This window comes from Micromonospora sp. NPDC047620, from assembly GCF_043205005.1.
GTDB lineage: Bacteria > Actinomycetota > Actinomycetes > Mycobacteriales > Micromonosporaceae > Micromonospora.
The window spans coordinates 1-112152 of record NZ_JBIDDG010000002.1; the positions used below are offsets into that span (position 1 = coordinate 1).

Genomic DNA, 112152 nt, shown 5'->3' on the forward strand with positions numbered 1-112152 from the left:
CTGACGATGCCCAAACGTCAACACACCCGGCGCGGCCACCAACACCCCCCAGCACAACCAAGATCAGTTGCACTGAACCCTAGAAACCGCCCCGAGGCGGGCGACAACAACTTCATGATCAATGGCCCGGGCGGGTGGGGCTAAGGTCCCGGGCCGAGGAGGCCGCGATCTTCTAGGGTGGGTGCGTGGCTCGGAGTGTGTACCTGACCAGCGTGGGATCCGGCGGTGGCAAGTCGACCGTCGCGCTCGGACTGGCAGAGCTGTTGTCCCGGCAGGTCGAGCGGATCGGCGCGTTCCGGCCGCTGGTCGGCGGGCACGGCCCCGACCCGATCCTCGCCCTGCTCAGCGACCGGTACCGGATCGGGCTGCCGCTGGCCGACCTCAGCGGCACCACGTACGCCGAGGCCACCGCGCTGGTCGCCGACGGGCGGCGGGAGGAACTGATCGCCGGCATCGTCACGCGCTACCGGGAGGTCGAGCGGCGCTGCCCGGCGGTGGTCGTGGTGGGCAGCGACTTCGCCGACGGCGGCGACGGCGCCGGGCCCCGCGAGCTGGCCTTCAACGCCCGGCTGGCCACCGAGTTCGGCAGCGTGGTGGTGCCCGTGGTCGACGGCTTCGGGCAGGAGCCGGCGGCGATCGCGGCGGCGGCGCGCGGGGCGTACCACGATCTGGAGGACCTCGGGGCGACGGTGCTGGCGGTCGTCGCCAACCGGGTGCCCGGTCCGATGGCCCTGCCGGACCTGCCGGTCCCCGCGTACGCCATCCCGGAGGTGCCGACCGTGTCGGCGCCGACGGTGGCCGAGGTGGCGGCGGCGCTCGGCGCCACGCTGCTGGCCGGGGACGACGACGCGCTCGGCCGCGACGTGCTCGACTACGTGGTCGGCGCGGCGCACGTGCCGACGCTGCTGGACCACCTGACCGAGGGCGCCCTGGTGATCACCCCCGGGGACCGGGCGGACCTGCTGGTGGCGGCGAGCGCGGCGCACGTGGCCGGGCAGGTCTCGGTCGCCGGGGTGGTGCTCACCCTCGGCGAGCAGCCGGACCCGCGCGCGATGCGGCTGGTGGAGGGGCTGAGCACCGGGCTCGCGGTGCTCTCCGTGCCCAGCGACAGCTACGACACGGTGGCCGCGTCCAGCCGGATCGAGGGCCGCCCCACCGCGGCCAACCCGCGCAAGGTGGAGGCCGCGCTCGGCGCGTTCGAACGCTGCGTGGACACCGACGACCTGGCCCGCCGGCTGCGGGTCAGCCGCTCCGGGCGGGTCACCCCGCTGATGTTCGAGAACGACCTGATCGATCGGGCCCGGGCCCGGCGCCGGCACCTCGTGCTGCCCGAGGGGGCGGAGGAGCGGATCCTGCGGGCGACGGAGATCCTGCTGCGCCGGGGCGTCGCCGACATCACCCTGCTCGGGCGTCCCGACGACGTCGTGCGGCGGACCCGCGAGCTGGGCATCGACATCACCGGCGCGCGGGTGGTCGACCCGGTCACCAGCGAGTGGCGCGACGAGTTCGCCGTCGAGTACGCGAAGCTGCGCGCCCACCGGGGGGTCACCACCGAGCTGGCGCACGACATCGTCGCCCAGCCGAACTACTTCGGCACGCTGATGGTGCAGACCGGGCACGCCGACGGGATGGTCTCGGGGGCGACCCACACCACCGCCGCCACGATCCGGCCGGCCTTCGAGATCATCCGTACGGTGCCGGGGGTGTCGGTCGCCTCCAGCGTCTTCTTCATGCTGCTGGCCGACCGGGTGCTGGTCTACGGCGACTGCGCGGTCAACCCCGACCCGGACGCCGCCCAGCTCGCCGACATCGCCATCTCCTCGGCGGACACCGCCGCCCGGTTCGGCATCGAGCCGCGGGTCGCCATGCTCTCCTACTCCACCGGCAGCTCCGGGGCGGGCGCCGACGTGGAGAAGGTCGTGGCGGCCACGAAACTGGTCCGGGAGCGCCGCCCCGACCTGCTGGTCGAGGGGCCGATCCAGTACGACGCGGCGATCGACCCGGCGGTCGCGGCGACGAAGCTGCCCGGCAGCGCGGTCGCCGGCCGGGCCACGGTCTTCGTCTTCCCCGACCTGAACACGGGCAACAACACGTACAAGGCGGTGCAGCGTTCCGCCGGGGCGGTGGCCGTCGGGCCCGTGATGCAGGGCCTGCGCCGGCCGGTGAACGACCTGTCCCGGGGAGCCACCGTGCCGGACATCGTGAACACCGTGGCGATCACCGCCATCCAGGCCGCGGCCGAGGAGTCGTCATGAGCGAGCGAAGCGAGCGAAGCGAGCGAATCAGCAGGCTCAGTGCGACGGTGCCTCATGGCGGCACGCAGCGAAGCGGAGTGCTGTCATGAGCGCCCGGGTCGGCCCGGCCACCGCCGGAAGGAGGCGCCCGTGAGCCGGGTGCTCGTGCTCAACTGCGGATCGTCGTCGGTGAAGTACCGACTCTTCGACGGCGACCGGGTGCTCGACAGGGGCACCGTGGAGCGGGTCGGCGAGCCGGGCGGCGGACCGGCCGACCACGAGACCGCCGTCCGGGAGATCCTCGCCGGGCTCGACCTGGCCGGGCTGGCCGCCGTCGGGCACCGGGTGGTCCACGGCGGCAAGCGGTTCGGCGAGCCCGTCCTGGTCGACGACGCGGTGCTCGCCGCGATCCGCGACCTGATCCCGCTCGCGCCGCTGCACAACCCCGCCAACCTGACCGGCATCGAGGTCGCCCTGGCCGCGCTGCCGGACGTGCCGCAGGTCGCCGTCTTCGACACCGCGTTCCACACCACGCTGCCCGAGGCCGCCGCGACCTACGCGGTCGAGCGGGACACCGCCGAGCGGTACGGCATCCGGCGGTACGGGTTCCACGGCACCTCGCACGCGTACGTGTCCCGGCGCGCCGCCGAGCTGCTCGGCCAGCCGTACGTGGAGGTGAACACGATCACCCTGCACCTGGGCAACGGGGCCAGCGCCTGCGCGGTCGCCGGCGGCCGGAGCGTGGCCACCTCGATGGGGATGTCCCCGCTGGAGGGCCTGGTGATGGGCACCCGCAGCGGCGACCTCGACCCGACCGTCATCTTCCACCTGCGCCGGGAGGGTGGGCTCTCCGTCGACGAGATCGACGACCTGCTCAACCACCGCAGCGGCCTGCTCGGGCTGACCGGCGCCAACGACATGCGCGAGGTCCTCAGGCGCCGGGCGGACGGCGATCCGGCGGCCATGCTCGCCTTCGACGTCTACTGCCGGCGGATCACCGGCTACGTCGGGGCGTACTACGCGCTGCTCGGGCGGGTGGACGCGATCGCCTTCACCGCCGGAGTCGGCGAGCACGCCGCGCCGGTGCGCGCCGCCGCGCTGGCCGGCCTGGACCGGCTCGGCATCGCGGTGGACCCGGAGCGCAACGCCGGCAGCGGCGACCGGGTCATCTCACCCGAGGGTGCCGAGGTGACGGTCTGCGTCCTCGGCACCGACGAGGAACGCGAAATCGCCCTCCAGACGCGGGCCGTGGTCGACGCGGTCGGCTGACCGACCACCTCCGGCACGGCCCGGGCGGGTCGGTGCGTTGTTCCCCGCCGGCGGTCGAGGTCGGCGCGCGGTCGCCGCCGGCCTCAGCGCCGAGTCTTCCCGCGACGCCGCGCGGCCCGGGTGCGCCGGACCCGGTCGCGTCCGGGCCCTCTGCGGAGTCGCACGGGTGTGGGCCGGTCGAACATCCCCGTCGGGACGAGGGCCGTGAACACGAATGCCCCGCCCAACGCGGCGACCAGCAGCCCGAACGGGATGCCGCCCCAGGAGTTGAGGAAGAAGACCGAGTCGTCGGTGTTGCCGTTGGCGGCCACGAACTCCGCGGGGCGCTCCGGGTCGACCCAGAGCGTCATCACCTCCGGCGGCTCGTGGAGACAGCCACCGGCCGAGCCACAGCGGATCCGCCGGTTGTGCTGGACGCCCTCGTAGACGTACCAGACCCGGACCGTGTCGGTGCCGCCGCCGCGCCCGACGTTGTCGCGCCGGTCGGTCACGGTGGCCCGGACCGGAACGCCGTCCGCCCGCAGCCGCTCCGCCTTCGCGTGCAGGTGCCACTTGTACGCCCCCGTGGCCACCGCGTTCGTCAGCCCGGCGACCAGCAGCACCAGGCCGATGACGGCGGTGCGCCGGTGCAGGCCACGAAGGCGGGAGCGGAGGTTCCGCCACCGGCCCGGGCCGCGCTCCGGACGCGCCGCGTCGGGTGGCGCCTCCCCCGCGCCCGGCTCCGGGTCGCCCGGTGGCAGCACGCCGTTCAGCTCAGGGCGAGCCAGGCGAGGAGGGCGACCAGCACGACCGCGACCGTCGCCCCGCCGACGAGCAGCGGCGTGCGGGAGGCGCCGGCCGGTGCCTCGGGCTCGGCGGTGTTGGCGAAGGCGCGGAACGCCGCGGTGTTGCCGCTCGGGTCGGTGTGGTTCTCAGGCATGCCGGTGACCCTAGCCAAGTCGCTACCGCCCCGTAGTCCGTCACGCGCCGCCCGCTCCAGGTCGGGCCGGCCGGTGGACGGGATCCGCCCGGCCGACGGGAGTGTCCGGCCGGACGGTGGGGACGGTCCGGACGACCCGGCACCTACCGTGGAACGGTGGGGGCGAAGCGGCTGGTCGCCGTGCTGATGACGGCGCTGCTGGCGGGCTGCGCGCCGGCCACCGCCGCGCCTGGGAGCGGCGCGCCGCCGGCCCGTCCGGCCCCCGAGACGACGTACGCCGTCGGGGTGCGGACGTTCACCGTCGACCCCACCTCGGCTCGGCCGCTCCCGGTGACCGTCTGGTACCCGGCGGACGGGGAGGCGGTGGCGGCGGGCCGGTTCCCGGTGGTGGTCTACAGCCACGGGCTGCACAGCCTCCCCGAGCTGCACGCCGGGCTGACCGCGCGCTGGGCCGCCGCCGGCTTCGTGGTGGCCGCCCCGGCCTACCCGCACACCCGGCGCGGGACGCCCCGGTTCAGCCGCGCCGACGTACGCCACCAGCCGGCCGACGGCTGGCGGCTCGTCCGGCACCTGGTGCGGCTCGACGCCCGGCGCGGTGACCCGCTCGCCGGGCACCTCGACGTCACCCGCTTCGCCGCCGCCGGCCACTCGGCGGGCGGCTTCACCTCGGCGGGGATGTTCACCTCGGGACGGTCGGGGCGGCTGCGGGCCGGCATCGTGATCGCCGGCGGCGGCATGGCGGGCAGTTTCGCCGGCCCGGCGGCGCCGCTGCTGTTCGTGCACGGCACGGCCGACCCGATCGTGCCGGCGTCGGTCGGCCGGGCCGCGTACGACCGCACGGCCGGCCCGGCCGCCTTCCTGAGCCTGCTCGGTCAGGGCCACGGCGAGTACCTGACCCCGGGGCGGCCCGGCTTCGACCAGGTCCTCGCCACCACCACGGACTTCCTCCGCTGGACCCTCTACGGCGACCCGGACGCCGGCCGGCGCCTGCCCGGCGGTGCCCGCCTTCCGGGCGTGACGGCGTTCGAGACCCGCTCCGCCCGCTGACCGCCGCACCGGCCGCCCTGGACGCCCCCGGTACGGGTAACGCTCTGGTGCGGCGAGGGCCGCCGGGCTACGGTGCCGCCGTGGACGGTCTGACGGGGCGACAGCTCGACGGCATCGCCGAGCTGGCCGGGCTGGCGTCGACGGCCGGCGTCGAGGTGTGGCTGCGGGGCGGCTGGGCGATGGACTTCCACCTGGGCGAGGTGACCCGGCCGCACGTCGACGTCGACTGGTATTGCTGGCGTGCCGACGCGGAGCGGCTGGCGGGCCTGCTGCGGGCGCACGGTTGGCGGCCAGACCCGAGGATGCCCGTCCACCTTCAGCTCGACCTGGTCCGCGACGACGTCGAGGTGAGGTCGCGTACCTGGCGCGGGACGCGGCCGGCCGGGTGGTGGTGGGCGCCGGCCCGTGGGCGGGCACCCCGCTGCCCGACGGCATGCTGACCGGTCCGCCCGGCCGGATCGGCCCGCTGGCCGTCCCGGTGATCTCGGTGGCCGCCCAGATCGAGTTCAAGGAGATGTTTCCCGTCTGGATGCCGGGGCGCCCCCGCCGCCCCAAGGACGCCGCCGATCTGGCCCGCCTCCGCGCCGCCGTCGCCGATGCCCCGCCCGTGACCGGTTGACGCCCGGGCGACCGGCGAACCGGGCGAGCGGGCCCGCCTCGGTCGCGCGTCCGGCACCCGAGTCGGACGAGCCGGTACGAGCCGGTCACGCGGCCGGTGCGCTGCGTCGATCCCGGGTGGGGCGGGTGGCGCGGCGAGGCACAATCGGAGCCATGTCGCGTCGCGCCACCCCCGCCCTGCTCGCCACGGCCCTGCTCGCCGCCGGTCTGGTCGGCTGCTCCGCTGACGCCGGTCCGGTCGCCCGCCCGGCCGCTCCCGTCGAGTCGCCGAAGGCGAGCACCCCGGCGCCGCTGGTGCCCGCCGGCACCGCCCCCGAGAAGGCGTTCGCCGTCGGCGTACGACAGCTCGAGCTGAACCGCGACGGGGACCGGCCGCTGCCGGTGACCCTCTGGTACCCCGCGGCCGGGGAGGCCGGCGGGCAGCCGGAGCGTTCGACGGCGGCCGCCAGGGGGAGGTTTCCCGTCGTCATGTTCAGCCACGGCCTGAACGGGCGGCCGGCCGACTACGAGACGCTGCTGACCCGCTGGGCGGCGGCCGGGTTCGTGGTGGCCGCCCCGACCTTCCCGCACACCGCGCGGGGCGGTGACGGCAACGTCCTCGACGTGCTCAACCAGCCCGCCGACGTGTCGTACGCGCTCACCCAGGTGCTCGCCCTCGACGGCCGGAGCGGCGACCCGCTGCGCGGCCGGCTGGCCACCGACCGGGTGGCCGCGGCCGGGCACTCGGCCGGCGGGGTGACCACGATCGGCCTCTTCACCGCCGGCCGCGACGAACGGCTGGACGCCGGCGTGGTCTTCGCCGGCACCGCGCTCGGTGTCGGCACCGCCTTCGCGGGCGCCGCCGCGCCGCAGCTCTTCGTGCACGGCGAGGCCGACGAGGTGGTCGAGTACGCCGCCGGCAAGGCCGCCTACGACAAGGTGCCCTGGCCGAAGGCCATGCTGAGCCTGCCGAAGGGCGACCACGGCCGGGCCCTGCTCAGCGACGGCGACGCCCTGCGGGTGGTCTCGGACACCACGGTCGAGTTCCTGCGCTGGTCCCTCTACGGCGACGAGGCCGCCAAGCGCCGCATCCCCACCGACGCCGCCCGCCACGACATCGCCATCCTCGACAACCACCTCTGAGCGGCCGCGCCCCCGCCGGACGGCGAGCGGGCGCGGCCGCCGGGGGCCGTCAGGCGGTGTGGTCGACGACGACCTTGCCGAAGACCTCGCCGGAGTGCAGGCGGGCGAAGGCGTCGGCGACCCTGCTGAACGGGACGACGGTGTCCACCACCGGGCGCACCCCCCGCTCGGCGCAGAACGCGAGCAGGGCGGACAACTCGTCGGGGGTGCCCATCGAGGTGCCCAGGATCTCCAGCTGCATGGCGAAGACCCGGCGCAGGTTGACCTTCGGCTCGTGCCCGGCGGTCGCGCCGGAGACCACGATCCGGGCCATCGGCGCGGCGGACTTCAGCGAGTGGTCGAACGTGGCCGCCCCGACCGTCTCGATCACCACGCCGACCCGCTCGGGCAGCCGGGCGCCGGGCTCGACGGCGGTGGCGCCCAGCTCGGCGATCCGCTTCCGCTTGCCGGCGTCGCGGCTGGTCGCGTACACCCGCTTGCCCATCGCCGCGGCGAGCGCGACGGCCGCGGTCGCCACGCCGCCTCCGGCGCCCTGGACCAGCACGGCGTCGGCGTCGTCGACCCGACCCACGGTGGTCAGCATCCGCCACGCGGTCAGCCAGGCGGTCGGCAGGCAGGCCGCGTCCGTCGCCGCCAGGCCCGCCGGCAGTGGCACCAGGTTGGACCGGGGTACGGCGACCCGCTCGGCCAGCGTGCCGGGGATGTGCTCGGAGAGGATGGAGACGCCGCGCGGGTCGCCCGGGGTGGCGACCACCGGGTAGACGACGACCTCGTTGCCGTCCGGGTCCACCCCGACGGCGTCGCAGCCGAGGATCATCGGCAGCTGCTCCGCGCGCAGCCCCACGCCGCGCAGCGACCAGAGGTCGTGGTGGTTGAGGGAGCTGGCCCGCACCTGCACGGTCACCCAGTCGTCGGCCGGGTGGGTGGGCTCGGGCTGCTCGCCGACGGTGAGCGCGGCGAGCGGGTTGGCATCGTCGAAGCGGGAGGCGAAGGCGGCACGCATGATCGGCACGGTAACAAGCCGAGCGGGCGACAAGAAGGCTTCTCCCGGTGCCCGAGGTGTGTGGAGGGGCCCTTCCGTGTCGCCCGGGCGACACGGAAGGGCCCCTACGCTCAGCGGGTGACGCCGTCGCGGCGGGCGGCCTCGGCGACCGCCTCGGCCACCGCGGGGGCGACCCGGGGGTCGAGCGGGGACGGGACGATCGCCTCGGCGGTGAGCGACTCGGCCACGACGCCCGCGATGGCGTCGGCGGCGGCCACCTTCATGCCGTCGGTGATGCGGGTGGCCCGAGCGTCCAGCGCGCCCCGGAACACGCCCGGAAACGCCAGCACGTTGTTGATCTGGTTGGGGTAGTCGCTGCGGCCGGTGGCGACGACGGCCACGTGCCGGGCGGCCACCTCGGGGTGCACCTCGGGCGTCGGATTGGCCAGCGCGAAGACGATGCCCCCCGCCGCCATGCCGGCCACCGCGTGCTCCGGGATCTGCCCGCCGGAGACGCCGATCAGCACGTCCGCGCCGCGCAGCGCCTCGGCGATGTCGCCCTCGCGGCCGTCGGCGTTCGTCATCGCGGCCAGCTCGGCCTTCGTGCCGGTCAGCCCGGCCCGGTGCCGGCCGATGATGCCCTTGGAGTCGCAGACCACCACCTGGTCCGGGTCCACGCCGCCGGCGACCAGCATCTTCGTCACCGCCACCCCGGCGGCGCCGGCGCCGCTGACCGCCACCCGCAGGTCGCCGAGCTTGCGGTTGAGGAGCGTGGCGGCGTTGCGCAGCGCGGCGAGCACGACGATCGCGGTGCCGTGCTGGTCGTCGTGGAAGACCGGGATGTCCAGGGCCTCGTCGAGCCGGCGCTCCACCTCGAAGCAGCGCGGGGCGCTGATGTCCTCCAGGTTGATCCCGCCGAACGACGGCGCCAGCGCCCGCACCACCGCGACGATCTCGTCCACGTCCTGCGTGTCCAGGCAGACCGGCACGGCGTCGACGCCGGCGAACTGCTTGAACAGCACCGCCTTGCCCTCCATCACCGGCAGCGCCGCGCGCGGGCCGATGTTGCCCAGCCCGAGTACGGCCGAGCCGTCGGTGACGACGGCCACGGTGTGCGCGGCCCAGGTGTAGTCGTCGGCGACGCCCGGGTCGGCGGCGATCGCCTCGCAGACCCGGGCCACACCCGGGGTGTACGCGAGGGAGAGGTCCTCCCGGCTCGTCAGCGGCACGGTCGAGGCGACGGCCATCTTGCCGCCCCGGTGCAGCCGGAAGACGGGATCAGCGGGGTCCACGGTGGACGATGACATGGTGACTCCAGGATCTGTCGAGCAGACGGAGCGGCCGGCGCGGGCGCGAGGTGAGGCGCCCAGCGGCGACACGCGGTGCGGGGGTCACCCGGGCACGCCCCGAGCATAGTGTCGCCACCGTCACCGATGTGAGCGGGGTCATAACCGACGCCGACGCACCCGTCCGGGGCGGGGCCAGTAGCGCGCCACCACCCGGCCCCGCACGTCGGCCACCCCGTACGCCCGGGAGTCGTCGGTGACGAGGTCGTTGTCGCCGGCCAGCCACCAGCCGCCGTCCTCGGCGCGGACCGCGCGCTTGACCACGAGCAGCTCGGGGCGGCTGCGGAACACCGCGACCACGACGTCGCCGGGACGGACGGCCCGCCCGCCGGGGCGGACCAGCACCGCGTCGCCGTGCCGCAGCGTGGGCGACATGGACGGACCGGTCACCAGCACGGCGGTCAGCGGCCACCGCAGCCGGGGTGCCCCTGCCGGGTGAGCCACCCCCATCGGTTCACCTCCACCCGGCCTCTCGGCGCACGTCCAGGAGTAATGTCGTGGTGGATCATCGCAAACTTCCCAGGAGGATCCTGATGCGACTTCCGCGCATCCTTACGCCCCGCGTGACCGCCAGCGCCCACTGCGACCTGCCCTGCGGCGTCTACGACCCGGCTCAGGCCCGGATCGAGGCCGAGTCGGTGAAGGCGATCTGCGAGAAGTACCAGGCCAACACCGACCCGGAGTTCCGCACCCGCGCCATCCTGATCAAGGAGCAGCGCGCCGACCTGGTGAAGCACCACCTGTGGGTGCTCTGGACCGACTACTTCAAGCCGGCCCACTTCGAGAAGTACCCGCACCTGCACCAGCTGTTCAACGAGGCCACCAAGCTGGCCGGCGCCGCCGGCGCGAAGGGCGGCACCGACCCGGCCAAGGCCGACGAGCTGCTGCAGAAGATCGACGAGATCTCCAAGATCTTCTGGGAGACCAAGAAGGCGTGAGCCTCGCCGGTCCGCCGACGATCCGGCCGGCACGTCCCGGGGACGTGCCGGCCGTCGTCGCCATGGTGCACGAGTTGGCGGCGTACGAACGCGCCCCCGACGAGTGCCACCTCACGGAGGAACAGCTCACCGACGCCCTGTTCGCGACTGCTCCAGGTCGCGGCGCGGCGTCAGACGCCCCGAGCTGGAGCAGTCGTGGCCGGGCCCCGGCGCTCTTCGGGCACGTGGCCGTCGACGCCGACGACGAGCCGGTGGGCTTCGCGCTGTGGTTCCTCAACTTCTCCACCTGGGCCGGGGCGCACGGCATCTATCTGGAGGACCTCTACGTCCGCCCGGCCGCCCGGGGCACCGGCGCGGGGCGGCTGCTGCTGGCGACCCTCGCCGCGATCTGCGTGGAGCGGGGCTACCAGCGGCTGGAGTGGTGGATGATCGACTGGAACCCGGCCGCCGGCTTCTACGCCTCGATCGGGGCGCGGCAGATGTCCGAGTGGGTCCCCTACCGGCTCAGCGGGGACGCCCTGGCCGGCCTGGCCGCGCAGGCACGTGGCGGCCCTCACCCGTCCGGGCGACCGAGCGGGTAGAGTCCCCGACCGGGGGGATGAGTGGTGACTCAACTGACCGGGCAGCCGACGACCGACGACGACGTCGTGCACCTCACCGTGCCCGCGGACGGGGGCTACCTCGGGGTGTTGCGTACCGCCACCGCCGGGCTCGCGGCGCGGCTCCAGTTCGCCCTCGACGAGATCGAGGACCTGCGCATCGCCGTGGACGAGGCGTGCGCCATGCTGCTCGCCATCGCCACCCGCGACGCCGAACTCGACTGTCGGTTCGCGGTCACCGACGACGCGCTCACCGTCGAGGTGACGGTGCCGACCGTTCGGGGCGCCACGCTGCCGGCGGAGTCGTCGTTCGCCTGGAAGGTGCTCACCGCGCTCACCACGTCGGCGTCCGCGAGCGCCGCCGACGGCCGGGCCACCATCTCGCTGCTCACCCGGCGCGCCTCCGGGTACTGAACCGCCCGCCCCCGGCGGTGCGCCGCCGGACGCTCCGGCACCCCTGGCGGGGCGTCACTCGAAGCCGAGGGCCCGCGTGGTCGGGGTGCTCACCAGCAGCGCGGTGACGCCGAGACCGAGCGCCATCAGCGGCACGCCGAGCCAGGCCACCCCGCCCTGGACCATGAACCACCCCACCGGCAGCAGCATGAGCTGGAGCACGATCGCCGGGGCGCGGGCGCCCGCCCGCCGCCGGGCCAGCGCGCCGCCGAGCGCCCAGAGCGCCGCCGCCGCACCGACCGCGAACGCGGTCACCAGCAACGCCGAGGTGAGGTCGGTGGTGGTGGCGGTGAGATCGGCCCAGACCAGCCACGCGGCGACCAGCCCCACGGCGACCGCCTCGCCCCGCAGCAGCCGGACCGCCCAGCGGAGGGTGACGGGAGTCGGGTCCGAGTCGATGGTCACGCGCGCCACGATACCCGGGCTACCGCGCGGTACAGTGCCGCCCATGCGGGCCGTCCTGGTGGTCAATCCGAAGGCCACCACCACGAGCGAGCGCAGCCGGGACGTGCTGGTCCGGGCGCTGCGCAGCGAAGTCGACCTCTCCGTGCGCTACACCCGCCGGCGCGGGCACGCGACCGACCTCGCCCGGGAGGCGGCCGAGGAGGGCGTGGACGTCGTCGTCACACTCGGTGGCGACGGCACGGTCAACGAGGTGGTCAACGGCCTGATGACGGCCGACCCGCCGACCATGCCGGGCGCCGCCTCGCCGGCCGAGCGGCTCCCCGCCCTGGCGACCGTGCCCGGAGGCTCGACCAACGTCTTCGCCCGGGCGCTCGGCCTGCCCCGGGACTGGCCGGACGGGACCAGCATGATCCTGGAGGGCCTGCGGCTGGGCCGGTACCGGACCATCGGGCTCGGCCGCGCCGACGACCGCTACTTCACCTTCTGCGCGGGCTTCGGCGTCGACGCGGCGGTCATCCACCGGGTGGAGCAGGCCCGCCGGCGGGGCCGGGTTTCCACCCCCGCGCTCTACTTCCGCGCCACGGTCGCCCAGTACTTCCTCAACTCCGACCGACGGCATCCGGCGATCAGCCTGGAGCGGCCGGGCGAGCCGGCGGAGGGCGAGCTGGCCACGGTCATCATCCAGAACACCGCGCCGTGGACGTACCTGGGCGACCGGGAGGTCAACCCGAACCCGGAGGCGTCGTTCGACCTGGGCCTGGACGTGCTGGCGTTGCGGCAGCTCCGGGTCGCCAGTACGACACGGACGGTGACACAGTTCTTCGGCAGGACGCCCGACCCGCACGGCCGCCAGGTGCTGCGGCTGCACGACGTCGCGGAGTTCACCCTGCTCTCGGCCCGCCCACAGGCGTTCCAGCTCGACGGCGACTATCTCGGCGAGCGGGAGAAAGTCAGATTCACATCCATCCCCGCCGCACTGAGAGTAATCTGCTAGGTCTCGGGTACTGCCGTAGGTCGACGCGGCGACGACCGCACCGACCGGAGCGGCCGCCACACCGAGAGGCAGGTGCCGGAAATGTCAGCAATGTCACGCGGACTGTACTATATTGATCCTCGACTGTGGTACGCCGGGTAACCGGGAAGACGCCGGAATCCGGACAAATGGGTTGTGGGCTTGCTCACCGCCTGGAGTTTTTCCGAGCGCCACCCTTGACATCCCGAGCGTTCGTGAAAGTATTCACAAGCGAACTTGAGTTACCGGGACATTGCCTGGATATGCTCGACAGGTTGAGCTGTTCCAGCAGGTCCGCGGGGCCAACAAGAGCCTGCTCACGCACTGCCGAATAAGCGGACGCGAACCGTCACCGTCGGCGCTGCGGATGCATATAGGAAAAGCACCAAAGCAATATCTGCCACCCACCCAGAATGAGGAGTGTTGCCGCCATGGACTGGCGTCACCATGCTGTCTGCCGCGACGAGGACCCGGAGCTGTTCTTCCCGATCGGGACGTCCGGACCGGCTCTCCTGCAGGTCGAGCAGGCCAAGGCCGTCTGCCGGCGCTGCTCCGTGACCGACCAGTGCCTGCAGTGGGCGCTGGAGTCCGGTCAGGACGCTGGCGTCTGGGGCGGGATGAGCGAGGAGGAGCGGCGCGCCGTGAAGCGCCGCGGTGGCCTCCGGGTGCTGCGCGCTCACTCCGCCTGATCCCACGCACCACAGCTGCACGCCCCGGCCGGGTCCGCCCGCCGGGGCGTCTCGCTGTCCGCACCCCGCTCACCTACCCACCAGGGCGCCTTCCCGATCATGGTCGGGCCGTGACCCCGGCCACCCGGGCGGCGTCGACGCGCCGCAGGACCACGTCGGCCAACTCCGGGGCGTCGGTCAGCGGGGCGGACACCGCCACCGCGCCGGCGTCCCGCGCCGCCCCGGCCACGGCGTCGTGGAAGAGGCCGGGGGCCAGGAAGTAGGCCGACACCGCCACCCGCCGGGCGCCCCGGGCACGTAGCCGGGCCACCGCCGCGTCGACGGCTGGCGGGGCGGCCGAGGCGTACGACACCCGGGTGGGCACCCCGAAACCGGCGCGCAGCGCCGCGGCCACCCGCCCCACCGACCCGCGCGCCCGGGCGTCCCTCGTGCCCGCGGCGGCGAGCACCAGCCCGTCGAACCGCCCCGGCTCCGCCTCGCCCAACCGCCGGCGCAGGCCGGCCAGCAGCCCGCCGTCGACCTCGCCGTCGGCGGGGCCGAGCACGTCGGTCACCCGTACCGCGATCGGCGGCCCCGCCGCGCGGGCCGCCGCCACCGCCGCCGGGATGTCCACCCGCCGGTGGTAGGCGGCGGTGAGCAGCAGCGGCACCAGCACCGCCCGGGGATGCCCGGCGCCGGCCAGGTCCCGCAGCACCGCGGCCGGTCCCGGCTCGGTGTGGTCCAGCCAGCTCGCCAGCACCGGCGTGCCGGGCCGGGCGGTCGCCACCGCCCGGGCCAGCGCCAGGGTCGCCTCGGCGGCCCGCGGATCCCGGCTGCCGTGGGCGACCAGGACCACGGGGTCGGCCGCCCCCCACGGCCCGGGCGCCCCCGGTGCGGGAGCGGCCAGGTCCGGCCCGGTCAGACGTGCAGGCCGCACTCGGTCTTCTCGAACATGGCCCACCGGCCGGCCCGCGGATCCTCCCCCGCCTTCGTGCGACGGGTGCAGGGCCAGCAGCCGATCGAGCCGTAGCCCTGCCTGAACAGCTCGTTCACCGGCACGTTCCAGCGGGCGACGTAGGCGTCCACGTCCGCCTGCCGCCAGGCCGCGATCGGGTTGACCTTGACCTTGCCCCGGCGGGCATCGAAGGTCACCACCGGCGTGTTCGCCCGGGTCGGCGACTCGTCCCGGCGCAGCCCGGCGGCCCAGGCGTCGTACCCGGCCAGCGCCCGCTCCAGCGGCTCGACCTTGCGGAGCTGGCAGCAGTCGTCGGGGGACTTGTTGAACAGCCGGGGGCCGTACTCGCCGTCCTGCTGGCCAACGGTCAGCCGCGGCCGGATCGACCGGACGTTCACCGGCAGCGTCCGGTCCACCTCGTCGCGGACCTTCAGCGTCTCCGGGAAGTGCAGGCCGGTGTCGAGGAAGACCACGTCCACCCCGGGGGCGACCCGGGAGACCAGGTGGGCCAGCACGGCGTCGGCCATCGAGCTGGTGACGCAGAACCGGTCGCCGAAGGTCGCGGTCGCCCAGCGGGCGATCTCCAGCGCGGGCGCGCCCTCCAGCTCCCGCCCGGCTTCCTCGGCCAACGCGCGCAGCTCGTCCGGGTCACGACGCGCCGGGTCGCCCGGCTTCGGGCCGCCGACGCCGACCAGGCCCAGGCCCGCCGCGGAGACGAGGCCCGACGGGTCGCCCGTGCTGCCGGATCGGCTTCCCGGGCCGGGCGAGGCGCCCCCGCTCACCGGGCCACCGCCCGGCCGAGCAGGCCGGTGAACCTCACCGAGAACACCCGGGCGCAGGCGTGGCACTCCCAGGCGCCGTGGCCGGCCTCGCTCGGCCGCAGGTTCTCCTCCCCGCAGTAGGGGCAGTACAGCGGCGCGGAACGGGTCTCGCTCATCGCGTCACCCCGCTGTGGCCGGCGCCGCGACGGCGCTCCACGACACTCGGCCGGCTGACTCGTTCGCTCATCGGAGTTCCTCCTCGTCGACCCTGATCACCCAGTTGGCGAACGTCTCGCCCGCTTCCCGCCCGGCCAGGTAGCGCCGGGCGAGGCGTTCCACGTACTCCGGAAGCTCGTCGGCGGTGGTCTTCAGGCCGCGCAGCTTGCGGCCGAAGCCGGCGGTCTGCCCCTCGGCCATGCCGAGCCCGCCGCCGAGGTGGACCTGGAAGCCCTCCACCTGGCGACCGTCCGGGCCGACCACCAGCTGGCCCTTCAGGCCGATGTCGGCGACCTGCGTGCGGGCGCAGGCGTTGGGGCAGCCGTTGAGGTGGATGGAGATGTCGGCGTCGAAGTCGCGCAGCCGCTCCTCCAGCCGGGCCACCAGCTCCTCGCCCCGGGCCTTGGTCTCGACGATGGCCAGCTTGCAGTACTCGATGCCGGTGCACGCCATGGTGCCGCGCCGCCAGGCCGACGGCTGCGCCTCCAGCCCGATCTCCCGCAGCGCCCGCACCAGCGCGTCGGTCCGCTCCGGCGCCACGTCGAGCACCAGCAGCTTCTGGTACGGGGTGAGCCGCACCCGGTCGCTGCCGTGCGCCTCGACGACGTCGGCCAGCCGGGCGAGCTGCCCGCCGGAGACCCGCCCGACCACGGGGGCGGCGCCGACGTAGTTGCGCCCGTCACGCTGCGGGTGCACGCCGATGTGGTCCACCGGCTTGTCGGGCAGCTGAGGGGCCGGCCCGTCGAGCAGGGCGCGGCCCAGGTACTCCTTCTCCAGCACCTCGCGGAACTTCGTCACGCCCCAGTCGGCGACGAGGAACTTCAGCCGTGCGCGGTTGCGCAGCCGGCGGTAGCCGTAGTCGCGGAAGATGCCGACCACGCCGGCCCAGACGTCCGGCACCTCGGCCAGCGGCACCCAGACGCCGAGCCGCTGGGCCAGCATCGGGTTCGTGGCCAGCCCGCCGCCCACCCAGAGGTCGAAGCCCGGGCCGTGGTCCGGGTGGTCCACGCCGAGGAACGCGATGTCGTTCGTCTCGTAGGGCGTGTCGACCAGCCAGGAGATGGAGGTCTTGAACTTGCGCGGCAGGTTGGAGAACTCCTTGTCGCCGACGTGCCGGCGGACGATCTCGTCGACCGCCGGCGTCGGGTCGACCAGCTCGTCGCGGGCGACGCCGGCCACCGGGCTGCCCAGCACGACCCGGGGGCAGTCGCCGCACGCCTCGGTGGTCTGCAGGCCGACGGACTCCAGCCGGCGCCAGATCTCCGGCACGTCCTCGACGCGGATCCAGTGGTACTGGATGTTCTGCCGGTCGGTGATGTCGGCGGTGTCCCGGGCGAACTCGCGGGAGATCTCCGCGACCACCCGCAGCTGCGCCAGGCTGAGCTCGCCCCCGTCCACCCGGACCCGGAGCATGAAGAACTCGTCCTCCAGCTCGTGCGGCTCCAGCACGGCCGTCCGGCCGCCGTCGATGCCCGCCTTGCGCTGGGTGTAGAGCCCCCACCAGCGGAACCGGCCGCGCAGGTCCTGGGGGTCGATGGAGGCGAAACCGTGGTGGGCGTAGATGTTCTCGATCCGGGCCCGCACGTTCAGCGGGTCGTCGTCCTTCTTGATCCGCTCGTTGGCGTTGAGCGGTTCGCGGTGGCCGAGCGCCCACTGGCCCTCGCCGCGCGGGCGGCGCGGGGTCCGGGCCGGTCGGGGGGCCGTCGGGTCTCCGGCCCGGGCCGGGATGCTGCTGACCGCCATGGCGGCGTCCTCCGTTGTCTGGGGTGCCTCGGGATGCGCGGGCGCGGCGGCCGGCCCGTACGGGACGGGCTGGGGACAACGGTGTCGGAACAGCCGGCGCGTGGGCGCGCCCGAGACAGATTGGTCGGGCGTCGTCAGTGGGCCGGACAGATGGCGCTGCGCACGCGGCCGTAGTCGACGTGGCGGCGGGCCACGAAGCGGCGGACGACGGCGGCGGTCATGGAGTCATGCTGCCACACCGGGTGGGGGCCGACCAACGAGCGCGTGCGTGATCCCACATCACGGGCGACGCGCCCCGGGAACGACGCCGGCCGCTGATCCGGGGACCGGCACAACGGCACGGCCCGGCTGTGTGACGCTGCGATATGTGACCGGTTCTTCTGATTTGTCTGCCGGCGGTCCGGGCCGGCTGACCGCGCCGCCGCCCGCCGGCGACGCGCCCGGCGGGCCGGTCCGCGCGCCCCGCCTGGTCTGGGTCGGCCCGACGCTGGCCACCCTGGCCGTCGTGCTGACCGGGATCGGCCACGCGCAACCGTGGCGCGACGAGTTGGCCACCTGGAGCGCGGCGACCCGGTCACCCGGGGACCTGGTCCGGCTCGCCGGCACCATCGACGCCGCGACCGGCCCCTACTACCTGTTCATGCACGCCTGGGTGGCGCTCGCGGGCGACTCGGTCGCCGCGCTGCGGCTGCCCGCCGCGCTGGCCATGGCCGCCACCGCCGGGTTGACCGCCGTACTCGGGCAGCGGCTGGCCGGCACCCGGGCGGGGCTGCTCGCCGGACTGCTCCTCGCGGTGCTCCCCGGCACCTCGCGGTACGGCCAGGAGGCGCGCCCGTACGCGCTGGCCGCGTTCTTCGCGGTGCTGGCGACCCTGCTCCTGGTCGAGGCGCTGGCCCGGCCCGGGTGGCCCCGCTGGGCCGCGTACGCCGCCGCCGTGGCCGCCCTCGGGCTCACCCACCTGGTCGCCCTCACCCTGCTCGCCGCGCACGCGGTGGCGGTGCTCGCCGCCCACCGCGAGGGGCCGCCGAGCCGCCCGCTGCGCTGGGCGCTCGCCCTGGTGCCGGCCGCGCTGCTGGTGACCCCGCTGGTGTTGCTGGCCAGGGGCCAGCGGTCCCGGCAGCTCGACTGGGTGGACACGGTCCGGCTGACCGACCTGACGGCGCTGCCGGGCGGGGTGGCGCAGAGCGGCGTGGTGGGCGGGCTGCTGGTGGGGTTGGCGGCGCTCGGGGCGGCCGGACTCGGCCGGCGCGCCCTGCTGCCCGGGTGCGCCGTGTTGCTGCCGGTGCTGCTGCTCTTCGCCGCCGGCGCCGTCGTGCCCCTCTGGGTGTCCCGCTACCTGTTCTTCGTCGTGCCGTTCGGCTGCCTGCTGGCCGGCGCGGCGCTCGCGACGGTGCCGCTGCCGCCCGCGTTGGCCGTGGTGGCCCTGGCCGGGCTGCTCGGCCTGCCCGACCAGGCGGCGCTGCGGCGGACGCACGAGTGGCCACGCAGCGCCCCGATCGACTACCGCGGGGCGGCCCGGGTCGTCGCCGACGGCCAGCGGCCGGGGGACGCCGTCGTCTACTCGCCCCGCGAGAGCTGGCTCTTCCTCGACCTCGGCCTCGGCTACCACCTGGGCGACCGCCGCCCCCGGGACGTGCTGGCCACCGAGGACCAGGCCCGCCGGGGCGACCTGTGGGCCGCCGAGTGCGCCCAGCCGGCCGAGTGCCTGGCCGGCGCGCAGCGGGTCTGGCTGGTCGTGGCCGGCCGCCGCGACGACCCGCTGGCCGCCGTGCCGGGCGCCAAGGGCGACGCGCTGCGCGCCGGCTACACCGTCGAACGGGTCTGGCACCGCCCCGGTCTGACCGTCGCGCTGCTCACCCGCTGACCCGACCCACCCGCTGATCAGCCGGCGGTGCGGCCCTCCGGGGCGGTGCGGGCCAGCGGCACGACGAGCGTCGCCTCGGTGCCGCCGTTCGCGCCGTCGCGCAGCTCGATCGTGCCGCGCAGCTCGCCGGTCACCAGCGCCCGGACGATCTGCAGACCGAGGTTGCCGCCCCGCTCGGCGTCGAAGTCCGGCGGCAGCCCGCGCCCGTTGTCGGTCACCGAGACGTGCAGCATCTTCCGGAACCGGTGCGCCGACACCACCACCTCGGGCGCGGCGCCGACCGCGCCGGCCGCGTCCGGCGGGGCGGCCGCCTCGGCGGCCGGCGGGAAGCCGTGCTCGACGGCGTTGAGCAGCAGCTCGTTGAGGACCATCACCAACGACGTGGCGACCTCGGCGGGAAGCACCCCGAAGCTGCCCGTCCGCCGCATCCCGACCGTCGACTCGGCCGCCGCCACCTCGGTCGCCGCGCTGGCCACCCGGTCCACGATGCCGTCGAACTCGACCGCCTCGTCGCTGGACAGGGAGAGGGTCTCGTGCACCAGCGCGATGGAGGCGACGCGGCGTACCGACTCCTCCAGGGCGACCCGGGCCTCCGGCATGGACACCCGGCGGGCCTGGAGGCGCAGCAGGGCGGCGACGGTCTGGAGGTTGTTCTTCACCCGGTGGTGGATCTCCCGGATGGTGGCGTCCTTGGTGATCAGGGCGCGGTCACGGCGGCGTACCTCGGTGATGTCCCGGACCAGCACCAGCGCGCCGATCGGCACCCCGGCGGGCATCAACGGCAGCGCCCGGGTGAGCATCGTGGCGCCGCGGGCGTCGATCTCCCGACGGGGCGGCGCCTCGCCGCGCAGGGCGGCGAGGATGCCGTTCGCCGCGTCCGTCCCCTCCAGCGGGTCGCCGGCCAGCCGGCGGTGCAGCGCCGCCAGGTCCTCGCCCACCAGGTGCGAGGCGTAGCCGAGCCGCCGGTACGCCGACTGCGCGTTCGGGCTGGCGTAGGTGACCTTGCCGCCGGCGTCGAGCCGGACCAGCCCGTCGCCGACGCGGGGCGCCGAGGTGGTCTCCCCCGGGTGGCGCGGCGGCGGGAAGGTGCCGTCGGCGATCATCTGCGCCAGGTCGTCGGCGGTGGTGAGGTAGTTCAGCTCCAGCTGGCTCGGGGTGCGCGCGGTGGAGAGGTTGGTGTCCCGCCCGACCACGGCGACCACCTCGCCGGCCTCGCCGTCGGTCGTACGCAGCCGGACCGGGATCGCCTCGTGCCGGGCGGGCACGTCGCCGTACCAGACCGGGTCGCCCTCCCGCCAGATCCGGCCCTGCCGGTGGGCCACCTCCAGGTGGGCCACCTCCGGCCCGCCGACGATCCGCCCCACCTGGTCGTCCAGGTACGCGGTGGGGGCGGTCGTCGGCCGGACCTGGGCGACGCAGAGGTACGTCCCGTCACCGTCCACGGGCACCCAGAGCAGCAGGTCGGCGAAGGACAGGTCGGAGAGCAACTGCCAGTCGCCGGCGATCCGGTGCAGGTGGTCGATGTCGGCCGGACGGAGGCGGGTGTGCTCCTCGGCGAGGTCGCGCAGCGTGGACACGCTGACCAGCGTGCCACGCCGGGCGTCACATCGTCGCGGTGACCTTCTTCAGCCCCCGGGGCGCGTCCGGGTCCTCGCCCCGGGCCAGCGCCAGCGCCAGCGCGAGGCGCTGCAGCGGCAGGATGTCCAGCAGCGGCGCGTACCGCTCGTCGACCTCGGGGACGGCCATCCGGGTGGCGCCCTCGACGTCGGCGGAGCCGACCACCACCACGTCGGCGCGGCGCTCGCCGAGCCGGGGCAGCACCTCGCCCATCGACCGGCCGCCCGGCCCGGAGCCGACCACGGCGAGCACCGGCACGTCGGGGTCGGTCATGGCGAGCGGGCCGTGCAGCAGGTCGGCGCCGGAGAACGCCAGCGCCGGCAGGTAGGAGGTCTCCATCAGCTTCAGCGCGGCCTCGCGGGCGGTCGGGTACGCGTACCCCCGGCCGGTGGTGACGAGCTGGCCGGCGAACCGGTAGCGGGGCGCGAGCTGGGCCGGGGTGGGGTCGTCCAGGGTGCGGGCGGCCAGCTCGGGCAGGGCGGCGAGTGCGTCGCGCTCGTCGGCGGGCAGCGCGCCGTCGCCGGCCCGGATGCCCTCGACGAGCATCAGCAGGGCGAGCAGCTCGGCGGTGTACGTCTTGGTGGCGGCCACCGCGCGCTCGTGCCCGGCGGCGATGTCGACGCTCAGCTCGGCGACGTCGGCCAGCGGGGAGTCGGGCGCGTTGGTGACGGCCAGGGTCAGCGCGCCCGAGGCGCGGGCGGTGCGCAGCACCTCGGCGAGGTCCGGCGAGCCGCCGCTCTGGCTGACGCCGACGACCAGCGCGTCGGAGAGGTCCGGCCGGGCGCCGTAGACGGTGACGGCGCTGGGCGAGGCGAGCCCCGCGGGCAGGTCGAGCCGGATCTCGGTCAGGTACGCCCCGTAGAGGGCGGCGTGGTCGGAGGTGCCCCGGGCGGTGAAGACCACGTGCCGGGGTCGGCGCTCCGCGATGACCGCCGCCACCCGGGCGATCGCCCCGGCGTGTTCGGCGGAGAGCAGCCGGGCGTAGCCCGCCGGCTGCTCGTCGATGTCGGCGGCCATGCCAGCCCCTGCACGCGTCACGGAAACTCCTCCCACTGCGCGGTTGCCGCGCGTTTCCTGCTCAGTCTTGCATCTTTGATCTGATCAGAGCAATCGAACGAGCAGTAGTGCGCAGTTGATCACCGTGTCGGTGCAACATCACCTAGGCTTGCCCGGCCCACCGGAGCACCGACGAGTGAGAGGACGCCGTGGCCGAGGACGACCGGGCGCTGCCCGCGGCGGAGGAACTTGCCCTCGCCCGGCTCGCCATGGACTCCGGCGACCTGGAGCACGCGGCCGGGCACGTCGCCGCCGCGCTCGCCCAGGCCCCGACCCTGCCCGAGGTGCACGAGACGCTCGCCCGGCTCGCCGCCGCCGACGGCGCCGGCGGCGTGGACCTCTTCCCGCTGCACCACCACGCCTTCGTCGGCGCCGTGGTCGCCCGCGCCCACCTGCTGGCCGCCGCCGGCCGGCCCGCCGAGGGGCTGGACCTGCTGGTCGCCGCGACCGGGCACGCCCCGGGGGCGGACTGGGCCGGCGTGCCCTGGGTGACCGCGCCGGAACTCGCCGAACGCCTCGAACCGGACCGGACCGCCCGCATCCTGATGCAGGTCTGCGCCGCCGTGCCCGACCCGGCGCCCCGGGCCGACCGGGCGGCGCTGGCCCCCTACCTGGCGCTGGCCCGCAACGCGGTCACCGTCCACGCCGAGCACGGCCTGCTGCTGGGCGCGGCGTCCGCGCTGGCCCGGCGGGTCGGCGAGGTCGCCCTGGCGGTCCGCTGGGCCGCCCGGGGCGTACGCGCGGAGCCGTCGAAGATCGGCGAGGTGTGGCTCGGGTACGCGTACCGCAGCGCCGGCCGCACCCGGGAGGCGCTGGCGGCACTCGGCCGCGCCGTCGCGCACGACCCCGACGACCTCGCCGTGTACGCCGACATCGCCGGCACCCTCGCCGACATCGGGCGGCTCGACGAGGCGCTCGACTGGATCGACCGGGCCCTCGCCCGGGACCCCACCTTCGACTGCGCCGTGCACACCGCCCACCGGCTGCGGCACCAGCGCGACGGCGACGTGGCGCACCTGGTCGCGCTCGCCGACTTCGTGCGGGACCACCCGGACGACTCGCACGAGCACGGCGACCTGGCCGAGTGCTGCCGCAGCCGGGCCTGGCTCGGGCAGGTGACCCCGGCGGCCGGGGCGGTGGTGGACGCGCTGCGCCAGGCCGTCGCCGACGACCACGGCGGAGTCGGCGCCGCCGTGCTGCTGGAGTCGCCCGCGCCGCCGAGCGCGCTGCGTACCGTCGCCACGGCCGTGCCGGCGCTGCGGGTCGAGGTGGCCGGCGTGCCGGAGCCGGACCCGCGCGAGCCCCGGCGGGCGGACGCCCGGCGGCTCTGGCGCTGGGACGGGACGACGGTCGCGCCCGCGGTGCCGGCGCCCTCGGCGGAAGCGACCGCGCGGCTGCGGCAGCTCGCCCACCCGGCGTGGCCGCACCCCCCGGCGGCGTACGACGCGGCGGTGGGCCTGGCCACCCTGGACCTGGCCGACCTGGTCGGCCTGCTGGCGCACCCGCCGGACGTGCCGCCCACCGCGCTGGGCCGGGTGCTGGGGCAGGACCCCTCGCTCTGGGTGCGCTGCGTCCAGGTGTGGGCCTGCCTCGGCCTGCTGCACCACCGCACGGACGAGCCCTGGGCGACCTCGACCCGCCGCCGGGTGCTGCTGGACCTGGTCTGGGGCGTCGAGGACTGGATCACCGAGGCGGCCCTGTTCGCCATGGTCACCGCCGCCTGGGTCGACCCGGCGGTGCGCCCCGACGTGGCGCGGGTGGTGGCCGAGCGGCTGGCCGACGTCGCGGCGGTGGCGCGGCTGCGCCCGGTGCCCGTCGCGGTGTCCCTGGCCCACCTGGCCCTGGCGACGCCGGCCCTGGACGCGGAGACGACGGCCCTGGCGAACTCCCTGGTCGCCACCCCCCTGGTCCCCCGCCCCCGCTCCGGCCTGCGCCGCCTCTGGCACCGCCTCACCGGCCCCTTCCGGCGGCCCTGAAGCGGGTCAGGCGACGGGTGCCTTGTCGAGGGCGGCCTCGGCCTGCCCCTCGCCGGCACCCTGCGGCGCCGGGGGCTCGTTCGCGGTCCGCAGCGGGATCTCCTTGATGAACCAGGCCAGCACCGGCACCGCCACGGTGAACAGCACCGCCCACCAGAAGACGTGCGAGATCGCGTCGGCGAGGCCGCCGAGCACCAGCTCCCGCGCCTGCGCCGGCAGGTCCTTGAGCTCCGCCAGGTCCATCGCGGCGCCGGCCTCGCCGCCGCCGCTGAACGCGCCGCCGGCCGGGGAGTCGGCCAGCCGGTTGGCGAAGATCGCGCCGAACAGCGAGATGCCGAACGAGCCGCCGATCGAGCGGAAGAAGGTGGCGGCGCCGCTCGCCGCGCCCAGGTCCTTCTGGGCCACGCTGTTCTGCGCGATGAGCATCGAGGTCTGCATGAGGAAACCCATGCCGACGCCGAGCACGATCATGTAGAGCGAGGACTCCAGCTTGCCGGTGTGCACGTCGAGCAGGGTCAGCAGCGCCATGCCCGCGGTCATCACCACGCCGCCCACGATCGGGTAGATCCGGTACCGCCCGGTCTTCGTGATCGCGCGACCGACCACCAGCGAGACCACCAGCATGCCGAACATCAGCGGAAGCAGCAGCAGCCCGGAGTTCGTCGCCGAGGCGCCCTGCACGGTCTGCTGGTACAGCGGCAGGAAGTTCATCGCGCCGAACATCGCGAAGCCGAGCAGGAAGCCGATCACGGAGATCAGCGCGAAGTTGCGGTTGGCGAAGAGCCCCAGCGGCAGGATCGGTTCGGCGGCCCGCCGCTCGACCAGACCGAAGACCACCAGCGCGACCGCGGCGAGCGCGGCCAGGCCGAGGATCTGCGGCGACACCCACGCGTACTCGTTGCCGCCCCAGGTGGTGACGAGCACGATCGCGGTGATGCCAACCGAGAGCAGCCCGGCGCCGAGCCAGTCGATCCGGTGCTCGGTGCGGTACTTCGGCAGGTGCATGGTCGTGGCGAGGACCAGCAGCGCGACGCCGCCCAGCGGCAGGTTCACGTAGAACGCCCAGCGCCAGGAGAGGTGGTCGGTGATGAAGCCGCCGACCAGGGGGCCGGCCACCATGGCGATGGCCATGATGCCGGCGATCATGCCCTGGTAGCGGCCCCGCTCCCGGGGCGGCACCAGGTCGCCGATGATCGCCATCACGCCGACCATCAGGCCGCCGGCGCCGAGGCCCTGTACCGCCCGGAAGGCGATCAGCTCGACCATGCCGTCGCCCGGCCCGCCGAACAGGTCGGAGCCGGCCATCCCGCACAGCGCCGAGCCGACCAGGAAGACGACCACCGAGGTGAGGAAGACGGACTTGCGCCCGTAGAGGTCGCCGAGCTTGCCCCAGATCGGAGTCGAGACCGTGGTGCCCAGCACGTACGCCGTCACCACCCAGGTGAAGTGGTCGAGCCCGCCGAACTCGCCCACGATCCGCGGTAGCGCGGTGCTGACGATCATGTTGTCGAGCATCGCCAGCATCATGGCGATCATCAGGCCGAAGAGCACGACCCGCACGTTGGGTCGTGCCGGTGCCTGGCTTGCCTGCGTCATGGGTAAGCTCCCCCGAGATGTGCCGCACTTACTTGCCGCCCGGCTAGTTAACTTACTAGCCGCACGGTAAGTTTGGCGGCAGGACCGGTCAAGCGAATTGGGTGGCACACGTGAGGGAGAGCACAGGCGGCACGCGGGAGCGCATCAAGTCCGTCGCGCTGGAGCTCTTCACCGAGCAGGGGTACGAGAAGACCTCGCTGCGCGAGATCGCCGAACGGCTGAACGTGACGAAGGCCGCGCTCTACTACCACTTCAAGAGCAAGGACGAGATCGTCAGCAGCGTCGTCGAGGACCGGCTGGAGCTGATGGACGCCCTCATCGCCTGGGCCGAGTCGCAGCCGGCGAGCCTGGACACCCGGCGCGCCGTGATCGGCCGGTACGCCGACGCCATGTTCGCCGGCGACGAGCCGTCGGTGATGCGGTTCTTCGAGCAGAACCAGACCGTGCTGAAGAGTCTCGCCGCCGGGCAGCAGATGCGCGGCCGGATGCTGCGGCTGGCCGCGATGCTCTGCCGGGGAGACGACTCGCCCGCCGCGCAGCTCCGCGCGGTCCTGTCGATCTTCGCCGTGCACAGCAGCTGGTTCGCGATCCGCACGCCGGGCATCACCGACGCGGAGCGGAGGACGCTCGCGCTGGAGATGGCCGACGAGCTGCTCGCCCCCATCGGGACCGGGCGCGACGCCGCGACGGAGGCACCCTGACGCCCGCCGGCCCCGGCGGACGCGCCGGGGCCGGCCTGGTCCGGCCGGATCAGGCGCCGGTGAGCTCCAGCCGGAGGGCGAGCAGTTCCACCCCGGCCAGGGGCGACCAGTCCAGCTCCGACACGCGCACGAAGCCCCGGCGCCGGTAGAGCCGCTGGGCGGAGGCGGCGAAGCCGTGGCGGACGCAGATCACCACCGCCGAGCAGCCCAGCCCGGTCGCCCGGGACACGCACGCCTCGACCAGGGCCGCGCCGACGCCCCGACCCTGCGCGGCCGGGTCCACGGCCAGCATCCGGAACTCCGCCTCGCCCGCCCCGGACAGCTCCGCGTACCGGCTGCCGGGGAGGACGAACGTCACCGAGCCGAGCACCGCGCCGGTCTCCTGGTCGACCGCGACGAGGACCTCGCCGTGCTCCGCCCGGGCCGCCACGTCGGCGAGCACGGCGGCGTAGCCGTGCTCCCCCTTGAGCTGGCCGTCGGCCTCGTACGCGGCGACCGTCAGCCGGGCCACCGCCGCGAAGTCGGCCGGCCCGGCCCGCCGCACCGAGAGGCCGGTCAATCGATCACCGCGATGAGGTCCCCGTCCTGCACGACGTCACCCTCGTTGACCGCGAGCTGCTTGACGACACCGTCGGACTCGGCGACGACCGGGATCTCCATCTTCATCGACTCCAGGATCACCAGCGTGTCCCCTTCGGACACGGTGTCCCCGGCCGACGCGACGACCTTCCAGACGTTCGCCACCATCTCGGCGCGGATCTCCTCGGCCATCTCCACGGCCCCTTCTCTCGCGTGTTGCCTGCCGACGTATCCAATCATGCGGACGCCCCGCGGCGGGCGTGGAGCGGTCGCGTCCGGATGATCCACTGTCGGGTCGGGCGTGCCGCGGCGTCCCGCCCGGACGGAGTGCGGCGACGCGGCGAGGCGGCCGGCGTGTCGCGCGGCGCGCGTACGGCCGGCCGCCCCGGCGCACCACGGCGGGTGCCGGCAGCACTAGCATCAGCGGGTCGGACCCGGCGCCGGGAGGACCGGTGCGTGCACCGGCGCCGAGGTCGTGCGCAGGCGGATCCGACCATCACGAGGAGGTCACCATGGCGAAGAAGGCCCGGAAGAAGAAGGCCCGGAAGAAGAGCGGCGCCAACCACGGCAAGCGCCCCAACTCCTGATCCGGCGGCCGGGCCCACGGCCCGGCGTCGATCAGCCAGCGAAACGCCGGTGGCCCGGGTCGTCTCCGACCCGGGCCACCGGCTTTGCTGTCGGTGCCGCCGGCCTCAGTCGGCCAGCTCCCGCGACTCGCTGTTCTCGAACACGACCAGCTCGGTCAGCCGGACCCGGAGCCGCTCCCGCAGCTCGTCGGGCGCGGTCTCGTTGCCGCAGCAGCGGGCGACCAGCGCCCTCACCTCCTGCTCGATGCCGTACTCGCGCAGGCACGGCCCGCACTCGTCGAGGTGGTAGCGGATCAGCGTGCGCCGTTCCTCGGCGCACTCCAGATCCAGGTAGAGGTAGACCTCCGCCAGCACCTCGCGGCAGTCCGTCTCGTGCGGTTCCCCACAGCTCACGTCACACCTCCCGGCCGGCGGCAGCGGTTGAGCCCTTCTTCGACGACGCGGCGGTGAAGCCCCGCTCCGCGGCGTACTGCTCGAGCAGCTTGCGCAGATTACGTCGACCCCGGTGCAGTCGCGACATCACCGTGCCGATCGGCGTGCCCATGATGTCGGCGACCTCCTTGTAGGAGAAGCCCTCGACGTCGGTGAGGTAGACGGCCAGGCGGAACTCCTCCGGCAACTGCTGGAGGGCCTCCTTGACGTCGCTGTCCGGCAGCCGGTCCAGCGCCTCGGTCTCGGCCGAACGCAGCCCGCTGGAGGTGTGCGACTCGGCCTCGGCGAGCTGCCAGTCGGTGATCTCGTCGGTCGGCGCCTGGATGGGCTGGCGCTGCCGGCGGCGGTAGGAGTTGATGTAGGTGTTGGTCAGGATCCGGTAGAGCCAGGCCTTCAGGTTCGTGCCCTGCTCGAACTGGTGGAAGGCGGCGTACGCCTTCAGGTAGGTCTCCTGGACCAGGTCCTCCGCATCCGCCGGGTTGCGGGTCATCCGCAGGCCGGCAGCGTAGAGCTGATCGACGAAGGGCATCGCGTCCCGCTCGAAGCGGGCCCTGCGCTCGTCCGTCTTCTCGGTGGTCAACCGCACATCCCCTCGCGTCGGATGCTTTCCCGCCGAGGATACGCGCACAGGCATGCCCACAGATTCACTTCCGGCGGGTGTGCTCGTGCTCACCGCGGCCACGCCGACCGGCGGCGCCGTCGCAGGCCAGTCCGGAGCGCCCAGCAACTGACGCAGCTGCCGCGCTCCCCGCTCGTCCCGTTCCCGGGCCTGCGTCTCGATCGGCACCCGGTCACCCCCCTCGCCAGAAATGTCGTCCGAGGGGTGCAACGGCACGAACCGGCGGGGCATTCCGGCCGGGCCTCCCGTTCCTGGTCCCGGCCCCGGCGGGACGCCGACGCTGGGACCAGGAAGGGCCTGGGAGGACCGGCGCCGCCGCCCGAACCGGGCGTCCGGCGCCATCCGATGCAACGACCCGCCGCGGCCACCGGACACGGCCGGCCGGAGCGTCGCCCCTTCCCCGGGGCGCGTCCTCGCCCGCCCGCGGCGCGCGTCGGCCCGCGCGCCAGCGCCCACCAACCGGGCCGCGCCCGGCAGGGCCGGAACGGAGGCTCGCGCCCACGAACGGCGGGACGGAAGTCGCGCGAGGGGAAGGTCGCGCCGGGGATCAGGGCCGCGCCCAGCCCTGGTCGCGCAGCCAGTCGCGCACCGCCGCGGCCGTGCCGGTCGGGTCGCCCCGCAGGTCGTGCCGCTCCCCGGGTCGGGTGACCACGCGCACCGCGGGCCCGGGCTCCGGCACCCCGAACGGGTCGCGGTCGCCGTTGACCACCAGGGTCGGCAGGCCGGTCACCAGTTCCGAGGCCCGGGACCGCTCCGGGCGGCCGGGCGGGTGCAGCGGGAACGCGAGCGCGACCACACCGGCGGCGCCGACCGCCCGCGCGGTGCGGCAGGCCACCCGCGCGCCGCTGGAGCGCCCACCCACCAGCAGGGGTACGCCGGGATGCCGCCCCCGCAGCACGGCGAGCACGACGCTCCACGCCTCGTCGAGGTGCCCCGCCGGAGCCGGGGCGCGCCGGCCGGCCACGCGGTACGGCTGGGTCACCCGCGCCACCACCAGGCCCGCGCCGACCGCCGCGTCGCGGAGCGCGAGCAGGTCGGGGGCGTCGACGCCACCGCCCGCGCCGTGGCCGAGCGCCAGCACGGCGGTCGGCGGGCCGGTCGGCAGGTCGGTGACGACCCGGGCGGGCCCGCGCGGAGTGGGTAGCTCGTCGGTCTCGGGCACCAGCCCATTCTGGGGCGTCCGGAACACGACGCGGGGCCGGCCCGCGTGATCGCGGGCCTGCCCCGGCCGGCTCAGTCGACGGTCAGCTCAGCGGCACCAGCGTGAGCAGACGGTCCCGGACCGGCGGACCCGCCTCGTCGGCGGCGTCCGGATCCGGTTGCACCTCGTCGCGCCAGGCGACCAGCATCGCCCGCCGCTCGCGCGGGGTCGTGCCGCCCCAGACGCCGTGGCAGTCGCCCACGTCCAGCGCCCAGGCCAGGCAGGGGCCCTGCACGTCGCAACTTCGGCAGAGCGCGACAGCCGCGTCGGCCGGCTCGTTCGGCGCCGGAAAGAACGTTTCCGGGTCGACACTCTGACAGGTTCCTCTGGTCCGCCAAGCCTCGTCCTGTCGCCGCTCCCGCAACGCCCGCAGCAGTCGCGGATCTCGTCGTGCGGCGGCCACCTCGTGCGGGCGGGGCATGCGTGCCCGTGTCATCCACCCACCTCCCCCGTGGGACCGGCAAGATCGGTGAGCGTCGTCCGCCCCGTGCGAGTCGCGCCCACTACCGGCGCTGTGTTCTATCGCACTTACGGACACGGGGACAAGCCTCTACGGCAAATACGGGTAAACGAGCGGGCGACGTTTCGCCCGCAACTCTGGCAAATCACGCCCGACAATGTGCCGCCGCTGTCAGAAAAGCGTCACTTCCTCCGGCGCGGCGACGCGGGCGAGCGGCACCCTGGCGGTCAGCTCCGGCCCGTCGTTGCGCACGTTGCCCACCGCCGGCCCCACCGGACGGATCTCGAGCCGCGCCAGCCAGTCGAGCGGGGGCGGGGCGAGCAGGCCCGCCGGCTCGTCGGTGGCCGCCAGCCACGACCCCCACCGCGGCCGGGGCAGCAGCAGCGGCATGCGCTCGTGCACCTCGGCCAGCTCGCCGAGCGCGGCGGTGGTCAGCACGCTGCACGTCAGCAGCGGGCCGCCGGGCCCCTCCCATACCGACCAGATGCCGGCGAAGGCGAGCACGGAGCCGTCCAGCGGGGTCATGTAGTAAGCCTGCCTGCCCCCGCCGGGCGAGCGGACCCACTCGTACCAGCCGTCGGCCGGAACGAGGCAGCGGCGGCGGGCGAACGCGCCGGCGTACGCCCGGCTGGTGGCGACCGTCTCGGCGCGGGCGTTGATCATGCGGGCGGCGCCGGCGGGCGACCGGGACCAGGCCGGCACCAGCCCCCAGCGCCCGACCGACAGCGCGCGGTGGCCCTCCGGGCTGACCCGCACGAGCGGCACCGGGTCGGTGGGCGCGACGTTGTGGTCGGGGTCGAGCCGGCCGCCGGTCTCGTCGTGGGACTCGAACAGCGCGCTCAGGTCGCCCGCGCTCCGGGTCGTCGCGTACCTCCCGCACATGCCGCACACGCTAACCCGCCGGGCGTCGCCCGGCTGTCCCGCTGGCCGGGAGCCGGGACGGTGCCGGGCGTCATCCCCGGCGGACACGGCAGAATGTAACCGTGGGGAACCTGACCGCGACCCGGCCGCCGCAGCCGTGGACCGCTCCGACCGCCTCCGACCCGGTCACGGCCACGCTGCGCCTGCCCGGCTCCAAGTCGATGACCGCCCGCGCCCTGGTGCTGAGCGCGCTGGCCAGCGGTCCCTCGACGCTGGCCGGGCCGCTGCGCGCCCGGGACACCGAACTGATGGCCGCCGGGCTGCGCGCGCTGGGCGCGCACATGTCGATCAGCGACGACGAGCGCTGGCTGGTCCGGCCGCACCCGCTGGTCGGTCCCGCGCACGTCGACGTCGGCCTGGCCGGCACGGTGATGCGCTTCGTCCCGCCCGTGGCCGGCCTGGCCGACGGGCGGATCACCTTCGACGGCGACCCGCAGGCCCGCACCCGGCCGCTCGGCCCGCTGATCGGCGCGCTGCGCTCCCTCGGCGTACGCGTGGACGCCCCCGCCACCGGCAGCCTGCCGCTGACCGTGCTCGGCGGCGGGCGGGTGACCGGCGGCGAGGTGGTGATCGACGCCTCGGCCTCCAGCCAGCTCGTCTCCGGGCTGCTGCTGGCCGCCCCGCGCTTCGACCGGGGCGTGGTGGTCCGGCACGTGGGCCCCCCGGTGCCCTCCGCGCCGCACCTGCGGATGACGGTGCAGATGCTCCGGGCCGCCGGCGCGGCCGTCGACGACAGCACCCCCGACGTCTGGGTCGTCGAGCCGGGCCCGCTGGCCGGGCGCGGCTGGGAGATCGAGCCGGACCTGTCGGGTGCGGTGCCGTTCTTCGCCGCGGCCCTGGTCACCGGCGGCGAGGTGACCCTCCAGGGCTGGCCGCGCAGCAGCGCGCAGCCGGTGGAGCAGCTCCGCTCGCTGCTGCACCGGATGGGCGGCGAGGTGACCCTCTCCACCGCCGGGCTGACCGTCCGGGGCACCGGCGCGGTGCACGGCCTCGACGCCGACCTCTCCGACGTCAGCGAGCTGACGCCCGCGCTGACCGCGCTGGCCATGCTCGCCGACTCGCCGTCCCGGTTCACGGGCGTCGGTCACATCCGGGGCCACGAGACCGACCGGCTGACCGCGCTGGCGCGGGAGTTCGCCGCGCTCGGCGCGGACATCACGGAGTCCCCCGACGGGCTGGAGATCCGGCCCCGGCCGCTGCGCGGCGGGGTGTTCGAGACCTACCACGACCACCGGATGGCGCACGCGGCGGCGGTGGCCGGGCTGGCCGTGCCGGGCATCGAGCTGAGCGACGTGGCGTGTACCTCGAAAACCATGCCCGAGTTCCCGGCACTATGGTCGGCGATGGTGACCGGCAAGAGCTGACACGACGGGGGGCGGGTCCTGGCGACCAGACGGCGGGAGTACGACGAGGACGACGTCCGGGTACGACCCGGGAAGTCGTCACGCCCACGTACGCGCACCCGGCCCCGGCACGCGGACGCCGTCGACGGCTTCGTGATCGCCGTCGACCGGGGCCGCTACACGTGCGTGCCGCCCGACGGGGGGCCGGACGCGCCCACGGTCACCGCCATGCGGGCCCGGGAGCTGGGCCGCAAGTCGGTGGTGGTCGGCGACCGGGTCAGCCTGGTCGGGGACACCTCCGGCGCGGCCGGGGCGCTGGCCCGGATCGTCCGGATCGCCGAGCGGACGTCGGTGCTGCGGCGCACCGCAGAGGACGACGCGACCACCGCCGAGGGGCGGCTGGAGCGGGTGGTGGTGGCTAACGCCGACCAGTTGGTGATCGTCAGCGCGCTGGCCGACCCACCGCCGCGCACCGGGTTCATCGACCGCTGCCTGGTGGCCGCGTACGACGCCGACATCGAGCCGCTGCTCTGCCTGACCAAGGCCGACCTGGCCGGCCCCGAGGGGGTGCTCGGCTACTACGCCGAGCTGGAGCTGCCGTACGTGCTGATCCGGCCGGACTCCGACCTCGACGCCCTGCGCAGCCTGCTCGCCGGCCGGATCTCCGTCATGGTGGGGCACTCCGGGGTGGGCAAGTCGACGCTGGTCAACCGGCTGGTGCCGGACGCCGCGCGGGCGGTCGGCACGGTCAGCGCGATCGGCCGGGGCCGGCACACCTCCACGAGTGCGGTGGCGCTGCGGCTGCCCCCACTGCCCGACCGCGACGACGACCGGGGGCAACTCCAGCTCGGCGCGTCCGCCGCCGCGCCGCGACCCGGAGCAGCCGCCGGCTGGATCATCGACACTCCGGGGGTGCGCAGCTTCGGGCTGGCACACGTCTCCGCCGACAGCCTGCTGCACGGCTTCCCCGACCTGGTGGAGGGCACGGTCGACTGCCCCGCCAACTGCCCGCACACCCCGGAGGCTCCCGACTGCGGGCTCGACGCCTGGGTGGCGGCCGGCAAGGCGGACCCGCGCCGGCTGGCCTCGTACCGCCGGCTGCTCGCCTCCCGGGCGGGCGAGGGGGACCCGCCCGCCGGGGCGTGAGGCCCGGGCCGTCGGTAGGTTGGGGCACGTGACCGGGTACGCCGACGACCTCGCCCTCGCCCACCTGCTCGCCGACGCCGCCGACGCCGTCTCCACGGCCCGGTTCCGGGCGCTCGACCTGCGGGTCGACGCGAAGCCCGACCTGACTCCCGTCTCCGACGCGGACACCGCCGTGGAGCGGGAGATCCGGGCGCTGCTGGCCACGCACCGGCCGGCCGACGGCCTGCTCGGCGAGGAGTACGGCGAACAGCCGGCCAGCGGCCCGGACGGCCGGCGCTGGGTGGTCGACCCGATCGACGGCACGAAGAACTTCATCCGCGGCGTGCCCGTCTGGGCCACCCTGATCGCGCTGCTGGAGGGGGACCGCCCGGTCGCCGGCCTGGTCTCCGCGCCGGCCCTCGGCCGCCGCTGGTGGGCGGCGCTCGGCGAGGGCGCGTACGCGGGGCCGGACGCCGCCGGCGGGGCACCCATCCGGGTCTCCGGCGTCCGGGACCTGGCGGACGCGAGCTTCTGCTACTCGTCCCTGACCGGATGGGAGTCCGCCGGCCGGCTGGACGCGATGCTCCAGCTCATGCGGGACACCTGGCGCAGCCGGGCGTACGGCGACTTCTACGGCTACATGCTGCTCGCCGAGGGCGCGCTGGACGTGATGGTGGAGCCGGAGCTGTCGCTGTGGGACGTCGCCGCGCTGGTGCCGATCGTCACCGAGGCGGGCGGGACGTTCACGGACCTTTCCGGGCAGCCCGCGCCCTCGGGCGACGCCGGCACCGAGAGCAGCGCGGTGGCCAGCAACGGCCCGCTGCACGCCGACATCCTCGCCCGGCTGGGTCGGCCAGCCGAGCACTGACCTCCGGCAACCTCTATCCTCGCCAGGTGGTCTCCTCCGGGTGGTGCTTCCTCGCGGCGATGATCGTCGCGTACGGCGTCGCCAACCTGCTCCAGTCGGTCGCCGCCGCCCGCACCACCGTGCACCACACCTTCGACCCGGGGCTGCTGCTGCGGCTGGCCGGGCACCGCACCTACCTGGTCGGGCTGGCGTGTCAGGTGGCCGGGTTCGTGCTGGCCTTCCTGGCCCGGCGGGACCTGCCGCTCTTCCTGGTGCAGTCCAGCGTCGCGGCCGGGCTCGGGGTCACCGCCCTGCTCGGCGTGCTGGTGTTGAAGTGGCGGTTGCCGACGGCCGAGGTGGCCCTGCTGGTGCTGCTCTTCGCCGGGATCTCCGCGCTGGTGCTCTCCGCCCGGCCCGCGCCGTCCAAGCCGCTCGGCACCGCCGGCATGATCGCCCTGGCGGTGGTGCTCGGCGTGATCGCGGTGCTCGGCTTCTTCGCCGTACGCCTGCACGGGGCGCCGGGCTCGGTGGCGCTCGGCTCGCTGGCCGGGCTGGCGTTCTCCGCCGCCGCGGTGGCCGCCCGACCGCTGGCCTCGGCCTCCACGGCGGAGGCGCTCGTCCGGGACCCGCTGCTCTACCTGCTGATCGCGCACTCGATCGTCGGCCAGTTGCTGCTCGGCCTGGCCATGCAGCGCGGCTCGACCACGGCCGCCGTGGCCGCGATGGACGCCGCCGGGGCGGTGCCCGCCGCGATCGTCGGCCTGCTGCTGCTCAACGACAAGATCTGGCCCGGCCGGGAGTGGCTCGCCGCGGCCGGGTTCCTGGTCACCCTCGCCTCGGTCATCGGCCTCACCCGGTACGCCGAACCCCAGCACCACCACCCGGTGGCCGGGGCACGGGACCGGGCCGTGGTCGGCGTCGGCCGCCCGATCTGAGGCACGGGGCCGGCGGGCTGCTCCCTCAGGCCGCCTCGACCGGCTTGCGGCGGCGCACCACCCGCTCGTAGAGCCGTTCCAGCGCGCCCGCCGTCCGTTCCCAGGTGTAACTGCACCGCACCCGGTCGACGGCGGCGTGCCCGTACGCGAACCGTCCGGCGTTGTCGGAGAGCAGCCGGCGCAGGGTCACGCCGAGGACCCGCACGTCGCCCGGCGGCACCAACCGCCCGGTGACCTCGTCGACCACCGCGTCGGCGATCCCGCCCATGGCGTAGCCGACCACCGGCACGCCGCAGGCCATCGCCTCCAGCGACACCCGCCCGGCGGACGAGTAGTGCGGGGTGCAGGCGACCACGTCGGCCGAGCGGTACCAGGTGGCCATCTGCTCGTGCGGCACCGCGCCCACCAGCGTCACCTGGTCGGCCACCCCGTTCCGCTCGGCCAGCTCGCGCAGGCGGCGTGCCTCGGCGTGGCCGGCGAGCTGCTCGGCGGGCGGGCCGCCGGCGATCACCAGCTCGGCGTCGCCGACGAGCCGCATGGCCCGGATCAGGTCCTCCTGGCCGTGCCCGGCCGACAGTCCGACGGAGAGGATCCGGGACCGCTGGTCGCGGGGCGCGGCCTCGCCGTCGGGGTGGAACTGCTCGGTGTCGACGCCGGCCGGCACCATCGCCACGGAGGCGCGTTGCAGCCCCATCCGGGTCAACTCGTCGACCTCGTCGTTGCACTGGGCGACCGCGACGTCCACCGCCCGGGTCAGCGCCCGCTCCAGCGGGATCCGCTCCCCCGGGCCGTCGTACTCGCGGCCGAGGTGGCGCAGTTGCTCGACACCGAGGGAGTGGAAGGTCTGCACCACCGGGGTGTCGGTCTCACGCACCGCGTGCGCCGCGGCCAGCCCGCCGATCCAGTAGTGCCCGTGCACCACCTCCGGCTGCCAGTCGCCGGCCCACCGGTCCGCCAGCCAGGTGCCGAACTCGGCCACGTGGGGGACCAGCTCGACGGTGGGAATCGGGGCGGCCGGGCCGACGGGCACCCGCTCCACCCGGTAGCCGTCGACCGTCGCCGTGTCCGGCAGGCCCGGGTCGTCGCGCCGTTCGTACACCCGGACGTCGTGGCCCCGCGCGGCCAGTTCGGCGGCGACCCTCGCGATGTGCTGGTGGGTGCCGACGGTCGGAGCGTCGGCACGCCTGGGCGGGCCGGCGTGCGCGCAGACGAGGCCGACGCGCATGGGTCACCTCCATGCGATCTTCTCGAGCGGTGGTCCTCGGTCAGAGGGTCCCATTAACCAGACCCCCGGGAGCCGAAACCTGGCAGATCGGGAAGAGCCCGGCGGGTGCTTGCGCGACGGCAAGCGTCGCGGCCGGGTCACGCGTCACCCACCGACCGTCATCCGGCCCACAATCGGCCGCATGACCCCTGCCAACCGGGGTACCGCCCAGGAATGCCTCTCACCCGCAGCCTCGCCGACGCCACCGTGGTGCTCACCGGCGCCTCCAGCGGGATCGGGACGGCCACGGCGTACGCCCTCGCCCGATGCGGCACCGCCGTCGTGCTGGCCGCCCGCAGCGAACCGGCCCTCCGGCAGGTCGCGCAGCGGTGCCGGGAGCTGGGCGGGCGGGCGCTGGTCGTGCCGACCGACGTGACCGACCCGGCGGCCGTCGAGCGGCTCGCCGCCCGCGCGGTGGCCGAGTTCGGCCGGATCGACGGGTGGGTCAACAACGCCGCGGTCAGCGCGGTCGGGCTCTTCGACGAGATCCCGGTGGAGGAGTTCCGTCGGGTGCTGGAGGTGAACCTGCTCGGCGCCGCGTACGGCACTCGGGCCGCCCTGCCCCACCTCGGCGCGGCGGGGGGCGGGGTGCTGGTCAACAACGCCTCGGTGCTGGCCGAGGTGGCGATGCCCTACCAGTCGGCGTACAACGCCACGAAGCACGGCATCCGCGGCCTGGCCGACACGGTCCGCCAGGAGCTGCGGGTCACGGGGCGGGGCAACATCTCGATCTGCACGGTGCTGCCGGCCACCATCGACACCCCGTTCTTCCGGCACGCCGCCAACCACAGCGGGCGGGAACCGGTGCCGCCGCCCCCGGTCTACCCGCCGGAGGTGGTGGCGGAGACGATCGTCCGGATGCTGCGCCGGCCGCGGCGCGAGGCGTACGCCGGTGGGGCCGCCCGGCTGATCGGCCTGCAGTGGCGGGTCGCCCCGGCGCTGGCCGAACGGGCGCTCGGCTGGTACGCCCACCGCACCCAGTTCGGGCCGGCCCCGCAGCTCGACAGCACCGGCAACGTCTTCCAGGCCGCCGCGGCGGCGCGGCGCGACGGCGGCTGGCACGGCCGGCGACGGCACCTGGTGCGGATGACCGCCGCCTTCGGGCTGGCGGCGGCGGGAACGGCCGTCGGGACGGTGGCGGCGATGGCCCGCCGAGCGCGGACGGACCGCTGATGCGCCGGGCCGAGCGGAGCGGTGCGGGGCCCGGCCCGGGAGGGCACAATGGGACGATCATGCCGACCGACGTGCGTTGCCGGATGGAGACGGACGAGTCGTCCGGGGTGGTCCGGCTGACCGGCGTCCTCGACCGGCTTGCGGTCGGCACGGTGCGCGCCGGGCTGCTCGCCCGGCTCTGCGCCCGGCCCGGCCCGGTGGTGGCCGACCTGACCGGCCTGGTGATGCCCGATCCGGCTGCCCGGGGCGTCTTCGCGGAGGTGCGCCGGGAGGTCCTCGACTGGCCCGCCGCCGACCTGCTCCTCTGCGACCCGACCGGCACCGTCGACGGCACGCCGGCCTGGCCGACCCTGGCGGGGGCAACGGCCGGGCTGGCCGCCGCGCCGATGGCCGCGGTGGTCAGCGCCGACTTCCCACCCGCCGTGGAGGCCGCCCGGCAGGCCCGGCACCTCGTCACCGAGGGCTGCCGCCGCTGGGGGCTGGACGAGCTGGCCGAGCCGGGGTGCATCGCGGTCACCGAGCTGGTCGGCAACGTGGTCGCCCACGCGCACACCGCGATGACGGTACGGCTGGCGCCCCGGGACGACGACACCCTGCACCTCGCCGTGCGCGACCACTCGTCGCGGCAGCCGGCCTTCGCCGGGCCGGCGCCGGTGGACACCGTCGGCGGGCGCGGCCTGCTGCTGATCGACACCGTCGCCCGCCGCTGGGGCAGCAGCCGGGTGCCGGACGGCAAGGTCGTCTGGTGCGTCCTGTACGCCGCGGACGAGGCCGGCCTCGGCGGCTGACCGCCGCCCCGATCCTCCCCGTCCGTCCCGAAAAGCGACGCTTCCGCCCGGATGGCCACGCCCGGCACCGGTTACGCCGGGAGGGCAGTGGGTAGTGGTCAGCCATGCGCGACGACCAGTACCCGACCCCCGTGTCCGACCCCGAGGCGGAGGGCCTGCCCGACACCGCCGACGACGACTCGACCGCCAACGACGACGTCCTGACCGGGCGCGAGGCGGACGGACCGGAGCCGGCGCAGCTACCCGCCGACCGGACGCCGGTGGCGGTGGACCGGTACGGGACCACCGCCGAGGAGCAGCTCGACGGCGAGTCGCTGGACTACAAGCTCGACCGGGAGCAGCGCGAACGCCCGGCCGACGACCCGCTGGCCGGCCCCGTCGACCCGGACATCGCCGCCGAGGCCGACAGCGAGGAGGCCGCCGCCCAGGCCCAGCTTGACGCGGACGTGATCGACCCGGGTCCCACCTCCGACCCGCACTCGCCGGTCTCCCTCTACGACCACGGCAAGCTCGGCACGACCGCCGACGCCCAGGTCGGCCGGCTCGTCGAACCGGACGAGGGGGCGCACACCGACCAGGAGACCGACTCGGTCGCGTACGACGCCGGGTCGGCCGGCGGCGGGGCGAGCGCCGAGGAGCTGGCCATCCACGAGACGCGCCCGCCGCACTCGGTCTGAGGCGGCCGGAGGGCTGTCGGGGCTGTCCGGCAGCCCTCAGCCGTCCAGGCCCCGCTCGATCGCGTACCGGGTCAGCTCGACCCGGTTGTGCAGCTGTAGCTTGCCCAGCGTGTTCTGCACGTGGTTCTGCACCGTACGGTGCGACAGCCCGAGCCGGTCGGCGATCTGCTTGTAGGACATCCCCTTGGCCACCAGGCGCAGCACCTCGGTCTCCCGGTCGGTGAGCCGGGGCGCCGGGTCCCGGCCCGCCGTCGGGGCGGCCCCGGCCGGGGCGGCGGCCAGCCGGCGGTACTCGCCGAGGACCAGGCCTGCCAGGCCGGGCGTGAAGACCGGCTCCCCCGCCGCCGTCCGGCGCACGGCGTCCAGGAACTCGGCCGGGGCGGCCGACTTCACCAGGTAGCCGGTGGCGCCCGCCTTCACCGCGTCCAGCACGCTCTGCTGCTCGCCGCTGGCCGACAGCATCAGCACCCGCACCTCCGGCAGCGCGGCGCGCAGCCCGCGGATCACCTCCACCCCGGAGACGTCCGGCAGTTGCAGGTCGAGGACCACCACGTCGGGGCGGGCGGCGGCGGCCACCCGGACGGCCTGCCGGCCCTCGCCGCTGGTGGCGACGACGACGTGGCCGGCCTCGGTGAGGTCCCGGGCCACCCCTTCCCGCCACATCGGGTGATCGTCGACCACCATCACGCGCACACCCGTCATGAGCCCATCTTCGTTCGCGACCCGCGGGGCTCGCAGATCCGGCTCACTCCTCGCGCGCACCCTCGCTCGCGACTGCGGGGGTCGCGGATCCGGCTCGTTCCTCGCGCTCACCGTCGCTCCTCCCTCCGGACGGTCAGTTCCACCTCGGTACCGGCACCGGGCGCGGAGGTGATCCGCACCGTGCCGCCGAGGTCGGCGAGGCGACCCCGGATGGACCGCGCGACGCCGAGCCGCCCCTCGGCGGCGGCCTCGGCCAGGCGGCCGTCCGGGAAGCCCGGCCCCTCGTCGCGGACGGAGACCGTCACCGTCGCCCCCTCGTCCTCGATCAGCACCCAGGCCCGCCCGTCCGCGTGCCGGGCGACGTTGTCCAGCGCGGCGGCGGTCGCGGCGGCCAGCTCGTGGGCCACCGGCCCGGGCAGCGGCACCGGGGTGGCCGGCGCGGACAGCGAGACCGCCGCCGAGGCGTACCGGCCGACCAGCGCCCGCAGGTCCACCGGCCCGCCGTCGGTGTCGGCGCCGGCCGGCGCGGTGCCGGCGATCAGGGCGCGCAGCGCGGCCTCCTGCTCCCCCGCGAGCCGGGCCAACTCGCCGGCCTCGCCGTCCAGGTGGGCGCCGCGCCGCTGCACCAGGGCGAGCACCTGGAGAACGCCGTCGTGGATGTCCCGGGCCAGCCGCTCCCGCTCCCGGGTCGCCGCCTCCAGCTCCACCGCCCGGTGCAGCCGCTCCTCGGCGGTCACCGCCAGCCGGGCGACGTGCCCGACGACGACCCCGGCGAGCAGCAGCAGGATCACCCCCGTGAGCGAGGACTGGCCGATCCGTTCGCGGGTGACGAGGTCCGCCGCGCCGACCGCCAGGGCGGCCGCCGTGCCCCGGCGCCGCCCGCCGGAGACGGCCCAGGCGAGCACCGGGCCGGCCAGCCAGGCCACCGCCAGGGTCGGCACCCCGGCGGCGAGCGTCGCACGCCCGACCACCCACGGGCTGGCCAGCAGGATGCCGAGGACGACCGCGAGGTCCGCGGCGAGCAGCGGCCAGCCCCGCCGGGCCGGGCGGGCGTAGCCGACGGCGGTCACCCCGGTCCAGGCCGCCATCAGCAGGACCACGCCGACGGCCGCCAGGGGGTGGGCGTACCGGTCGAAGTGCCGGAGCGCCAGCACGCAGACGTACGCCAGGGAGGCCACCCGGAACACGGCGATGGCCCGCCAGAGCGGGACCTCGAAACCACCGGGCGGCGTCGGCACGGTCGTCACGATGCCACAGCCCGCCCGGCGGCCCGACGGGCTGGCGGATGCACGCCGGGAAGCGCTGGCGTACGGTGGGAATTCCGCAACAAGTTCTGTGATCGCTGTCGGGACGGGGCCATGACGAGTGCAGAATCCCCGGCACCGCGTACGGTTGTGCCCATCGAACCTTCCCTCCTGATCGCCGAAGCCTTCGACCAGGCCCAGGTGACCGAGTTGCGACACTCGGTCACTTCCTGCGCGCACACCGCCGGGCTGGCCGGCCAGCGCCTGGACGACTTCGTGCTGGCGGTCAACGAGCTGATCACGAACGCGGTCCGGCACGGCGGGGGCCGGGGCTGGCTGCGACTGTGGCGGCAGTCGGGGCTGCTCGTCTGCGAGGTCTCCGACCACGGCGGGGGGATCAGCAAGCAGCGGCTCGGCGACCGGGCCCGCCCCGCACCGGACACCGCGGGCGGGTGGGGCCTCTGGTTGGCCCGGGAGTTGAGCGACAGCATGGAGGTCGAGACCGGCGCCGCCGGCACGACCGTACGGATCAGCGCCTCCGTCGGCACCCCCGAACACACCGGCCGCCACCGCCGCGACTAACCCTTCCCTTCCCCGCCTCCCCCTCCCCGGCGATCTTGCACTTTCGGCCCTCGAAATGGGCGCCTTGCCCTATTCGCCGGGGCAACAAGTGCAAGATCGCGGGAGTGGGGAGGGGCGGGGGGCAGGAGGGGTGGGGGGTCAGGAGAAGAGGGCGCTGACGGACTCGCCGTTGTGGATGCGGCGCATCGCCTCGGCGAGCGCCGGAGCCACCGAGAGGACCGCCAGCTTCGGCACCCGCTTGTCGGCCGGGATCGGCACGGTGTTGGTGCAGACGATTTCCAGCACGCCCTCCTGCTCGCTGAGCCGCTGGAGCGCGCCGCTGGAGAAGAGGCCGTGCGTGCAGGCCAGCCGGATCGAGCGGACCTTCCGCTCGCGCAGGTGCTCCATCAGCTCGATCACCGTGCTGCCCTTGGCGATCTCGTCGTCCAGCACGATCACGTCCCGGTCGGCCACGTCGCCGATCACCGCGCTGATCTTGACTCGGTCGTCGCTGAACCGCTGCTTCGCCCCGGCCGCCACCGGCGTGCCGAGCCGGCGGGCGAACGCCGCGGCCTCCTTGGCGTTGCCCAGGTCCGGCGAGACCACCACCGTGTTACTCAGGTCGTAGCGGGTGAAGTGGGCGGCCAGCTCGCGCAGCGCGTGCAGGTGGTCAACCGGCACGCTGAAGAAGCCGTGCACCTGGGGCGAGTGCAGGGTCATCGCCAGCACCCGGTCCGCCCCCGCCGAGGTGAGCAGGTCGGCCACGAGCCGCCCGCCGATGGAGATACGCGGCGCGTCCTTCTTGTCCGACCGGGCGTACGCGTAGTGCGGCAGCACGACGGTGATCCGGCCGGCGGAGGCGCCCCGGGCCGCATCGATCATCAGCAGCAGCTCGACCAGGTTCTCCTGCACGGGCGGGACCAGCGGCTGGATCAGGAAGACGTCCCGCTCCCGGCAGTTGGCCTGCAACTGCACTTCCAGGCAGTCGTTGGCGAACCGGGACACCCGCACCGGGTGCAGGGGCACACCGAGGTGGGCACAGATCTCGGCGGCGAGGTCGGGATGGGCGGTACCACTGAAAACGGCGATGTCACGCACGTCCGCACATCGTACGGACGGCACCCGGACCGGGCCTCGATCGGGGCCGCGCCGGTCGGCGGAGCGGGGCCGGTCCGGGTACGGTGCTGCCGTGACCCCCCAGTACGTCGCCGCCATCGACCAGGGCACCACCTCCTCGCGGTGCATCGTCTTCGACCATGCCGGGGAGATCGTCTCCGTGGCGCAGCGGGAGCACCGGCAGATCTTCCCCCGGCCCGGCTGGGTGGAGCACGACGCCGAGGAGATCTGGGACAACGTGGAGCTGGTGGTCCGGGAGGCGTTGCGGGCCGCCGGGACCGACGCCGCCGGGCTCGCCGCCGTGGGCATCACCAACCAGCGGGAGACCACCCTCGTCTGGGACCGGGCCACCGGGCGGCCGGTGGCCAACGCGATCGTCTGGCAGGACACCCGCACCGGGCCGCTGCTGCGCGAGCTGGCGCAGGCGTACGGCGAGGAGTGGTTCCGCTCCCGCACCGGCCTGCCGCTGGCCACCTACTTCGCCGGGCCGAAGCTGCGCTGGCTGCTGGCGCACGTCGACGGGCTGCGCGAGCGCGCCGAGGCCGGCGAGGTGCTGTTCGGCACGATGGACAGCTGGCTGGTCTGGAAGCTGACCGGTCGGCACGTGACCGACGTGACCAACGCCAGCCGCACCATGCTGATGGATCTGACCACCCTCGACTGGGACCCGGAGCTGCTCGACGCGATGGGCGTGCCGGCCGCGATGCTGCCGGAGATCCGCAGCTCGGCCGAGTTCTACGGGGAGGGCACCGGGGTGCTGGCCGGGGTGCCGGTGGCCAGCGCGCTCGGCGACCAGCAGGCCGCCCTGTTCGGGCAGACCTGCTTCCAGCCGGGCGAGGCGAAGTGCACCTACGGCACCGGCAGCTTCCTGCTGCTCAACACCGGGGCCAGCCCGGTCACCTCGTCGCACGGCCTGCTCACCACGGTCGCCTACCGGATCGAGGGGCAGCCCGCCGCGTACGCGCTGGAGGGGGCCATCGCGGTCACCGGCTCGCTGGTGCAGTGGCTGCGGGACAACCTCGGGCTGATCTCCACCGCCGGTGAGGTGGAGGCGCTGGCGGGCACCGTCGACGACAACGGCGGCTGCTATGTCGTACCGGCCTTCTCCGGGTTGTTCGCCCCGCACTGGCGCAGCGACGCGCGGGGCGTGATCGCCGGGCTGACCGGCTACATCACCAAGGGGCATCTGGCCCGGGCCGTGCTGGAGGCGTCGGCCTGGCAGACCCGCGAGGTGGTCGACGCGATGAACGCCGACTCCGACGTGGCGCTGCGCCGGCTCCGGGTCGACGGCGGGATGACCGCCAACGGGCTGCTCATGCAGTTCCTCGCCGACGTGCTCGACGTGCCGGTGGTCCGCTCCCGGATCACCGAGACCACCTGCCTCGGCGCCGCGTACGCGGCCGGCCTGGCGGTCGGCTTCTGGCCGGACCTGGCGACCCTGCGCGCCAAGTGGCGCTCCGACGCGCAGTGGGAGTCGACCATGGACCCGGCCCACCGCGAGCGCGAGCTGCGCAACTGGCGCAAGGCCGTCGAGCGCACCCTCGACTGGGTGGACTAGTCGGGAAATTTCGCCCGCATGCTGTAGCCGGTCTTCAGTGGCCGCATCATCTGCGCGAGGAGCGTCATGGTGACGGCCGCCCGGCGCACCCCGTTGTCCAACCCCAGCTCGGAACAGCCGCTGTAGGTGACCCGGACCGGCGTCTCGCCGTCCGGGCCGCGCACGAGGAGCAGGGCGTCGTAGCGGGCCGGGTCGGGCCGGCAGTCGTTTCCGGCGAGGTCGGGGTTGCCGCCGGGCCGTGCCCTGTTCAGCGCGCTCGCGAGGGCGGCCGCGTCGGAGCCGGTCAGCCGGGCCGACGTCCGGAGCCGGTCACTGTGCACCCCGGCCCCCTCCTCCCCGTAGGCGCAGATGGCGATCGAGGACGGATCGGCCGGGACGAAGGGGGTGCGGCCCGGGAGCATGGCCACCTCGGGCACCGGAGCGCCGGACCTGTCCTGCTCCGGCGGCGGGGCCGAGGCGACAAACGGGCGGCGGGTGGCGCAGCCGACGTGGTCGGTCTCCACCAGCCGGAGGCTGTCGAGGATCCGCCGCGTGGTGGCCTCGTCCCGAGTCCGCACGGTCACCGCGACCTGCCGCGCCGAGACGGTGATGGTACCGGCGTACCGCCCGTCGGGCAGCCGCCCCTCGGCGCGGACGGCGGGCACCCCGCCCACGTCGACGGCCCGCTCCGGCAGCGCGCCGGCGCTCGGCCGCCCGCTCGGCTCCCTGGCGGGCAGTTCGGTCAGCGGGCCGCCGCCCGGCCGCTCGCCGATTTCCGCGAGCTCCTTGTGGGCCGGCTCCGGGGTGAAGCAGCTAAACTGCGCGTCGACACCCCGGACCACGCTCGGCGCGCCGGTCATCCCGCAGCCGGAGTCGTTGACCGTCCAGTGCGCCGGCACCCGGATCTCCGCGCCGAGGGAGCTCTCCCACCGCCAGTCCGCGGTCGCCGCCCGGTCCTCGGCCGCCACGTCCACGGCAGGGGGGCGGGCCGGGCGGTCGCTGGTCAGCGCCGGAACCACCCCCACGGTGACGAGCACCGCCACGGCTACTGCCCCGGTCCCGGCCACCCGGACGCGGCGACGCCGCCGGGCCACCCGCGCCCGTACCGCCCCGGCCAGGTCCGCCCCGCCCTCCTCGGCCTCGGCCTCGTGGCTGAGGAAGGTGTCCCGGACCAGCGTCTCGACGTCGTACCGGCTCATGGCAGCGCCTCCCGATCGATCGTGGGCACCGTGGCCCGGAGCGTGGCGAGGGCCCGGGCAGCCTGCGACCGCACGGTGGCCGGGGCGCAGCCGAGGACCTCGGCGATCTGGGTGTCGGAGAGGTCCTCGTAGTAGCGCAGCACCAGCACCGCCCGCTGGCGGCGCGGCAGCCGGCGCAGCAGCGCCCAGGCGGCGTCGCGCGCCGCGTGGCTGCCGGCGTCGTCCGGGCCGGCCGCCCCGTCAGCGGGGGCGGCGACCGGCAACTCGCGCGAAGAGAGCCGCCGCCACCAGCGCAGGTTCTCGTTGACCAGGACCTGCTTGAGGTACGCCTCGGGCCGGCTCATCCCGGCCACCCGCGCCCACCGCACGTACGCCTTGGCCAGCACCGACTGCACCAGGTCCTCGGCCTGGTGCCGGTCCCCGGTGAGCATCAGCGCGAACCGCAGCAGGGCTCCCCCGCGGGCGGTCACGAACTCCTCGAACGTCGGCTGCATGGCACCTCCGCCCCAGGAAGTCCGTGGGGTGGCCGAGGTGCTGCACCGGTCGGGAAATCAGCCCCAGCGGTTGCCGGTGAGCTTCTCGTAGACGTCGACGTAGCGGGCCCGGGTCGCCTCGACCACCTCGGCCGGCACCTCGGGCGCCGGGGCCTGCTTGTCCCAGCCGCTCTCCACCGCCCAGTCCCGGACATACTGCTTGTCGTAGGAGAACTGCGCCCGGCCCGGCTGGTACGACTCGGCCGGCCAGAACCGGGACGAGTCGGAGGTGAGCAGCTCGTCGCCGACCGTCAGGGTGCCGTCCGGCGCCCAGCCCAGCTCGATCTTGGTGTCGGCGACCAGGATGCCCCGGTCGGCGGCCAACTCGGCGCCCCGGCGGTAGAGGTCGATGGTGATCTGGCGCAGCCGCTCGGCGGTCTCGGCGCCGACCTTGTCCACCACCTCGGCGAAGGTGATCGGCTCGTCGTGCTCCCCCACCGGCGCCTTGGTAGACGGGGTGAAGATCGGCTCGGGCAGGATGGACGCCTCGACCAGGCCGCGCGGCAGCTCCACGCCGGAGACGGCACCGGTGCGCTGGTACTCCTTGAGGCCGCCGCCGGTCAGGTAGCCCCGGGCGACGCACTCCACGGGCACCATCTCCAGCCGCCGGCAGCGGATCGCCCGCCCGGCGAATTCGGCCGGCACGTCGGTGGCGGAGATGACGTGGTTCGGCACCAGGTCGGAGAGCTGTTCGAACCACCACAGGGACAGCGCGGTGAGCAACTTGCCCTTGTCGGGGATCGGCGTCGGCAGCACCACGTCGTAGATCGAGATGCGGTCGGAGGCGACCAGGATCAGGTCGTCGCCGTCGGCGTAGACGTCCCGAACCTTGCCCGAGTGCAGAAGTTCCACGCGTCCTAGTACACCACGCGACCTGCGTACGGCCTCCGGCGGTGGCGGACGGCATCGATGCCGACGACCGCGGGTGCGGCGGTGTGGCCGGACGGACGTTGACACCCTCCCGCGCCGCCTGCGTGAATGATCCGGCCGCCCCGCCCGCCCGGTCCACCAGGAGACTCCGTGCCCGCTGCCCGCTTCCCGCTGCCCCGTCACGGGGCGGACCCGGGCCGGCGGCGGGTGCTCGCCGCGCTGCTGGGGGCGCCGGTGCTCGCCACCGGCGGGCTCACCGGGTGCAGCGAGGAGCAGACGGCCCCGGCGGAGAGCGGCCCGGTCGAGCTGTCGGTCTTCTGGTACGGCGGGGCGAAGCGGGCCGCGCTCACCGAGCAGGTGCTGCGGCTCTACACGGACCGCAACCCCCACGTCGGCTTCCGGATCACCTGGCAGGGCGTCGACGGCTACTACGACCGGCTGGCCACCCAGGCCGCGGGCGGCAACGTGCCCGACCTGATGCAGGTCGACGACAGCATGCTCGCCGAGTACGCCCGCCGCGAGATCGTCCTGGACCTCACCGGGTACGTCGCCGACCACCGGCTGGACCTGCGGAGCCTGCCGCCGGGCCTGGTCCGTTACGGGCAGGTCGACGGGCGGACGGTGGGCGTCGCCGCGGGACAGACCGCCGCCGTGCTGGTCCACAACCGCACGCTGCTGCGCCGGCTGGGCGTGCCCGAGCCGGGCGACGGGATGACCTGGCCGGAGTACGTCGCCTGGGCGCGGCGGGTCACCCGGGCCAGCGAGGGCCGGGTGGCCGGCACGATGGACGCGTCCGGCGACTACCGCGCGTTCTGGCACTGGCTGCGCGGCCAGGGCGGTGAGCTCTACCGGGGCCGGCAGCTCGGCTTCGACGCCGGCGCGCTGGTCGAGTGGTTCGAGCTGTGGCGGCGCGCCCGGTCCGACCGGGCCACCCCGAGCGCCGCCCTGGTCGAGCAGGCCGACAGCGGCGAACCGGCCCGGCAGCTGGTGGTCACCGGCGCCGCGGCCGCCTCCTTCGCCTGGTCGCACCAGCTTCCCGAGCTCCAGCGGCTCACCGGCGCCGAGCTCGGCCTGGCCGCCCTGCCCGGCCCACCGGAGGCGCAGTGGGCGCGGGCGTCGATGTTCTGGGCGGGCTTCCGCGGCACGCGGCATCCCGCCGTGGTGGCGGACGTGATCAACTTCCTGACCGGCAACGGCGAGGCGGGCGCGGTGCTCGGTCACGAACGGGGGCTCAGCCCCAGCCTCGCCGTCCGCCGCTACGCGGAGGGCAGCATCACCGACCCGGCGCAGAAGCGCGCGGCGGCGTTCGGCACCGCACTGGGCGACCGGTTGGGGCCGGCGCCCAGCCCGCCACCGCAGGGCCATCCCCGGGTGCGCGCGCTGCTGCTGGAGGCCGCCGAGAGCATCCGCAGCGGGGCGACCGGCAGCCGGGCGGCGACGTCGCGCTTCATGGCCAGGGCGGAAGCCGCCCTGGCCGGATAGCGGCCGTCCGGCAGACGCCGACCCGTCCGGCTCAGCGTGGCGGGCCGCCGCGCCGGTTGCGCATCATCCGCAGCACCAGGAAGACGATCACGGCGACCACGACGAGGCAGCAGAGCAGGCTGAGGAAGCCGAAGCCGCCACCGCGGCGTCGCCGCGCGGCCTCCACCACCAGCTCACCCGTGCCGCTGGACGCCCAGGCCGCGACGGGCACGAACACCGACAGCACGACGGCACCGAGGACCGTGCTGAGCCGGCCCCACCACTTACCGAAGGAAGACATGCTGACATCCTCGCCGACAACCGCAACCCTGGCACGCTGGTCGGCGAGGACCCGCCCGCAGGATCCGGACCGGCGCGGTCGGGTCCGGAGATACCGAAAGACCCCGGAGATCTTCTCCGGGGTCTTTCGCGAGAGTAGCGGGGACAGGATTTGAACCTGCGACCTCTGGGTTATGAGCCCAGCGAGCTACCGAGCTGCTCCACCCCGCGTCGGCATGTTTACTCTATCGCATCCCCCGCCCCGATGATCAGCGGGGCACCCGATCCCACCCGGATTCCCTCCCGGGCCGCCGCGAGGCCTGACCCGGGGCCCGGGACTGGCTGGGATTCGCGGGTCGCGTCCGCCACCGGAGGCACGGCCGGAGCCCGGTTCCTGCCCGAGAACGCGGAACGGCCCCGAGGATTCCTCGGGGCCGTTCCGACGTGGTAGCGGGGACAGGATTTGAACCTGCGACCTCTGGGTTATGAGCCCAGCGAGCTACCGAGCTGCTCCACCCCGCGTCGGCTTGTACACCGTATCTCACCACCCCCGGCCGCCGCAAAACGACCCGCGAGCGGGGCGGTCCGGGCCGCGCGCCGCCGCCCGGACCGCCGTACGGCTCAACCCAGCCAGTCCTCGATCGCGTCGACCGCCCGCCGGCTGTCGGCGTCGACCTGGGACCGCTCGGCGGAGGTGCCCTCCCAGCCCTGCTCCCAGAGCACGGTCACCACATCCCCTATTCGGATCGCCCGGATCAGCCGGACCTCCTCGCCGCCCGTCGGCTCGCCCTCGACGTCCCGACCCGGCGTCCGGATCTCGAACAGCACCGAGTCGTCGCCGAATCCGCCGTCGGCCAGCAGCCGCACCCGGGACGTCGACGGGTTGCCGCCGCTCACGCCCGGCTGCTCGGGGCAGGCTCGCACCGCCGCCCGCAGCTCGCGGAGGAAGTCGTCGGCCCGGCCCGGACGGTAGACGGTGACGCTGTGCGCGTAGCTGCCGTCGGGGACGTACCCCTGCGGGGTCTGCGGCAGCTTGTAGGCGAGGTTCCGGGTGCGGCGCTGCACGATCCCGGCGTCGCTGCCGTACCGGGCGTCGCAGAGCCCCGGCAGCGCCGCGGTGTCACGGAAGACCGGGTCGATGCCCGTCCGGTTCGCGGCCGCCTGGACGAAGAAGGCCCGGTCCGGGACCGAGGTGGGCGTACGCGGCGGCGCGGCGCCGGTGCTCCCCGCCGACGTCGCGGGCGTGCCCCTCGTCGGGGGCGTGCCCGTCACCGACGGCGCGCCGGTCGGCGTGCCCGTCGCCGCGGCAGACGGGGAAGGGGCGGTCGCCGACGGCGCCGGGGTGCCGGCAGGCGGCGTGAGGGGGGTGGCGTCCCCGGCCAGCACCAGCCGGGTGCCGGTCGCCAGCCCGCCGACCAGCAGTGCCGTCGCGAGCGCGGCACCGGTGATCCGGACCCGGGCCCGCCGGTCGGCGCGTCGCCGCACCTGCTCGGGGGCGGCCAGGGTGCGGCCGTCGGCGTCCTCGGCGAGCGACCGGTAGAGATCGGACAGTTCACGCGACATCGTTCGCCTCCAGATCCTCGACGGACAGGTCGGGCAGCAGCGTGGCCAGCCGGGCCCGGCCCCGCGCCAACCAGGACTTCACGGTGCCGGTGGGCACCTGCGTCTCCCGGGCGATGTCCTGCACCGACATGTCGAAGAGGTAGTGCAGGGCGAGCGCCTGCCGCTGGGCGGCCGGCAGTTGGCGCAGCGCGCCCACCAGCAGCACGCCCTCCTCGCCCGGCGGCGGCACCGGCTCCGGCGGCCCCGTACGGCTCAGCATCGCGCGCCAGCCGTGCAGCCGGCGCCACCGGTCGGTGGCCAGCCGCGCGACCACGAGCCGCAGCCAGGCCTCCGGCGCCGGGTGGGTGGTCAGCCGGCCCCACTGCCGCCAGGCCCGGGCGTACGCCTCCTGCACGAGGTCCTGCGCCTCGGTGTGGTCGCCCACCACGGCGTAGCCGTAGCGGAGCATCCGCCGCGAGGTGCTCCGGTAGAACTCGTCGAAGCTTGTCGCGTCCCTCATCTTTCGACCACACTCCCCCGGCCGTTCCTGCCTCTTGCAGGGAAGACGGCGTCAGGAGGGGGCGGGTTGCGGGGGTCCGGCCGCCGGTCGGGAAAGCGACAGCGCCCCCGGCGCCGGGGACCGGAATCGGTCCGCGGGCCGGGGGCGCTGCGGCGGATTGCCCGGTCAGCCGCTCGGCGTCGGGGCGGCGCTGCCGCTGGCCGCCGGGGATGCCGGCGGGCTACCGCTGGGCGTGGCACCGGGCGTCGGGGCGGTCGCCGCCTGCTGGGCCCGCTGGAAGGCGGTGAGCGCCTCGTCCAGGGCCTTCAGCGCGCGCCCGTACCGCTCGAAGTCGCCGGACGTCTGCGCGGCCCGGACCTCCGTGATGGCGGCCTGGACCCGGTTGGCCGCCTCGGCCAACTCACCGGTCAGCGCGGGCGGCGTGCCGCCCGGCGGGGTGCCGCCGGGCGGTGGCGGCGCGCCCGGGGTGGCGGCCTGCTTGCCCTGCTCGACGAGCTGCTTGATGCCGTCGGCGACGTTGTTGGCCAGCACCACGTAGGAGCCGCCGTCGCCGTAGGACATCAGCACCCGCTGCAACAGCGGCGGCGCGTTCTGCGCGGCGGTCTTCACGTAGACCGGCTCGACGTAGAGCATGCCGTCGCCGAACGGCAGGGAGAGCAGGTTGCCGTACTGCACCTGCGCCTGCGCGGACTGGAGCAGGTTGAGCTGCTGCCGGATGTTGCCGTTCTGGGTCATCGACTGGTGCACCTGCACCGGCCCGGAGACCCGGGTCTGGTCGGGCAGGTCGAGCACCTCGAGCTTCGGCTGCCCGTCCACGTACGACCCGGAGATCAGCGCGGCGAGGTTCTCCCGGCCGTTCGGGGTGACCGCCGAGGTGAGCTGGAAGCGTGCCGACTCCTGGCCGGGGAACTGCGTGAACAGGTAGTACGGCGGCTGCTTCTGGCCGGTGTCGGGGGCGTCCGGCACGTTCGGCACCTGCCAGAAGTCCTGCGCCGAGTAGAAGTCGCCGGGGTCCGTCACGTGGAACCGGGTCAGCAGGTTGCGCTGCACCTTGAACAGGTCGGACGGGTAGCGGAAGTGCTCGGCCAGCTCCACCGGGGTCTCCGACTTCGGCACCACCAGGTCGCCGCCGAACGCCTTGTTCCACGCCTTGAGCACCGGGTCGGTCTCGTCGAACTCGTAGAGCCGGACGCTGCCGTCGTACGCGTCGACGGTGGCCTTGACCGAGTTGCGGATGTAGTTGACGTTCTCCCGGGCGAGCTGGAACGTGCCCCGCCCCGTCAGCTCGTCGGCCGTCTGCTCCTGGAGGTTGATCCGCTCGGCGTACGGGTAGGTCGCCGCCGTGGTGTAGCCGTCGATGATCCACTGGATCCGGCCGTCCACCACCGCCGGGTACGGGTCGCCGTCCAGGGTCAGGAACGGGGCGACCTTCTCCACCCGGTCGCGCGGGTTGCGCACGTAGAGCAGCTTCGAGTTGTCGTTGACCGCGTCGGAGAGCAGGAAGTTCGACTCCTGCTCCTTGATCGCGTAGAGCAGCCGGCGGGTGAACGAGCCGATCTCGACGCCGCCCTCACCGGTGTAGGTGTAGGACTCGCCACCCTCGCCGACGGGGCGGTCGAACTCCGCCTTCCGCTCCGGGTCGGTCTGGCCGACGATCGCGTAGTCGCCCTCGTCCATCCGCTCGCCGTAGTAGATCCGGGGCTGCTTCGCCGGGATCTGCTCGGTCTGCGCGGCGCACTGCTCGTTCGTCTGCGCCTGGCCCTGTTGCTGCTTCTGCTGTTCCTGGGGGTCGCCGAGGAAGCCGGAGACGAAGAACGGCTGGCCGCCGCAGACCACCCGGCTGCCCGGCGCCGCCACCAGCCCGTAGCCGTGGGTGTAGACGGTGTGCCGGTTGATCCAGGTGTTCTGCTGGGGGGTCAGCTGCCGGTAGTTGACCTCGCGGAGGCCGACCACGTAGTCCTGCACCTTGCCGTTGACCGCGTACCGGTCGACGTCCAACTTCTCGCCGAAGTCGTAGAACTGCCGGACCTGCTGGCGCTGGGTGTAGGTCTCCGAGACCAGTTGCGGGTCGAGCAGCCGGATGTTCGGCACCACGGACGTGTCCGTGGCCAGGCTCGCCGGCGGGGTCAGGTTGTTCGCCGCGTAGGGCGTGGTGGTCACCGACTCCAGCCCGAACGCCGCCCGGGTGGCCTTGATGCTGCGGTCGATGTAGGGCGCCTCCTTCTCCTTGGCGCTCGGCTTGACCTCGAAGGTCTGCACCGCCCAGGGGTAGATGCCGCCGATGGCGACCGCGGAGACGCCGAGCAGGGCGAGCGAGATGCCGGGCCAGACCAGGTTCCGCATCCACGCGTTGGAGAAGACGATGATCGCGATGGCCACCACGATGGAGATGTACGCGAGGATCTCCTTGGCCGGCAGCAGCGCGTTGACGTCGGCGTAGCCGGCGCCGTAGACGTTGGCGCCGTCGTTGTACTCCAGCAGCATCGCCCGCCGGTCCAGCACGTACGCGATGGCCTTGAGCAGGACGAAGACCGCGACCAGCGTGCTCAGGTGGGCCCGGGCGGCGTTGGTCATCCGGTCGCCGACGCCCTGGAGCCGGACGCCGCCGAAGATGTAGTGCACGGCCAGCGCGCCGACCACGGACAGCACCACCGCGGTGAAGCCGACCCCGAGCAGGTAGCGCCAGAACGGCAACTGGAAGACGTAGAAGCCGATGTCCACCCCGAACTCCGGGTCCTCGACGCCGAAGTCCCCGCCGTTGCGGAAGAGCAGCCACTGGTTCCACCGGCTCTGCGCCGACAGCCCGGCGAAGAGGCCGACCACGCCGGCGACCAGCGCGATCCACAGGCCGAGCCGGGGGCTCAGCAGCATCCGGTAGCGCTCGAGGGTGGCCTGCTCCGGTGAGTGTGGCCGCATCCGGGGGCGCAGCCGGTGAGCCAGCCAGAGGTTCCCGCCGACGATCACGGCCATGCCGAGGCCGACGGCGAGGAAGAGCAGCAACCGGGTCGCCAGCACGCCGGTGAAGACCTGCGTGTAGCGGACCTCGTCGAACCACAGCCAGTCCGTCCACGCCTGGACACCCCAGCCGAGCAGGGTGAAGAGCACGAACACCCCGACCAGCACACCGATCGTGACGCGTCCGCGTCGGCTCATCCTCGGCAGGGGGCTGCTGCTACGCATGACCACTGTTGGCTCCGCACGCTCGATGTGATCGGCTCCGACCAGGCACCCAGAGTACGGGGTGTTCCTGAACGCGTCGGTCCAAGGTCACGCGGCGACCACGCGGAGCCGCCCCGCGCCGGCCGACGGCCCTCGTCGCGGCGGCCGTGGCCGCGCCCGATCGGCGCGCGCTCCCCGACCCGACGGGGTCGACGTCAGCGGCGGAACCGGCCGCGTGCGGCGGTCAGCAGCGGGTCGGCTGGCCGCCGGCGCGCAGCGTCTCCAGGGCGGTCAGCGCCTCGTCCAGCGAGCCGACCCGCAGCAGCGGCAGCCCGGGCTGCGGGTTGCGGACGGCCTCGGCGCAGTTGTCCGCCGGCACCAGGAACGCCACCGCGCCGGCCTCCTTCGCGCCCACCAGCTTCTGCGCGATGCCGCCGATGGGACCGACCCGACCGGCGTCGTCGATGGTGCCGGTGCCGGCGATGATCTTCCCGCCGGTCAGGTCCTCCGGGGTCAGCTTGTCCACGATGCCGAGGGCGAACATCAGGCCGGCGCTCGGCCCCCCGATGTCCTCCAGGTCGATGTTGAGGGTGAACGGGTGCGGCTGCTGCTGCTCGATCTCGATGCCGATGCGGGGCCGGCCGTCCTGCTCCCGGCTGGTCACCTTCGCCGTGGCGGCGGCGCCGCCCCGGGTGTAGCCGATCTCCAGCGCGGTCCCGGCGGGCTTGGCCCGGACCAGCTCGGTGAGCCGGGCGGCCACCGGCATCGGCTGCCCGTCCACCGAGGTCACCACGTCGCCGGGCTTGAGCACACCGGCGGCCGGGCCGTCGGCGGCCACGGTCTTGACCACCACCTGGACCGGGTACCCCAGCTCGCTCAGCGCCGCGGTCTCCGCGCTGGTCTGCGAGACCTTGAAGTCCTCGGCGTTGCGCTCGTCGACCTCCTCGCGGCTCTCCCCGGGCGGGTAGACCAGCTCGCGCGGCACGACCGCCTCGTCGTCGGAGAACCAGCCCTGGATCGCCGAGCGCAGCTTGACCGTGGGCTGCACCCCGACCGTGGTCAACCGGAGCTGCCCGGCGGACGTGGAGGTCTCCCGGCCGTTGACCTGGATGATCTCCTTGCCGTTCTCCTTGCCCAGCGTGTTCACGGTCGGCCCGGGGCCGAGCACCACGTACGGGATGGGCGCGCCGAGCACGCCGATGCTGAGCAGGGTGGTGAGCAGAGCACCGAGCAGGACGGTCACGCCACGACGTCTCATGCGGCAGAGCGTACCGACCGGGGTGGGACGCCCCGGCGGGCGAACCGCGACTTCGCCCTCAGCGGAACGCCAGCGGCGGCGACCTGGGGCGCGGCGCGCGTACCGTAGACGTCGTGCCTGATATTCCGTTCGGTTTCGCGCTCCCGGGTGGGCAACCACCAGACCCCAACGATCCCGCGCAGATGCAGCAGTTCATGTCGCAGTTGCAGCACCTGCTCTCCGCGTCGGGCAGCGGGCCGGTCAACTGGGACCTGGCCCGGCAGGTGGCCGCCAGCCAGCTCGCCGCCGCCGGTGACCCGGCGGTCTCGCCCTACGAGCGCAACGCGGTGGAGGAGGCGCTGCGGCTCGCCGACCTCTGGCTGGAGCCGGCGTCCGCCCTGCCCTCGGGCATCCAGACCTCGGTGGCCTGGAACCGCAACGAGTGGATCTTCAAGACCCTCGACGTCTGGCGCAAGCTCTGCGACCCGGTGGCCAGCCGGATGGTCGGCGCGATGGGCGACCTGGTGCCGCCGGAGGCGCGCGCCCAGCTCGGCCCGATGCAGTCCATGGTCGCCACGCTCGGCGGCGCGCTCTTCGGCGGCCAACTCGGCCAGGCGCTCGGCTCGCTCGCCGCGGAGGTGCTCTCCGCCGGCGACATCGGGCTGCCGCTCGGCCCGGCCGGCACGGCCGCGTTGATCCCGGCCAACATCCGGGCGTACGGCGAGGGCCTGGAGCTGCCGGAGGACGAGGTCCGCCTCTACGTGGCCCTGCGCGAGGCCGCCCACCAGCGGCTCTTCCAGCACGTGCCGTGGCTGCGCGGGCACGTGCTCAGCGCCGTGGAGATGTACGCCGCGGGCATCCGGGTCAACCGGGAGGCGATCGAGGAGGCGATGGGCCGGGTCGACCCGACCGACCCGGAGTCGATGCAGGCGATCGCCCTGGAGGGCATCTTCACCCCGGAGGACAGCCCGGCACAGAAGGCGTCCCTGGCCCGGCTGGAGACCGCCCTGGCCCTGGTGGAGGGCTGGGTCTGCCACGTGGTGGACAGCGCGGCCGGCGGCCGGCTGCCCAGCGTGGTCAGCCTGGGCGAGGCGTTCCGCCGTCGCCGGGCGGCCGGTGGCCCGGCCGAGCAGACCTTCGCGGCCCTCGTCGGCCTGGAACTGCGCCCGCGCCGGCTGCGCGAGGCGGCGGCGCTCTGGGCGGCGCTCACCGAGCACCGGGGCATCGCCGGCCGGGACGCCCTCTGGGGCCACCCCGACCTGCTCCCCTCGGACGCCGACTTCGCCGACCCGGTGGCCTTCGCGATGGCCCAGTTCGACCTCAGCGAGTTGGAGAGCTTCGACTTCAGCGCGCCGGGCGGCCCGGAGGAGAAGGCCCCGGGCGAGCCGGAGCAGCGCCCGGACGACACCGAGGGCGGCGAGGCCCGCCCCTGACCCGTGGCCACCGACGGGTGCCGCCCGACCTGCCCGGGTCGGGCGGCACGGTCAGCGCCGCCGGCCGGTGCCGGAGAGCAGGGCGCGGGTGGTCTCCCAGCCCTCCACGGCCGGGTCGAGGAAGGCCAGGTCGGCCGGTCCGCGCAGGCGACGCCACGCCGGGGTGACCGCTAGGTCGCCGGGGCGCGGCGCCGCCGCGCGCACGGCCGCGGGCCGCGCGGTGTCCAGGTCCAGCGACGGCAGCCACGTCGGCACGGGCAGCCGCGCGGCCACGCCGAGCAGCCCCGGTCCGTCGCCCTCGACCGGCGCGACCGCCACCGGTCGGGTGGTGAGCGGGCGGAGCAGCTTGCCGATCGTCAGGCCCGGCACGTCGGGAGCGTCCCCGGCGACCACCGCCACCTGGTCGTACCCGGTGCCGGCGAGGGCGGCGAAGACGGCGTTCGGGGTCGGCTCGGGCACCTCGTGGACGGCCGTGTCCGGCCAGACCACCGCGTCGGCCAGCCAGCGGTCCTCGGGCGTGACGGCGACCGCCGTCTCGACCTCGTTGAGCGTGGCGAACAGGTCGACCACGTCCTCGGCGAGCGCGGCCCGCCAGTCCACCGGGTCGATGCCGGGCGGCGACCAGGTCACCGGTCCGAGCAACGCCACCACCACACGTCGGGCCACCCCGCGACCCTAGCCCGTCGCCCGGGGACGAGCGACGGCGCGGGACGCGGAGGCGCGGGAGCCGGCCGACGGCGCGGGCAGAGCAGGTCGGCCCGGCGCCGACAGGCCGGCGACGGCGCGGGCGGCGGGTGTCAGTCGGCCAGCGGGGCGCCGGCGACCGCGGCGACACCCTCCAGATAGCCGCGCGCCCGCTCGGTCTTCGGGTAGCGCGCGACGAGTGCCCAGAACCGGGCGTTGTGGCTGGGCACGATGAGGTGCGCGAGCTCGTGCAGGAGCACGTAGTCGATCACCCAGTCCGGCATGTCCTGGACCCGGTGCGAGATGCGGATCGTGCCGTCGGCGGGGGTGCAGGACCCCCAGCGGCCGTTCTGGTTGGTCACCCAGCGGACGCTCGTCGGCACCGCCTGCGTGCCGTGCTCGGCCAGATAGAGCTTGATCAGTCGGGTGGCCCGGGCGAGCAGTTCGGCGTCGGACCGGGCGAGGCGCCCCTCCCGGGCGGCCAGCCGGGCGAGCATCCGGTCGACCCACTCGCTCTCCTCGGCCCGCGAGAACTGGTCCGGAATGAGGACGACGACCCGCTCACCGTCGCGGTACGCGGACACCGTCCGTCGCCGGCGCTGGCTGCGCCGTACCTCGACGACCGGCTTGCGCGCCCCTGCCATCAGCAGACCGCGCAGCCTCGGATTCCTGCCACGAAGGAAAGCTAATGCGTACTGACCAGGGGTCCGCAAGAGTCAACACGACGACACGCGCCCGGAAAATGATGATTGGTCGGCAGAGTCCCGAAAAAACTTTGAACGGGTGGCCGGGAAACGCCGCCGTCACCCTTCGTGGCGACCGGCGACGGGCGTGCGCCGACGCAGCACACCGTAGGTGATCACCCGGCGGGGCGCAGCTCGGGGGCCCCGCAAGGGGGCATTCGACCGGGTTCGGTCGGCGTGTCCCCGCCAAACTGACTTATCAGACGTAATTCGCCATGCACACTCTCGACGTCGACTTGCTCACAGTGGCGAAGCACAGCTGACATGGAACCGCCCAGACCTGGGTAGGGTCCGCGCACCAGCGGTCACGACGGTGGCTGCGGCAGAACGACCCAGCGCCGGCGCCCGCGTGGCCCGCCGCCGGGCAACCCGCCGGGACGGCATCGGCCGGCGGACGAGACGAGGAGGGCACCGTGGCCGACCAGGCCCAGACCTACAACGGTTACTGCGTCAAGTGCAAGGAGAAGCGGGACTTCGAGGGACGCGTCGAGGTCTCGAAGACCGGGATGAACATGGCCAAGGGCAAGTGTCCGGTGTGCGGCACAACAGTGAACCGCATCCTGGGCAAGGCGAAGGTCTGACCCGTACGGGTGCTTCGGAGGGGGTGGCCGCCGGCCGCCCCCTCCGGCGTCCCCGCGCCCGGTCCGGGTCGCGGGCCACCACCCGACCGGCCCGGCCCGAGCCCCGGCCGGTGCCGGTCGCACGCCCCCACGCCCCGGCCGTCGCCACTGTCGGCTCACCGACATGGTTACCGGCCGGTTGTGGATATCCCGGGATGTCCTGTGGACAGTGCTGGACAGGGACCCGCGCACCTGTGGACAACGATCGACGGACAGCACGGACGCGGTCACGATTCGTTGTCATGCGTCGAGCCCCGCTCCCCCGCCCCACGCTGCTCCCCGGCCTCACCCGCCTCTGGCGGGACCGGCACACCCTCCAGCTCGGCGTCGAGCCGGGCCGCGCCGTCCTGCTGGAGATCGCCGATCCCCGGGCGGCCCGGCTGCTCGACCTGCTCGACGGCACCCGCAGCGAACGGCTGGTGCTGGAGCAGGCCGTCACCGCCGAGGTGGCGCCCGACGCGGCCCGCACCCTGCTCGACGCGCTGCGGGCCGCGGGCCTGGTCGTACCCGCGCACACGCTGCTGCCGAGGGACCTGGCCGGCCCGTCCCGGGCCCGGCTCGCCGCCGAGGCCGGAGCGCTGGCGCTGGTCGCCGCCCGGCTGCCCGGCACGCCCGCCCAGGTGCTGCGCCGCCGGCTGGCCGCCCGGGTCGTGGTCAGCGGGGCCGGCCGCCTCGGCGCCCCGGTCGCCCTCGCCCTGGCCCAGGCCGGGGTCGGGCACGTGCACCCGGACCTGACCGGCCCGGTCCGCCCGGCGGACCTGGTCGGCACCGGGATCCCGGCCACCGCGATCGGCTGTCCGCTGGCCCCGGCGGTACGCGACGCCGTCGAGCGCGCCGCCCCGGGCACGGGCACGGGTCCGCTCCGGCCCGGTCGGGCCGACCTGGTCGTCCTGCTCGGCGCAGACCGCCCGGCCGCCCTGCTCGCCGCCGCGCACGCCCGGCGCCGCCAGCCGCACCTGCTGGTCGCCCTCCGGGAGGGCGTGCCCGTTGTCGGCCCGCTCGTCCGCCCGCCCGCCGGCCCCTGCCTGAACTGTCTCGACCTGCACCGGACGGACCTCGACCCGGACTGGCCGGCGCTGGCCGCCCAGCTCGCCGGCGGCGCGGAGCAGGCGTGCGCCACCGCGACGCTCCTCGCGGCCGGGGCGTACGCGGCGGCGGAGGCGCTCGCCCAGCTCGACGGGAGCGCCCCGGAGACGCTCGGCTGCGCGGTGGAGGTCGCCGGGCCCGGCCGGTTCCGCCGCCGGGTGTGGCCCCCGCACCCCTCCTGCGTCTGCGCTCGGGGACGCCGGTGACCGCCGCCGGCGGGCCGCTCCGGCGGACGCCGGTGACCGCCGCGAGTGGGCCGCCCTGGCGGACGCCGGTGACCCGCACGGGGAGACGCCGGTGACCCGCACGGGGAGACGCCGGTGACCCGCACGGGGACGCGGCGACGGCCGTCCCGCGGGCCCCGGGCCCGGTCGGCGGCCCCGAAGGGCGCGGTCCAGCCACCCAGCCCGGCGGCAGAGCAGCCGCAGGCCCCCTGAGTCGGTAACAATGACCGGGTGACCGACATCCCGCGCCGGGCCGTGTCCCGGACCGCCAAGCTCGCCGCTCTGCCGCTCGGCTTCGCCGGTCGGACCGTCCTGGGCATGGGTAAGCGCGTCACCGGGCTCGCCTCCGACGTGATCTCCGCCGAGATCCAGCAGCGCACCGCCGAGCAGCTGTTCAGCGTGCTGGGGCAGCTCAAGGGCGGCGCCATGAAGTTCGGCCAGGCGCTGTCGGTCTTCGAGGCCGCCCTGCCCGAGGAGATCGCCGCCCCCTACCGGCAGGCGCTGACCAAGCTCCAGGAGGCCGCGCCGCCGCTGCCGGCGGCCAGCGTGCACAAGGTGCTCACCGAGCAGCTCGGTCCGGGCTGGCGGGACCGGTTCGTGGAGTTCGACGACGCGCCGGCCGCCGCGGCCAGCATCGGCCAGGTGCACCGGGCGGTGTGGCGGGAGCCGGGCTACGGCCCGTCGGGCGCGCCGCACAGCCGCGAGGTCGCCGTGAAGATCCAGTACCCGGGCGCGGGTGACGCCCTGCTCACCGACCTCAAGCAGCTCTCCCGGCTGGGCGGGATGTTCCGGGCGATCCAGCCCGGGCTGGACGTCAAGCCGCTCCTGGTCGAGCTGCGGGAACGGATCACCGAGGAACTCGACTACGAGCTGGAGGCCGAGTCGCAGCGCGCCTTCGCCGCCGCGTACGCCGACGACCCGGAGATCTACATCCCGGCGGTGGTCTCCGCGTCGCCCCGGGTCCTGGTCACCGAGTGGGTCGAGGGCACCCCGCTGGCGGACATCATCCGCGAGGGCACCGAGGAGCAGCGCGACGAGGCCGGCCGGCTGATGGCCATCCTGCACCTGTCCGCGCCGCAGCGGGCCGGGCTGCTGCACGCCGACCCGCACCCGGGCAACTTCCGGCTGCTGCCCGACGGCCGGCTCGGCGTGATCGACTTCGGCGCGGTGGCCCGGATGCCGGAGGGCACTCCCGAGCCGATCGGCCGGATCGCCGCGTTGGCCCTGCGGGGCAACGCCGACGAGGTGGTGGCGGGCCTGCGGTCCGAGGGCTTCATCGCCTCCACCGAGGAGATCGACGCCCAGGCGGTGCTCGACTTCCTCCGCCCGATGCTGGAGCCCATCGCCGCCGAGGAATTCCGGTTCAGCCGGGCCTGGCTGCGTGCCGAGGCGACCCGGCTGGCCAGCCCCCGCTCCCCCGCGTACCAACTGAGCCGGCAGCTCAACCTGCCGCCGTCGTACCTGCTCATCCACCGGGTGACGCTCGGGTCGATCGGCGTGCTCTGCCAGTTGGAGGCGAAGGCGCCCTACCGGGGCATCCTGGAGCGCTGGCTGCCGGGCTTCGCCCCGGTCCCCTGACCGGTCGCCGCGCCGCGACAACGCCCGGCACGCGCCGGAGGACGACGCGCGGAACGCGCCGAGGGGCGGTGGCCGAACCGGCCACCGCCCCTCGGGCATCAGTGTGGATCTAGAGAACGCCCAGGTCACGAGCCGATCGGTTGCGGCTGCTCATGGCGACGGTACGGGCGGAACGGGCTGCCTCAGTGCTCGTGGTGGTACGACCGGCCTGAGGCCGGCGCATTCGAGCCCGGGACAACGCTTCGTGAAGTAGTTGCATTTCGGCGACTCCGTTAAGAACGTTCAGCATGGTGGTCAGCTCTCTCGTCGCCGGTGCGAGACCGGCGTGGGTGGGACGGATCGGGTTCATGTCAGGCCGCCAGCCGGACCGCGTTGCGCGACTCGGACAGCCCACTGGCCGCCAGCCGCGCCTCGGCCTCGACCCGGAGCGCCGCGTCGCGGGCGAGGTCCTCCTTGCGCGGGCGACCACGGGGCCGCTTGCGCGGGACGACCGCGCCACGCTCGAAGATCTCGCCGCCCCAGACGCCCCAGGGCTCGGCCCGCTCCACCGCGCCGGCCAGGCACTCGACGCGCAGCGGGCAGTCCCCGCAGAGCGACTTGGCCAGCTCGAGCTCGGCGGGCGAGTCGGAGAACCACAGGTCGGGGTCGAACTTCCGGCAGGGCAGGTTCGCCTCCAACTCGACGCTCACGTCGAGCGGGGCCAACGCCAGACTCATCGCCCGGTCACCTCTCTCTCGTTTTCGATCTCGTGGATCGCACTTCCGACGTACTTGGCGGGCAAAAAAAACTGAGGCCGCGGATCCCGGTAGCGGGTTCCGCGGCCTCGAGGTGAGCCGGTGGTCTGATGAATCAGACTGGTCTACCTCGAGGTGGAACTCCGCGGACGTCCATGCGCTTGTTGGCGACATCGACGCCCTTGCCCGTGAAGCCACTGGTCCCCTGGATTCCGGTCGGCGCGGGAGCGAGGATCAGCTCGGCCTGAGCCTCGACCTGGTGCACCTGCGGAACCGACGGTCGCGTAGCGGCGAGGGCCACCCGGACAGCCGACAGCGGAACGACGGCAGCGGGCAGCGCCGCCGGACGCTCGTTGATGTAGAAGATCTCCATTGGTGCCACCTCCCTGACGTTCTCTCGTGCCGACACGGTCTCGACCCCTCGTGAGCAGCCCGAATGGCGCCGCTCGCGAGGTGTGCCATGAGGCTATTCCTCGCCCGGGGGCGAGGGCAAACGAATTTACGACGAGATTTCGAAAGTTTTCTCCGGGCAGACGTCGTCGACCGCCGCGCCCGCCACCAGCGCCAGCACCGCCTCCCCGTAGAGGCCGAGCTTGCGTGGTCCGATGCCGGCGATCGCGATCAATTCCTCCGCCCGGGCGGGACGCCGCTCGGCCAGCGCGACCAGCGTGGCGTCGGTGAAGACCACATAGGCCGGAACCCGCTGCCCGCCGGCCACCCGCCGGCGCCACTCGCGCAGCCGTTCGTGCAGCTCGTCGTCGATGTCGGAGGGGCAGGTGGGGCAGCGGCCGAGCTTGCGGTCCGGCCCGGCGAGCAGGGTGGCGCCGCAGATCCGGCAGGACACGATCTGGCTCCGTCGCCGCTCCGGCCGCCGCCCCGGGCCGGCGCCGGCCCGCTCCGTGCCGCCCGAGCGGTCCAGCTGCGGCAGGAACCGCGACGGCCGCCGGGCCCGCCCGCCCGGCGAGCGGGCCGAGGCGTACGACAGCCACAGCCACTCCCGCGCCCGGGTGATGCCGACGTAGAGCAGCCGGCGCTCCTCCTCGACCTGCTCGACGGTCTTGGCGTACGTGGTGGGCAGGGTGCCCTCGGAGAGGCCGACCAGGAAGACCGCGTCCCACTCCAGCCCCTTCGCCGAGTGCAGCGAGGCCAGGGTCACCCCGTCGACGGTCGGCACGTGCTGGGCGGCGGCCCGCCGGGCCAGCTCGTCGTTGAAGTCGGCCAGGGTGACCGGGCGCTCGACGGAGGCGGCCGGCCCGATCGGCAGCACCTCCGGGGTGGCCGCGTACTCCTCGGCGAGCTGGACCAGCGCGGCGAGCGCCTCCCACCGCTCGCGGGCGGCGCCGCCGGCCGGGGCGGCGTCGGGGGCCCAGCCGACCGCCGCGAGCGCCTCGACCACGGCGGCCGGCAGCGGGGTCTCCCCCGGGATCGCTCGGGTGGCGGCCCGCAGCGCGACCATCGCCTGCCGGACCTCGGCCCGCTCGAAGAACCGCTCCGCCCCCTGCACCACGTACGGCACCCGCGCCTCGGTCAGCGCCTTCTCGTACGCCTCGGACTGCGCGTTGGTCCGGAACAGCACGGCGATCTCCTTGGCCGGGGTGCCGGCGTCGACCAGCGCGCGGCAGCGGGCGGCGACCGCGTTGGCCTCGGCCGGCTCGTCGGTGAAGATCCGCAGTTCCGGTTCGGGGCCGGGCGGGCGCTGGCCGACCAGTTCCAGCCGCAGCCGCGCCTCGGCGCCCCGCGCCTGCGAGATCACCGCGTTGGCCAGCCCGACGACCTGCGGGGTGGAACGGTAGTCGCGGACCAGCCGGACCACCGTCGCCCCGCGGTACCGGCGCGGGAAGTCGACCAGGTAGGACGACGTGGCCCCGGTGAACGAGTAGATCGTCTGGCTGGCGTCGCCGACCACGGTCAGGTCGTCCCGGCCGCCCAGCCACGCCTCCAGCAGCCGCTGCTGGAGCGGGTTGACGTCCTGGTACTCGTCGACCACGAAGTGCCGGTACTGGGCGCGGACCTGCTCGGCGACGTCTCGATGCTCCTCGATCCCCCAGACCGCGGCACGCAGCATGTCCTCGAAGTCGATCACGCCGTTGGACCGCTTGAGGCGCTCGTACGCGGCGAAGACGTCGGCGACCTTCGCCGGCTCGTGCGGGGTGTCCCGCAGCGCCTTGGCCGCCGCGACGACGTACTCCGCCGGCTCCACCAGCGACGACTTGGCCCACTCGATCTCACCGGCCAGGTCCCGGGCCGCCGCCCGGTCGGCGCGCAGGCCGGCCTTGGTCGCGGCGAGGGTGACCAGCCGGACCTTGCTGTCCAGCAGTTCGGGCATGGCCCGCCCCTCCAGCAGCCGGGGCGCGAAGTAGCGCACCTGGCGCAGCGCCGCCGCGTGGAAGGTCCGCGCCTGCACCCCCGGCACGCCGAGCACGGCGAGCCGGCTCCGCATCTCGGCGGCGGCCCGGGCGGTGAAGGTCACCGCCAGCACGTGCCGGGCCGAGATCTCCCCGGACAACGCCCGGTGGGCGATCCGGGAGGTGACGGCCCGGGTCTTGCCGGTGCCGGCGCCGGCCAGGATGCAGACGGGGCCGGCGGGGGCGGTCACCGCCGACCGCTGCTCCGGATCCAGACCGGCGAGCACGCGTTCGGACGCTGAGTGAACCACCACAGCGAGGAATTGTCTCAGCTCCGCCGGGCGTTGCAGCGGTTAGCCTGGGCTTGATCGGCAAGCCGCCGGGCGGACCGTTGGAGGATCTGACCATGCTGACGCTGTATTCCACCCCCTGGTGCGGCTACTGCCACCGGCTGAAGTCGCAGCTCGACCGGGAGGGCATCGGGTACGAGGTGGTCGACATCGAGCAGGACCCGAAGGCCGCGGAGTTCGTGATGAGCGTGAACGGCGGCAACCAGACCGTCCCGACGCTGCGCTTCGCCGACGGCAACGCCCTGACCAACCCCTCGATCACGCAGGTCAAGCAGCACCTGGCCGGCCTGCCCGCCTGACCTGACGCAGCACCCGCCGACGAGCGGCCGGCCCGGACGGGCCGGCCGCTCGTCGCGTACGGCGGCCCGGGCGGACGGGTGCGGGGCCGACCCGCCGGGAGCCGTCACCGCCCCCGACGCGGGCGGCTCGTGCCGACGACCTCCTGCCCTGCGGGGACGAGCCGGTCGGCCGGGGCGAGCCCGTCGGCGGGGCCGGGCCGGGCGGCCGGGCGTCGCGGGGCGGGGATCCGGGCCACCGGCGGGGGGCTGAGGGTGCGGCCGTGCCAGAGGTAGCCGCCGGCGAGCAGGGTGGCCAGGCCGATCAGGGCGAAGAGCAGGCGGTAGTCGAGCGCCCCGACGAGCAGCGCCCCGGCGCCGATGGAGAACGCCTGCGGGCCGCTCACCACGGCCTCCGAGGCCGCGGCGACCCGGCCGAGCAGCCCGGGCGGGGTACGTCGCTGGATGAGCGTGTGCAGGCCGACCATGGTCAGCGGCAACGACACCCCGGCCAGCAGCACCGCGACGAAGCCGAGCCAGAGGTTCGGGTACGTCAGCGCCAGCGACGCCGGCCCGAAGAACGCCACCCCGGCGGCGAGCGTGCCCACCTCGCCCGCCCGGCGCACCACCGCCGGGGAGAGCAGCCCGCCGACCAGCCCGCCGATCCCCTGCACGGTGACCAGCACGCCGACGAACGCGGCGTCCCGGCCGAGCCCCCGGTCGACGTACGCGAAGATCAGCGACTCGCTGAAACCCATCGCCAGCGAGCCCAGCCCGTAGCCGAACAGCGCCCGGCGCAGCGCCGGCTCCCGGGCCAGGTGCCGCAGCCCGGCGCCCACCTCCGCGAGCCAGCGCGACCCGGACCCGGCGGGCGGTGACTCCGTCGTCCGCAGCGCCCCGACCACGGCTGCCGCGGACAGGAACCCGACCATCCCGATCGCGGCCAGCATCCACCCGCCGACGGCGGCGTAGAGGCCGGCGCCGGCCAGCGGGCCGATCAGCCGCAGCCCCTGGCGTACGGTCTGGAGCACGCCGTTGGCCTCGGCCAGCAGGTCCAGCGGCACGAGCTGCCGGATCAGGCCGCTGAGCGCGGCGCTGAGCGTGATGTACGACAGGCCGTACAGGGCCGCCACCGCGTAGATGATCCACACGTCGGCGCGGTCGCGGACGGCGAACAGCGGGGTGAGCAGCACCGCCGTCACCAGGTTCGCCGCCACGAAGAACGGGCGGCGCGGGTAGCGGTCGACGAACCACCCGACCAGCGGGGCCAGTGTCATCGGCGCGATGACCGCGAAGATGGTGGCTCCGGCCAGCCCGTCCGACCCGGTCAGGTCCTTCACCCAGATGGCGAGGGCGAGCAGCAGGATCGACTCGGCGGCCATGCTGGCGAGCAGGCCACCGAAGAGCAGACGGAAATCCGGGCGGCGCAGGACGGTGCGCATGGGTCCCTCCGGCGGGGTGGTGCGCGCCTCGGCGCGATCGGGAGTCGCGCGGTCGGGTCGGGACGGCGTCGTACCGGCCGCCACGCCCTTCCACGGTCCTCTTTTCTGCGAGACACGCCCCCGCCGGGACCTCCGGCGGGGGTTGCGCCGTCCATACTGACCGTGGGGGGCTAATTTCACACAGTTACCGACGCGTCTGCGGCGGTCCACGGAAAAGAGGACGTCGTGCCTCCTGCCTCACCCAGCCCGATCCTGCGCCGTCGCAGGTTGGGCACCGAACTGCGCCGGTTGCGCGAGGCCAGCGGTCTCACCGGGGACCAGGTCATCGAGCGGATCGGCTGGGCCTCCGCGTCCAAGTTGTCCCGCCTGGAGAACGGCCGCAGCCGTCCGGATCCCGACGACGTCAGCGTCCTGCTCGACCTCTACGGCACCGAGCGAGCGCTGCGCGAGGAGCTCCTCGGCATCACCCAGGAGGCCGGCGACATACGCGGTTGGCTGAAGAACTACCCGGTGATGACCCAGCAGCAGCGCAGCTTCGCCGAGCTGGAGGCGGGCTGCGCGGAGATCTCCGAGTACAACCCGGTCCTGGTCCCGGGCCTGCTCCAGACGCCGGGCTACGCGTCGGTGCGGATCGCCTCGGCCCGCCAGGTCGACGAGGAGGCGGGCGACCCGGAGGGCGGGGAGGACATCGACACCGAGGTGCGGGCCCGGCTGGCCCGCCAGTCGCTGCTGACCCGCACGCCCGACGCGCCCCGCTACACGGCGGTGCTGGAGGAGGCGGCGCTCGGCGTCCGGACCGCGCCGCGCGAGGTGCTGCGCGAGCAGTTGGGGCAGCTCTGCGAGCTGGCGATGCTGCCGAACATCACGCTGCACGTGCTGCCCCGCGACACCCAGATCGGCAACTGGTACCTCCCGCCGACGGCGTTCTCCGTCTACCGGTTCGTGGACCCCCTCGATCCGGAGACGCTGGCCATCGAAGGGGGGTTCACTGACGTCATGTCGACCGAGGTAAACGCGCTAAATCGCTATAAAGTGGTGTTCGAGTGGTTATGCACGGCGGCGCTCTCCGCATCGGACACCCTCTCCTGGCTGCTCGAGGCGACGGGACGGCTGCCCGGCACGGCGACCGCGTCCACGGTGGCGTACGGGTCGGCAACGGCGCCGACCCAACGCCGCCGGCACTCAGGGCGCCTGACGGAACGGTGATCACGGGGGACCACCGTCGGGTCGTGCGACGCCACTCGTTCCATCGGTGCAGTTCACCTCAGGAGTGAGACCATGAACCAGATCCGCAACACGCCGTCCGTCCGCGCGCGGCTCGCCGACGCCCCGTGGCGCAAGAGCACGCGCAGCCAGACCTCGAACTGCGTCGAGGTCGCGCCACTGGGGACAGGGCCGGCCGCGGTGGCCCTGCGGGACAGCAAGGACCAGGGCGGCCCGGTGCTGCTGTTCAACCGGGCGGGCTGGCTGGGCTTCATCGCCGGCGCCAAGAACGGACAGTTCGATCTGAACTGATCCGTCTACCGTCGCGGGGCCGCCGGCACGGGCGCCGGCGGCCCCGCCGCGTCTCCGGCCGGCGTCCGCGTTGACCAGGCATCCGCTGATCGGACGAGGCTCCGCACCGATCGTCGGGTTTCACTTGCTGAGATGTGTGCGCGGCGTAGCATGGCGACAGAGTGTGACGTGGAACTTCCACCCGTTCCCCCACCGTCGCGGTTCATCCGGAGACCCACATGCGTTTCCTGATCGTTCGCACCGACATCCGCGCCGCCGCCGACGTGGACATCGCCGCCACCTGGGCGTGCGGTGGCCGCCTGCGGGACGAGACCACCACGCCCGAACCGCGCCGACAGATCGTGCACGCCGAGGACCGGGACGCCGCGCTGCTGCTGGCCCGGGCCCTGTCCACGGTGGGCGCGGTCCGCTCCGGGAAACAGCGGGTCAAGGTGCTCCCGCTCGACGAGCCGGCCCTCGGCTGGCGCGCCGCACGTGGCGACCGGGGCAGCTGACCCGGCCCGAGACGTCCGTCGTGGCCGACCGGCTCCCCCGCCGCTTTCCTTGCCCAGCCGACCACGACGGGCCGTGTTCCCGGCCCGTGACCGTCGCGGCAACGGCGGCCACGGGTCGGGACCACACGTCCACGCGGTCACCGGCCCGGCCTCGCAGGTGCCGGTTCAGCAGTGACCGTCGAGCCAGCGGTGGATCAGGAACAGTGCGATGGACGACCGCGGCGGCAGGACCAGCCGGGCGTCGCCCACCTCCACCGGTCGCCCCGCCAGGGCCGCCCCGATCTCGGCGCGGGTGAACCACCGGGCGTACGCGATCTCCGCCGGGTCGAGCCGCACCGGGTGCTCCGGGTCGGCCGTGGCGAGGAAGCCCAGCATCAGCGAGCCGGGGAACGGCCACGCCTGGCTGCCCGCGTACGCGATGTCCTCGACCGGGACGCCGACCTCCTCGCGGACCTCGCGCAGCACGGCGGCCTCGGCCGACTCCCCCGGCTCGACGTAGCCCGCGAGGCAGGAGAAGCGGCGCTCGCCGGGGGTCTGCGGCCAGGTGGCGTTGTTGCCGAGCAGGCAGCGCCCGCCCGTTCCCGGCACGCCGTCGTGCACCAGCACGATCATCGCCGGGTCGGTACGCGGCCAGATCCGCTCCCCGGCCCGGTCGACGCGGGACCAGCCGGCCTCGTCCACCTCCGTCGGATGCCCGGTGGCCGACGAGAAACGGTGCCGCAGGTGCCAGTTGACCAGCGCCAGCGCGGTGGTGAACAGCCCGGCGTCCCGGTCGACCAGCAGGTGACCGACCTCGCGCAGGTGCGCCGGCCGGGCCCCGGGCACCGCCGGCAGCGGGGCGTCCACGGCGAAGACCGGCACGCCGTCGGGCTCGACGCCGAGGAACATCGGGGACGCCGCCGGCGGCAGGTCGGCCGAGTCCAGCAGCACCAACGCCGGCGGCGACGTGTCGGTGCGCACGAGCGCCCGGCCCTCGTCACCGGAGTCGAGCACCAGCACCCGCGCCCTGGCCCACGCCTGCGCCAGCCACCCCGGGTCCGTGCGCCGGTGCGCCGCCCGGTCCAGGGTGGAGCGGGCCAGTGGCGGCGTGGGCTCCCCGCTCACGGCCGCGCCGGCTCGGTGACGACCGGGGTGAGCGCGGCGAGCTGCGGTGCGATCCGCTCGGCGTCGCCGAGCACCACGGTCACCGCACGGGCCGGGGCGAGGTAGCGGGCCGCCGCCTCGGCCACGTCGGCCACGGTGGCCTTCGCCAGCCGGGCGGCGTGCTCGGCCAGGAACTCCAGCCGCAGCCCGTTGCCGGCGTACGCACTGGTCAGCGAGGCCAACCCGGCCTGGGTGGACATGCCGAGCTGGAGGGTGCCGAGCGCGTACTGGCGGGCCTGTTCCAGCTCGTCCTCCCGGGGCGGGAGGCTGGCCAGCCGGCCCAGCTCGTACGTCGTCTCCAGCAGCGCCGGCCCGGTGACCTCGGTGGCCACCTCGGCGGCGGCGACCAGCACCGACCCGGCCACCGAGTGCTCGACGAGCGAGTGGGGGCCGTAGGTGTAGCCCTTGTCCTCGCGGATGTTCTCCACCCAGCGGGAGGAGAAGTAGCCGCCGAAGACCAGGTTGGCCAGTTGCAGCGCGGCGTGGTCGGGATGGGTGCGGGGCACCGCCGGCAGCGCGATGCGCAGCGAGGACTGCACCGACCCCGGCCGGTCGACCAGCAGCAGCGGCCCGGGCTCCAGCGGCGGGGCGGGCGGCAGGTCGGCGGTGTGCCCGGCGCCGTTCCACCCCGACAGGGCCTTCTCGGCGGCGTCCAGCGCCCGCTCCGGCTGCACGTCGCCGACCAGCACCAGCACCGCGTCGGCGGGGTGCACCCGCTGGGCGTGCAGAGTGCGCAGCACCCCCGGCCGGACCGCGCGGACCGCCTCCGGGTCCGGGGTCTGCACCGCGTACGGGTGCCTGCCGTAGACCCGCTTGAGCAGGGCGGTGCGGGCCAGGTGCGAGGGCTGGCTCTGCGCGACCTGGATCCGGTCGACCAGCCGGTCCCGCTCGGTCGCCACGTCCTCGTTCGGGTAGGTCGCGCCGGTGAGCACGTCAGCGAGGATCTCCAGCATCCGGTCCAGCCCGGTGACCAGGCCGGCGCCGGAGAGCATCAGCCGGTCCGGGTCGATCCCGGCGGACAGCCCGCCGCCGACCTTCTGCAGCTCGGCGGCGATCTGCACGCTGGACATGCCCTCGGTGCCTGAGAGCAGGGTCTGGGCGAGCATCGCGCCCCGGGCGAGGTGGCTGCGGCCGAAGGGCATCCAGAGCCGCAGCTCGACCAGGGGCACCGCCGGCCGGCGTACGGCGATCACGGTCAGCCCGTTGCCCAGCGTGCGCTCGGCCTGCTTCGGCAGCTTGAGCCTGCGGTTCGGGCCGAGCTGCGGCAGCTCCCGCGGCCCGGCCTGCGCGGTTCCCGTCATCGGCCCTCCTCCGTTCGCGACTGCGGGGCTCGCAAACCCGGCTCACTCCTCACGCTCATCGGGCGCCTCCGGCGATGACCTCGATGGACGCGCGGCGCTCGGGCCGCAGGGTGGCCGCGGCGGCCCGGACCTGCTCGTCGGTGACCTCGCCCACGAGCCGGGGCAGGTCGTTGAGCAGCCCCGGCTCGCCGCGCTGCTGCTCCAGCACGGCCATCCGCAGCGCCCGGCCGAGCACCGCGTCGGTGTCGCGCAGCAGGTGGGTCGCCATCCGGGCCTGGGTGCGGGCCAGCTCGCCCTCCGTCAGACCGTCGGTGGCCAGCCGGTCCAGCTCCTCGTCGATGGTGCGCAGCACCTTGTCCACGTCCCCGCCGGGCGGCAGGTGCGCCTGGAGCAGCAGCGCCGTCGGGTCCCGCACGTCGAACGGGTCGCCCATGAAGCCGAGGTAGCCGCCGAGGCTGGTCACCGCCCGGTCCCGCTGCACCAGCCGCTCCACCAGCCGGGAGGCGTCGCCGTCGGTGAGCACCTCGGCCAGCACGACGTACGGCAGATAGCCGGCGAAGTCGGTGACCGGGTCGGGCACCCGCCAGGCGCCGGCCACCGCCGGCAGCGGGGCCAGCCTGTCGGTGTACGAGGTGCGCCGCTCCGCGGTCAGGTCGGGCTCGGCGAAGTCGGGCCGCTCCGGCGCGGGCCGGGCCGGCACGTCGCCGAAGTGCCGCTCGACCAGCGCGGTCGCCTCGGCGACGTCGATGTCGCCGCTGACGGCCAGCACCGCGTTGCCGCTGGCGTAGTAGCGGCGGAAGAAGTCGGCGGCGTCGGCGACGGTGGCCGACTCCAGGTCGACGAAGGAGCCGTAGCCGTCGTGCGCGTTCGGGAAGGTGTCGAACATGACCGGCGGCAGGGTCAGCCAGGGGAAGCCCCCGTACGGCCGGTTGAGCACGTTGACCCGGATCTCCTCCTTGACCACGTCGACCTGGTTGCGCAGGTTCTCCTCGGTCAGCCGCGGGCCGCGCATCCGGTCGGCCTCCAGGAACAGCGCCCGCTCCAGGGCGTTGCTCGGCAGCGTCTCGAAGTAGTCGGTGTAGTCGAGGTGGGTCGAGCCGTTGAAGGTGCCGCCCGCCCCCTGCACGTGCCGGAAGTGGGCCAGCTTCTCCAGGTTCTCCGAGCCCTGGAACATCAGGTGCTCGAAGAGGTGGGCAAAGCCGGTGCGCCCCTCCGGTTCCGAGCGGATGCCGACGTCGTAGACCACCGCCACCCCGATCACCGGGGCGCTGCGGTCGGGGGTCAGGACCACCCGCAGGCCGTTGTCGAGGGTGAACCGCTCGACCGGGTACTTCGTCGCTGGAATTCTCGATCTCCGCGCCGCCACGGGATCGACCCTAGCGCGTCGGCACCCGCGCCATTGCCGACCTTCGGCCAGCCGCCGCGGGCCGGCGTACCGACCGGCGCGCCCGCCGGTCCCCGAGGCCGGCGGCGATACCGGGGCCGGAGGCCGCAAAACCCATTCAACAGGCAGAGATTGCCGCCTTTGCTGAGACACCGGTCCCGCCATGTGGTTGACCCTTGACGCCAGCTCGCCACCTGACCCACTCTTCCTACCAACTAAGTAGGAATACTGCGGATTGGACGGACGATGAGACGGCTCCCCTTGCGTCGGTTGGTCTCCCTGGCCACCCTCGCTGTCGTCGGCACGGCGACCCTGGGCACCGCCGCCTGCGGCGACGACAACGAGAGCGCGGGTGGCGGCTCCGGCGCGGTGACCCTGCGGCTCGGCTACTTCCCCAACATCACCCACGCGCCGGCGGTGGTCGGCGTGGAGAAGGGCATCTTCGCCGAGAAGCTCGGCACCGGCGTCACGCTGGAGACGAAGACCTTCAACGCCGGCCCCGCCGCGATCGAGGCGATCTTCTCCGGCGCGCTCGACGCCACGTACATCGGCCCGAACCCCACCGTGAACGCCTTCTCGAAGTCCAAGGGCGAAGCGGTCCGGGTCGTCTCCGGCGCGGCCTCCGGCGGCGTCGCGCTCGTGGTGAAGCCCGGGATCACGTCGGTCGAGCAGCTGCGGGGCAAGAAGATCGCCACCCCGCAGCTGGGCAACACGCAGGACGTGGCGATCCGCCACTGGCTCAAGGAGAAGGGCCTCACCACGACCAAGGAGGGCGGCGGCGACGTCAGGATCATCCCGCAGGAGAACGCCCAGACGGTGGAGACGTTCGGCAGTGGGGCGATCGACGGCGCCTGGGTGCCCGAGCCGTTCGTCTCCCGGCTGGTCAACGCCGGCGGCAAGGTGCTCGTCGACGAGCGCGACCTCTGGCCGGACGGCAAGTTCGTGATCACCAACCTGATCGTCAGCACCAAGTTCCTCAAGGCCCACCCGGAGGTGGTGAAGAAGCTGGTCGAGGGGCAGGTGGCGGCGAACGAGTTCGTCAACGGCAAGCCCGACGAGGCGCAGCAGGCCATCTCCGACCACATCGGCAAGATCAGCGGCAAGCCGCTGGACCTCAAGCTCATCAAGCAGGCCTGGCCGACGCTGGAGTTCACCAACGACCCCATCGCCTCCTCGCTGAAGACCGGGCTCGACCACGCCGTCGCGGTCGGGCTGACCCAGCCGGTCAGCCTCGACGGGCTCTACGACCTGACGTACCTCAACGAGGTGCTCAAGGGCCAGGGCAAGGCCGAGGTCGTCCAACCATGACGTCGACCACGACGGCGCCCCGCAGTGCGACCGGCCCGGTCGCGCTGCACGGCGTCACCAAGGTGTACGGGCGCGGGGCGAACGCCGTCCTCGCCCTGGACGGGGTCTCCCTCGACGTCGCGCCCGGTGAGTTCGTCTGCCTGGTCGGGGCCTCCGGCTGCGGCAAGAGCACGCTGCTCAACCTCGTGGCCGGCCTGGACCGGCCCAGCGGCGGGCGGATCGCCCTCGGCGCGGGGGTCGAGCCGGGGCTGATGTTCCAGGAGCCGGCCCTCTTCCCCTGGCTGACCGTCGAGGGCAACGTCGAGGTGCCGCTCAGGCTGCGCGGGCTGCCCCGGGCCGCGCGCCGGGAACGGGTCGCCGAACTGCTGGGCACGGTGCACCTGGCCGACTTCGGCCGCAAGCGCCCCCACGAGCTCTCCGGCGGCATGCGCCAGCGGGTGGCGCTGGCCCGCACCCTCGCCCTGGCCACGCCGGTGCTGCTGATGGACGAGCCGTTCGGCGCGCTGGACGCGATGACCCGCGACATCCTGCACGACGAGCTGGAACGGATCTGGACCGAGCGGCGGCTCACCGTGCTCTTCGTGACGCACAACGTCCGGGAGGCGGCCCGGCTCGCCGACCGGATCATCCTGCTCTCCAGCCGACCCGGCCGGATCATCTGGTCCACCCCGGTCGACGTGCCCCGGCCGCGACGCATCGACTCCCCCGAGGTCGCCGCGGTCGCCGCCGAGGTCACCGACCGCCTGCGTACGGAGGTGGGCCGCCATGGCCGGTGACACCCTCGCCGCCGTCCCGCGTACCGACGCGGAGATCTCGGGGCTGGACGCCCTGGAGCTGGCCGGCCGGGAGCAGAGCCGCCCGCGGGCCGCCCGGCTCTGGGCGGCGACCTGGCCGAAGCTGGCCGCGCTCAGCATCGCCGTCGGCGCGTGGCAGGTCGTGGTCTGGACCGGTTGGAAGCCCGAGTACGCGTTGCCCGGCCCGGCCGCCGTCGGGCAGGAGCTGCTCCGGCAGGTCAGCGGCGTCCAGCTCTGGGACGGTCTCGCCACCACGCTGCGCCGGGCGGCGGTCGGCTACCTCTTCTCGGTCGCCGTGGGCCTGCTGGTCGGCCTCGCGGTGGCCCGGTCGCGGATCCTGCGGGCGGCGATCGGCTCGATGATCACGGCACTGCAGACCATGCCCTCGATCGCCTGGTTCCCGCTGGCGATCCTGCTCTTCGAGCTGAGCGAGAAGGCGATCTTCTTCGTGGTGGTGCTCGGCGCCGCGCCGTCCATCGCCAACGGCGTGATCGCCGGCGTGGACTACGTGCCGCCGCTGCTGCTGCGCGCCGGCCGCAACCTCGGCGCCCGGGGGCTGAACCTGTACCGGTACGTCATCGCGCCCGCCGCGCTGCCGGCCATCGTGGCCGGCCTCAAGCAGGGCTGGGCGTTCTCCTGGCGCAGCCTGATGGCCGGCGAGCTGATCGTGGTCGGCATCTCGCAGACCTCGCTGGGCGCTCAGCTGACCTACTCCCGGGAGCTGTCGGACTCGCCCTGGCTGATCTCCACCATGATCGTGATCCTGGTCCTGGGCCTGGTGGTCGACGCTGCGTTCGGGGCGGCCGACAAGGCGATCCGGCGCCGCTGGGGCGTACTGGACCAGGCCGGTCAGTGACGTGTACGTCTCCGCGCGCAGCGACTACGCGCTCCAGGCCATGCTCGCCGTCGCCGTCGCCGACCCGGTCGGCGGCGGCGGGCTGGTCAAGGCCGCGGCCCTGGCCGGCCGCCAGGAACCCGGCGGTTGACACGCGGCAGGCCCCCACCCGCTGACCGCCGGCTCCCGGCGGCGGCCCGCCGCAGCGCTCGGACGGTGGTGGCTCAGCGGGCGACGGCGGCGGCCCAGAGCGCCGGCAATGGCCCAGGGCGGCGGCGGCCCACGGCGATGGCGGTGAATCAGCCGGCGATGGTGGTCGGCCCCCCGGTCGGGCTGTGCAGCTCGACCGGAGCGGCCGGCGCGGCCCCGTCCGGGATGGCGTGCCACGGCGTGAAGACCGCGACCATGGCGAGCAGCAGCCCGGCGAGCGCGACCGCGAGCACCAGCAGCAGTTCACGCACCGCGCCCGTGCCGACGTCGCCCGCCATGATCACCCTCCCGCGCCGGGCGGTCCCGCCCGGGTCGTTCCCCCCGGCCCCCAGCTTCCACCACCACCGGCCACCGGAACAGTCGCCGATCGGACGTAACGTCCGCTGATTCCCGACTCAGCCGGCGCCGGTCCGGAACGGGTGTTCACGGACCGTCACGACCGGTCCGGTGCGGGTGCCTGCCCACGCCCGAGACCGACCGGGGCCGGGCCGGGGGAGGGCGGGCGTCAGGAGGCGCGGGGCGTCCGGGGCCGCCGCGGGCGGCGGGGCCGTCCCGAGGCGCGGTGCGGAGCCCGGCCACCCTCGCCGGCACGCCCGCCGTCGCCGGCCCGGCCACCCGAGCGTCCGGCGGCCGACGTGGAGGACGCGGCCTGCGGCGGGGGCGGCGCGATCGTCACCGGCACCCCGGACGGCTCACGGGCGCCGGTCACCCGGGCCAGTGCCTCGTCGCCGGGGCGCACCTGGACGGATTCGGGGCGGATGCCGGCAGTGCTCATCAGCCGGGACACGTCCCGGCGCTGCTCCGGCAGGACCAGGGTGACCACCGTGCCCGACTCCCCCGCCCGGGCGGTACGCCCACCGCGGTGCAGGTAGTCCTTCGCCTCGGTGGGCGGGTCCACGTTGACCACCATGTCCAGCCCGTCGACGTGGATGCCCCGGGCCGCCACGTCGGTGGCGACCAGCGCGGTCACCTGCCCCGTGCGGAACTGCTCCAGGATCCGGGTGCGCTGCGGCTGCGACTTGCCGCCGTGCAGCGCGGCCGCGCGTACGCCCTTGGCCAACAGTTGGCGGGCGACCCGGTCGGCGCGGTGCTTGGTGCCCATGAACAGGATGGTGCGGCCCTCGCGGGCGGCGATCCAGGTCAGCGCGGTCGGCTTGTCCGCCGCGTCGACGTGCAGGACGTGGTGGGCCATCGCGGTCACGGTGGCGGTGCCCGGGTCGACCGAGTGCGAGACCGGGTCGGTGAGGAAGCGGCGGACCAGCTTGTCCACGCCGCCGTCCAGGGTGGCCGAGAAGAGCATCCGCTGCCCGTCCGGGGCGACCTGTTCCAGCAGCTTCGTCACCTGCGGCAGGAAGCCCATGTCGGCCATCTGGTCGGCCTCGTCGAGCACGGTGATCGCGACCTGGTCCAGCCGGGCGTCGCCGCGGTTGATGAGGTCGTGCAGCCGCCCGGGGGTGGCCACGACCAGTTCGGCGCCCGCGCGCAGGGCGTCCGCCTGGCGTTGCAGCGACAGGCCGCCGACGACGGTCGCGCAGCGCAGGCCGACGGCCCGGGCGTACGGGTCGAGCGCGGTGGTGACCTGCTGGGCCAGCTCACGGGTCGGCACCAGCACCAGGGCCAGCGGCCGGCCCGGGCGGGCCCGGCGGCCGGCGGTGCGCGACAGCACGGGTAGCCCGAAGGCGAGGGTCTTGCCGGAGCCGGTGCGGCCCCGGCCGAGCACGTCCCGGCCGGCGAGCGAGTCCGGCAGCGTCGCCGCCTGGATCGGGAACGGCTCGGTGATGCCCTGGGCGGCCAGCTCGGCGAGCAGCGCCGGGGCCAGGCCGGTATGGGCGAACGACGGTACGACGGTGGTCATGCGGAAGCCTTCCTCGACGCGGCACGTGTCGAGGGAGGGCGCCGGAGGCGGCGCTGTCACCGGCGGACCAGGCCGCGGATGACTCACAAGCACGAACCGAAAGGGGTACGGGCCCCGGCCCGCCGCCGTTCGCCGCCTGCTCACGCAGGTCGACGGGGCGGCGGACCGGTCCCGTCACCGCACCCGGAGGGCGCGGTGGGTGTTACCTGGAAGATCCGAAGATCAGAGCGGGCGGATGTTCTCCGCCTGCGGGCCCTTCTGGCCCTGGGTCACCTCGAACTCGACCCGCTGGTTCTCGTCCAGGCTCCGGTAGCCGGAGGACTGGATCGCCGAGAAGTGGGCGAAGACGTCGGCGCCGCCGCCGTCCGGGGTGATGAAGCCGAAGCCCTTGTCAGCGTTGAACCACTTGACGGTGCCAATAGCCATTTTTGTCTCGTCTCCTTGACGGAACGTCGAACCCGCACTTGTTGCGGGCCCGAAGAGGAGCGCGCCACGCGGAACTGCCTGGCTCGCTTGTCGCTTCTGGTCGCCCCGCCCGGAGAACTCCGGACACAACAAAGAGCGCCTGGGCCACAATCCTCCAGGCGCACACAGAGTCTCTGGGAACCATAACTGCAACGCGATCAACCTATCACAGATTCGCCGGATGGCCCACCGTCTGCCGGATTTTCCGGCACCGAGGTGATCAGCGCGGTGAGCCCGTCGGCGTCGAGCAGGTCGGCCGGGCGCACGGTGACGCCGTCGCGCACGTAGTGGAACGCCGCGCCGACCCGCTCCACCGGCACCCCGGCCAGCTCCGCCCAGGCCAGCCGGTAGACCGCGAGCTGCACCGCGGCCACCTCGGCGGCCGGGCCGGCAGGCTGCCGGCCGGTCTTCCAGTCGACCACGTCGAACCGCCCGCCCGGGCGGGCGAAGACCGCGTCCATCCGGCCCCGCACCACCACCCCGGCGATGACCGTGGCGAAGGGCACCTCCACCTCGACCGGCACCCGGTCGGCCCACTCGCTGGCCAGGAAGCGCTCCTGGAGCTCGGCGAGCGCCTCGTCGGGCGCGGCGTCGGCGTCGGCCGCGCCCGGCAGCTCGTCCAGGTCGAGCAGCCGGTCGGCGCCGAACCGCTGCTCCAGCCAGGTGTGGAAGGCGGTGCCCCGGCGGGCGTACGGGCTCGGCTCGGTGGGGACCGGGCGGCGCAGCGCCCGGGCCAGCGCCGCCGGATCCCGGCGCAACGCCACCAGCTGGGTCACCGAGAGCTGCCCCGGCAGCGTCACCTCGACCGCGCCGGCCTGCCGGGTCAGCTCGGCCCGCTCGGCGAGCAGCAGGTCGGCCTCCCGCCGCCACCGCGCGACGTCCGGGTCGCCGGCCGGCGGCTCGGCTCCCGCCCCGGCGGCGTCGTCGCCGTCGGCCGGGCGTTCCGGGCCCACACCGTCGCCGGGTTCCGGGCCGGCCGCGCCCCGCCCGCCGGCCGGCCGGCGACCCGCCGCGCCGCCGTCGGCGAGGAAGCGGCGGACCAGGACGGCTGCCTCGGCCAGCGCCGGGCGGCGGGCGCCGAGCGGGTCGGCCGGCCACTCGGCGCGGAGCACCACCTCGGTGGTCGGGTTGACCGCGTCGCCCGGCGGCTCCGGCGCCCACTCGTCGACCAGGTGCCCCGCGCGGCCGTCCAGGCAGGCGTCGTGCACCTCCCGCAGCAGCACCGACGGGCCGCGCGGCCGCTTCGTCCCCTCCCCCCACCAGTGGCCGGAGCAGAGCAGCAGCCGGCGGGGCCGGGTCACCGCCACGTACGCCAGCCGGCGCTCCTCCCGCTCGTCGTGCGCCCGCCAGGCGTCGGTGAAGTCCTCCAGCGCCCGGGCCACCCCGCGCTGGTCCTCGGTGCCGCCCAGGCCCAGCTCGGGCAGCCCGTCGGCGTCCCCGCGCAGCGGGAACGGCAGCACGCCGAGCCCGCCCAGCCAGTGGTCGGAGTTGCGCACCGGCCCCGGCCACACGCCCCGGCTCAGCCCGGCCACCGCGACCACGTCCCACTCCAGGCCCTTCGCGGCGTGCGCGGTGAGGATCTGCACCGCCCCCTCGACCACCTCCACCTCGCCCGGGCTGAGGCCGCGCTCCTCGTCCTCGGCGGCAGCGAGGTAGGCCAGGAAGCCCGACAGGGTGGCGCCCGGCGTCTCGCCGCCGAACCGGGCGGCGACGTCGCCGAGCGCGTCCAGGTGGCCCCGGGCCAGGCCGGCGTCCCCGGCGCCGTCCCGGCCGGCGCGTACGGCCACCTCCACGTCCAGGCCAATCGTGCGCTCGATGTCCGCGATCAGCTCCGGCAGGGACTGGTCCAGCCGGTAGCGCAGCAGCCCCAGCTCCCGGGCGTACGCGCGCAGCCGGGCGTAGCCCTCCGCCGAGTACGCCTGCGCCGGGCCGAGGTCGGCCAGCGCCTCGACCAGGGTCGCCTCGTCGAGCAGGTCGGGGGTGATCTCCGGACTGCCGTCGTCGGCGAGCTTCCGCCGGGCCGCGGCGATGCCCTTCGCCCGCCGGTGCAGGGCCACCAGGTCACGCGGGCCGATCCGCCAGCGCGCCCCGGTCAGCAGCCGCAGCAGGGCCGCCCCGTCCGTCGGGTCCGCCAGCACCCGCAGCGTGCACACCACGTCCCGCACCTCGGGGGTGTCCAGCAGGCCGCCCAGGCCGACCACCTCGACGGGCAGCCCGCGCTCGCGCAGCGCCGACTCGATCGCGGGGATCTGGCTGCGCAGCCGCACGAGCACGGCCGTCGTCGGTCGCAGCGGCACCGGGATGTGCTCGGGCAGCGCGCCGGGCATGGCAGCCGCCCCGCGCCAGGCGTGCAGCACGCTGTCGGCGATCCAGTCGGCCTCGTCGGCGTACGTCGGGAGCAGGGCGCAGTGGACGGTGCCGCCAGCGGCGCCGCGGGCGCTGCGGTGCGGCACCGGGTCCTTGACGCTCATCGCGGCGTGCAGCTCCGGCACCCGGGCGCCGGCTGCCCGCAGCGGGGTGGCCAGGGCATTGGCGACGCCAAGGATCTCGGGGCGGTTGCGCCAGCTCGTGGTGAGGCCGAGCACGTCGGCCGGCGTGCCGTCGGCGCGGGCGAACTCCGTGGGGAAGCGGTCCAGGGTGCCGGCGCTCGCCCCCCGCCAGCCGTAGATCGACTGGCACGGGTCACCGACCGCGGTCACCGGGTGCCCGCCGCCGAACAGCGCGTTGAGCAGCACCACCTGGGCGTGGCTGGTGTCCTGGTACTCGTCCAGCAGCACCACCCGGAAGCGGTCCCGCTCGATCTCGCCGACCCCCGGGTGGTCCCGGGCCACCCGGGCCGCCCGGGCGAGCTGGTCGGCGAAGTCCATCGCCTCGAAGTCCTCCTTGCGCCGGGCGTACGCGCGCACCAGCGGGAGCAGCTTCAGCCGGGTCTGCTGGAGGGCCAGGGCCCTGCGCACGTCGGCGTAGACCCGGCCGGGGCGGGCCTGCACCTCGGCGAAGAACCGGCCTGTCCAGGCGGCCAGCTCGTCCGGGTCGACCAGGTGCTCGTCCAGCTCGCCGGCGAGCGCCAGCACGGCGTCGGTGACCGTGCTCGGCATCCGGTCCACCTCGGACATGTCGCCGTCGTAGTTGCGCACCAGCAGGTCGACGAGCTGCCAGCGGGACGCCTCGGTGAGCAGCCGGGTGGACGGCTCGTAGCCGGCCCGCAGCCCGTGCTCGGTGACGATCCGGCCCGCGTACGAGTGGTAGGTGGAGACGGTCGGCTCCCCCGCCAGCGGGTCGTCGAGCGGGTCCCGCCCCCGCCGCCCGAGCCGCCGCACCAACTGGTCGAGCCGCGTACGCACCCGGTGCGCCAGCTCGCCGGCGGCCTTGCGGGTGAAGGTGAGCCCGAGCACCTGCTCCGGCCGCACGTGCGAGTTGGCGACCAGCCAGACCACCCGGGCCGCCATCGTCTCGGTCTTGCCCGAGCCCGCGCCCGCGACCACCAGCAGGGGCTCCACGGGCGCGGCGATGATGGCCGCCTGCTCCCGGGTGGGCGCCGGCAGCCGCAGCAGCTTCGCCAGCTCCACCGGCGTGTACCGGGGGCCGGCGTCGGCGACCCGGGGCGCCGGTGTCGCCGTGCCGAACAGGGCGGGCTGGGTCACCGCTCCGCCTCAGTTCGCGACTGCGGGGCTCGCAAGCTCACTCCTCACACTCACGGCTGCCGGTTTGGTTCGCAGCCGCAGGGCTCGCAACCTCATTCTCAGGTTCACGGTTGGTCGGGGCGGCGGGCGGTCGGGGGCTCGACCACCTGGCGGCCCTGCCCGGACACGGGGCAGCTCGACCGCACCGGGCAGACCCGGCACTTCGAGTTGGCGACGGCGGCGAACGTGGCGGCGGCCATCGTATCGGCGGTGCGCCGCACCAGCGCAGTCGCCCAGCCGGCCTCCGGGCCCTCCCCCGCCGGCGGCTGGCTCTGCTCCTTCGCGTCCTTCGCCCCGGTGCCGAGCTGCACCAGCGCCGCCCCGCCGGACTCCTCGCCGAACTCGGCGAACGCCCCCGCCTCGACCGCCGCCTGGTACGCACCGAGCTGCGGGTGCTCGGCCAGGTCGTGCGCGGTGACCGCGGTGGACTTCCCGGTCTTCAGGTCGATCACGACCAGCCGGCCGTCGGCGTCGACCTCCAGCCGGTCCACCCGGCCGACCAGCTCGACGGGCCGGTGCGGGTCGTCGAGGCGCACCGCGAACTCGTGCTCGATCGCGAGCAGCCGGCGCGGGTTGGCCGCGAGCCAGCGCAGCAGCTTGTCGACCATCCCCTCGGCGCGGGCCCGCTCGGGCCCGACCATCCAGCGGGCGGCCAGCTCGATCGCGTCGAACCGGGCGGCGACGTAGTCCAGCAGGGCGCCCCGGTCGACGCTCGCGTCCTCGGCGAGCATCGCGGCGGCGTGCACGAGGTTGCCGACCCCCTGGGCGGCGCTGGCCGGGGCGCTGCCGCCGTGCCGCTCCAGCAGCCAGCGCAGGCTGCACCGCAACGCGCTCTCCATGCCCGACGGGGTGACCCGGACCGGCTCCCCCTCGTCGACGAGCGGGCGGTCGTCGGAGAGCTGCCGCAGCCCCCACCAGTCGTCCGGGTGCGCGCCGGCCACCCCGGCGGCCGCGAGGCGGGCCAGCTCGGCCGCCGCCGCCTGCCGCCGGGCGTAGGGCGCGTCCGGGTCGCTGACCGCCGTACGCAGCTCCGCCACCAGCGCCGGCAGGGTCAGCGCACGGGGCGGCCGACTCACCGGCAGCGTCCTCGGCCGGTCCGGTTCCTCCTCGCCCGCCGCCACCGGGCCGTCGCCCGCCCCCGGCGGGACCGGCCCCGCGGCGCCCGGTCCGGCCTGCGTCGACCCGGCCTGCGTCGGACCTGCCGGGTCCGGCCGGCCGGGCGGGGGGCCGTCGTCCGGCGCGGGCGGGTCGGTCGGGCCCAGCTCGTAGAGGAAGCGGCTCGGCTGTTCCTCGTGGTCGTCGCCGCCGACGGCGGCGGAGGCGACCGCGCTGACCAGCAGCCGGCGCCGGGCCCGGGTGACCGCCACGTGGAACAGCCGCCGCTCCTCGTCCAGCAGCGCCGAGGTCTGCCCGACCAGGGTGGCCACCGTGCCGGCGCCGGCCGCCCGGCCGGCGAGCACGTCGACCAGCCGCTCGGAGCCGAGCAGGCTGCCGCGCAGCCGCAGGTCGGGCCAGACGCCCTCCTGCACCCCGGCGACCGCCACCAGGTCCCACTCCAGCCCCTTCGCGGCGTGCGCGGTGAGCAGCCGGACCGCCTCACCCCGGTCGGCGGTGGGGGCGATCGTGTCGGCCGGCAGGTCCTGGCCGAGGACGTGGTCGAGGAAGACCTCGGTGCGCGCGCCGGGCAGCCGGTCCGTGAACCGGGCCGCCGCGTCGAAGAGCACCATCACGGCGTCGAGGTCCCGGTCGGCGGCCTCGGCGCGCCGGCGCCGGGCCACGTCCCCCTCGCCGGCCACCGTCTGGCCCCGGCCGATCGCGGCGGACCACAGCTCGGCCAGCCCGCTGGCCCGCCAGACCGCCCACAGCACGTCCTCCGCGGTGGCGCCGGGCCGGGCGGCGGTCTCCCGGGCGACGGCCAGCAGGCCGGCCACCGTCTGCGCCGGCTCGGCCCAGCGCCGCTCGATCCCGGCCAGATCGGCCGGGTCGCGCAGCGCCTCGACGATCAGCTCGCCCGAGGGCCGGCGGTCGCCGGCGGCCAGCGCCAGGGCCCGCAGCCCCTGCCGCAGCCGCCGCTCGGCCAGCGGATCGGCGCCGCCGAGCGGCGAGTGCAGCAGGGCGACGGCGGCCTCCTCGTCGAGCCGCTCGGGCTCCAGCGCGCAGCGCAACAGGAGCAGCAGCGGCGCGACCGCCGGTTGCAGGTGCAGCGGCAGGTCCTCGCCGTGCACCACGGTGGGCACCCCGGCGGCGTGCAGCGCGCGTTGCAGCGAGGGCAGCTGCCGCCCGGTGGAGCGCACCAGCACGGCCATCTCCGACCACGGCACGCCGCCGAGCAGGTGCGCCTCGCGCAGGGCGTGGGCCAGCCAGGCCGCCTCGCTGGTGGCCGAGCGGAAGGTGCGCACCTCCACCGAGCCGGGCGGCGCGTCGGGCAGCGGGTGCAGCCTGCGGTGCGCCGCCGGGCCGCGCAGCCGCCGCGCCAGCCGGCCGGACGCGGCGAGCAGCCGGGGGCCGGCCCGGTAGGAGGTGGTCAGCACCACCTGCGCCGTGGGCGCCCCGGAGGCGGTGCGGAAGCGGTGCGGGAACGTGGTCACCACGGCGGGGTCCGCGCCGCGGAAGGCGTACGTGGACGAATCAGGGTCGGCGAACGCCACGAGGGACTTGCCGCCGCCGGCCACCGTCGCGAGCAGTTCCTGCTGGGCGGGATCGGTGTCGGCCAGCTCGTCGACGTAGACGTACGCCAGCCGGCGTCGCTCGGCCGCGAGCAGCTCGGGGTCGTCGAGCAGCATCCCGGTGGCGGCCCGGACCAGCTCGGCCGGGTCGTACGCGACGGAGCCGCGGTTGCTGACGTCGCGCAGGGCGAGCACGGCCACGTACTCCCGGAGGAAGCGCGCGGCGGCCGGCCAGTCGGCGCGGCCGAGCTTCTCGCCCAGCCGGGCCAGCTCGACGGGGCCGACCCCGCGCTCGGCGGCGCGCATCAGCAGGTCGCGCAGCTGTGCCGCGAAGGCCCGGGTGCGCAGCGCGGGGCGCAGGTCCTCCGGCCAGCCGACCGGGTCGTCGCCTGGTTCCTCGCCGACCACGTCGAGCAGCTCGCGGATGATCAGATCCTGCTCGGGGCCGGTGAGCAGCCGGGGGGACGGCTCTCCCCGCTCGGCCGCGGCCCGGCGCAGCAGCCCGAAGGCGTACGCCGGGAAGGTGCGCACCAGCGGCTCGCGCAGCACGCGGTGCCCGCCCCCGGCGGCCCGGGCCTCGATCCGCTGGCGCAGCGCGGTGGCGCCCCGGCGGCTGAAGGTGAGCACCAGGATCCGCTCCGGGTCGACGCCCTCGGCCACCCGCGCGGCGACCGCCTCGACCAGGGTGCTGGTCTTGCCCGTGCCGGGGCCGCCGAGCACCAGCATCGGCCCGTCGGTGTGCGCGACGACCTCCGCCTGGCGCAGGTCGGTCAGCCGCGCCGTCCCCCGGTGCGCGTCACCGCCGGCCGGCCCACCTGGCCGCCCGTCCTTCCGGGCCGGCCCACCGGACCGGTGGCCCCCCGGGGCCGCCTCGGCGGGCCGGCGCACCAGCCGGTACGCCTGCATCCCCCCATCCCACCACGCCGGTACGACACCCCCGCCCCGCCACCCCCGCCCCGCCCCACCGCCTTCCCTTCCGCGATCTTGCACTTTCGGCCCCGACGAACGCATACGAAAGGGGCACAACAGGGGCCACAAGCGCAAGATCGCGACGGGACGGGTGGGGGGTGGGGGTGGGTCAGGTCAGGTGGAGTTCGAGGGTGTCCAGGGCGGCGGGGACCGTGTCGGTCAGGGTGAGCAGGTCCAGGCCGGCGGGCTTGAGGAAGGTCTGGTCGGCCAGCGCGCGCAGCCAGTCGAGCATCGGGCGGTAGAAGCCGTCGGTGTCGACCAGCACCATCGGCTTGGCGTGCAGGGCGAGCGTCGCCGTCGTCCAGACCTCGAACAGCTCGTCGAGGGTGCCGAGGCCGCCGGGCAGCGTGAGGAACGCGTCCGACTTGTCGATCATCAAGGTCTTGCGACTGGCCATCGAGTCGGTCACGAGCAGCTCGTCCGACGCCAGGTCGGCGACCTCCAGGTCGACCAGCGACTGCGGGATCACCCCGATCGTCCGCCCCCCGGCGGCCCGCGCGCCGTCCGCCAACGCGCCCATCATGCCGACGCATCCGCCCCCGCTGACCAGCGTGTGCCCGCGCCGGGCGATCTCCGCGCCCGTCTCGGCCGCGAGGTCCAGCCAGCGGCGGTCGAGCGTACGGGAGGAGGCGCAGAACACGCAGATCGCCGCCATGCCTCAGCGCTCCCCGCTCGCGTCGCCCGCCCGGCGCGGCCCGGCCGACGCGGCCCCGGCCGACGCGGCGCCACCCGACGCACCACCACCCGACGCACCGCCACCCGACGCAGCGCCACCCGACGCACCACCACCCGACGTGGTGTCGCCGGGCAGGTCGGCGCCGCCGCTCGACCCGGCGCCGTTCGCCGCCCCGGCTCCGGCCGCCGCGGCGGCCTGCTGTTCGGCGGCGGCGACGGCCACGGCCTCGTCGCGGACCGCGTCCTGCTCGACGGAGAGGGCGGCCTCGGCCTCCACGATGTGCCGGACCGCCGCGTCGACGTCGTCGGTCACGCAGATCAGTTCCAGGTCGATCGACCCGATCTTGCCGTCGGCGGCCATGGTGTCGCGCAGCCAGTCGAGCAGGCCACGCCAGTAGTCGGCGCCCATCAGCACCACGGGGAACCGGGTGACCTTGCCCGTCTGCACCAGGGTGAGCGCCTCGAAGAGCTCGTCCATGGTGCCGAACCCGCCGGGCAGCACGACGAACGCCTGCGCGTACTTGACGAACATCGTCTTGCGGGCGAAGAAGTAGCGGAAGTCGATGGCGAGGTCGACCCAGTCGTTGAGGCCCTGCTCGAAGGGAAGCTCGATGCCGAGCCCGACGGAGAGCCCGCCCGCCTCGCTGGCACCCCGGTTGGCCGCCTCCATCACGCCCGGCCCGCCGCCGGTGATCACCGCGTAGCCGGCCCGGGCCAGGGCCCCGCCCAGCGCCTCGGCCAGCCGGCACTCCGGGCTCTCCGGCCGGCTGCGGGCGGAGCCGAAGACGCTCACCGCCGGGGGCAGGTCGGCGAGGGTGTCGAAGCCCTCCACGAACTCGGAGAGGATGCGCAGGGCCCGCCAGGCGTCCTTGGTCTTCCAGTCGCCGCGCCCCCGCGAGTCGAGCAGGCGCTGGTCGGCGGTGCTGCCCGTGATCGCCTGCCGACGCAACGTCACGGCCCCCCGGTGCCGTTCCCGTCCCGGCTCGCGGCCGGCCTCCCGCCCGTTGCTCTGACCCATGGGAGCAACCGTAGTGGAGCGACACCCGCCGGGTGCGCGGGGCGACGAGCCCGGAAATTAGTTCCGGATCATGGGCAACTAATTCGGTCGCACGGACGTCTTACTATTCACATACCGGGTATGCCCCGGCGCGCGCCTTCGGGGGAGGAGTCAGCGTGATCAGCAACAGCGAGATGATCCGGATCCGGCGACAGATGCAGCGCCGGATCCGCGACGTGGTGGCCGAGCGCCGCCGCGCCCGCCTGATGGAGCCGTCCGCCGCCGACCAGGGCGGCCCGGCCGACGCCCGGCCCACCGCCGACGCGTCCGCCACCGCCTGACCGCACCGCCACCGTCCGACCGCACCACCACCGTCCGACCGCACCGCCGACACGCGACCGGGAGGTTCGCGTCACCGGGCACCACCCGGCCGACGCGGGCCTCCCGGTCGCGCACGGGGCGACCACCGGGGCGGGCGGCCGGCAGGCGCCAGGACGACCGCCCAGGAGCCCGTCAGGCGGGGGCGAGCCAGCGGTGCAGCGTGGCGGCGCCGTCCCGGATCTTGCTGATCTCGACGTGCTCGTCCGGGTGGTGGGCCAGATTCGGGTCGCCGGGGCCGAAGTTCAGGGCCGGGATGCCCATCGCCGCGAACCGGGCCACGTCCGTCCAGCCCAGCTTGCCGATCGGCGCGGCGCCGACCGCCGCGAGGAACTCCCGGGCCGGGGCCGCCTCCAGCCCGGGCGGGGCGCCGGCGGCCGAGTCGGTGACCCGCACGTCGAAGCCGGCGAAGACCTCCCGCAGGTGCGCCTCGGCCTCGGCCGGCGTACGGTCCGGCGCGAACCGGTAGTTGACCTCGACTTCGCACCGGTCCGGCACCACGTTGCCGGCGACGCCGCCGTTGATGCGGACCGCGTTCATCCCCTCCCGGTAGTCGCAGCCGTCGATGGTGACGCGCCGCGCCTCGTACCGGGTCAGCCGGTCGAGCACCTCGCCCGCCGCGTGGATCGCGTTCACCCCGTGCCACGAGCGGGCCGAGTGGGCGCGGACGCCGGTGGTGGTGACCACGCACCGCATGGTGCCCTGGCAGCCGGCCTCGACGATCCCGTACGTCGGCTCCAGCAGCACCGCGAAGTCCGCCTCCAGCCACTCCGGGTGCGCCTCGGCGACGAGGAAGAGGCCGTTGTACTTCGACTCGATCTCCTCGGCCTCGTAGAAGAAGTACGTCACGTCGTAGCGAGGGTCCGGCAGCGTCACCGCCAGGTGCAGCGCGTACGCCACCCCGGACTTCATGTCGGAGGTGCCGCAGCCGTACATCAGGTCGCCGCGCATGCTCGACGGGAAGTTGTTGTTCAGCGGCACCGTGTCCAGGTGGCCGGCGAGCACGATCCGCTGGTCCCGGCCCAGGTCGGTCCGCGCCATCACCGTGTTGCCGTGCCGGTAGGTGGTCAGGTGCGGCACGCCCCGCAGCACCTCCTCCACGCAGTCGGCGATGGCCTTCTCGTCGAGGGACACGGACTCTATGTCGACCAGCGCACGGGTCAGGGCCACCGGATCGGCCAGGACCTCGGGGGTCAGCGGGTTCTCCATGGTTCGCACGGTACCGTCAGGTCGGGTGAGCGCGAGGAGCGAGCGCTCCCCGGGCGGCCGGCGTGGGACGCGGTCGCGCGGGGCGCGAGGGGAACCCGCGACCCGCAGCCACGAACGAGAGGTGAATCAGTGACGTCCGAATCCGCCTGGGGCATCGGCCTGGCCACCGTGACCGCTGACGACCAGGTGCTCGACACCTGGTACCCGACCGGCAAGCTGGGGCTCGGCAAGCTGCCACTGGTCGCCGGCGAGGACGAGGCGGACGTGCTGGACCTGCCGCCGGGGGCAGTCGGCGACCGGGCGCTGCCCGGGCTGCGTACCGTCCAGGTGGTCACCGTGATCGGCTCGCTGGACGACCCGATCAAGGACGCCGCCGACGCGTACCTGCGGCTGCACCTGCTCTCGCACCGCCTGGTGCGTCCCAACGAGCTGAACCTCGACGGCATCTTCGGCAAGCTGGCGAACGTCGCGTGGACCTCCGCCGGGCCGTGCCCGCCGGAGCGGGTGGACGAGCTGCGGGTCATCGAGCGGGCGGCCGGCCGCCACCTGGCCGTCCACGGGGTGGACAAGTTCCCCCGGATGACCGACTACGTGGTGCCCTCCGGTGTGCGGATCGCCGACGCCGACCGGGTGCGGCTCGGCGCGCACCTGGCCGCCGGCACCACCGTGATGCACGAGGGCTTCGTCAACTTCAACGCCGGCACCCTGGGCACCTCGATGGTCGAGGGCCGGATCGTGCAGGGCGTGCTGGTCGGCGACGGCTCCGACATCGGCGGCGGCGCCTCGATCATGGGCACCCTCTCCGGCGGCGGCACGGAGAAGGTCCGCATCGGCGAGCGCAGCCTGATCGGCGCGAACGCCGGCGTGGGCATCTCGCTCGGCGACGACTGCGTGGTCGAGGCCGGCTGCTACGTCACCGCCGCTTCCAAGATCACCCTGCCGGACGGCCGGGTGGTCAAGGCCCGCGAGCTGTCCGGGGTGGACGGCCTGCTGTTCTGGCGCAACTCGGTGACCGGCGCGCTGGAGGCGAAGCAGCGCAGCGGTCGGGGCATCGAGCTGAACGCCGCGCTGCACGCCAACGACTGACGGCCCGCCCCGCCGGGTCCGCGATCGTCGCGGACCCGGCGGGGGTACGCCTCACCGCAGCCGGTACGCCTGGATGACGCGCTGGGTGACCGTGTTGCCGGCGGTGTCCCGGGCGGTGGCCCGCAGCGAGACGTGTCCGGGGCCGGCGGGGTGCCGCACGGTGGCCGTCCAGCCGTCCCCGCCGGGCCTGACCCGGGCCGGCTGCCAGGTCTTGCCGCCGTCGTAGGAGACGTCGACGGTCAACGCGGCCACCCGGGCCGACGGTGCGCCCGGCTGCCGCTGCACCTGCACCGGGATGGCGAAGGTGTGCCCGGCCGGGGCCGCGCTGTCCTTGTCGAGCCGCGGCGTGAACCGGATCGCCGACACCGGCAGGGCAACCAGGTCGTCCCCGGCGACGTGCCGGGACCGGAACGTCCACGTCGCCGCCACCTCGGTGGCGAGGTCGGTGAAGCTCCGCTTCGACAGCACCTCCACCCGGTAGTCCGCCGCGCCGGGCGGCACCTCGAACCGGCCGTACGCCGGATCCGGGGTCTCCCCGACCAGCGCCCCGTCGCGGTAGAGGGCGGTGCGGGCGGTGTCGGCGACCGAGCCGCCGGGGTGTCCCTCGGCGTCACTGTGCAGCGGCAGGCTCACCTCGACGCGGTCGCCCTGGCGGGTGATCCCGGCCACCGGGAACGACGGCCCATACGGCGCGCTGTTCCAGCTCTCCCGGTAGTGCCGGCCGGCCCGCAGGCTCCGCTCCTCGGAGAACAGCACCGCCTTGACGTCGGTCCAGCCGTCCTCGCCCGGCACCCCGAAGTTCAGCTCGGAGGACCAGCGCACGCCCCGCGTGTTGTAGTGCTCGACCCGCTGCCCCGGCGTCGCGGTCGGCAGGACGACCGCCCAGCCGCCGACGTCGGGCTCCAAGTGCGGGAAGACCACCCGCTCGGTCACCAGGCCGGCAGGGGCGGCCCCGAACCGGTGGGTGACGGTGGCCAGGTCCTTCGCGCGGTAGTGCCGGACGAAGCCGGTCGGCATCCGGCCGGGCGTCGCCTCGCTGAGGGCGTAGAGGTAGGGGCTGCTGGCGGCCTCCCGGTCGGCCCACTGACTGCTGATCGTGGCGACGAGGCGCTCCCCGGACACCGACGGGCCGAGTCCGGCGCTGAAGAGACCCTCGAAGTCGAAGGCCAGCAGGCCGAAGCCGTAGCTGCCCTCGTCGACGAAGAAGTTCGCGCCGGTGTCGACCAGCACCGGGGTGGCCGAGCGCTGCGGAACGCTCATCCGGACCGGCCTGCCCTGCCGGGCGTCCACGGTGACCCGCGTGTCCCCGGCGACCACCAGCTCCGGCTGGACGATCTGGGTGACCCCGGCGAACTGCTCGCCGTCCACCTCGAACACGAGGCTGTTCAGCCCGTACCGGCCCTTGGGCAGCCGCAGCTCGGCGGTGCCGTCCGGGTCGTACAGGTCGTACGAGGCGAATCCCTCCAGCGAGATCAGCGTGGTGCCGTGCTCGCCAGCGGCCGCGCCGTCCCGGCCCAGGTGCGAGACCGTCACGGTGTAGCTCTCCACCTCCCGGTGCACGGCCAGCGGGGTGGTCGCCACCGTGTCGCCGGTGCGGGCGACGACCCGGCCCGTGTAGTGGCCGTCCGGCCCGGCGACCCGGGTGTCGGCGGTGACGGTGACGCTGGCCGTGCCGCCGGCCGGCACGCTGACCCGGTCGGCGCCGAGGGTGAACATGCCGGCCGGGGCCGGCTCGCCGCCCGGGCCGGTCGCCTCGACGGCCAGGTCCAGGGAGACCGCGGCAGGGCCGTCGTTGCGCCAGGTCACCGTGCGGGTGATCGGGGTGTCGTCGTGGTGGGGCCAGAGCGCCCGGCCGAAGGAGACGCTCGGCGGATCGCTGGTCACCGTCTGGCCGATCGCGCGGGCCACGTCGACCCGCCCGGCCCCCTGCTGGTACGCGCTCAGCTCCGAGTGGGGTTTCGCCGAGGCCATCAGGGTGGCCTTGAGCCGGCCGGCGGTCCAGTCGGTGTGCTGCTGGGCCAGCAGCGCCACCGCGCCGGTGACGTGCGGGGCGGCCATCGACGTGCCGGACAGCGACACGTACCCCTCCCCGGCCGGCTCGCCGATCACCCCGTCCCGGCTGCGCGCCGCGACGATCCCCACGCCGGGGGCGGTGAGGTCCGGCTTGAGCCCGTCGTCACCGACCCGCGGACCACGGCTGGAGAAGCTGGCGAGGGCGTCGTCCCGGTCGACGGCACCCACCGAGAGGGCGGCGTCGGCGGTGCTGGGGGAACTGACCGGGGCGAAGGTGCCGTCGTTGCCGGCGCTGATCACGAAGAGGACGCCGGTCTGCGCGGTGAGCGCGTTGACGGCCTCCTCCAGCGGGTCGACCTCCGGGGTGTCGAAGCCACCGAGACTCAGGTTGACCACGTCGGCCCGCTGCTCGACCGCGGCCCACTGCATGCCGGCGAGGATCGCGGACTCGGGGCAGCCGTACGTCTCGCAGACCTTGCCGTCGAGCAGCGTCGCGTCGGGGGCCACGCCCCGGTGCCGGCCACCGGAGGCGGCGCCGCTGCCGGCGATGATCGAGGCGACGTGGGTGCCGTGCCCGACCACGTCGCCGGCCGCGGCCTCCTCGGTGAAGTTGTGCGCCTGCGCCACCCGGCCGGCCAGGTCCGGGTGCGTGGCGTCCAGCCCGGTGTCCAGCACCGCCACCCGCACGCCCCGGCCGGTGAGACCGGCCTGGTGAGCAGCCGGCGCGCCGATCTGCGGCACGCTGCGGTCGAGGGTGATCCGCCGCCGGCCGTCGAGCCAGATCCGGTCGACACCCCCCGCCGCGCCGACCCGCGCTCCGGCGGCGGTGACCGCCGCCCACACCTCGCCGGCCCGGTCCTTGGCCGCCGTCGCGGCGACCCCGCGGACGGCGGGCAACTCGCGGGTGACGGTGACCCCGGCCGGCGCCGCCGCACGCCGGGCGGCGCCCGACGCGCCGGTGATCAGCACCGGCAGGTCGTCACGGCGGGCGTCGTCGTAGCCGGCCTCGATCAGCCCGGTGACGTCGAACAGCCGCCGGTCGACCCGCCCCGCCTGGATCGGCGCCACCGCGTCCTGCGGCACGACACTGAGCCGGCCCTGTTCGCGGCGGGTCAGGAAGCGGATCTTCTCGCGCCCCGGCCCGGGACGCACGCTCGCCCCGGCGCCGGTCACGGTGACCCGGTCCCCGGTGAGCAGGGTGACGGTGGTGGGGCGGCTGCCCGGCTGCGACGCCGGGGCGACGCCGGCGGTCGGGTCAGGACGGGCGGGGCCGGCGGGCGCCTGGGCCACGGCCATCCCCGGGGTGCCGAGCACCAGGCCGAACACGAGACCGAGACCGGCCAGTTTTCTTCTTCGCTGCAACGGATCCTCCTCGTCGGGCGTTACTACCTGTGGAGAGACGCGCATTGACGGTCATCATGTTTACATACCGGGTATGCAAAATGAAGACATGAAGATGACGGACCAGCCAACGGACGCGCCGCCCTTCGGGATGATCGACCGGTGACCTCCATGAAGGAACGCATGCTGGCCGGCGAGCCGTACATCGCCAACGAGCCGGAGATCGTCGCCGACCTGGACCGCGCCGCGCGGCTGATGGAACGCTTCAACACCACTCCCGCGGCCGACTCGCAGGGCCGGCTCGCGGCCCTGCGCGAACTGCTCGGCGAGGTGGGCGAGGAGACCTGGGTGCGGCCACCCTTCTACTGCGACTACGGCTGGCAGATCCGGATCGGGCCGCGCAGCTTCGTCAACTTCAACGCGGTCTTCCTCGACGTCGCCCCGATCACCATCGGTGCCGACGTCCAGATCGGACCGAACGTGCAACTGCTGACCCCCACCCACCCCGTCGAGCCCGGGCCGCGCCGCGACAAGTGGGAGGCGGCCAAGCCGATCGCCATCGGCGACAACGTCTGGCTCGGCGGCGGCGCGATCGTGCTCGCCGGCGTCACCGTCGGGGAGAACACCGTCGTCGGCGCGGGTGCCGTCGTGACGAAGGACCTGCCGGCCAACGTCGTCGCGCTGGGTAATCCGGCTCGCGTCGTACGCCAGCTCGGCTGACCTCCGATCAAGCCCACCACCTGCACAAACGTCCATCCGCGACTGGCGTGGACGACCACGCCCACGGCACTGTGGGTGGTGACGTCGTCACCAGGAGGCGGGGATGGTCGGTCGGGTGCTCGAACTGCGCGTGCACGGGGTCTCCAACACGCCACCGGGCCAGATCCTCGGCCTGCGGCCCGCGCCGGGGGCCGACCCGCCCCCGCCGTGGCGCGTCGCGGGCGACCCGGTCACCGGCTTCTACCGCTCCCCCGCCGCCGGGCCGGACGACCCGGTCGTCGTCGAGGCGTACAGCTGGGGGCAGTTGACCTCCGGCGGGCGGACCGCGCGTGACGTGGAACGGGCGCTGTGGACGCTGCTGCTGCCCTTCACCCTGGCCAACGTCGCGCTGCACGCCCGGCCGCGCATCCCGGCGGACCCGGACGACGAACGCCCGGCCGGCAGGTCGGGGGTCACCGCCTGGTTGATCCGGCTGTTCTGCCTGAGCCTCACCGGCACGCTCGCGCTCACCCTCACCGGTGTCGGGGTCGACCTCGTGGGCTGGCAGTGCGTCGACGAGGACTGCCTGCGCCGGCTCCCCGGCCCCTGGGAGTTCCTCGGGCAGGGCTGGTGGAGCGAGGGCGCGCGGCCCCTCGCCGTCGGCCTGCTCGCACCGCTCGGCGTGCTGGCCCTGCTCGGGCTGGTGAGCTGGCGGACCTACCAGTACGAGGCGCAGATGCCGGCCGAGCCGGCCCCCCTCGCCGGCGCCCGGCCGCCCGGGGGGACCCCGACGGGCGAGCCCGGGCAGCCCGTGCCGGAGCCACCGGCGCCCGAACCGCCACCCGGCCCGCCGGGCAACCCGCTCCAGCACCCCACCTTCTGGAACGGGGAGGGGCAGCTGCGCCGCGCGGCCGTGCTGCACCTCTGCACCGGTGCCGTCGTGGCCGCCGCCGTACCGCTCGGCGCGGTCCTCGCGATGGACCCGCCCCGCGGCGCCCGGGCCGCCGTCGCCTGGCCCACAGTGGCCGCGTTCGCCGCCGCCGTGCTGATCGCGGTCGTGGCGCTCGCGCGGCCCTGGCTGACCCGGCGCGCCGGCCACACCCCGCTCGGCCGCTGGAGCGTGGTGGTCATCGTGCTCACCGGCGCCGGGCTGGCGGGCACCCTGCTGGTCCTGCTGCTGCCCGACGGGCCCGCGGGCACCCCGCTGGCCGACCTGCGCCAGGTGCCCGGCTGCGGCCGGCAGCCCGCCGCGCCGCCGTGCCCGGCCGACCGGTCGCTGCCCGGCGTCGACCGGGTCATCGCCTGGCTCGGCACCGGGCAACTGCTGTTGCTGATCGCGATCGGGTCGGTGAGCCGGTCGGGGCGGCGGGCGCTCGCCGCGCCGGCGGCGGCCGCCCTGCTGCTCGCCCTCGGCGTCGCCTGGATCGCGGGCCGGCTGCCCGGGATCCCGCCCGCGCCTCCGCCGCTGGAGGTCTGGATGCTCGCCCTCGGGGTCGTCGCGCTCGCCGCGACCGGCCTGCTGCTGCCGCGCGTACCGACGCCGGCCGAGCGGCAGCCGCTGGAGCCCCACACCGACCTGGCCTGGGGCGGCCGGGCCCCGGCGCTCATCGCCGGCTTCGGCTGGGTGCTCTGCCTGTCCTACTGCGCCGGCCTGCTCCACTGGGTCACCGGCCGGCTCGGCGACGGCGCGACGGCCGACGCGGTCTCCCCCGTGGCGCCCCCGGTCCCGGTGACCTGGGCCGGGCTCGCGTTCGCCGTCGCCCTGCTCACGCTCGTCGCCACGGCCGCCCGGGCCGGCCTGCTCTTTCTCCGCCTGCGCCGCCACGAGTACGCGGAGCTGGTGCCCGCCGGTCACCGGCTCTCCGGCCACGACCTGCGGCGCTGCCGGCAGGTGAGCGCCTGGCGGGCGCTGCACCGGTTGGTCGGTGAGCACGCGGTGCGGCTGGTCGGCCGCTACGCCGCCGCGTCCGGGGTGCTGGTCGCCCTCGGCTACGCCGCCGCGCTCTCCGGCGGCCGGCCCCACCCCACGGCGGCGACCGGCGGCGCCGCCGTGGTCGAGTGGATCTCCGGCGTGGGCGACCGGATGCTCGGCTGGCTGCCCGTGCTCGTCGGCGCCGTGGGTCTGCTGGTCTACCGGAACGACGTCGTCCGCCGCTCGGTCGGCGTGCTCTGGGACGTCGGCACCTTCTGGCCCCGGGCCGCGCACCCGCTCGCCCCGCCCAGCTACGCCGAGCGGGCCGTGCCCGAGTTGCAGACCCGCACGGCCGGGCTGCTGGCGCTGGACGAGCACGATCCCGGGGCCGTGGACGGGATCATCCTCTCCGGGCACAGCCAGGGCACGGTGATCTGCGCCGCGGTGATCCTCCAGCTCCCCGCCCGGTCGCGGCGGCGGATCTGGTACTTCTCCTACGGCTGCCAGCTCACCCGGCTCTACGGGCGGGTCTTCCCGGCGTACTTCGGGCCTGACCGGCTGCCGGTGCTGGCCGACGCGCTGACGCCGCCCGGTGGGCGCACCCGCTGGACCAACTTCTGGCGGGCCACCGACCCCCTCGGCTGGCAGGTGACGGCGGGGGAACGCGAGGTCGCCGTACGCGACCCGGAGGCGCTGCACCCCAGCGACGGGGAGGTGGCCGACCCGCCGATCCGCAACCACAGCGGCTACCCGGAGGCGGCCGAGTTCCAGCGGGAACGCTCGCGGGTGGCCTGGCTGCTGCGACAGGGCGTGCCGGCGCCCCGCCGCGGCGCCGGCTGACCCCGACCGGCCGCACTGGGCGGGGTCAGGCCGGCGGCGGCTCGTCGAGCCGGACGACCAGGTCGGCGGCGTGCGCGGTGCCCGCCACCAGGGCGGCGTTGGCCTCGTCGCTGCCCGTCGCCCACGCCCGGGCCTGCTCCGCCGACCGCCCGTACGCCTGGTGCCGGACGGTCAGCCGGCGCAGCCGCAGCTCGACGTCCAGGTCGAGGAACCACGCCTCGTGCAGCAACGACCGCACCTCGTCCCAGGGCGGCGCGCCCAGCAGCAGGTAGTTGCCCTCGGTGACCACCAGCCGCACCGACGGCGGCACCTCGATCGCCCCGGCCACCGGCTCCTCCAGGTCCCGCCGGAACGCCGGCGCGTAGACGGCGGTCGGCTCCAGCCGACGCAGTCGCCGCAGCATCGAGACGTAGCCGTTGGCGTCGAACGTGTCGACGGCGCCCTTGCGCTCGGCCCGGCCCAACCGGTGCAGCTCGGCCTGGGCCAGGTGGAAGCCGTCCATCGGCACCAGCCGGGCGGCGGGGCCGACCGCCTCGACGATCCGCTCCGCCAGCGTGGACTTGCCCGCGCCGGGCGCCCCGGCGATGCCGAGGAGCTGACGCGGGCCGGCGTCGGCGAGGGCGCGTGCCCGCGCGACCAACTCGTCGACCCCGACGACCCGGGCGGCTGTCATCAGCCGAGAACCGGCTCGCTGATCGCGAACCGCGCCTGCACCGCCGCCTGCACGGTCTGCGGCTGCGGGTCGAGCTCCAGCTCCGGCGGCCCGGCCTCGGCGCCGCCGCCCATCCCGTACGCCATCCGGCTCATCATGGGCCGCTCCGCCGCGCCCACGTCGGCCAGCTCGATCAGGGCGGTCACCCGGGCGCCGAGCGCCTCCGCGTACTCGCGGGCGCGCAGCAGCGCGTCGGCGATCGCGGCGTGCCGGGCCTCCCGGTGCGCCGGGCTGTCCGGCCGCAGCGACCACCACGGCCCGGCCACCTCGACCTGGTCCTGGTCGGCCAGGCGCAGCATCAGGTCGCCGAGCGCGGTGAAGTCGCTGACCGTCACGGTGGTCGCCACGCTGCCGTGGTACGCCACCACCCGCTCGCCGGAGCGCCGGGTCTCCGGCCGGACCCGCAGCTCGCCGGTCTCCCGCCGGTCGATCGCGGGGCCGTAGCCGTCGAGCAGCACCCGGACGGCGGCGGCCCGCTCGGCCAGCCGGGTCAGGGTGGCCTCCCGGTCCCGGTCGCGGGCCGTGGCGGTCACCGTGAACCGGGCGATCTCGGGAGGGACCTCCCGGTACGCCTCGCCGCGCACCGCCACCACCGGCCCGTCCACCATGCCCTCACCCTAACCGCGCTCCCGTCCGCCCGCCCGCCACGCTCGGGAAGCGACGCGGGCGGCGACCGGCCGACGTGCCGCGGCGCGCCGACCGTCCTCGGCGCCGGCTCGCCGGCGCAGGAGACCCTGCGGGCCGCCCGGTCAGGCGGGGTCGGCGGATGCCGGGAGGTGGCCGGTGTAGGCGACGGTGCCGGGGCCGACGCGGCAGCCGGTGAGGTGCCCGCCCGCCTCGCCCAGCGCCAGCAGGTACGCGAGCTCGTCGGCGTGGTCCCCGCTCGTCGGGAACTCCCGCCGGGACGCGTGCAGGTCCCGGTCGAGCAGGGCCGTCCGCAGGTCGCGGGCCTGCCGGTAGCCCTCGACGAGCGCGTCCAGGTCGTCGCGGGCCAATGCCGCCGACAGCTCGTCCAGGAAGGCGCGCACCCGGTCGAGCTGCCGGACGACCTGCTCGCGGTTGTGGAACAGCATGTCCGCGGTCCGCTTCGCGGGCGTGCCGGCGATCCGGGTGCCGTCCCGGAAGCTGCCCGCGGCGAGCCCGAGCACGGCGTCCCGGACGTCCGACCGGGCCACCGCACCGGCGAGGCTGCCGGCCAACAGGTGGGGGACGTGGGACGACAGGGCCACCACCGCGTCGTGCACGGACGGGGACATCGGCACCACCCGGGCCGCGAAGACGTCCACGACGAGCCCGGCCAGAAGCCGGAACGCGTTGATGCCCTCCGGCGCCGGGCAGAGCACCCAGGCCGCCCCCTCGAACAGCGCCGGCACGGCGGCGGTCAGCCCGAACCGCTCCGTGCCCGCCATCGGGTGCCCAGGGACGAACCGGCCGGTCAGGCCGCGCTCGACGGCGAAGGCCGCCAACCCGCCCTTGGTGCTGCCCACGTCGGTGACCACGCAGCCCTCGGGTGTGTGGGCGGCGACGGTGACCAGGGCCTCCGGCAGGGTCGGCAGTGGCCCGCCGAGGAATACCAGGTCACGGTCGCGCACCGCCTCGACCAGTTCGTCGGGGAAGGCGATCCCCCGGCGGCGCCCCTCCGCCCGGGTGGCCTCGTCGGGATCCCAGCCGGCGACGTCCACGCCCGCCTCGTGCAACCGCACCAGGATCGACCCGCCGATGAGGCCGGTGCCCACCACGGCGGCCCGCAACGGCCCGCCGGGTCTCTCACGCATCAGGCACCTCGGCGTTTCGGTCGGTACATGTCGAGGACGCCCCGACTCGCTTCGGCGCCGAGGATATCGCTTTTCCAGTACCCCTTCATCTCCCGCTCGCCGAGCGGCGCGAGGGTCAGCATGCCGCTGCGCGGCGCGTAGTCCTCGTGCGCGTCACCGATCTTGTAGATGAGTTCGAGCTGGCCCTTGTCGTACGTGACGCCGACGGACGAGACGGTGGCGAAGCAGCGGGCGACGAACCCGGGCTCGCGGCGGACCGCCGCCATGGCGTCCTGCTCGGTCCGGTAGAGCTGGACGGAGTAGGTCAGCTCACCGCCGCGCAGGCCGATGTCGGCCACCCCCCAGGTGCCCGACGACGACTCGTAGACCCACTGGCCCAGCACCGGGTGGGCCCAGATCAGCAGGAACAGCCGCTGCACCACGCCACCGATGAGGGCCAGGCTGAGCGCGGACACCAGCACGGCCAGCACCTTGGCCCCGCTGTCGCGCAGCTCGGCCTGCTGGAGGACGGCGACGTTCAGCACGCCGAAGATCACGGCGGCCGTCGCCAGGGACGCCTGCCGCACGCCGTCGATGTTCCGGTCCCGCAGCAGCGGGTGCAGGTAGCGCACCTCAGCCCGCCCTCGCGCCGGACCGGGAGGCCCCGGCCTCGCTGGCCGGTCGACCGCTCCCGGCCACCCGCAACTTGCCGTCCATCGCCACGCCCCCCGACTTCGGCCTGTCCGGGCGCGCGCACGACCGCGACGTGACGCAAGACCACATGCGAGGCCCGCGGCAGACTACCGCCCGGAGGGCACCCCCGGCGACCCCGTCGAGCCACCGCTCCGCGCGGGTGCCGGGGTCGTACGGCGGGGCGCCGCAGTCGCGCGGGGTCAGCCGCGCAGCCGGCCGGCGACCGCCGCCACGTGCGCGTCGGACGCGGTCAGCGCCACCCGGACGTGCTGCCGGCCGGCCGGGCCGTAGAGGGCGCCGGCGGCGGCCAGGATGCCCCGGCGGGCCAGCCAGTCGACCGTCTCCCAGCCGTCCTCACCCCGGGTCAGCCAGAGGTAGAGGCCCGCCTCGGAGTGCTCGACGGTGAAGCCGGCCCCGGTGAACGCGGCGTGCAGGATCTCCCGCCGGGCCCGGTAGCGCTCCCGTTGCTCGTCGGCGTGCCGCTCGTCGCGCAGCGCGGCCACCATCGCGGCCTGCACGGGCGCGGGCACGATCATGCCGGCGTGCTTGCGGACCTTGAGCAGCTCCGCCACGAGCGCCGGGTCGCCGGCGACGAACCCGGCCCGGTAGCCGGCCAGGTTGGACCGCTTGGAGAGCGAGTGCACCGCCAGCACGCCGTCGTACGACCCGCCGCAGACCTCGGGCGAGAGCACCGAGACCGGCTCGGCGGACCAGCCCAGGGGCAGGTAGCACTCGTCGCTGGCGACCACCGCGCCGCGCTCCCGGGCCCAGTCGACCACCTTGCGCAGGTGGGCCGCCGGAAGTACCCGCCCGGTCGGGTTGCCCGGCGAGTTGACCCAGACCAGGCGCACCCGGGGGGTCGGGCCGACCGCGGTTAGCGAGTCGGCGCGCACGACGGTGGCCCCGACGAGCCGGGCGCCGTCCTCGTACGTCGGGTAGGCGACCGACGGCACCACGACGACGTCACCGGGGCCCACCCCGAGCAGGGTGGGCAGCCAGGCGACGAGTTCCTTGGAGCCGATCGTCGGCAGCACGCCGAGGCCGTCGACGCCCGCCCCGCAGGCCCGCGCGACCCAGGCGGCGATCGCCTCGCGCAGCGCCGGCGTGCCGGCGGTCAGCGGGTAGCCCGGGGCGTCCGACGCCTCGGCGAGTGCCCGCCGGATCACCTCGGGCACCGGATCGACCGGCGTGCCCATGGAGAGGTTGATCAGCCCCTCCGGGTGCGCCGCGGCCAGCGCGGCCGCGGCGTCCAGGGTGTCCCAGGTGAACTCGGGCAGCCGCGACGAGACCGGCACGGGGCGGTTCAGTGGCCCTCGCCGCGCGGCGGCTGCGCGGCGACGAAGGACGCGTCCTTCTCCACCTTGCCGATCTTCGAGGCGCCACCGGGCGAGCCCAGGTCCTCGAAGAACTCGTAGTTGGCGCCGGTGTAGTCCTTCCACTGCTCCGGGACGTCGTCCTCGTAGAAGATCGCCTCGACCGGGCAGACAGGCTCACAGGCACCACAGTCGACGCACTCGTCGGGGTGGATGTAGAGCATCCGGTTGCCCTCGTAAATGCAGTCGACCGGGCACTCCTCGATGCATGCCTTGTCGAGCACATCCACGCACGGCTCGGCGATGATGTAGGTCACCGGTCTTCTCCTCCGCAAGACACGCCGCGATCACCCGCGACGGTAAGAGCCTAGTATCTCGCCGGGGAGGGGGTCGATCGTGCTCCGACAGCAGGATGTGGGACACCGGATCGTGGTCCGCCGGATTGTGGGGATTCGCGAAGGCCGGCCCCTCTTCTCGGACGCCCTCGGCGAGCTGGTCGAGCTGAGCGAGACCCATCTCACTCTCGCCACCGCGCACGGCCGGCTCCGGGTCCCGGTGGCCGAGGTGCACCGGGCCAAGCGGGTGCCGCCGACCCGCCGGCCCACCGCCGCGGCCGTGGTCGAGCTGGAGCTGGCCGCCGACGAGGCGTGGCCCGCCGCAGTCCGGGGTCGGCTCGGGGACTGGCTGCTGCGCGCGGCCGACGGCTGGACCGGCCGGGCCAACTCGGCGCTGCCGGTCGGCGACCCGGACCGGCCGCTGCCCGCCGCGCTCGACGCGGTGGAACGCTGGTACGCCGACCTCGGCCAACCGGCGCTGGTCAACACCCCGCTGCCGCTCGCCGCCCCGGTCGGCGCCGAGCTGGACGCGCGGGGCTGGGGCAGCGGCCCGCCCGTGCTGGTGCAGACCGTGCCGCTGGCGGGCCTGCCGCCGGCCGCCGCCGGGTCACCGCCGGTCGAGCTGGCCGCCGCGCCGTCGGACGACTGGCTCGCCGTCGTCGCGGGCCGCAAGGGCGGCCTGCCGGACGCCGCCCGGCACGTGCTCACCGCCGTGGGCCAGGTCCGCTTCGCCCACGTGTACGCCGACGGCACGCTGCTCGCCATCGGCCGCGGCACGGTCACCGGGCCGGGGCGCTGGCTCGGGCTCAGCGTGATCGAGGTGCGGCCCGAGGCGAGGCGGCAGGGCCTGGCAGGCCGGGTCGTCCGCGCGCTCGCCGACTGGGGCGCCGCGACCGGCGCCTCGCGCGCCTTTCTCCAGGTCGAGCAGCGCAACGCCCCGGCGGTGGCCCTCTACCGGGCCCTCGGCTTCACCACCCACCACACCTACCTGACCCGCACCGCCCCGCACTGACCGCGCCGCCCTCCGGTGCGGGCAGGAGTCGCGCCCGACATCCGGCCCCCGCCCTCCGGGCGGGGGCCGTGCCCAGCTGTGCGGGCTCGACAGGGGCCGAACAGGGGCGTGGTGCCGCCACGAGGGCCCGGGCCGGTCCCGGCGCGCGCCCGTGGACCGGAGCCGCGCGTGGGTCAGCGGCGGACGACCTTGCGGGGCTTGGTGGCCTTCAGCTCGGCGTACCGCTTGAGGGACTGCGAGCGGTGGTCAAGGCCGAGCGCCGTGAGGAGCAGGTAGCCGAGCAGCACCCCGACGCCGGTGGCCGCGAGGTAGAGCCAGATCTGGGCGAAGAACGTGCCCGCGCCCCCGCCGAACGGGTTCTCCCCGACCAGCAGCGGCCCGACCAGCACCGTCAGCAGCAGCGCGACGCCGACCGCGGCGGCCATGTCGGACCCCCAGGCGGCGAGCGGCCGACGCCTGCCCCAGAGGAAGGCGACCGCGGCCAGCGCCAGCCCGATCACCGCGAACATCCCGAGCGACACCCGGTCGGCGGCGGCGGTGTCGTCACCGTCGAAGCCGAACCGGATGACCAGCCGGGCGACCACGTTGACCCCGAACAGCGCGACCGCGAGTATCCCGATCGCGCGCCACCGCTCCCTCATCGCACGCCTCCCGCCGTACCGCCCGCCTCCGCGGCGGGCTTCCTGGCAGGAATGTCTACCACCGGAACCTGTGTGTCGTCAGTCCCCCGGACGGACGGGCGGCGGCGCCAGGACCTGCCGGAAGCCCATCACCGCGAAGGTCATCGCGCCGGCCACGATCATCGCCAGGCCGACCCAGTTGTCGCCGGCGACGAGCAGGTCCCCCTCGGCGGTGCGGACCGCCGCCACCGCCATCAGGACAAACCAGGGCAGCGCGGGCAGCGCCACCGCCCAGCGACGGCCGACCGCCTCGTGGGCGAACCAGCTCAGCGCGATGTTGGCCGCGACGGCGACGACCACCGAGACGCCGATCAGCTGCCCGCCGACCCGGAGCGTGGCGAGCAGCAGCTCCAGCACCGCGGTCAGCACCCCGCCGAGGACGGCGACCAGCCCGCCGGCCACCCGCAGTGCCAGGTCGAGCAGCAGCCGGGACCGGCCGGGCGGCGGTGGCGGGGCGCTCTCCTCGGGGACGACCGACATCGGCGCGGCGGGCAGCGTCACCGGAGGCCGGCCGCCCCGACCGGGGACCGGTCCGGGCCGTCGGCGACGTCGAGCCCGGCGAAGAGGTCGTCCTCCCAGCCGTACGGCCCGCTGCCCGGGCCCTTCTCGCCCACCGCGAGGGTGTAGTACTCCACGCCCATGAACTCGCTGCCGAAGTTGCCGGCGATCGAGTAGAGCCAGGAGGTGTCGGGGATCTGGGTGACGTGCGCACGCATCGCCGCCTCCTTGGCGGCATGCTGGTCGGTGGCGTCGATCCGCGCCGCGATCTGCGCGTCGGGCGTGCAGAACGGCAGCTCGATGGCCTGGTCGATGCCGGCGAAGGGGTTGTCCGACGAGCCGGCGAAGTGCTCCATCCCGGCTTCCAGCACGCTCTGCGGCATGGCCGTCCAGTAGACCTTGGCCGGGGCGAGGCCCTCGGCGCGGGCCAGCTCGACGGCGCGCATCGTCACCCGGTGCGCCTGGATGTGGTCGGGGTGCCCGTAGAAGCCGTTGTCGTCGTAGGTGACCACGACCTGCGGGCGTACCTCCCGCATGATCTCCACCAGGTGGCCGGCGGCCTCGTCGAGGTCGGCCTGCCAGAAGGCCCGGGGGTGCTCGTTGGTAGCGAGCCCCATCATGCCGGAGTCGCGGTAGCGGCCGGCGCCGCCGAGGAAGCGGTGGTCGGTGACGCCGAGCGCGGCGCACGCGGCGTTCAGCTCGGCGATCCGCCACCCGCCGAGCTGGTCGGCCTCGGCGGCGGCGAGCTGGGCCAGCGCCGGCACGTGGATCTCGCCCTCCTCGCCGAGCGTGCAGGTCACCAGGGTGACGTGGGCACCGGCGGCGGCGTAGTGCGCCATCGTCGAGCCGGTGCCGATGGACTCGTCGTCGGGGTGCGCGTGGACCAGCAGGAGGCGGCGGTCGGGCAGCGTCGTCACGGTGGTCACTCTATCCGGCGGTTCTCCTCCGCCCGCCGTGACGCGTCCACGCAGGTCGGCCACATCACCCCCGGCGCCGCTCTACGATCTGGCCTGTGGACTTTCCGGAGCTGGCCGCCCGCACCCGCCGGTTCAGCCGCGGAGCGCCGCGCGCGGTCGCCGTGGCCGACGACGGCTCCCGGGTGGTCTTCCTGCGCTCGGCCGGCCCCGAGGACCCGGCCGACGCGCTCTGGCTGCTGGACGTGGCGACCGGCGAGGAGCGGCTGGTCGCCGACCCGGCGGCGCTGCTCGGGGCGGACGCCGACGTCGACGCGCTCAGCCCCGGCGAACGCGCGCTGCGCGAGCGGCTGCGGCTGAGCGCCTCCGGCATCGGCTCGTACGCGCTGGACGCCGCCGGCCGGGTGGCGGTCTTCGCGCTGGCCGGCCGGCTGTTCCGGGCCGACCTGGTGCACGGCGACGTGGTCGAGGTAGCCACCGTCGGCCCGGTGCTCGACCCGCGGCCCGACCCGACCGGGCAGCGCCTGGCGTACGTGACCGACGCCGCCGAGGGGGTCCGCCGGGGTCAGCTGCGGGTGGTCGAACACGACGGCACGGACACCCTGCTGGCCGGCGAGGACTCCGGGGTGACCTGGGGGTTGGCCGAGCACATCGCGGCCGAGGAGTTCGACCGGTTCCGCGGCTACTGGTGGGCGCCCGACGGGCGCTCCGTGCTGGCCGCCCGGGTGGACGAGTCCCGGCTGGACCGCTGGCACCTGCACGACCCGGCCGACCCGGCGAGCCCGCCGACCACGGTCGCGTACCCCCGGGCGGGCGGCCCGAACGCCGAGGTCAGCCTGCACCTGCTCGACCTCGACGACGGCTGGGTCGACGTGCACTGGGACCGGGAGACCTACCCGTACCTGACCGCGGTGCACTGGGCCGACGGCGGGCCGCTGATCACCGTGCTGCGCCGTTCCCAGCAGCACGGCCTGGTGCTCGCGGTCGACCCGCGTACTGGCGAGACGCAGGTGCACGCCGAACTGGCCGACCCGCGCTGGGTGGAGCCGATCCCCGGCACCCCGGCGCACCTGCCGGACGGCCGGGTGCTGGTCGGCGGGGAACTGGCCCACGACGGGTACGACGCCCGCTGCCTCTTCGCCGACGGGACCCTGCTCACCCCGCCGTCGCTCTACGTGCGACGGGTGGTGGGGCGGCTGCCCGGCGGCACCGGCCCGGCCGACCTGCTGGTGGAGGCGAGCGACGGGGAGCCGAGCGAGCGGCACCTGTTCCGGGTGCGCACCACGATCGGCGGCGGCGTCGACGCCTGCCGGATCACCACCGACCCGGGCTGGCACACCGCCGCCGTCGGCGGGGACGTGCTGGTGGTGGGCAGCGCCTCGCTCGACCACCCGGGCACCCGGTGGACGGTGTGGCAGGGCGAGCGCGAGGTGGCCGTGCTGCGTTCGCTCGCCGCGACCCCGCCGTACTCGCCGCTGCCGCTGCTGGAGCGGGTCACCGACCGGCGGCTGCCGACGGCGGTGCTCTACCCGGACAACTACGTCACCGGGCGGCGGCTGCCGGTGCTGCTGGACGTCTACGGCGGGCCGGGGCACCAGGAGGTGCTCGCCGCCCGCTCGGCCTGGCTGGAGCGCCAGTGGTGGGCCGACGCCGGCTTCGCGGTGGTCACCGTCGACAACCGCGGCACCCCGGGCGTGGCCCCCTCCTTCGAGAAGGCGATCCACCGGCGGGTGGCCGACGTCGTGCTGCTCGACCAGGTGGACGCACTCACCGCGTTGGCCGGCAAGCATCCCGACCTCGATCTCGGCCGGGTGGCCGTGCGCGGCTGGTCGTTCGGCGGCTGGCTGGCGGGGCTGGCGGTGCTGCGGCACCCGGAGTTGTTCCGGTGCGGCATCGTCGGGGCGCCGGTCACCGACTGGGCGCTGTACGACACCGCGTACAGCGAGCGCTACCTGGGCCTGCCGGACGACGGCACGGACATCTACGCGCACCACTCGCTGGTGGAGCTGGCCGGCGAGCCGGTGACCGATCCGGAGTCGGCCCGGCCGCTGCTGCTGGTGCACGGCCTGGTCGACGACAACGTGGTGGCCGCGCACACCCTGCGCCTGTCGGCGGCGCTGCTGGCGACCGGCCGGCCGCACTCGGTGCTCCCGCTGACCGGGGCCACCCACATGGCCGCCGGCGGCACCGCGGAACGCCTGCTCAGGCTGGAGCTGGACTTCGTCCGCCGGCACCTGTAAGGAGGGGCACCTTATTAACGCCTGCGGTAGAGGAAGGGTCCCTTCCTAACGAAAGTTGTTAGGAAGGGACCCTTCCTTACAGATGGGCGGCGCGGGGCGGATGCGCGGAGGCCCCGGTCGACGACGCTGTCGACCGGGGCCCGTCCGTGCGGTTGGTGCCTGTGGGTTACTGCTTGACGTGCGCGTTCACGAAGGACGGGTAGCCGAAGACGCTGGAGACGAAGACCCCGCCGGCCTTGGAGCCGTGCACGAGGTAGGCCACGTCGACGTAGAGCGGCACGACCGGGGCGTGCTCCTTCATGATCCGCTCGTCGAGCTTGGCCCACTCGGGGCCCTGCTCGCCGGGCGGGAGGGCCAGGATCCGGTCGAACTCGGCGTTGATCGCCGGGTCGTTGAAGAACGCGCTGTTGCTGTTGCCCTCGGGCTTGATGGTGCGGCCGTCGTAGAGCACCGGCAGGATCGAGGCGCCGCTCGGCCAGTCCGCCGCCCAGTTACCGATGTACAGGTCCCAGGGGTTGTCCTTCTTCTTGACCTCGTCGAGCTTCGAGTCGTCCGGGATGTTCCGGACGGTGATCTTGAAGCCGGCCCGCTCCAGGTTGCCCTTGAGCTGGGTGGCGATCTGCTGCTCATCCGTGTTGTCCGCGACGCCGAGCACCAGCTCCGGCGTCTGGCCGCCGAGCAGCTCCTTGGCCTTGTCGACGTTGCCGTTCGCGCCGGCCGGGTAGGCGTCGTACGCCTTGTAGCCGATCGTCGACGGCGGCATCAGCGTGGTCAGCGGCGAGGCGACGGTCTGCCCGCCGACCGACTTGATCAGGCCCTCGCGGTCGATGGCGTAGTTCAGCGCCTGGCGGACCTTCAGGTCCTTGACCCGCTGGTTGTTGATGACGAGCTGGTTGGCGCTCGGCGTCGGGGAGAGGATGCTCCGCTGCTTGAGCGCCGGGTCGTTGGCGACCTTGGCGACCAGCGAGGCGGGCACGTAGTTCCAGGCGACGGCGCTCTGGTCGGCGCCGTTGTCGGCGATCACCCGGTTGTTCGCGGCGTCGGCGGTCGGGCCGAAGCTCCAGACGAACTGGTCCGGGTACTGGTGCCGCACCGGGTCGGTGTTCGGGTCCCAGTGCGGGTTCCGGTCCAGGGTGAGCTGCACGCCGACCTGGTTCTTGGCGACCTTGTAGGGCCCGGACGAGAACGGCGCGTTGTCGAGGTTGACGCCGGTGTCCTTGTCCGCCGGCAGCGGCGCGGTGGTCGGCAGCGAGACCGCGAACGGCAGGTCACAGCGGGGCTTGGCGAACTCGAAGCGCAGGGTCTTCGGGTCCGGGGTGGTCAGGCCCGGGGGCAGCGAGGTCTTGTTGGCCTTGAAGTCCCACTTGGTGTCGAACTGCGGGCTGTCGGCCAGCCACTCCTGGATGTAGGTCGGGCCGCCGGAGAGGTCCGGGTCGAAGGAGCGGGCGATGCCGTACGCGATCTCCTTGGAGGTGATCGGCCGGCCGTCCTCGAACTTGACCCCGTCCTTGATCTTGAATTCCCAGACCTTGCAGTCGTTGTTGACGTTGGTGCCCGGCGTCTCGGCCAGGTCGCCGACGAGGACCAGGCCGCCCTTGCCGTCGTCCTTCCACGTGGTCAGGTAACGGGAGAACAGCGGCGACGCCATCAGGCCGGCGAACGAGTACGTCCGCTGCGGGTCCAGGTGGGAGATGGGGGTCTCCCGGATGATGGTGAAGGTGCCGCCCTTCTGGGCGCCCGGCACCTCGGCCGCCGGGCCCTTGGAGTCCTTCGGGTCGGTCGCGATGACCCCGGTCTGCTGCCGGTTCGTGTCCACCGTGGTGCCCTCGCCCGTGTTCTCCGAGCACGCACCCAATGCCACAACCAGTGCGATCGCGCCGCCTGCGGCGGCCGCCACGCGTGGTCGCATCTCCTACCTCCTCCACCCAGGTGCCGCCGGGCGTGAACGCCGACGTCCCGAGGATCGTAAAGAAGAAAACCTACGAGTTGTGTAACAGTTGTCGATAAATTTCACCGCCGTCCGACCGGCGGACGCCCGGGGCGGGCGCGCCGGCCGGGACGGGCGGGTCACCCGAGCCGTACGCGGGGGTCGATGGCGGCGTAGAGCAGGTCGACCAGCACGTTGGCGATCACCACGAAGACCGCCGAGATGAGCACGGTCGCCATGATGGTGGGCAGGTCGCCGGCCCGCACCGCCTCGACGGCGGTCCGCCCCAGCCCCTGGATGCCGAAGGTGGTCTCGGTGATCACCGTGCCGCCCAGCGCCGCCCCGACGTCCAGGCCGGCGATGGTGACCACCGGGGTGATCGCGGCGCGCAGCGCGTGCCGCCCGTACACCTTCGGTTTCGCCAGGCCCTTCGCCCGCGCGGTGCGCACGAAGTCCTCGGAGAGCGTCTCCAGCATCTGCGCCCTCGACAGGCGGGCGTAGATGGCGGAGAAGAGGAAGGCCAGCGCGACCCAGGAGAGCACCAGGCCGCTGGCCCACTTCAGGGGATTGTCGAAGATCGACGTGTAGCTCGGCACGGGCAGCAGGCGCAGGTTGTAGACGAAGACCAGCAGCAGCACCGCACCGACGAAGTAGAGCTGCAGCGAGGCGCCGGTCAGCGAGAAGCCGATCGCGGCCCGGTCGAGCCAGGTACCCCGGCGCAGCGCCGAGACCATGCCGAGGCCGACGCCGAGCAGCAGCCAGAGGATCGCCGCCGGGATCACGATGCTCAGCGTCACCGGCAGCACCCGGGCGATGGTGTCCAGCACCGCCTCGTTGTTGACGTACGACCAGCCCAGGCAGGGCGCGTCGCACCGGCCGCCCTGGGCGCTGCCCAGGTCCCGCCCGGTGAAGATGCCCTTCATGTAGCCGGCGTACTGGGTGATCAGCGGGTCACGCAGGCCCAACTCCTCGCGGACCCGCTCCAGCCGCTCGGGGTTGCAGTTCTTCGGGCACATACCGCTGACCGGGTCGCGGGGCAGCGCGAAGAACATCAGGAAGGTCAGCACGCTCACCGCGAACAGGGTGAGCACCGCCGAGAAGATCCGCTTGATCAGGAAGCGCGCCATCGATGACCCCTACCGGGACGACTTCGGGTCGAGCGCGTCGCGCAGCGCGTCGCCGAAGAGGTTGAACGCGAACACGAGCGCGAAGATCGTGATGCCGGGGAAGAAGACGAACGCCGGGTCGGTCTGGAGGTAGTCCAGGCTCTGGTAGATCATCCGACCGAAGCTCGGCGTCTCCTCGGTCAGCCCGACGCCGATGAACGACAGCGCGGCCTCGCTGGTGATGAACTGCGGCACCGCCAACGAGAACGACACCAGGATCGGCGCCCAGATGTTCGGCAGCAGTTGCCGGAAGAGCATGTGCGCCAGCCCGGCGCCGCTGGCCTTGGCGGCCTCCACGAACTCCCGCTCGCGCAGCGCGATCACCTGGCCGCGGACCAGCCGGGCGGTGCCGGTCCAGCCGAAGATCGCGAAGACGGCGATCAGCACCCCGACCCCGAAGGCGGGCGAGACCGCGTCCCGCTCGCCGTAGAAGCGCAGCGTCAGGGTCGGGGTCAGGGCCAGCGCGATGATCAGGAACGGCATGGCCAGGGTCAGGTCGGTGATCCAGTTGATCACCGCGTCGAGCCAGCCGCCGAGGTAGCCGGCGAGCGCGCCGAGCGCGATGCCGATGGCCGCCGTGATCACCGCCGCCGCGAAGGCGATCAGCAGTGAGGTACGCAGGCCGTACACCAGCCGGATGAAGATGTCCCGACCGAGGTTGGGCTCCAGCCCGAAGAAGTGGTCCCCCGACACGCCACCGGCGTAGCCCAGCGGCATGCCGAAGCCGTCCAGCTTGGCCTGGAACTGGTCACGCGGGCTGATCCCGTAGAACGCCTCGATCAGCGGCGCGGCGAGCGCCACCAGCACGAAGAAGACCAGCATCCCCCCGCTGACCATCGCCGTCCGGTCGCGGCGCAACCGGAGCATGGCGAGTTGGCCGGGCGATCGGCCGACGAAGCCCTTCTCCTTCGGCGCGTCGGCACCGCCACCCGAGTCGATCTCGGCCAGCGCCACGCCCTCCACCGGGGACATGCTCATCTCGACACCTCCTCGACGCCCGCGCCCGTGCCCGCCGGCTCGGCGTCCGTACCTGCCGGCTCCGCGTCCGTACCTGCCGGCTCGCCGCCCGCGACGTCTGCCGGCTCGGCGGCCGACGTCGCCGGCGGCTCGGCCGGGGCGGCCTCGACGGGCCCCCGCTCCGGGAAGTGGCAGGCCGCGGCCTGGCTTCCGCCGTCGCGGGGCACCAGCGCCGGCTCCTCGCTGGCGCAGATGTCCTGCGCCTTCCAGCAACGGGTGCGGAACCGGCAGCCCGACGGCGGGTTGAGCGGGGTGGGCACGTCGCCGGCCAGCCGGATCCGGCCGGCCGGGCCGAGCTTGGTGACGTCCGGGATCGCCGAGAGCAGCGCCCGGGTGTACGAGTGCTGCGGGCGCTCGTAGATGTCGTCCCGGTCGCCGATCTCGACGATCTTGCCGAGGTACATGACGGCGACCCGCTGGCAGAAGTGCCGCACCACGGCCAGGTCGTGCGCGATGAAGACGAACGCCAGGCCCAGGTCGCGCTGCAGGTCGCGGAGCAGGTTGACCACCTGCGCCTGGATCGACACGTCCAGGGCGGAGACCGGCTCGTCGGCGACGATCAGCTTCGGCCGCAGCGCCAGGGCGCGGGCGATGCCGATGCGCTGGCGCTGGCCGCCGGAGAACTCGTGCGGGTACCGGTTGTAGTGCTCCGGGTTCAGCCCGACCAGCTCCAGCAGCTCCTGCACCCGGGCCTTGATCCCGCCCGGCGGGTCGATCCCGTTGACCTGCAACGGCATCGCGACGATCCGGCCGACCGTGTGCCGGGGGTTCAGCGAGGCGTACGGGTCCTGGAAGATGATCTGAAGGTCCTGCCGCAGCGGGCGCAGCTCACGCCGGCCGGCGTGGGTGATGTCTCGCCCGGCGAACTCGATGCTCCCCGCGCTGGGCTCCAGCAGGCGGACCAGCATCCGGCCGGTCGTCGTCTTGCCGCAGCCGGACTCCCCCACCAGACCGAGCGTCTCGCCCGGGCGCACGTCGAAGTCCAGCCCGTCCACGGCCCGCACCAGGCCCGTGCTCCGCAGCCCGCTGCGCACCGGGAAGTGCTTGGCCAGCCCGCGCACCCGCAGCAGCGGCTCGACCGTCTCCACACTCATCGGGTCCCACCTTCGTTCGCGACTGCGGGACTCCGCTCCGCTGCGTTCCTCGCGCTCACCGGGCCACCCCCACGTGCGCGATGTCCTCCGCGTACAACCGGGTCCGGTCGTCGGCGGAGAGGTGACAGGCCACCAGGTGGCCGGGCGCGCCCGCCGGGCGCAGCTCTGGGACCTCGGTGCGCGAGCGGTCGCCGTTGCGGCCGGCGTACCGGCAGCGCGGGTGGAAGGCGCAGCCCGGCGGCAGGTTGATCAGGCTGGGCGGGTTTCCCTTGATCGGCACCAGGTCCGCGTCCGCGTCGCCGTGCAGGGAGGGCACGCTGGAGAGCAGGCCCCAGGTGTACGGGTGCTGCGGCCGTCGGAGCACCTGCTCGACGCTGCCGTGCTCGACAGCCCGCCCGCCGTACATGACCAGCACCTCGTCGGCGACCTGGCTGACCACGCCCAGGTCGTGCGTGATCATGATGATCGCGGAGTGGAACTCGGCCTGGAGGTCGGCCAGCAGG

The 112152-nt window shown here is 74.7% G+C and carries 105 protein-coding genes, 2 tRNA genes and 2 pseudogenes (1 of these 109 only partly in view); 43 read left to right on the forward strand and 66 right to left on the reverse strand.

Going from position 1 to position 112152, the window contains the following annotated elements; all coding sequences use genetic code 11:
• Nucleotides 1-185 precede the first annotated feature (185 nt).
• Nucleotides 186-2255, forward strand: coding sequence for a phosphate acetyltransferase (gene pta, locus ACGF5C_RS02265; protein WP_393295955.1), 2070 nt, complete (start codon nt 186-188; stop codon nt 2253-2255).
• A gap of 129 nt (nt 2256-2384) precedes the next feature.
• Nucleotides 2385-3503: an acetate/propionate family kinase gene (locus tag ACGF5C_RS02270; protein WP_393295957.1), complete on the forward strand. Its 1119-nt coding sequence runs from the start codon at nt 2385-2387 to the stop codon at nt 3501-3503.
• An 83-nt stretch (nt 3504-3586) separates the two neighbouring features.
• Here ACGF5C_RS02270 and ACGF5C_RS02275 read toward each other — a convergent pair whose 3' ends face one another.
• The gene (locus ACGF5C_RS02275; protein ID WP_393295959.1) at nt 3587-4246 is read right to left on the reverse strand and encodes a DUF3592 domain-containing protein; all 660 of its coding nucleotides are present in this window, start codon (nt 4244-4246) and stop codon (nt 3587-3589) included.
• Nucleotides 4247-4251: 5 nt separating this feature from the next.
• On the reverse strand, nt 4252-4422 hold the full coding sequence (locus ACGF5C_RS02280; RefSeq protein ID WP_393295961.1) for a hypothetical protein: 171 nt from the start codon (nt 4420-4422) through the stop codon (nt 4252-4254).
• A gap of 156 nt (nt 4423-4578) precedes the next feature.
• Between ACGF5C_RS02280 and ACGF5C_RS02285 the strand changes: the two genes are divergently transcribed.
• The 4 genes from ACGF5C_RS02285 (at nt 4579) to ACGF5C_RS02300 (ending at nt 7209) form a co-directional block, all read left to right on the forward strand.
• A complete protein-coding gene (locus ACGF5C_RS02285; protein WP_393295962.1) occupies nt 4579-5469 on the forward strand; it encodes an alpha/beta hydrolase family protein in 891 nt (296 codons plus the stop codon).
• Nucleotides 5470-5549: 80 nt separating this feature from the next.
• The gene (locus tag ACGF5C_RS02290) at nt 5550-5909 is read left to right on the forward strand and encodes a nucleotidyltransferase domain-containing protein (RefSeq protein WP_393295964.1); all 360 of its coding nucleotides are present in this window, start codon (nt 5550-5552) and stop codon (nt 5907-5909) included.
• Nucleotides 5903-6088 (forward strand): hypothetical protein, encoded by a 186-nt coding sequence (locus tag ACGF5C_RS02295; protein WP_393295966.1) that lies wholly within the window; start codon nt 5903-5905, stop codon nt 6086-6088. Before ACGF5C_RS02290 ends, ACGF5C_RS02295 begins: the two co-directional genes overlap by 7 nt.
• A 152-nt stretch (nt 6089-6240) precedes the next feature.
• Nucleotides 6241-7209: an alpha/beta hydrolase family protein gene (locus ACGF5C_RS02300; protein ID WP_393295968.1), complete on the forward strand. Its 969-nt coding sequence runs from the start codon at nt 6241-6243 to the stop codon at nt 7207-7209.
• A 49-nt stretch (nt 7210-7258) separates the two neighbouring features.
• Here the strand turns inward: ACGF5C_RS02300 and ACGF5C_RS02305 are convergent, their stop codons facing one another.
• From ACGF5C_RS02305 to ACGF5C_RS02315, 3 genes are all read right to left on the reverse strand, one after another.
• Complete coding sequence (locus tag ACGF5C_RS02305; protein ID WP_393295970.1) at nt 7259-8221, reverse strand: zinc-binding dehydrogenase; 963 nt, start codon at nt 8219-8221, stop codon at nt 7259-7261.
• Nucleotides 8222-8322: 101 nt separating this feature from the next.
• Nucleotides 8323-9498 (reverse strand): NADP-dependent malic enzyme, encoded by a 1176-nt coding sequence (locus tag ACGF5C_RS02310; protein ID WP_393295972.1) that lies wholly within the window; start codon nt 9496-9498, stop codon nt 8323-8325.
• A 138-nt stretch (nt 9499-9636) separates the two neighbouring features.
• On the reverse strand, nt 9637-9987 hold the full coding sequence (locus ACGF5C_RS02315) for a S24 family peptidase (protein ID WP_393295974.1): 351 nt from the start codon (nt 9985-9987) through the stop codon (nt 9637-9639).
• Nucleotides 9988-10070: 83 nt separating this feature from the next.
• On the opposite strand from ACGF5C_RS02315, the gene sodN reads away from it, so the two are divergent.
• From sodN to ACGF5C_RS02330, 3 genes are all read left to right on the forward strand, one after another.
• Nucleotides 10071-10475, forward strand: coding sequence for a superoxide dismutase, Ni (sodN, locus tag ACGF5C_RS02320; RefSeq protein WP_357462334.1), 405 nt, complete (start codon nt 10071-10073; stop codon nt 10473-10475).
• A gap of 62 nt (nt 10476-10537) precedes the next feature.
• On the forward strand, nt 10538-11056 hold the full coding sequence (locus tag ACGF5C_RS02325) for a GNAT family N-acetyltransferase (RefSeq protein ID WP_393296475.1): 519 nt from the start codon (nt 10538-10540) through the stop codon (nt 11054-11056).
• Nucleotides 11057-11080: 24 nt separating this feature from the next.
• Complete coding sequence (locus tag ACGF5C_RS02330) at nt 11081-11488, forward strand: ATP-binding protein (RefSeq protein WP_350703755.1); 408 nt, start codon at nt 11081-11083, stop codon at nt 11486-11488.
• Between the two features lie 54 nt (nt 11489-11542).
• On the opposite strand, the gene ACGF5C_RS02335 is transcribed toward ACGF5C_RS02330, so the two are convergent.
• Nucleotides 11543-11977, reverse strand: a complete 435-nt coding sequence (locus ACGF5C_RS02335) for a hypothetical protein (RefSeq protein WP_393295976.1) — start codon at nt 11975-11977, stop codon at nt 11543-11545.
• On the opposite strand from ACGF5C_RS02335, the gene ACGF5C_RS02340 reads away from it, so the two are divergent.
• Both ACGF5C_RS02340 and ACGF5C_RS02345 read left to right on the forward strand, forming a co-directional pair.
• Nucleotides 11976-12926 carry a diacylglycerol/lipid kinase family protein gene (locus tag ACGF5C_RS02340; protein WP_393295978.1) on the forward strand — a complete coding sequence of 317 codons (951 nt, stop codon included), beginning with the start codon at nt 11976-11978 and terminating at the stop codon, nt 12924-12926. The genes ACGF5C_RS02335 and ACGF5C_RS02340 overlap by 2 nt on opposite strands.
• Before the next feature lie 449 nt (nt 12927-13375).
• Complete coding sequence (locus tag ACGF5C_RS02345; RefSeq protein WP_007072794.1) at nt 13376-13633, forward strand: WhiB family transcriptional regulator; 258 nt, start codon at nt 13376-13378, stop codon at nt 13631-13633.
• Between the two features lie 97 nt (nt 13634-13730).
• Here the strand turns inward: ACGF5C_RS02345 and ACGF5C_RS02350 are convergent, their stop codons facing one another.
• The 4 genes from ACGF5C_RS02350 to ACGF5C_RS02365 all read right to left on the reverse strand — a co-directional run bounded on the left by ACGF5C_RS02350 (nt 13731) and on the right by ACGF5C_RS02365 (nt 17287).
• Nucleotides 13731-14549 carry a sirohydrochlorin chelatase gene (locus ACGF5C_RS02350; RefSeq protein WP_393295980.1) on the reverse strand — a complete coding sequence of 273 codons (819 nt, stop codon included), beginning with the start codon at nt 14547-14549 and terminating at the stop codon, nt 13731-13733.
• Nucleotides 14531-15349, reverse strand: coding sequence for a phosphoadenylyl-sulfate reductase (locus ACGF5C_RS02355; RefSeq protein WP_393295982.1), 819 nt, complete (start codon nt 15347-15349; stop codon nt 14531-14533). The genes ACGF5C_RS02350 and ACGF5C_RS02355 overlap by 19 nt, the downstream gene beginning before the upstream one ends.
• Nucleotides 15346-15504: a hypothetical protein gene (locus ACGF5C_RS02360; protein WP_393295984.1), complete on the reverse strand. Its 159-nt coding sequence runs from the start codon at nt 15502-15504 to the stop codon at nt 15346-15348. Before ACGF5C_RS02360 ends, ACGF5C_RS02355 begins: the two co-directional genes overlap by 4 nt.
• A 67-nt stretch (nt 15505-15571) precedes the next feature.
• Nucleotides 15572-17287 (reverse strand): nitrite/sulfite reductase, encoded by a 1716-nt coding sequence (locus tag ACGF5C_RS02365; protein WP_393295986.1) that lies wholly within the window; start codon nt 17285-17287, stop codon nt 15572-15574.
• Between the two features lie 409 nt (nt 17288-17696).
• Between ACGF5C_RS02365 and ACGF5C_RS02370 the strand changes: the two genes are divergently transcribed.
• On the forward strand, nt 17697-19151 hold the full coding sequence (locus tag ACGF5C_RS02370) for a glycosyltransferase family 39 protein (RefSeq protein ID WP_393296477.1): 1455 nt from the start codon (nt 17697-17699) through the stop codon (nt 19149-19151).
• A 17-nt stretch (nt 19152-19168) separates the two neighbouring features.
• On the opposite strand, the gene ACGF5C_RS02375 is transcribed toward ACGF5C_RS02370, so the two are convergent.
• Entirely contained in the window at nt 19169-20728 is a 1560-nt protein-coding gene (locus tag ACGF5C_RS02375) for a histidine kinase N-terminal domain-containing protein (protein ID WP_393295988.1), read from the reverse strand.
• Nucleotides 20729-20753: 25 nt separating this feature from the next.
• Nucleotides 20754-21785 carry an SIS domain-containing protein gene (locus ACGF5C_RS02380; RefSeq protein ID WP_393296479.1) on the reverse strand — a complete coding sequence of 344 codons (1032 nt, stop codon included), beginning with the start codon at nt 21783-21785 and terminating at the stop codon, nt 20754-20756.
• Nucleotides 21786-21973: 188 nt separating this feature from the next.
• Between ACGF5C_RS02380 and ACGF5C_RS02385 the strand changes: the two genes are divergently transcribed.
• Nucleotides 21974-23800 carry a tetratricopeptide repeat protein gene (locus tag ACGF5C_RS02385; RefSeq protein ID WP_393295990.1) on the forward strand — a complete coding sequence of 609 codons (1827 nt, stop codon included), beginning with the start codon at nt 21974-21976 and terminating at the stop codon, nt 23798-23800.
• A 6-nt stretch (nt 23801-23806) separates the two neighbouring features.
• Here the strand turns inward: ACGF5C_RS02385 and ACGF5C_RS02390 are convergent, their stop codons facing one another.
• Complete coding sequence (locus ACGF5C_RS02390; protein WP_393295992.1) at nt 23807-25396, reverse strand: MDR family MFS transporter; 1590 nt, start codon at nt 25394-25396, stop codon at nt 23807-23809.
• A 110-nt stretch (nt 25397-25506) separates the two neighbouring features.
• Between ACGF5C_RS02390 and ACGF5C_RS02395 the strand changes: the two genes are divergently transcribed.
• Complete coding sequence (locus tag ACGF5C_RS02395) at nt 25507-26097, forward strand: TetR/AcrR family transcriptional regulator (RefSeq protein WP_393295994.1); 591 nt, start codon at nt 25507-25509, stop codon at nt 26095-26097.
• Between the two features lie 49 nt (nt 26098-26146).
• Here ACGF5C_RS02395 and ACGF5C_RS02400 read toward each other — a convergent pair whose 3' ends face one another.
• Together ACGF5C_RS02400 and ACGF5C_RS02405 are read right to left on the reverse strand one after the other, a co-directional pair.
• Nucleotides 26147-26656, reverse strand: coding sequence for a GNAT family N-acetyltransferase (locus ACGF5C_RS02400; RefSeq protein ID WP_393295996.1), 510 nt, complete (start codon nt 26654-26656; stop codon nt 26147-26149).
• On the reverse strand, nt 26653-26874 hold the full coding sequence (locus ACGF5C_RS02405; protein ID WP_176737378.1) for a biotin/lipoyl-binding carrier protein: 222 nt from the start codon (nt 26872-26874) through the stop codon (nt 26653-26655). Before ACGF5C_RS02405 ends, ACGF5C_RS02400 begins: the two co-directional genes overlap by 4 nt.
• 314 nt (nt 26875-27188) lie before the next feature.
• Between ACGF5C_RS02405 and ACGF5C_RS02410 the strand changes: the two genes are divergently transcribed.
• The gene (locus ACGF5C_RS02410) at nt 27189-27263 is read left to right on the forward strand and encodes a 50S ribosomal protein bL37 (RefSeq protein WP_369700219.1); all 75 of its coding nucleotides are present in this window, start codon (nt 27189-27191) and stop codon (nt 27261-27263) included.
• Between the two features lie 105 nt (nt 27264-27368).
• Here ACGF5C_RS02410 and rsrA read toward each other — a convergent pair whose 3' ends face one another.
• The 5 genes from rsrA to ACGF5C_RS02435 all read right to left on the reverse strand — a co-directional run bounded on the left by rsrA (nt 27369) and on the right by ACGF5C_RS02435 (nt 30857).
• Nucleotides 27369-27656 (reverse strand): mycothiol system anti-sigma-R factor, encoded by a 288-nt coding sequence (rsrA, locus tag ACGF5C_RS02415; RefSeq protein WP_350683203.1) that lies wholly within the window; start codon nt 27654-27656, stop codon nt 27369-27371.
• A gap of 1 nt (nt 27657) precedes the next feature.
• Complete coding sequence (locus tag ACGF5C_RS02420; RefSeq protein WP_393295998.1) at nt 27658-28482, reverse strand: sigma-70 family RNA polymerase sigma factor; 825 nt, start codon at nt 28480-28482, stop codon at nt 27658-27660.
• 379 nt (nt 28483-28861) lie between these two features.
• A complete protein-coding gene (locus ACGF5C_RS02425; protein WP_393296000.1) occupies nt 28862-29476 on the reverse strand; it encodes an alpha/beta family hydrolase in 615 nt (204 codons plus the stop codon).
• Between the two features lie 82 nt (nt 29477-29558).
• Nucleotides 29559-29951, reverse strand: a complete 393-nt coding sequence (locus tag ACGF5C_RS02430; RefSeq protein WP_393296002.1) for a WhiB family transcriptional regulator — start codon at nt 29949-29951, stop codon at nt 29559-29561.
• A gap of 195 nt (nt 29952-30146) precedes the next feature.
• Nucleotides 30147-30857, reverse strand: a complete 711-nt coding sequence (locus tag ACGF5C_RS02435) for an SOS response-associated peptidase (RefSeq protein WP_393296004.1) — start codon at nt 30855-30857, stop codon at nt 30147-30149.
• Between the two features lie 101 nt (nt 30858-30958).
• Here ACGF5C_RS02435 and aroA point away from each other — a divergent pair, with 101 nt between their 5' ends.
• From aroA to ACGF5C_RS02455, 4 genes and pseudogenes are all read left to right on the forward strand, one after another.
• The gene (aroA, locus tag ACGF5C_RS02440) at nt 30959-32260 is read left to right on the forward strand and encodes a 3-phosphoshikimate 1-carboxyvinyltransferase (protein ID WP_393296006.1); all 1302 of its coding nucleotides are present in this window, start codon (nt 30959-30961) and stop codon (nt 32258-32260) included.
• Between the two features lie 165 nt (nt 32261-32425).
• Complete coding sequence (gene rsgA / locus ACGF5C_RS02445) at nt 32426-33385, forward strand: ribosome small subunit-dependent GTPase A (protein WP_393296481.1); 960 nt, start codon at nt 32426-32428, stop codon at nt 33383-33385.
• A 28-nt stretch (nt 33386-33413) separates the two neighbouring features.
• Nucleotides 33414-34232: a histidinol-phosphatase gene (hisN, locus tag ACGF5C_RS02450; RefSeq protein WP_393296008.1), complete on the forward strand. Its 819-nt coding sequence runs from the start codon at nt 33414-33416 to the stop codon at nt 34230-34232.
• Nucleotides 34233-34291: 59 nt separating this feature from the next.
• Nucleotides 34292-35217, forward strand: a pseudogene (locus ACGF5C_RS02455) (hypothetical protein).
• On the opposite strand, the gene ACGF5C_RS02460 reads toward ACGF5C_RS02455, so the two are convergent.
• Nucleotides 35172-36371, reverse strand: coding sequence for a glycosyltransferase (locus tag ACGF5C_RS02460; RefSeq protein ID WP_393296010.1), 1200 nt, complete (start codon nt 36369-36371; stop codon nt 35172-35174). The pseudogene ACGF5C_RS02455 and the gene ACGF5C_RS02460 sit on opposite strands and share 46 nt — an antisense overlap.
• Before the next feature lie 213 nt (nt 36372-36584).
• On the opposite strand from ACGF5C_RS02460, the gene ACGF5C_RS02465 reads away from it, so the two are divergent.
• From ACGF5C_RS02465 to ACGF5C_RS02475, 3 genes are all read left to right on the forward strand, one after another.
• The gene (locus ACGF5C_RS02465; protein WP_393296012.1) at nt 36585-37583 is read left to right on the forward strand and encodes an SDR family oxidoreductase; all 999 of its coding nucleotides are present in this window, start codon (nt 36585-36587) and stop codon (nt 37581-37583) included.
• Nucleotides 37584-37642: 59 nt separating this feature from the next.
• Complete coding sequence (locus tag ACGF5C_RS02470; protein WP_393296014.1) at nt 37643-38371, forward strand: ATP-binding protein; 729 nt, start codon at nt 37643-37645, stop codon at nt 38369-38371.
• 104 nt (nt 38372-38475) lie between these two features.
• On the forward strand, nt 38476-39048 hold the full coding sequence (locus ACGF5C_RS02475; RefSeq protein ID WP_393296015.1) for a DUF5709 domain-containing protein: 573 nt from the start codon (nt 38476-38478) through the stop codon (nt 39046-39048).
• A gap of 36 nt (nt 39049-39084) precedes the next feature.
• Here the strand turns inward: ACGF5C_RS02475 and ACGF5C_RS02480 are convergent, their stop codons facing one another.
• Nucleotides 39085-39750 carry a response regulator gene (locus tag ACGF5C_RS02480; protein WP_393296017.1) on the reverse strand — a complete coding sequence of 222 codons (666 nt, stop codon included), beginning with the start codon at nt 39748-39750 and terminating at the stop codon, nt 39085-39087.
• Between the two features lie 107 nt (nt 39751-39857).
• Nucleotides 39858-40997, reverse strand: a complete 1140-nt coding sequence (macS, locus tag ACGF5C_RS02485; protein WP_393296019.1) for a MacS family sensor histidine kinase — start codon at nt 40995-40997, stop codon at nt 39858-39860.
• A gap of 111 nt (nt 40998-41108) precedes the next feature.
• On the opposite strand from macS, the gene ACGF5C_RS02490 reads away from it, so the two are divergent.
• A complete protein-coding gene (locus tag ACGF5C_RS02490; protein ID WP_393296020.1) occupies nt 41109-41576 on the forward strand; it encodes an ATP-binding protein in 468 nt (155 codons plus the stop codon).
• A gap of 138 nt (nt 41577-41714) precedes the next feature.
• Here the strand turns inward: ACGF5C_RS02490 and ACGF5C_RS02495 are convergent, their stop codons facing one another.
• A complete protein-coding gene (locus ACGF5C_RS02495) occupies nt 41715-42653 on the reverse strand; it encodes a ribose-phosphate diphosphokinase (protein WP_393296022.1) in 939 nt (312 codons plus the stop codon).
• Between the two features lie 91 nt (nt 42654-42744).
• Here ACGF5C_RS02495 and glpK point away from each other — a divergent pair, with 91 nt between their 5' ends.
• Nucleotides 42745-44229: a glycerol kinase GlpK gene (gene glpK / locus ACGF5C_RS02500; RefSeq protein ID WP_393296024.1), complete on the forward strand. Its 1485-nt coding sequence runs from the start codon at nt 42745-42747 to the stop codon at nt 44227-44229.
• Here the strand turns inward: glpK and ACGF5C_RS02505 are convergent.
• The 3 genes from ACGF5C_RS02505 to ACGF5C_RS02515 are packed head-to-tail and all read right to left on the reverse strand — an operon-like array spanning nt 44226 to nt 46792.
• Nucleotides 44226-45407, reverse strand: coding sequence for a hypothetical protein (locus ACGF5C_RS02505; protein WP_393296026.1), 1182 nt, complete (start codon nt 45405-45407; stop codon nt 44226-44228). The two genes, glpK and ACGF5C_RS02505, sit on opposite strands and share 4 nt — an antisense overlap.
• Complete coding sequence (locus ACGF5C_RS02510; protein WP_350703809.1) at nt 45404-45901, reverse strand: SigE family RNA polymerase sigma factor; 498 nt, start codon at nt 45899-45901, stop codon at nt 45404-45406. Before ACGF5C_RS02510 ends, ACGF5C_RS02505 begins: the two co-directional genes overlap by 4 nt.
• A gap of 57 nt (nt 45902-45958) precedes the next feature.
• Nucleotides 45959-46792 (reverse strand): phosphoribosylaminoimidazolesuccinocarboxamide synthase, encoded by an 834-nt coding sequence (locus tag ACGF5C_RS02515; protein ID WP_393296028.1) that lies wholly within the window; start codon nt 46790-46792, stop codon nt 45959-45961.
• 168 nt (nt 46793-46960) lie between these two features.
• On the opposite strand from ACGF5C_RS02515, the gene ACGF5C_RS02520 reads away from it, so the two are divergent.
• Nucleotides 46961-48292 carry an ABC transporter substrate-binding protein gene (locus ACGF5C_RS02520; protein ID WP_393296030.1) on the forward strand — a complete coding sequence of 444 codons (1332 nt, stop codon included), beginning with the start codon at nt 46961-46963 and terminating at the stop codon, nt 48290-48292.
• A gap of 31 nt (nt 48293-48323) precedes the next feature.
• On the opposite strand, the gene ACGF5C_RS02525 is transcribed toward ACGF5C_RS02520, so the two are convergent.
• The 7 genes from ACGF5C_RS02525 to ACGF5C_RS02555 form a co-directional block, all read right to left on the reverse strand.
• On the reverse strand, nt 48324-48572 hold the full coding sequence (locus ACGF5C_RS02525; RefSeq protein WP_393296032.1) for a hypothetical protein: 249 nt from the start codon (nt 48570-48572) through the stop codon (nt 48324-48326).
• Between the two features lie 135 nt (nt 48573-48707).
• Nucleotides 48708-48781: transfer RNA gene (locus ACGF5C_RS02530), tRNA-Met, on the reverse strand.
• Nucleotides 48782-48995: 214 nt separating this feature from the next.
• Nucleotides 48996-49072 (reverse strand) — tRNA-Met (locus ACGF5C_RS02535).
• Nucleotides 49073-49171: 99 nt separating this feature from the next.
• Nucleotides 49172-50113, reverse strand: a complete 942-nt coding sequence (locus ACGF5C_RS02540) for a hypothetical protein (protein ID WP_393296034.1) — start codon at nt 50111-50113, stop codon at nt 49172-49174.
• Nucleotides 50103-50612 (reverse strand): SigE family RNA polymerase sigma factor, encoded by a 510-nt coding sequence (locus ACGF5C_RS02545; RefSeq protein ID WP_393296036.1) that lies wholly within the window; start codon nt 50610-50612, stop codon nt 50103-50105. The genes ACGF5C_RS02540 and ACGF5C_RS02545 overlap by 11 nt, the downstream gene beginning before the upstream one ends.
• 165 nt (nt 50613-50777) lie before the next feature.
• The gene (locus tag ACGF5C_RS02550; protein ID WP_393296038.1) at nt 50778-53792 is read right to left on the reverse strand and encodes a UPF0182 family protein; all 3015 of its coding nucleotides are present in this window, start codon (nt 53790-53792) and stop codon (nt 50778-50780) included.
• Between the two features lie 223 nt (nt 53793-54015).
• Nucleotides 54016-55029 (reverse strand): PDZ domain-containing protein, encoded by a 1014-nt coding sequence (locus tag ACGF5C_RS02555; protein ID WP_393296040.1) that lies wholly within the window; start codon nt 55027-55029, stop codon nt 54016-54018.
• A 113-nt stretch (nt 55030-55142) separates the two neighbouring features.
• On the opposite strand from ACGF5C_RS02555, the gene ACGF5C_RS02560 reads away from it, so the two are divergent.
• Nucleotides 55143-56441 carry a zinc-dependent metalloprotease gene (locus ACGF5C_RS02560; RefSeq protein ID WP_393296042.1) on the forward strand — a complete coding sequence of 433 codons (1299 nt, stop codon included), beginning with the start codon at nt 55143-55145 and terminating at the stop codon, nt 56439-56441.
• Nucleotides 56442-56492: 51 nt separating this feature from the next.
• On the opposite strand, the gene ACGF5C_RS02565 is transcribed toward ACGF5C_RS02560, so the two are convergent.
• Together ACGF5C_RS02565 and ACGF5C_RS02570 are read right to left on the reverse strand one after the other, a co-directional pair.
• Nucleotides 56493-57107, reverse strand: a complete 615-nt coding sequence (locus tag ACGF5C_RS02565; RefSeq protein ID WP_393296044.1) for a hypothetical protein — start codon at nt 57105-57107, stop codon at nt 56493-56495.
• Between the two features lie 131 nt (nt 57108-57238).
• Nucleotides 57239-57769 carry a M48 family metallopeptidase gene (locus ACGF5C_RS02570; protein WP_393296046.1) on the reverse strand — a complete coding sequence of 177 codons (531 nt, stop codon included), beginning with the start codon at nt 57767-57769 and terminating at the stop codon, nt 57239-57241.
• A gap of 512 nt (nt 57770-58281) precedes the next feature.
• Between ACGF5C_RS02570 and ACGF5C_RS02575 the strand changes: the two genes are divergently transcribed.
• The 3 genes from ACGF5C_RS02575 (at nt 58282) to ACGF5C_RS02585 (ending at nt 61376) form a co-directional block, all read left to right on the forward strand.
• Entirely contained in the window at nt 58282-58449 is a 168-nt protein-coding gene (locus ACGF5C_RS02575; RefSeq protein WP_012014940.1) for a DUF5679 domain-containing protein, read from the forward strand.
• 281 nt (nt 58450-58730) lie between these two features.
• The gene (locus tag ACGF5C_RS02580; protein ID WP_393296048.1) at nt 58731-59780 is read left to right on the forward strand and encodes a hypothetical protein; all 1050 of its coding nucleotides are present in this window, start codon (nt 58731-58733) and stop codon (nt 59778-59780) included.
• Between the two features lie 249 nt (nt 59781-60029).
• Nucleotides 60030-61376: an ABC1 kinase family protein gene (locus tag ACGF5C_RS02585; RefSeq protein WP_393296050.1), complete on the forward strand. Its 1347-nt coding sequence runs from the start codon at nt 60030-60032 to the stop codon at nt 61374-61376.
• A gap of 350 nt (nt 61377-61726) precedes the next feature.
• Here ACGF5C_RS02585 and ACGF5C_RS02590 read toward each other — a convergent pair whose 3' ends face one another.
• The 3 genes from ACGF5C_RS02590 to ACGF5C_RS02600 all read right to left on the reverse strand — a co-directional run bounded on the left by ACGF5C_RS02590 (nt 61727) and on the right by ACGF5C_RS02600 (nt 64769).
• The gene (locus tag ACGF5C_RS02590; RefSeq protein WP_393296052.1) at nt 61727-62092 is read right to left on the reverse strand and encodes a WhiB family transcriptional regulator; all 366 of its coding nucleotides are present in this window, start codon (nt 62090-62092) and stop codon (nt 61727-61729) included.
• A gap of 133 nt (nt 62093-62225) precedes the next feature.
• The gene (locus ACGF5C_RS02595) at nt 62226-62483 is read right to left on the reverse strand and encodes a hypothetical protein (RefSeq protein WP_357462420.1); all 258 of its coding nucleotides are present in this window, start codon (nt 62481-62483) and stop codon (nt 62226-62228) included.
• 126 nt (nt 62484-62609) lie between these two features.
• The gene (locus tag ACGF5C_RS02600) at nt 62610-64769 is read right to left on the reverse strand and encodes an ATP-dependent DNA helicase UvrD2 (protein WP_393296054.1); all 2160 of its coding nucleotides are present in this window, start codon (nt 64767-64769) and stop codon (nt 62610-62612) included.
• Between the two features lie 92 nt (nt 64770-64861).
• Between ACGF5C_RS02600 and ACGF5C_RS02605 the strand changes: the two genes are divergently transcribed.
• Nucleotides 64862-65104 (forward strand): mycoredoxin, encoded by a 243-nt coding sequence (locus ACGF5C_RS02605; RefSeq protein WP_393296056.1) that lies wholly within the window; start codon nt 64862-64864, stop codon nt 65102-65104.
• 104 nt (nt 65105-65208) lie between these two features.
• On the opposite strand, the gene ACGF5C_RS02610 is transcribed toward ACGF5C_RS02605, so the two are convergent.
• Nucleotides 65209-66522 (reverse strand): MFS transporter, encoded by a 1314-nt coding sequence (locus ACGF5C_RS02610; protein WP_393296058.1) that lies wholly within the window; start codon nt 66520-66522, stop codon nt 65209-65211.
• 225 nt (nt 66523-66747) lie between these two features.
• Here ACGF5C_RS02610 and ACGF5C_RS02615 point away from each other — a divergent pair, with 225 nt between their 5' ends.
• From ACGF5C_RS02615 to ACGF5C_RS02625, 3 genes are all read left to right on the forward strand, one after another.
• Complete coding sequence (locus ACGF5C_RS02615; protein WP_393296060.1) at nt 66748-67728, forward strand: helix-turn-helix domain-containing protein; 981 nt, start codon at nt 66748-66750, stop codon at nt 67726-67728.
• A gap of 72 nt (nt 67729-67800) precedes the next feature.
• Complete coding sequence (locus ACGF5C_RS02620) at nt 67801-68037, forward strand: DUF397 domain-containing protein (protein WP_350703842.1); 237 nt, start codon at nt 67801-67803, stop codon at nt 68035-68037.
• 218 nt (nt 68038-68255) lie between these two features.
• Nucleotides 68256-68531 carry a hypothetical protein gene (locus ACGF5C_RS02625; protein WP_393296062.1) on the forward strand — a complete coding sequence of 92 codons (276 nt, stop codon included), beginning with the start codon at nt 68256-68258 and terminating at the stop codon, nt 68529-68531.
• A 165-nt stretch (nt 68532-68696) separates the two neighbouring features.
• Here ACGF5C_RS02625 and nudC read toward each other — a convergent pair whose 3' ends face one another.
• The 3 genes from nudC to ACGF5C_RS02640 are packed head-to-tail and all read right to left on the reverse strand — an operon-like array spanning nt 68697 to nt 72341.
• Nucleotides 68697-69635, reverse strand: coding sequence for an NAD(+) diphosphatase (gene nudC, locus ACGF5C_RS02630; RefSeq protein ID WP_393296064.1), 939 nt, complete (start codon nt 69633-69635; stop codon nt 68697-68699).
• Nucleotides 69632-70975, reverse strand: coding sequence for a M16 family metallopeptidase (locus ACGF5C_RS02635; protein ID WP_393296066.1), 1344 nt, complete (start codon nt 70973-70975; stop codon nt 69632-69634). Before ACGF5C_RS02635 ends, nudC begins: the two co-directional genes overlap by 4 nt.
• 55 nt (nt 70976-71030) lie before the next feature.
• The gene (locus ACGF5C_RS02640; protein ID WP_350703848.1) at nt 71031-72341 is read right to left on the reverse strand and encodes a pitrilysin family protein; all 1311 of its coding nucleotides are present in this window, start codon (nt 72339-72341) and stop codon (nt 71031-71033) included.
• Between the two features lie 264 nt (nt 72342-72605).
• Here ACGF5C_RS02640 and ACGF5C_RS02645 point away from each other — a divergent pair, with 264 nt between their 5' ends.
• The 4 genes from ACGF5C_RS02645 to ACGF5C_RS02660 are packed head-to-tail and all read left to right on the forward strand — an operon-like array spanning nt 72606 to nt 75447.
• Entirely contained in the window at nt 72606-73667 is a 1062-nt protein-coding gene (locus ACGF5C_RS02645; protein WP_393296068.1) for an ABC transporter substrate-binding protein, read from the forward strand.
• Nucleotides 73664-74443, forward strand: coding sequence for an ABC transporter ATP-binding protein (locus ACGF5C_RS02650; RefSeq protein ID WP_393296070.1), 780 nt, complete (start codon nt 73664-73666; stop codon nt 74441-74443). Before ACGF5C_RS02645 ends, ACGF5C_RS02650 begins: the two co-directional genes overlap by 4 nt.
• Entirely contained in the window at nt 74433-75317 is an 885-nt protein-coding gene (locus ACGF5C_RS02655) for an ABC transporter permease (protein ID WP_393261316.1), read from the forward strand. Before ACGF5C_RS02650 ends, ACGF5C_RS02655 begins: the two co-directional genes overlap by 11 nt.
• A 1-nt stretch (nt 75318) precedes the next feature.
• Entirely contained in the window at nt 75319-75447 is a 129-nt protein-coding gene (locus ACGF5C_RS02660; protein ID WP_393296072.1) for a hypothetical protein, read from the forward strand.
• Between the two features lie 148 nt (nt 75448-75595).
• Here ACGF5C_RS02660 and ACGF5C_RS02665 read toward each other — a convergent pair whose 3' ends face one another.
• From ACGF5C_RS02665 to ACGF5C_RS02695, 7 genes and pseudogenes are all read right to left on the reverse strand, one after another.
• Nucleotides 75596-75784 (reverse strand): hypothetical protein, encoded by a 189-nt coding sequence (locus ACGF5C_RS02665; protein WP_393296074.1) that lies wholly within the window; start codon nt 75782-75784, stop codon nt 75596-75598.
• A gap of 227 nt (nt 75785-76011) precedes the next feature.
• Nucleotides 76012-77361 (reverse strand): DEAD/DEAH box helicase, encoded by a 1350-nt coding sequence (locus ACGF5C_RS02670; RefSeq protein WP_393296076.1) that lies wholly within the window; start codon nt 77359-77361, stop codon nt 76012-76014.
• 222 nt (nt 77362-77583) lie between these two features.
• Nucleotides 77584-77787: a cold-shock protein gene (locus tag ACGF5C_RS02675; RefSeq protein WP_007464836.1), complete on the reverse strand. Its 204-nt coding sequence runs from the start codon at nt 77785-77787 to the stop codon at nt 77584-77586.
• 197 nt (nt 77788-77984) lie between these two features.
• Nucleotides 77985-81470 (reverse strand): ATP-dependent helicase, encoded by a 3486-nt coding sequence (locus tag ACGF5C_RS02680; RefSeq protein ID WP_393296078.1) that lies wholly within the window; start codon nt 81468-81470, stop codon nt 77985-77987.
• A 104-nt stretch (nt 81471-81574) separates the two neighbouring features.
• On the reverse strand, nt 81575-85081 hold the full coding sequence (locus ACGF5C_RS02685) for an ATP-dependent helicase (RefSeq protein WP_393296080.1): 3507 nt from the start codon (nt 85079-85081) through the stop codon (nt 81575-81577).
• 172 nt (nt 85082-85253) lie between these two features.
• Entirely contained in the window at nt 85254-85799 is a 546-nt protein-coding gene (locus ACGF5C_RS02690) for a TIGR00730 family Rossman fold protein (protein WP_393296082.1), read from the reverse strand.
• A 198-nt stretch (nt 85800-85997) separates the two neighbouring features.
• A pseudogene (locus tag ACGF5C_RS02695) lies at nt 85998-86837 on the reverse strand (TIGR00730 family Rossman fold protein); the annotation flags it as partial.
• A gap of 155 nt (nt 86838-86992) precedes the next feature.
• On the opposite strand from ACGF5C_RS02695, the gene ACGF5C_RS02700 reads away from it, so the two are divergent.
• Nucleotides 86993-87157 (forward strand): hypothetical protein, encoded by a 165-nt coding sequence (locus tag ACGF5C_RS02700; RefSeq protein ID WP_393296084.1) that lies wholly within the window; start codon nt 86993-86995, stop codon nt 87155-87157.
• 172 nt (nt 87158-87329) lie between these two features.
• On the opposite strand, the gene dapE is transcribed toward ACGF5C_RS02700, so the two are convergent.
• A complete protein-coding gene (dapE, locus tag ACGF5C_RS02705) occupies nt 87330-88403 on the reverse strand; it encodes a succinyl-diaminopimelate desuccinylase (protein ID WP_393261331.1) in 1074 nt (357 codons plus the stop codon).
• 129 nt (nt 88404-88532) lie between these two features.
• Between dapE and dapD the strand changes: the two genes are divergently transcribed.
• Nucleotides 88533-89489, forward strand: a complete 957-nt coding sequence (gene dapD, locus ACGF5C_RS02710) for a 2,3,4,5-tetrahydropyridine-2,6-dicarboxylate N-succinyltransferase (RefSeq protein WP_393296086.1) — start codon at nt 88533-88535, stop codon at nt 89487-89489.
• 51 nt (nt 89490-89540) lie between these two features.
• Here dapD and ACGF5C_RS02715 read toward each other — a convergent pair whose 3' ends face one another.
• Nucleotides 89541-92909 carry a S8 family serine peptidase gene (locus ACGF5C_RS02715; protein WP_393296088.1) on the reverse strand — a complete coding sequence of 1123 codons (3369 nt, stop codon included), beginning with the start codon at nt 92907-92909 and terminating at the stop codon, nt 89541-89543.
• A gap of 96 nt (nt 92910-93005) precedes the next feature.
• On the opposite strand from ACGF5C_RS02715, the gene ACGF5C_RS02720 reads away from it, so the two are divergent.
• Both ACGF5C_RS02720 and ACGF5C_RS02725 read left to right on the forward strand, forming a co-directional pair.
• Nucleotides 93006-93563 (forward strand): sugar O-acetyltransferase, encoded by a 558-nt coding sequence (locus ACGF5C_RS02720; RefSeq protein ID WP_393296090.1) that lies wholly within the window; start codon nt 93006-93008, stop codon nt 93561-93563.
• 103 nt (nt 93564-93666) lie between these two features.
• Nucleotides 93667-96294, forward strand: coding sequence for a hypothetical protein (locus tag ACGF5C_RS02725; RefSeq protein ID WP_393296092.1), 2628 nt, complete (start codon nt 93667-93669; stop codon nt 96292-96294).
• A gap of 25 nt (nt 96295-96319) precedes the next feature.
• On the opposite strand, the gene ACGF5C_RS02730 is transcribed toward ACGF5C_RS02725, so the two are convergent.
• The 6 genes from ACGF5C_RS02730 to fdxA all read right to left on the reverse strand — a co-directional run bounded on the left by ACGF5C_RS02730 (nt 96320) and on the right by fdxA (nt 101083).
• Nucleotides 96320-96967 carry a nucleoside/nucleotide kinase family protein gene (locus tag ACGF5C_RS02730; RefSeq protein ID WP_393296094.1) on the reverse strand — a complete coding sequence of 216 codons (648 nt, stop codon included), beginning with the start codon at nt 96965-96967 and terminating at the stop codon, nt 96320-96322.
• Nucleotides 96967-97614 carry an SIMPL domain-containing protein gene (locus ACGF5C_RS02735; protein WP_393296096.1) on the reverse strand — a complete coding sequence of 216 codons (648 nt, stop codon included), beginning with the start codon at nt 97612-97614 and terminating at the stop codon, nt 96967-96969. The genes ACGF5C_RS02730 and ACGF5C_RS02735 overlap by 1 nt, the downstream gene beginning before the upstream one ends.
• 141 nt (nt 97615-97755) lie before the next feature.
• The gene (locus ACGF5C_RS02740) at nt 97756-98781 is read right to left on the reverse strand and encodes a prephenate dehydrogenase (RefSeq protein WP_393296098.1); all 1026 of its coding nucleotides are present in this window, start codon (nt 98779-98781) and stop codon (nt 97756-97758) included.
• Nucleotides 98781-99392: a hypothetical protein gene (locus tag ACGF5C_RS02745; RefSeq protein WP_393296100.1), complete on the reverse strand. Its 612-nt coding sequence runs from the start codon at nt 99390-99392 to the stop codon at nt 98781-98783. The genes ACGF5C_RS02740 and ACGF5C_RS02745 overlap by 1 nt, the downstream gene beginning before the upstream one ends.
• 261 nt (nt 99393-99653) lie before the next feature.
• Entirely contained in the window at nt 99654-100760 is a 1107-nt protein-coding gene (gene dapC / locus ACGF5C_RS02750) for a succinyldiaminopimelate transaminase (RefSeq protein WP_393296483.1), read from the reverse strand.
• Nucleotides 100757-101083, reverse strand: coding sequence for a ferredoxin (fdxA, locus tag ACGF5C_RS02755; protein ID WP_089005361.1), 327 nt, complete (start codon nt 101081-101083; stop codon nt 100757-100759). The genes dapC and fdxA overlap by 4 nt, the downstream gene beginning before the upstream one ends.
• Before the next feature lie 79 nt (nt 101084-101162).
• Between fdxA and ACGF5C_RS02760 the strand changes: the two genes are divergently transcribed.
• The gene (locus ACGF5C_RS02760) at nt 101163-102113 is read left to right on the forward strand and encodes a GNAT family N-acetyltransferase (protein WP_393296102.1); all 951 of its coding nucleotides are present in this window, start codon (nt 101163-101165) and stop codon (nt 102111-102113) included.
• Between the two features lie 173 nt (nt 102114-102286).
• Here ACGF5C_RS02760 and ACGF5C_RS02765 read toward each other — a convergent pair whose 3' ends face one another.
• The 3 genes from ACGF5C_RS02765 to mshB all read right to left on the reverse strand — a co-directional run bounded on the left by ACGF5C_RS02765 (nt 102287) and on the right by mshB (nt 104217).
• A complete protein-coding gene (locus ACGF5C_RS02765; RefSeq protein WP_393296104.1) occupies nt 102287-102754 on the reverse strand; it encodes a hypothetical protein in 468 nt (155 codons plus the stop codon).
• A gap of 78 nt (nt 102755-102832) precedes the next feature.
• The gene (locus ACGF5C_RS02770) at nt 102833-103273 is read right to left on the reverse strand and encodes a hypothetical protein (RefSeq protein WP_357694477.1); all 441 of its coding nucleotides are present in this window, start codon (nt 103271-103273) and stop codon (nt 102833-102835) included.
• Between the two features lie 17 nt (nt 103274-103290).
• Complete coding sequence (mshB, locus tag ACGF5C_RS02775; protein WP_393296106.1) at nt 103291-104217, reverse strand: N-acetyl-1-D-myo-inositol-2-amino-2-deoxy-alpha-D-glucopyranoside deacetylase; 927 nt, start codon at nt 104215-104217, stop codon at nt 103291-103293.
• A gap of 86 nt (nt 104218-104303) precedes the next feature.
• Here mshB and ACGF5C_RS02780 point away from each other — a divergent pair, with 86 nt between their 5' ends.
• Nucleotides 104304-106445: a prolyl oligopeptidase family serine peptidase gene (locus tag ACGF5C_RS02780; protein ID WP_393296108.1), complete on the forward strand. Its 2142-nt coding sequence runs from the start codon at nt 104304-104306 to the stop codon at nt 106443-106445.
• 166 nt (nt 106446-106611) lie between these two features.
• On the opposite strand, the gene ACGF5C_RS02785 is transcribed toward ACGF5C_RS02780, so the two are convergent.
• The 5 genes from ACGF5C_RS02785 to ACGF5C_RS02805 all read right to left on the reverse strand — a co-directional run.
• Nucleotides 106612-108354 carry an ABC transporter substrate-binding protein gene (locus ACGF5C_RS02785; protein ID WP_393296110.1) on the reverse strand — a complete coding sequence of 581 codons (1743 nt, stop codon included), beginning with the start codon at nt 108352-108354 and terminating at the stop codon, nt 106612-106614.
• Nucleotides 108355-108512: 158 nt separating this feature from the next.
• Nucleotides 108513-109499 (reverse strand): ABC transporter permease, encoded by a 987-nt coding sequence (locus ACGF5C_RS02790; protein ID WP_357694413.1) that lies wholly within the window; start codon nt 109497-109499, stop codon nt 108513-108515.
• A gap of 9 nt (nt 109500-109508) precedes the next feature.
• Nucleotides 109509-110516: an ABC transporter permease gene (locus tag ACGF5C_RS02795; RefSeq protein ID WP_350703894.1), complete on the reverse strand. Its 1008-nt coding sequence runs from the start codon at nt 110514-110516 to the stop codon at nt 109509-109511.
• Nucleotides 110513-111649 carry an ABC transporter ATP-binding protein gene (locus ACGF5C_RS02800; RefSeq protein ID WP_393296113.1) on the reverse strand — a complete coding sequence of 379 codons (1137 nt, stop codon included), beginning with the start codon at nt 111647-111649 and terminating at the stop codon, nt 110513-110515. The genes ACGF5C_RS02795 and ACGF5C_RS02800 overlap by 4 nt, the downstream gene beginning before the upstream one ends.
• A gap of 55 nt (nt 111650-111704) precedes the next feature.
• Nucleotides 111705-112152, reverse strand: the end of a protein-coding gene (locus ACGF5C_RS02805) for an ABC transporter ATP-binding protein (RefSeq protein ID WP_350704163.1). 608 nt of this gene lie beyond the right edge of the window; the window shows 448 of its 1056 coding nt (coding positions 609-1056); its start codon lies beyond the right edge, outside the window; its stop codon occupies nt 111705-111707.

What these genes read in the sequence shown, in the direction of transcription:
- ACGF5C_RS02730 (WP_393296094.1), bottom strand. Translation starts at nt 96,967, where the DNA reads ATGACAGCCGCCCGGGTCGTCGGGGTCGACGAGTTGGTCGCGCGGGCA.
- ACGF5C_RS02345 (WP_007072794.1), top strand. Translation starts at nt 13,376, where the DNA reads ATGGACTGGCGTCACCATGCTGTCTGCCGCGACGAGGACCCGGAGCTG.
- ACGF5C_RS02635 (WP_393296066.1), bottom strand. Translation starts at nt 70,975, where the DNA reads ATGACGGGAACCGCGCAGGCCGGGCCGCGGGAGCTGCCGCAGCTCGGC.
- ACGF5C_RS02300 (WP_393295968.1), top strand. Translation starts at nt 6,241, where the DNA reads ATGTCGCGTCGCGCCACCCCCGCCCTGCTCGCCACGGCCCTGCTCGCC.
- ACGF5C_RS02510 (WP_350703809.1), bottom strand. Translation starts at nt 45,901, where the DNA reads ATGCAGCCGACGTTCGAGGAGTTCGTGACCGCCCGCGGGGGAGCCCTG.
- ACGF5C_RS02685 (WP_393296080.1), bottom strand. Translation starts at nt 85,081, where the DNA reads ATGCAGGCGTACCGGCTGGTGCGCCGGCCCGCCGAGGCGGCCCCGGGG.
- ACGF5C_RS02555 (WP_393296040.1), bottom strand. Translation starts at nt 55,029, where the DNA reads ATGAGACGTCGTGGCGTGACCGTCCTGCTCGGTGCTCTGCTCACCACC.
- ACGF5C_RS02650 (WP_393296070.1), top strand. Translation starts at nt 73,664, where the DNA reads ATGACGTCGACCACGACGGCGCCCCGCAGTGCGACCGGCCCGGTCGCG.
- ACGF5C_RS02625 (WP_393296062.1), top strand. Translation starts at nt 68,256, where the DNA reads ATGCGTTTCCTGATCGTTCGCACCGACATCCGCGCCGCCGCCGACGTG.
- ACGF5C_RS02430 (WP_393296002.1), bottom strand. Translation starts at nt 29,951, where the DNA reads ATGACACGGGCACGCATGCCCCGCCCGCACGAGGTGGCCGCCGCACGA.
- ACGF5C_RS02765 (WP_393296104.1), bottom strand. Translation starts at nt 102,754, where the DNA reads ATGAGGGAGCGGTGGCGCGCGATCGGGATACTCGCGGTCGCGCTGTTC.
- ACGF5C_RS02570 (WP_393296046.1), bottom strand. Translation starts at nt 57,769, where the DNA reads ATGGCAGGGGCGCGCAAGCCGGTCGTCGAGGTACGGCGCAGCCAGCGC.
- ACGF5C_RS02545 (WP_393296036.1), bottom strand. Translation starts at nt 50,612, where the DNA reads ATGAGGGACGCGACAAGCTTCGACGAGTTCTACCGGAGCACCTCGCGG.
- ACGF5C_RS02590 (WP_393296052.1), bottom strand. Translation starts at nt 62,092, where the DNA reads ATGAGTCTGGCGTTGGCCCCGCTCGACGTGAGCGTCGAGTTGGAGGCG.
- ACGF5C_RS02740 (WP_393296098.1), bottom strand. Translation starts at nt 98,781, where the DNA reads ATGCGTGAGAGACCCGGCGGGCCGTTGCGGGCCGCCGTGGTGGGCACC.
- ACGF5C_RS02325 (WP_393296475.1), top strand. Translation starts at nt 10,538, where the DNA reads ATGGTGCACGAGTTGGCGGCGTACGAACGCGCCCCCGACGAGTGCCAC.
- ACGF5C_RS02580 (WP_393296048.1), top strand. Translation starts at nt 58,731, where the DNA reads ATGCGTCGAGCCCCGCTCCCCCGCCCCACGCTGCTCCCCGGCCTCACC.
- ACGF5C_RS02360 (WP_393295984.1), bottom strand. Translation starts at nt 15,504, where the DNA reads ATGAGCGAGACCCGTTCCGCGCCGCTGTACTGCCCCTACTGCGGGGAG.
- ACGF5C_RS02310 (WP_393295972.1), bottom strand. Translation starts at nt 9,498, where the DNA reads ATGTCATCGTCCACCGTGGACCCCGCTGATCCCGTCTTCCGGCTGCAC.
- ACGF5C_RS02475 (WP_393296015.1), top strand. Translation starts at nt 38,476, where the DNA reads ATGCGCGACGACCAGTACCCGACCCCCGTGTCCGACCCCGAGGCGGAG.
- ACGF5C_RS02715 (WP_393296088.1), bottom strand. Translation starts at nt 92,909, where the DNA reads ATGCGCGTCTCTCCACAGGTAGTAACGCCCGACGAGGAGGATCCGTTG.
- ACGF5C_RS02785 (WP_393296110.1), bottom strand. Translation starts at nt 108,354, where the DNA reads ATGCGACCACGCGTGGCGGCCGCCGCAGGCGGCGCGATCGCACTGGTT.
- ACGF5C_RS02335 (WP_393295976.1), bottom strand. Translation starts at nt 11,977, where the DNA reads ATGGGCGGCACTGTACCGCGCGGTAGCCCGGGTATCGTGGCGCGCGTG.
- ACGF5C_RS02770 (WP_357694477.1), bottom strand. Translation starts at nt 103,273, where the DNA reads ATGTCGGTCGTCCCCGAGGAGAGCGCCCCGCCACCGCCGCCCGGCCGG.
- ACGF5C_RS02550 (WP_393296038.1), bottom strand. Translation starts at nt 53,792, where the DNA reads ATGCGTAGCAGCAGCCCCCTGCCGAGGATGAGCCGACGCGGACGCGTC.
- ACGF5C_RS02795 (WP_350703894.1), bottom strand. Translation starts at nt 110,516, where the DNA reads ATGAGCATGTCCCCGGTGGAGGGCGTGGCGCTGGCCGAGATCGACTCG.
- ACGF5C_RS02675 (WP_007464836.1), bottom strand. Translation starts at nt 77,787, where the DNA reads ATGGCTATTGGCACCGTCAAGTGGTTCAACGCTGACAAGGGCTTCGGC.
- ACGF5C_RS02605 (WP_393296056.1), top strand. Translation starts at nt 64,862, where the DNA reads ATGCTGACGCTGTATTCCACCCCCTGGTGCGGCTACTGCCACCGGCTG.
- ACGF5C_RS02540 (WP_393296034.1), bottom strand. Translation starts at nt 50,113, where the DNA reads ATGTCGCGTGAACTGTCCGATCTCTACCGGTCGCTCGCCGAGGACGCC.
- dapE (WP_393261331.1), bottom strand. Translation starts at nt 88,403, where the DNA reads ATGGAGAACCCGCTGACCCCCGAGGTCCTGGCCGATCCGGTGGCCCTG.
- ACGF5C_RS02470 (WP_393296014.1), top strand. Translation starts at nt 37,643, where the DNA reads ATGCCGACCGACGTGCGTTGCCGGATGGAGACGGACGAGTCGTCCGGG.
- ACGF5C_RS02380 (WP_393296479.1), bottom strand. Translation starts at nt 21,785, where the DNA reads ATGGCCGCCGACATCGACGAGCAGCCGGCGGGCTACGCCCGGCTGCTC.
- sodN (WP_357462334.1), top strand. Translation starts at nt 10,071, where the DNA reads ATGCGACTTCCGCGCATCCTTACGCCCCGCGTGACCGCCAGCGCCCAC.
- ACGF5C_RS02280 (WP_393295961.1), bottom strand. Translation starts at nt 4,422, where the DNA reads ATGCCTGAGAACCACACCGACCCGAGCGGCAACACCGCGGCGTTCCGC.
- ACGF5C_RS02670 (WP_393296076.1), bottom strand. Translation starts at nt 77,361, where the DNA reads ATGACCACCGTCGTACCGTCGTTCGCCCATACCGGCCTGGCCCCGGCG.
- ACGF5C_RS02460 (WP_393296010.1), bottom strand. Translation starts at nt 36,371, where the DNA reads ATGCGCGTCGGCCTCGTCTGCGCGCACGCCGGCCCGCCCAGGCGTGCC.
- ACGF5C_RS02490 (WP_393296020.1), top strand. Translation starts at nt 41,109, where the DNA reads ATGACGAGTGCAGAATCCCCGGCACCGCGTACGGTTGTGCCCATCGAA.
- ACGF5C_RS02505 (WP_393296026.1), bottom strand. Translation starts at nt 45,407, where the DNA reads ATGAGCCGGTACGACGTCGAGACGCTGGTCCGGGACACCTTCCTCAGC.
- ACGF5C_RS02610 (WP_393296058.1), bottom strand. Translation starts at nt 66,522, where the DNA reads ATGCGCACCGTCCTGCGCCGCCCGGATTTCCGTCTGCTCTTCGGTGGC.
- ACGF5C_RS02480 (WP_393296017.1), bottom strand. Translation starts at nt 39,750, where the DNA reads ATGACGGGTGTGCGCGTGATGGTGGTCGACGATCACCCGATGTGGCGG.
- ACGF5C_RS02465 (WP_393296012.1), top strand. Translation starts at nt 36,585, where the DNA reads ATGCCTCTCACCCGCAGCCTCGCCGACGCCACCGTGGTGCTCACCGGC.
- ACGF5C_RS02595 (WP_357462420.1), bottom strand. Translation starts at nt 62,483, where the DNA reads ATGGAGATCTTCTACATCAACGAGCGTCCGGCGGCGCTGCCCGCTGCC.
- ACGF5C_RS02435 (WP_393296004.1), bottom strand. Translation starts at nt 30,857, where the DNA reads ATGTGCGGGAGGTACGCGACGACCCGGAGCGCGGGCGACCTGAGCGCG.
- ACGF5C_RS02295 (WP_393295966.1), top strand. Translation starts at nt 5,903, where the DNA reads ATGCTGACCGGTCCGCCCGGCCGGATCGGCCCGCTGGCCGTCCCGGTG.
- ACGF5C_RS02645 (WP_393296068.1), top strand. Translation starts at nt 72,606, where the DNA reads ATGAGACGGCTCCCCTTGCGTCGGTTGGTCTCCCTGGCCACCCTCGCT.
- ACGF5C_RS02725 (WP_393296092.1), top strand. Translation starts at nt 93,667, where the DNA reads ATGGTCGGTCGGGTGCTCGAACTGCGCGTGCACGGGGTCTCCAACACG.
- ACGF5C_RS02620 (WP_350703842.1), top strand. Translation starts at nt 67,801, where the DNA reads ATGAACCAGATCCGCAACACGCCGTCCGTCCGCGCGCGGCTCGCCGAC.
- ACGF5C_RS02390 (WP_393295992.1), bottom strand. Translation starts at nt 25,396, where the DNA reads ATGACGCAGGCAAGCCAGGCACCGGCACGACCCAACGTGCGGGTCGTG.
- ACGF5C_RS02665 (WP_393296074.1), bottom strand. Translation starts at nt 75,784, where the DNA reads ATGGCGGGCGACGTCGGCACGGGCGCGGTGCGTGAACTGCTGCTGGTG.
- ACGF5C_RS02800 (WP_393296113.1), bottom strand. Translation starts at nt 111,649, where the DNA reads ATGAGTGTGGAGACGGTCGAGCCGCTGCTGCGGGTGCGCGGGCTGGCC.
- ACGF5C_RS02655 (WP_393261316.1), top strand. Translation starts at nt 74,433, where the DNA reads ATGGCCGGTGACACCCTCGCCGCCGTCCCGCGTACCGACGCGGAGATC.
- ACGF5C_RS02365 (WP_393295986.1), bottom strand. Translation starts at nt 17,287, where the DNA reads ATGGCGGTCAGCAGCATCCCGGCCCGGGCCGGAGACCCGACGGCCCCC.
- ACGF5C_RS02735 (WP_393296096.1), bottom strand. Translation starts at nt 97,614, where the DNA reads ATGGTGGACGGGCCGGTGGTGGCGGTGCGCGGCGAGGCGTACCGGGAG.
- ACGF5C_RS02525 (WP_393296032.1), bottom strand. Translation starts at nt 48,572, where the DNA reads ATGTCTTCCTTCGGTAAGTGGTGGGGCCGGCTCAGCACGGTCCTCGGT.
- ACGF5C_RS02690 (WP_393296082.1), bottom strand. Translation starts at nt 85,799, where the DNA reads ATGGCGGCGATCTGCGTGTTCTGCGCCTCCTCCCGTACGCTCGACCGC.
- ACGF5C_RS02790 (WP_357694413.1), bottom strand. Translation starts at nt 109,499, where the DNA reads ATGGCGCGCTTCCTGATCAAGCGGATCTTCTCGGCGGTGCTCACCCTG.
- ACGF5C_RS02315 (WP_393295974.1), bottom strand. Translation starts at nt 9,987, where the DNA reads ATGGGGGTGGCTCACCCGGCAGGGGCACCCCGGCTGCGGTGGCCGCTG.
- ACGF5C_RS02340 (WP_393295978.1), top strand. Translation starts at nt 11,976, where the DNA reads ATGCGGGCCGTCCTGGTGGTCAATCCGAAGGCCACCACCACGAGCGAG.